Raw genomic sequence first — 114700 nt, 5'->3', positions numbered from 1 at the left:
GCGGCGGCGGTGGGGGCGCTGACCGTGCCGACTGCTGCGCCATTTGCGCGGCAAAGCCGACGGCGCCACCCGGCGGTGTTGACTGCGGAGGGGGCGGCGGTGCGTACACCTGTGACGACTGCGGTGGTGGAGCATACGCTTGAGATGACTGCGCCGGAATATTCGCCGAGTAAGCGCCGATGCGCGCCATGAGCGCTGCGCGCTGATCGGCCATCAAGACCTGCACCTGCTGCCGGGTGAGCGGCCCGCGCAGATAGCTCATCGCCCAGCGCGTATGCAGCATGATCGCGCCGCCGTTGTCGTGAACGTTGTGCATGACGAACGTGCGCGGCTTGATCTGCGGGATCATCCGGCTGATTTCGTTCAGGCTCAACTGGCTGTCGGTGGTGCTCAACGCCTGTAAGCCGCTGATCACTTTTTGCATGTCGTTTTCGGACTGCAAGCGTCCGATGAACCACGTCCCCGCGTTGCTCAAGCCCTTGTAGTCGAGGTCGCCGGGGTTCTGCGTGGCGAGAATCATGCCGAGACCGAAAGCGCGCGCCTGTTTGAGCAAGCGCAGCATCGGGACTTTGGTGGGCGGGTTGCGCGGGTAGGGCGGGAAGTAGCCGAACATCTCGTCGATGTAGAGCAGGGCGCGCAGACTGGTCGTGCCGCTGAGCGTGCGCATCCAGCCGAGCACGTTTTCGAGCAGCAGCGTGATGATGAACTGGCGTTCGCTCTCGGAGAGATGCGCGATGTAGAAGATCGAGACGCGCGGACGACCATCTTTGGTGTAGAGAAGCGAGTGAATGTCCATCGGATCACCGCTCGTCCAGGATTGGAAGGATGGCGCAGCGACGATGTTGTTGAGGTCCATCGCCAGTTTGCCGCGGGCGCGTTCGGAGATGTATTCGTCCAGCGGGAACACGCCGAGCTTTGTGAAGGGCGGGCGCTGCACCTGCAAAATAATGTCTTCGAGCGTGAGGTCTTGCCCATTGCGCCACGCATACTCAAAGATGTTGGCGACGAGCACATGTTCTTTGTCCTGCACGGGCTGCACGCTGCGACCGACAAGCGCGAGCAGCGCCGTCGTGATACCGTTGATCTTCTCGCGCAGGGCTTCTTCGTTGCCCGCCCAGCCTTCACGCGGGGCGCGCAGCGAGGCGAGAATGCTGATCGGCAGGCCAGCGTCGGAACCGGGCGTGTAGATCGAGTAACGCGCGGCGTACTTGAGCCAGCGCATGCGGTCGGGGACGATGCCCCAACCCGCGAGACCTTCTTTCCACTGGTGTGCCACATCGGCGGCGTACTGGGGCACGTCGAGCCCGGCGCGGCGGGCGTCATCGACGTTGACCCACGGCTGAAAATCTTCGGGACGCAAATCGGGGAAGTTGAGCAGTAAGTTGGTGATGTCGCCTTTCGGGTCGACCACAATGGCCGGGATGTTATCGAGGATCGCTTCCTCCAGCAGGTTGATGCACAACCCGGTTTTGCCGCTCCCGGTCATGCCGACGACAATGGCGTGGGTCGTCAGGTCCCGCGAGTCGTAATACACCACATCATTGGTCATCCGATCCGCAGCGGGATCATAGCGGCGACCGAGGTAAAATGTCGTCGGCGCTTCGATAAATGGCATCGCACTACTCCCTAAAAGCTACTTCCCCGATTATAGCACAGATATTCTATACAAGGACTGAGGACTGAGAGAAAAGGACTGAGGTTCGAGGACGAAGAGATTAGGACTGAGGGCTGAGGTTCGAGGACTGAGTCAGGGATCAACTGCTCATTCCTGTATTTACTCAGTCCTATTCTTTTCGACTCAGTCCTCAGTCCTTTTTTCTCAGTCCTGCCCTTAGCTGCACGTCAGGTTGAGCGGGCGGCGCGCCTGCGCAAAGCGGCGGTTGAATTCCGCGATGTACTGCGCCGCGAGATCGGGATCGGTGATAATGAACATATTCTCGTCGTTGCTGTCGCGCGCGCCCGCCGAGAAGTTGAACGACCCGGCGATCACGATGCGCTCGTCGACGATGAACACCTTGTGATGCAGGACGAACGGTCCGCCGTCCTGCCGCGCATCGAGCCCCGCGCAGAAGAGCGGCGTCAATTCGCTGAAGCGCGTCTCGCTGCCCGTCGTCTCGAAGATGCCCGTTACGCTGACGCCCGCCGCTGCCCGATCCAACAGCACCTGCCCGACGTCTTCCAGCGTGAACGAGAAGCTCATGAAGCGGATCGAGCGGGTCGCGCCGCTGAGGGTGGTGCGCAGCGCGCCAACCACATCATCTTCCGCGGCAAAGTAGATCTGTACCGGCGTGCCGTCCTGCGTGAAGGTCTGGTTTGCGCCCCGTGTCGAGCGCGGGCCAAACGACCCATTAGCGAACATCTCGTCAAATTCCGCCTGATAGATCGCCACGGCGTTGCGCGAGCGCAGCGCCAGCGCGTTGTTGTTATTGCGGTAGGTGTCGTTGACCGTGTAGTTCCACGAGCCCGTCCAGACGGTGGTGCTGTCGAGGATCATGAACTTGTTGTGCATGAGCGCCGAGCGTTCGTCGTCCACCACGTTGGCGCCCGCGCTGATCACCGTCTGGATAGTGGTGTCGGTGTCCTGCATGGTGTGTTCGTCATCGACGACCATGCGGACGCGCACGCCGCGCCGTGCCGCATCAGCGACGGCGGTGGTCAGCGCGGGGCTGTTCCACTCGAAGGCGGCGATATCCAGCGTGCGGGTGACGGTGCCAATCGCTGCGGCGAGAATTTCATCAAGGCCGCCGCGATAGGTGCTGCGGTCGCTGCTGCCGGAGGGATTGGTGAAGAAAACCTGCCAGAAGCCCTTTTGCGCCCCAAAGCCCTGCGTGCCGATGGTGAAGGTCTGCAAGCCGCTGCTGGTGACCGCGGTGGGCGCGACCGTCGTCGCGGGCGCAGTCGTCGGCGTGATGACGCGCGTGCTGGGCGCGGTGGTGGCGGGCGGCGAGTCGAGATCAAGGCCGTTCGTGCCGCAGTAGGCGGTGACGGCGATGACGATGGCACCGAGCAGGGTTAGCAGCGGATTGGGCTTGCGGCGATCGCTCGAACGGCTTGACGATGAACGACTGCTCGAACGGCTGCTGCTGGATGATTTACGGGCCATGCGGGTCGGTTTCCTCTGCATTAGGTGGCGAAGTATCGGCGGGAGGCGCGATGTGCCCCCACAGTTTCTGGAACAGGGAGCCGACAGACGGCTCAGCGGGTGGTTCGGGCGGCGGCGCGGCCTCGTCCACCGGGACCGGTGGCGGCGGTTCGGTGGGAGGCGGTGGCGGCGGAGCGTCTGGTTCGGCGGCTTGAGCAGGTAAAGGCGGCGGTTCGTTTGATGGCGCGCCGCCCGCACTGCTGATCAGCTTGGTCAAGCCCTGCACAGCACTGACGCCATCGGCGGCAGCGGACTGCGCGCCGAACTGCGCCAACTGTTCCGGCGTCAGGCTGTAGCCGAGCGCCGCGGCTTGGTCGGTCAGGCGTGTGACGGCGTCATCGGCGCCCTGCGCGCTGATCTCCGCGCGGCGCCCGACAAAGCGATTCATGCCGCGCACGAGCTGGCGTAACTGCGCAATCTTGCTTTCGAAATCGGCATCGGTCGCGCCGGACGTATCCAGCTTGACGAGCTCGGCTTCGGCCCATTTCAACAGTTCATTGGCCTCGTCGTCGCGCAGTTCGTCGCGCAGACTGGCATCCTCGTAGAGCGCTTCCAGCGCGGAGTCGACGCGGCTCATGCTTCGTCTTCATCCACGTCGAAGAACGGACGCAGCAGGTCGGCAATGGCGGTGTAGCCGTGTTCTTCGGCACGTTCGAAGGCGGTCTTGCCCTCAAAATCGACGGCGTACGGGTTGGCGTCATGGTCGAGCAGCCAGCGCACCATCGTCTCCTCTTCGAAGAGCACCGCGCCGTGCAGCGGGGACTGGGAGCCATCTTCCGTCGAGTTAATGGGCGTGCCCGCCGCCAGCAGCTTTTCAGCGATGGCGAGGCGACCGTAGAGCATGGGGTAGAACATCAGCGGGATGTTGTGCGCCCCGGTCGCGTTGACGAGTTCGGGGTCTTCCTTGAGAAAGAGCTCGACTTCGTCGGTGAGGCCGAGCATCGCCGCCGTGCAGATATCCAGCGGCGCGCCTTGATCCAGCAGATACTCGGCGATTTCGGTGTTGCCAACGTGCGCTGCGGCTTGCACTGGCGTTTCGAGCCACACGGCGTTTTCGTTCAACAGTGCAGGCTGCTCCGCCAGCATCGTCTTCACCTTGTCGAGGTCGCTGTGCGCAGCAATGACAAACTCGTTGATCAGGTCCTGGCTTAACTGCGGCTGATCAGTCATGGTGTCTGTCCCTTTGCATGTAGAGAAATCTTAGCTTGATCGTAGGACACTTGAGCGAAAACGTCAACGCGTTGGGCAGAATCTTTAGTCGAACGTCAATCTGGCGGGGTGATCTGTGTTACGGAGGGGATAACGGTGAGGAGTGATCGTCGGCATAGTTGGGTGAAAAGATCGAACCTCACCCCCTCCCGAAAAGAGTTCACGGCAGGACAGTTTTAATGTTTCGAGACCGTCTTCCCTTAAACGATACGTTGTAGGGACGGCCTTCTGGCCGTCCGCTGACCACGGACGCGCAGAAGCGCGTCCCTACAATGGCTCAATTGTTAAAAATGTCCTGTCCTCAACTCCTTTAGGAGAGCGGAGAAAATCGGCGAGGGATGCGTTTACTCTGTGCCGAGGCGCAGCGCGATCAGGGTTCCCCCGTAATCCTCCGCTGTGAGGACGACGTTGTTCGTGGCCCAATCGAGGCCGATCGGTTGGTGCGACGGGACGAACCAGGCGTCGGGATCCTCCGGTGCGGTGAGGAACGTACCGGATTTGCCGGGCAGGGTGAGATAGAACCCGGTGCGTTCCGGGGCGTCTTCATCGCGCAGGGAGAAAAGCAGGTGCGTGCCGTCGGGCGACCAAGCGAAGAAGGCGGCGTTCTCGGTGGTGGTCGCCGGGAAGGTTTCCCCTTCCAGCGTGGTGATATAGGCGTTGACGCGGTCGCTGTAGCACCATAGAGTGCCAGCGCCTGCGTGTGCCACAGGACCGCGTTGCCGAGCGGCGAAAACCGGAGGTCGATCGCTCCGATCTCGGTTGAGCGCTCCACCTGGTGGAGGATGCTAATGTCGCCCGTGGCGATCTCCACCCGCCGCAGCACTTCGTTCCCGTTGCTGACAGAGGAAAAGACCGCGGTTTGACCATTTGGCGCGATATCCCAGAGGTAGGGGAAGCCCTGCGAGTCCGTGTTTTCGGTGAAGACGGCGATCGCTTCGGGCGCGCCGTCCGGAAGTTCCAGCCGGTAGAGCAGCGCGGCCACGACCTGGTTGAGCGCTTCATAGCGCATGAAATACAGCGTCCCGTCGGGCGTGAAGCGCGGTTGGAGATCGATGGTGCTGTACACAGTGTCGGCTCCGAGGTCGCTCCCGAACGCGGCTAACAGATTATCTCGGCCGTTATCGTCGGTCAGATTGCGATACTCACCGGTTTCCAGATCGAGCACCCACAGATCCGAATCGCGCAGCGTGCGCAGCGGCAACCCATCGATCAAGGCGACAAAGCGACCATCTGGCGACCAGTGTACAGACTCCGGGTCGAAGGATACGTCGTCGGGGCGCTCGGCGCAGCTCAGTTCAACGCCAGCAAGATCGTACACGCAGATTTGGTCGCGGCTCGCGTCGAGAATCCGCTGACCATCGGATGCGAGATGAAAACTCATCAGGTTGCCGCGGGGAAGCTCCAGATCGTAGGCGATACGCTCTACCACCTGTAGTTCGCTGAACGGCTCGGCGGACTGCGCGCTGAGCGGCGTGGTGAGCGCGAACAGCAGTAACCCAGACAAGAGGCGAGCGAGATGGCGGGTGCTCATGGCTACTCCTTTAGATGAACATAGATGCAGGGTTAGGTGCCATTCAGTCGGAGGGCGAACAAACGTTGTCCGAACCCTTCGGCGAGCAAGATAGTGTTGTTCGCCCCCCAGAACATCCCCACCGGGAAGCGGGTCGAGGTCAACGGCGCTTCCGGATCGTCCGCGGTGGCGATGCGCTGGCCCTCTTTGCCCGGCAAGCCGAGGTACAACCCGTTGCGATCCGGGTTCTGGGGATCGTAGACGGTATAGGCAAGCGCTGTGCCATCAAATGACCAGCCAAAATAGGTGGCGAAGGGCGAGGTGCTTGCGGGAAAGGTTTCGCCATTGAGCGTGGTGAGGAAGGCGTAGCGGATGCCCTCATCGGTGCCGCGCAGCCGGGCGAGCGCCTGACTGTGCCAGAGCACGACGTCGCCGCGCGGCGAGAACTCAATTGAAGCCACGCCGACTTCGGTTTCACGGTCGATGGTGTGCAGGAGCACGGTATTCCCGGTCGCCAGATCAACGCGGCGGAGGGTGTCCTGACGGCTCGTCCCGATCACGTACACTCCTGTTTGGCCGTCCGGCGCGATATCCCAGTCATAGGGATAGCCATCGCCGCGCACGTTTGGCGTGAGCACCGCCAGTTGTTCGGCGCTTCCCCCGGAGGCCGGGATGCGATAGAGCGTGCCGCCGATTTCAGTCCCAATCTGTTCGATACGCAGGAAATAGAGCTGACCATCCGCGCTGAAACGGGGCGCAAGGTCGATAGGCGCAAACGGGCCGACCAGATCGTCATTCACAATCGTATCCAGTATGGATGGCAGATCGCCATCGTCGGTCAGATTGGTGAAGATTCCGGTTTGCGTATCCAGCACCCAGATGTCCGAGTCGCGAAAATTGATGAAGGGCCGGTCATCGACGAAGGCGACATAGCGACCGTCGGGTGACCAGCGCAGCGACGCCGGGTCATACCGTATTTCTTGCAAGCCCGCGCAGCTTACCTCGGCTCCGGCTGCCGTGTACATGCAGAATTCACCTCGATTGACGTTGAGCAGTTGTTCGCCATCAGCGGAGAGCAGTACGGACAGCAGCGAGCCACCGCCGTGCTCAAAGTCATAGTCGACGGTCTCCACAACATGCAGTTCATCAAGCTGCGCACCCACGGGTTCAGGTTCCTGGGCAGCGAGGGGAAAAACCGCGGCGAGACTGAGCAGACTCAAGCACGACAAAGTCCGGAGCAAACGCGGAAAAGGCATCTGGTTTCCCTTTGTATAAGTCAAGTCAAAAACCATTATAGGAGGTTGGGCGGAACACGGAAGCCCACAGAATAGGGTGGAGTCTCTGGGGAGGGCAAGCTTGGGGATGGTGCAGTGATCAAGTATTGGGGAAACGGTGAGATCGCGCAACAACTTCGCGTTGAAGTTATTTTTCACAAGGCTGGCCGCACGAGAAAACCCCTCCTTAATTGGGGGGTTTTTACAATCTCCTATCAATTTTTACACAGTCGAGTGATACAGTAAATTTATTCTGACACACAGACGCCAACTCTATAGCCGCTGCTGTGCGCTATCGCTGTGCGAGTTGGCCAATTAAGGACTGAGTCAATTGGCAACAATCGAACGGATTCCTACCCAGGAACAACTATCTGATGCGACGTGGTGGTCAAAGACGGCGGATCAGGTCACCCAAGAACTCAAAACCGACCCCGTCAACGGGCTCTCGGTCACCGAAATCGCAACCCGGCAAATCGAATTTGGCAAGAACAGCCTCCCCGAAGAAGAACGCGAAACTGTCTGGCAAAGCCTCATCAACGCCTTCAAAGATCCGCTGGCGCTCATTCTGACGGCGGCGGCCATCATCAGCGCGGTGGTGCACATCTCCAAAGGCGAAACGAGCGAACTCCAGCAATCCGTGTGGATTATGGCGATCGTCGTGTTCATGGTGCTGGTCGGGTACTTCACCGACCGCTCGGCGGGCAATGAGCTAGAAAAGCTCAAAGCATTGCAAAAGACCGTGGCGCGCGCGGTGCGCGGCGGCAAGCTGGTCGATCTGGAAGCGAGCGAACTCGTCCCCGGCGACGCGATTGTGCTCAAGCAGGGCGACCGCGTCCCCGCCGATGCGCGCGTCATCCGTTCGACGAACGGCAGCGTGAGTGAAGCGCTGTTGACGGGCGAACCGGAAGCGAAAGAGAAATCGCCCGCGCCGATCCCGTCGACCTCAGAACTGGCGCAGCGCGACAACATGGTCTTCGCCGGGACGTACGTTGAAAGCGGGAATCTGGACGCGCTCGTGACGAGCACCGGGGTCAACACCGAACTCGGCAAAATCTGGAATGAACTGAGCGCGGTCGAAGAGACCGAAACGCCGCTGCAGAAGCAGCTCGAACAGCTCGGGCGCATGCTGATGATCGGCACGCTGATCGTGTGCGTGGCCGTCATCCTGATCTACGTCATTTTCCAGAGCTACAACATCATCGATGCGCTGCTCGTGGCGGTGGCGCTGGCGATTGCCTTCATCCCCGAAGCGTTGGGCGCGATCATCACGATTGCGCTGGCGCTGGGCGTGCGCGAAATGGTGACCAAGCGCGCCATCATCCGCAAGCTGCGCGCCGCCGAGGGCCTCGGTTCGGTCAGCGTGGTGTGCACGGACAAGACCGGGACGATCACGTTTGGCAAGATGACCGTGACGCACATCTGGACGCTGGACACCGACGAAGTGAACGTCGAGCACCAGACACTCAAGCGCTACAGCGTCGAACTGCTGCGCCTGATGGATGTGGCGCGGCTCGCCAATAACCTGAGTGATCCGTCGGAATTGGCGCTCGGTCAGCTCGCCGAAATGGCCGGGTTCACCATCACGCCGGAAGACCGCGCGGCCCGCGTGAAGGAATTCCCGTTTAACAGCGCGTCGAAGCGCATGGGCGTGATTCATCCGGAAAAGCTCGGCGCGACGTTCCGCTCGAAGGGCGCGCCGGAAATTCTGCTTGAACGCTGCACGCATATTCTGTATCAGGGCAAGCCGCGTGAAATCACATCGGTCGATGTGGAACGCGTGCGCGGGCAGCTTTCCAAGTTTGAATCGCAGGGTTATCGCGTGCTGGCCTTCGCCGAACGCGAACTGGGCGCGGAACACCTGAACGGCCACGCGTCGGAATTCCGCGAAGACGAATTGACGTTCGTCGGACTGGTGGCGCTCTCCGACCCGGCGCGTCCGGAAGTGGCGGAGACGGTCGCCAAACTGCGCGAAGCGGGCATCACCGCCAAGATGATCACGGGCGACAGCCCAATCACGGCGCTGTCGATTGCCAAGAGCGTGGGCATCGTGCCGCAAAGCGCGTCGCCGAGCGCGGTGATCGAAGGGCGCGAACTGGCCGCCTGGGAGGCCGAGTCCCGCGGCAGCGATAAAGAGACCGTCGCCGCGTGGTCGGAAGAAAAGATCAAGCGGATTGCCGACACGCACATCTACGCCCGCGTCACCCCGCGCGATAAAGTGTTGATCGTGCAGGCGCTCCAACGCGCGAATAAGCTCACAGCGATGGTGGGCGACGGCGTGAACGATGCCGCCGCGCTCAAGCAGGCAGATGTCGGCATCGCCATGTCGACGGGCACGGATATCGCCAAGGATGTCAGCGATGTGGTGCTGACGGGCACCTACAGCGCCATTGCCGCTGCCGTGCAGGTCGGGCGCACCATTCTGTATCGCACGCGTTTGTACACCCATGCGCTGCTCTCGACCAATGGCGCGGAAGTCGGCTTGTTCATCGTCGCGGCGATTGCCGGGTGGGCAATTCCGCTCACGGCGCTGCAGCTGCTGGTGATCAACCTGCTTGGCGACTCGTGGCTGAGTATCGCGCTGGCGACCGAACGCGAAGAAAAAGACGTGATGCAGAAGCCGCCGCGACCCTCGGACGAGCCGGTGATTACGCCGTACATGTGGCTGAGCATCCTCGTGCAAAGTGTGCTGGTAACCGTGCTTATGGCGATCAGCTTTGTGTGGGCGGGCGACTATGCCCGGTCAGCGGGGCTGGACGCGGAGACGGGGCTCGCCTTGCAGCGTACCGCCGTCTTCATCATGTTCATGACGCAGAAGGTGCTGCGCAGCGCGTTCACCGCCCGCAGCTTACGCTTCAACCTGTGGCAGATCGGCTTCTTCTCGAATAAGTGGTCGCTGATCGCCGCGGGCATCACGGTGGTGATTGCGTTCGCCGCGATCTACGTACTCAACGTGGGCATGACTGCGCCGCCGTCGGAGATCGTCCCCGCGCTGATCGGTTTGGGTCTGATCCCGCCGGTCGTCGAAGAAGCGATCAAGTTGGCGCGGCGAGCCATGGGCAAGGATACGGTTAAGGCCGCGTAAGACCAAGCCCCTGTTAACAGGTGAACAATCTGCGAAAGAGCAATTGCGTAGGGGCGCACGGCCGTGCGCCCCTACCGATTCATGGTAGGGACAGAGAAACCTCACCCCCGGCCCCTCTCCGTAAAGAGGAGAGGGGAGACAAGCCATATCCGCTAGACTGAAACAGTCGGGACGCGATTTAGAGGATGTCTAAAAGGCTTCCTCAAAACCTTTCCACTTGCCAGCGGACGCAATGAATTGCGTCCCTACGAAAACCCATTTGGCTTGGCGGGGAATGTGAGCTCCCCTCCCCGAATTCGGGGAGGGGCCGGGGGTGGGGTCGGAGTCTGACCTTTTTAGACACCCTCTTTAGTGCGTCCGCTGTTTTCGACTCGTGTCCGGTGGATCATCTGCGACAGAGTAATGACGTAGAGGCGCACCGCCGTGCGCCCCTACAGATTCATTGAGGTTTGGCAGCAGTGATCGACCTGCGCAAGCCCCTCATCTGTGCTAAACTAGATTCAAACTGCCCTGCTTGGAGGATTCGCCATGCCGCGTTGGTCTTCATTTCGCCACTTTCTCGAAGAGGTGAACGCTGCCCTGCCCGCCGAGCGTCAAACCCTCGTGACGGAACTGCTCAACGAGCGTCGAGAGTTCCCGTGGGTGGAAGCGCATCAGGCGACCTTTGTCTATAACGGCATGGATGCCGACAGCGTGGCGCTGAACCTCGACACCATTAACAGCGACCCGCCGTTTGCGCCGATGACGCGCATCCCGGATACCTCGCTCTGGCATGTGACCCTGCCGTTTGCCAGCGATGATTTGCTCGATTACCTGCTGGCGATCAACGATCCGATGACGCCGCTGCGCGGTGAGACGAATATCGTAGCGCGCGTGCGCAAGCATTGGCGCATCGACCCGCTCAACCCGCTGAAAATCGAAACGCCGCAGACCAGTGTCTCGGTGCTGCGCATGCCGAATGCGCGCCCGTTCCCCGATTGGGCGGCGCTGCGCCGCGTGCAGCGGGGCAAGCTGACCGAGCACACCATCGACAGCGAGCAGATGGGCTATACCGCCCGCAAACTGACAATCTACACGCCCTATGGCTATGACGCAAACAAAACGTATCCGCTGGTGGTCATGCTCGACGGTCAATGGGCGACCGGGCCGCTGCAAATGCCGCAGATCGCCGATGCGCTGATCAAGCATAAACATATGCAGCCCGCGATCATGGTCATGATCCAGAGCGGTGTAGACGCCGACCGCAACCGCGAATACATCAGCAATGACAAGCACTACGAGTTTTTGATCCGTGAACTGCTGCCGTACGTGCAGACCCGGCATAAGGTCGGCGAGGTGGCGATTCTCGGCGTGGCCGTGGGGGCGATTGCCGCCGCGCACGCCGCGCTGATCAACCCGGACATGTTCTCCGCGCTCGGTTTGATCTCGCCGCCGCTCGGTAAGGGGCAGTTCCAGGAAGAACTCAGCTACTACTATCGCCGCTTCTCGTCGGCGGATCGGCTGCCGAAGCGCATTTTCCAGTCGGTGGGGCGGTTCGAAGCGCCGTCGCGCTTCTTTCGTCCGGCGCAGGATTTGCACAAGGTCTTGCAGACGCGCCGCAACACCGAGTATCGCTATGTCGAGACCGGGAGCGGTCACGGGTTGGTCGGCTTCCGTGCCGTGCTGCCCGAAGCGCTCGCGTGGCTGCTGCCGGGCGAGGCGGAGTAAAGATTCACCTCACCCCCCGCCCCTCTCCATAGGGAGAGGGGAGACAAGACGTGTGGACGAGGCACTGCGCGTCCTTTGATCGACCTTGACCTCACCCCGCCTCTCTCCATAGGAGAGGGGAGACAAGCTGTGTTCGTCGGGACGCGCCATCCGTCCGGTTGCTGCAACCTCACCCCCAACCCCTCTCCATAGGGAGAGGGGAGACAAGATAGGTTCGTAGGGACGCGCAACGGCGCGTCCGGTTGCTGCAATGACTTCAACCGCATTCCTTACCCTGCTTGCGCAGGGCAATCAAGCGGCGTGGGGACGTAGGGGCAAGGCGCGCCTTGCCCCTACGTGTGACGCGTGCCCTGGTTGCGGAAAACAAAAGGGACGAGGCCTATCGCCTCGTCCCTAGGAAGAGCAATGATTTGAACGGGCGCACACACAGGTGCGCCCCTACAAAACGTGAGATCGCTACAGTTGGAAGCCGCCCGTCACGTGGACGATCTTCTGCTTGTAGTTGTGGACGTATTCCTGCAGTTTTTCCTGCAAGCCCGCCCACTCTTCGCTTTTCAGAATGCCGCGCATCGTATCGAGGTCTTTGGCGATGCCTTCTGTCAGCATTTGCGACTGGTCTTTTTCGCGGCTGTACACCGTGTACCATGCGCCGGTTGGCTGGAGGCCGAGCCGCTGAATCCCCGGCACCCATTCGCGCACGACGAACTCAAAGTAGTCCTGGTCGCGCCCCGGTTTGATGTCCCAATTCATGAGCAGTTTGACACTCACAGTCCACCATCCTCCTACACTTGCGCTGACAATACCACGACTTGCGGTTGATCCGGCATATCAGACGCGGAAACTTTGAGCATGTCGGATTCTTGCACCTTGCTCACGCCCATCGCTTTCAGAAATTTGTCGAGTGGTTCCAGTTCAAAGGCCAGACCCGGCAGCTCGTAGTGCATGGGCACGACGTAGAACGGTTCGATGAGCGAGACGACCTCGGCGGCCTGCGCGGCTTTGAGGCTCATACCCCCGCCCACGGGGAGCAGCAGCACGTTGACTTCGCCGATCTCTTCGATGAGCGACTGCGCGGGCACATGATCGAGATCGCCCAGGTGCAGCACCGTCAGCCCGTCGTAATCGAACAGATAGCTGATGTTCGGGCGCGGGTCGGGCGAGTTGGCATTGTGCATGGCGATGCCCATAATGAACACGCCGCCGATTTCGTATTCGCCCGATCCCCGCAGGATCATCGGCGCGCCTTTGACCGCCTCGACGAAGTTGTGACCGGGCACGTCGTGGCTGATCGTCACCACTTCGCCTTTGACTTTCGGTGACGGAATGCCGATCTCGTCGGAGAAGGGGTCGGTGATGACAGCCGGTTTGCCCCGTTCGGCGATACGAAAACAGCTATGACCATACCATGTGATTTCCAATGTAGACTTCCTCGCTGCGTTACAATATACACTTCATTATACCGCAAATTAGTTAGGCGAGGAATTGGAACATTTGTACGAACGTCTGTGGCTAAATGCGACACTTCATCCGCGCTGGACGGTGACGGAAACCGGGGCCGGCACGGTGCGCGAGTCTCAGGGAAAGCTCATTTTGCGGGTGGAGAATGGGCAGGTGGGCTACAGCAACGCGCAGATCACGGACTATGCTTACGACCGTCTGAACTTCGATTGGCGACCGCCGCTGCGGCTGACGGTCACAGCGTGGGCGACGGGCGACCCCGTGGGTACAGCGGGTTTCGGCTTCTGGAATCATCCGTTCTCGCCGGAGTTGAAGCGTCTTCCCAGTCTGCCGCGCGCGTTGTGGTGGTTCTTTGGGTCACCACCGAACAATATGCAGTTGGCGCACGGCGTGCCGGGCTTCGGTTGGAAAGCGGCGACGCTGGATGCGACCCGCCCGTCGGCGCTGCTGCTCGCACCGTTCGCTCTCCCGTCCGTTTTACTGATGCGCGTCCCGGCGCTGTACGCTAGACTTTGGCCAGTGATTCAGCGGCGGCTGCGCATCAGCGAGCACGTGCTCGACCCGGCGCTGCTGACCGAACGCCACACCTACACGCTTGACTGGCGGGCGGATGGGGCGACGTTCGCGGTGGATGGGCAGACCGTGCACGAGACGGCCTTTGCGCCGCTCGGGAAGATGGGCTGCATCGCGTGGATCGACAACCAGTACGCGGTGGTCACGCCGCAGGGACGCTTCGGTTGGGGAATCGTCCCGGTCGAACGGGAACAGGCGTTGATACTGGAAGAGGTGGTGATTCAACCTCACCCCTAGCCCCTCTCCTGGAGGCGAGGGGAAGATGCGGACGCAATTTATTGCGTCCCTACGGAGAATAGCGCGGGGATGGTGCATGGCTGACGGGCTGATCGAAGGGTGTGACGAACCGCTGCCGCCGGAAGCGGAGGAGGCGATCCACCTGTTCAACACGGGCGAATACTTCGAGCAGCACGAGGTGTTCGAGCTGCTGTGGCGCGCCGAATCGCGCCCAATCCGCAACCTGTATCAGGGGATTTTGCAGATCGGCGTGGGGTATCTGCAAATCACGCGAGGCAACCTGCGCGGCGCGCTCAAAATGATTCAGCGCGGGCAGCGGTGGCTGACGCTCGTGCCGGATCACTGCCGGGGCGTCGATGTGGCGGCACTCAAAGCGGATGCGGCGCAGGTCGAACGTGAACTTAAGCGCGTGGGCATTGCTGGGTTTGATGTAAAGACACTTCAACCAGTGAAGAGGGTAAAACTGTGAAACTGATCCTAGTGTTCCTGTTGGTGCTGGCTGGCGGCGTTGGTCTGGTAGGGGCGCAGGACAGCGCGCCCGTAACCGTTGAGATCACGGCGGCGGATGGCGCGGTGCTGGTCGGTGATTACTACGCGCCGACGGTTGAGACGGAAGGCGATCCGATCCCGGTGCTGCTGATGCACCAGTACGGCAGTAACCGGCGCAGTTGGAGTCTGCTCGTGCCAGAACTGCTGGCCGAGGGGTATGCCGTGTACGCGGTCGATCTGCGCGGGTTTGGCGACAGCGCGCGCCCGCAGGATTTCGCCGCCGCGCAATCCGATACGCAGGTGTGGATCGATTGGATTCTGCAGCAGCCCGAGACCGCCGATGATGCCATCTACCTGATCGGTGCGAGCGTGGGCTCGAATCTGGCGCTGGTGGGCTGCGCGGCACATCCCGCCTGTGTGACGGCGGTCGCGCTGTCGCCAGGGCTGGATTTCTACGAGGTCATGACTGAACCGGCGCTGCATGAACTGCGCACCCGGTCCGCGCTGTTGATCGCCACGCAGCGCGACCGCGAAAGCGCGGAGGCGGTGAAAACGCTGACGACGGTGTCCGAAGGCGAGATCGGCGTGCAGTTCTTCAGCGGATCGGCGCATGGCACCTCGATGCTGACGACGGTGCGTGGCGGTCGTGTGCAGGCGTTGATCGTCGACTGGCTGCGCTGGCAGCAACCGAGAAGTGAATAAGCATGATGAATCCGTTTCCCCGCGCGCGTTTGTCGGCGCGGCACATTGTCATGGTCGTGAGCGCCAAAGGCGGCGTGGGTAAATCGACCGTGACGGTCAATCTCGCGGCGGCGCTCACCGCGCGCGGACTGAAAGTCGGCATTTTTGACGCGGATTTGCATGCGCCGAACATCCCGGCGCTGCTCGGCGTGCGCCAGAGCCAGCGCTTGAGCGAAGGGCGCAGCCCGGCGGCGATGTTCGCCATTGATGCGCGCCCCGACGCCATCGATATGCGCCCGCTGCCCGCGTTCCAGCGCTACGGCATCGGCGTGATGTCGCTCGGCCTGCTGGTCGGTGACCGACAGGCGATTACGCCTAACCCCGCCGAAGTCGGCAACCTGATCGCGCTGCTGATGGCGCGCATCGACTGGGGCGACGCGGATGTGCTGCTGATCGACATGCCGCCGGGGACGGGCGAACCGCTCAACACGCTGCTGGATAACCGGTTGGTCGACGCGGCGCTGCTGGTCGCGCTGCGCGAAAATCTGTCGCATCTGGACAACGGACGCCTGATTAGCGTGCTCAAGCGCAAGCTGACGCCGATCCTCGGCGTGGTCGAGAACATGACGCATGTGGTATGCCCGAATTGCGGCGAACACATCGACCTGTACCCGGCGCCCGCCGCCGAGCAGGCGGTATATGGCGGCGCGCCTGTGCTGGGCGCGATTCCGTTCCACCCGCATTTGATCCGGCAGAACCGCGCGGGCAAACCGATTCCGCTGGCCGACCCGACCTCGCCCGCGGCGGTCGCGCTGCTGGCGCTGGCCGACGAGGTGATCACGCGGATGAAGGTCGCGCCGCCTGCGCCCGCGCCGCCGGATGACGAGTGTATTGACTGTCCCTAAGGGTGACATTGGCTAACCCGCTGCGTTCTTTGAAGCAGACGCAAAATTTACGCGCGTCCGCCGCGCGGATCGTGGCTATATGCGTTATGATTGATGTACCCCCTGATCTAGGGCAAACATGAAGTAATCACGTAAGAGGGATTTATGCCAAGACTTCGCTTTATGCTCCCCCTCGCGGTCGTCACCCTGTTCCTACTGGGGGTGTCGCTGCGGCTGACCGAAGCCCAAATCGATGTCGAAACGTGCCCCACCATCATCGAAGACGCGTTGAGCGCAGTTGGCGATAACTGCGGCGGACTGGACCGCAACAGCGCGTGCTACGGCAACAATCTGGTGCAGGCGACGTTCACCGAAGCGCTGACGACCGATTTCTTCTCGCGCCCGGCAGATCGCTCGCCGATCAGTTCGATCTCGACAATCTCAACCACGCCGCTCGAAACCCAACTGGGCGAGTGGGGGATCGCGCTGCTGAGCGTGCAGGCGAACCTGCCAGATACGCTGCCCGGTCAGAATGTCGTGTTTATGCTGCTCGGCGAAACCGAACTGGAGAACGCGGTCGACCCGCAGGATACCTATATCCCCGGCGCGATCATCGACGTGACGACGAGCATGGGCGTTGACCTGCGCTATCAGCCCGACCTGAACGCGGACATCGTCGGCAATATCCCCGGCGGGACGACGATCAGCGCCGATGCGATCACGGCAGACGGTCAATGGCTGCGCGTGACCGTGGGCGAAAACTTCGGTTGGATCCTGACGGCGATGGTCACGACGAGTGCGGATGTGACGACGTTGGGCGTGTATGGCCCGAACACGCGCACGGCGATGCAGGCCTTCTATTTCCGCAACAACATCAATGGGACGGACTGCACCAAAGCGCCGGACGCGCTGGTCGTGCAAGGCCCGCAAAACCTCACCGTAGACATCAATATCGCCGGGGCGGATATCCGCATGGGCTCGACGGCGCTGTTCCGCGTCATCCCGATCGACTCGGTGCTGCTCGGCATTCTGCGCCAACTGTACGGCGAAGATATTCAGGTGGGCAGCCTGCTGCAAGTCATTGCGATTGATGGACATGTGTACATCAACCCGGATACGCCCGACGAACAGCTCATCGAGCCGGGCTGGACGACGACCCGCTGCCTGTCGCTGCCGGAAAATCTCGGCCTCGACGGTCAGTCGAATGATGGCGAAGTGTTCGCGGGCTGCCCGTGGGGCGAAACGCGCGAACTCACGCCGGAAGAACTGGAATTGTTCCGTGCGCTGGATGGTTTCGGCGATGGCATCCTGAACTACGGTATCCAGATCCCCGGCTTGCCGGAAGCCTCGCCGACCCCGACGAGCACGGCGACGCGCGTGCCGCAGGTCGCCATTGTGCGCCCGACGAGCACGCCGATCCCCAGCAGCCCCACGCCGACCGCAACGTGGACGCCGTGGCCCTTTATCCCGTCGGATACGCCGCTGCCGCCGCCCGTCGTCCCGACCTGCCCCGTCACCTTCCCGATGACGATCGTCTCGGGCGATATTGCCGGGCTGCGCGCGGCGATTACGGCGGGGAACAACCCGGCCTGCGCGCCTGCGGTGATCAATTTGGACGGCGAAGGCAGTTATTCATTTGCGGATGCGGTGGATGGTGTGAACGCGCTCCCGGTCATCACGGGGAACATCACGATCAACGGTGTGGGGTCGTTCCTGAGCTCATCTACCAGCGGCGTGCGTCTGCTTGAAATCGCGCCGGGCGGTGCGCTGCAAATGGGCAGCGTTAACATTCAGTCCTTCTCCTCAGGGGGCAATGGCGGCGCAATCCTGAATGCGGGTACGCTCTACCTGAACTTCGCAGATTTGCGTGACAATATCGCGGGCGGGAGCGGCGGCGCGATCTACAACAGTGGGTCAATGACAGTGGACAATTCCACCTTGGCTCTGAATTCCGGTTTGGGCGGTGGCGGCGGGATCTACAACGCGGGCAACGCGATCGTGAGCAACAGCACCTTCGATAACAACAGTACGTTCATCGGCGGGGCGCGCTCCGGCGAACCGCGCTTTGCCAAACCGCTGCAGCAGTCCTCGGCTCCCGGCGGCGGGATCTACAACGCGAATGTGCTGGCGCTGGTGAACACCACCCTGTTCGCCAACCGGGCGGATGGCGCAACGGGCGGCAACATCTACAACGTCGGCACGGTCAACGCGAACTTCGTCACGATTGCGTCCGGTCTCACCTACGGCAGCGGCGGCAACATCGGCAACGGCGGCACCTTCAACCTGAATGTTTCGCTCGTCGCCGGGTTTGGTGATACCAGTTCCTGCGATGGCGGGGTGAGCGCGGTCAACAGCTACACTGACGATCCGTCGTGCAGCAGTCTGACCTTCCAATCCTCGCTGGGACTCGATAACTTCCTAAGCTATATTGGCGGCAACACGAGCGTGTTGAATTTGCAGGCGGGGAGCCCCGTGCTGGATGTGCTGGCCGACTGCCTCGGCATAAACACGGATCAGGCGTTGACTCTGCGTCCCACGGATGGAAATGCCGATACGGTTGCGCAGTGCGATCCCGGCGCGGTCGAGTACATGCTCGGCTTCTAGAAGTTTTTGATTTAGCCTCACCCCTAACCCCTCTCCCAAGGGAGAGGGGAAAAGGCTAAACTCACCGTAGGGGCGGGACTTGTCCCGCCCGATTTGGCTTTAGCCCAACAGATCAAACCTCACCCCTAACCCCTCTCCTAAAGGTGAGGCTGCGGGGGGGGCGCCCCCCGGGCGCGGCCGGGCGGGCGCGCCGGCCCCCCCCCCCCCCCCCCCCGGCCCCGCCCCCCCCCCCTCCGCAACCAAAGGAGAGGGGGAGTCTACTAGGCCAAGCCCCCGGTGATGAGCGCTTCGCCGCCGTCGACATGCAGAATTGCCCCCGTGATGAAATCGTTAGTCGCCAGAAACAGCGCCGCGCGTGCCGCGTCGTCGGGCGTGCCCGCGCGTTTGAGCGGCAGCTTGGCCGCGCTTTTCGCCCACGATTCCATGCTGCGCCCCGGTTCCGGCAGCACCGGGCCGAGCACCAGCGCATTGACGCGAATCTGGTAAGGCGCAAGGGCGAGCGCCGCGGTCTTGGTCAGGTGGATCAGCCCCGCTTTGCTCACGCTGTGATGCGGGCGGTCGGCGACCGGGCTGACGCCGCTGTTGTCGGCGATGTTGAGGATGGAGCCCGGAATGCCGAAGTCGCGCATGAGCTGCGCGGCGACGGTCGAGGCGTAGAACGGCGCGTTCAGGTTGATATCGAGCACATGCCGCCAGTCACTCGGCGTGATGTCGAGCAGATCGGCTTTTTCGAAGATGCTGGCGCTGTTGACCAGAATGTCGAGCCGCCCAAAGTGGCTGATCACCTCGTTGAAATTGGCGTTGATCTGCGCGGGGTCGCTGTAATCGCCTTTGACGATCAGCGCCTTGACGCCGAACGCGCGCGCTTCTTCCGCAGCGGAGGCGGCGTCGGCATCCGAATGGCTGTGGTGGATGATCACCTGCGCGCCTTCCCGGGCGAAGGCCAGCAGAATGGCGCGCCCCACCCGCCGCGCCGACCCGGTCACCATGACGACTTTGTCTGTGAGTGAGACAAGCATCAAGCACCTCCTAACTACTGACACAAAACAAGAAGAGCATAAACCACAGAGAACACAGAGGGATAGAAAAAAGATTAAAAGAAAGGGAAAGAAAAGATTCAACGCAAAGGCGCGAAGTCGCCAAGACGCGAAGGAAGTAATTAAGTCACTTTGCGCCTTTGCGTCTTACCGTCTTTGCGTTGAATCTTCGTTTTTTGCCTTCACGAATACTGCTTGATGAAGCCTTCGATGGTGCTGATGGCCTCATACACGTCGTATTCGTCGGCGATGGGTTCGAGTGTGTCGAGCACGAGGCGCGCCGCGTGGATGGTGCGCTGGCGAATGTCGGGGTCGTGCATGATCTGGTACAGGCGATCATAGAGATCGTGCGGCTGCACGGGCAGGGTGTAGGCGAGGCGGTACTCCCACTTCGGCTGTGGACTCCAGCGGCGGTTGATCGGGTAGAGCAGCGAGACAACGCGCGTGCCGAGCAGCGACGCCTGCAAATTAGCGTCGAGGTCGTTGCCGTAGCGGAAATGCTTGGGAATCTGCTTGAACTGGGCGTGAATGGCGCTGACCTTCTGCAAAATCAACTGTTGGCGGAGCACGTCAGGATACTGTTCAAGCTGTGCCTGAACCGCCGCGATTTTGCCGTTGGTGCGGACGGGAACAGCTTGCACGAGCACATCGACCAACGTGGCGAGCTGCGCTTCGCCCGCTTCCAATCCCCCCTGTGTGATCACGGTAACGTAGCCGTCTAATGCGGTCAGGGTTTGCCAGCTAGCGCCGACATCGACGCCGTCAAGCACACCCGCGACGGGATGCGATTGATCGTCACGCACAGCGCCGACTTTCACATCGGTCGCGCCGTGGGATTGCAGCCATGCAACGCGCTCGGCTTCCGGCGGGATTGTGTCCGCCCAGAAGTTGATGTCGAGGTCGGATTGGTCGTCGGATAAGCCCATCGCTGCCGAACCGACGAGCGCGATCTCACTGGCGAAGTTGGGCGGGCAGGCCGCGGCGAGGCGCACGGCGAGATCGTAGAGCTTGCGGCTGGCCGGGGTGGCGTTTTCGGGTAGGGTCGTGGGCATGGTTTGTGGCCTTATAGGTGTAGGGATGCGCTTGAGCGCGTCCGCGAATTTCGACCCCACCCCCCGGCCCCTCCCCGAATTCAGGGAGGGGAGACAGCAGGGACTCGTGTGTAGGGACGAGGCATGCCCTCGTCCTCAGCATTAAAAATGGCGCTTAGGTATCGGATAAGCCCCTCTCCCTTGGGAGAGGGGTTGGGGTGAGGCGTAAATTTCTACCGCGCGAACCAGCGCGTGACGCCGCCCGCCAGCGCTTCTGATGACCACACGCCCGTGCTCAGCGTGAGCGGCAGGCGCGGATATGAACCGATTTCGACGAATGGGTCGCGTTCGATGAAGCCGAGGCGCTTGGCCAATGCGCGCGACCGCCCGTTCGCGCTGTCGGTGTCCCACGTCGGCAGCAGACCGCGCGCGAGCGTCGTCTCGATGAAGGCGCTGCACACGATCTTCGCCAGCCCCTGCCGGTGAAACTGATCGGCGGTGCCGACGAAAATGTTGACCGCTTTGGTGCCGACCGCCCCGGCAAACGCGACGCTGGCGGGCGCGCCGTTCATCAGCAGCGCGAAGCCATAGCCGCCGTTCTGCTCAAAGCGGTCGTAGCCGCTCCACACCGCGCCGATGGTCTCGTTCAGCGCGGCGTCGACCTGCTGGGCGAGCGCCGCATCCAGCGCGACGATGCTCGCGCCGTCCGGGAGCGCGGCGCGCCAGTTCATCAGCGGCGCGTTGTTCCAGATGAAGTTGAGCCGCCCGATGTAGCCGAGCGCGTCGAAGTCGTCCAGCAGTGCCTGTTCCCACGGCTTCCCGATCGGCGCCCAGCCGTAAAAGTTCTGAAACACGCCGGGTTCGGCGGGCGCGTCTTTGAGGAACTGGCGCAGCGATTGAACGGGATCGCCCGCCAGATAGTATTCATAGGTGCGGAACATGACGGCGCTGGTCGGCGTCTTAAGATCATTGACGAAGATGCGTCCCGGCTGCCGCCCCAGCAAGACCGCTTCCATGTACATTTCGTCAAACCACGCCTGGGCAAAGAGCGGCGCGGTCTGGTGGAAACGTTTGGCGGGAAGTTCATATACGGTGTGCAATGGGATCGTCCTTCAAGCGTAAACAGAGATAAACCCGCAGAATCAGCGCGGTGCGTGCGATACACAGCATATTCTCATCCAGAACGAGCATTAAATCCAATGGTCGCGATGCGGGCGATACGAACAAACATGTTACAATCGTTGTGGAAACCGTCTAAGGATGATACACCGTATGCGTAAGTTGATTGCGCTTCTGATCCTCGCCTTCGCCATCGTTTTCCCCACGTCCGCCCAGGAACAAACCTTGATCACGCTCACCGCCGAAGCCGGCTTCGACGGTTATTTCCGTGATGGGCAGTGGCTGCCCGTGAGCGTACATCTGACCAACGCAGCGGATGATGTGAGCGGGCGGCTGGTGGTGCGCCCGGAAACGTCGGGCAGCGGGATTACGAATACGTACAGCACCCCGGTGACGCTGCCACGCGGCGGCGACCAGACGGCGCTGCTGTACATCACGGCGCGGGGCTTCGCGACGCAAATCCGCATCGAATTGATCGACAATGCCGGGGTGGTGGTCGCGCAGACAACTGCGCCCGTGCGCTCGATTCAAAGTCAGGATCGCCTGCATGTGGTCGTGACCGAATCGGCAGTCGGCTCGATTGACCTGAACGCGATCAAGACGGGCATCTACAACGGCTATCAGGCGAACTGGGGCAGCGCGCAGATCCCCGACCGCGCCGCCGCCCTTGACGCGGTGGACCTGCTGCTGTTCAGTGAAGTCGATACGGGTGCGCTCAGCGATGGGCAGCGCGCCGCCATCCGTGACTGGGTGACGAACGGCGGGCAGTTGGTCGTCACGGGCGGCGCGAACTGGCAGGCGACGAGCGCGGGGCTGGTTGATCTGCTGCCGCTGGAACCGCAGAACAGTACTACCGTCGAGACGCTCGCGCCGCTGGCCGATTGGCTCAATGTGGACAACAGCGATCTGGCGGAGCAGGCGATCATCAGCACGGGCGATCTCCGTGAGGAGGCAACCGTGCTGGTCGGCGGCGACCAACCGCTGATTGTGCGGCGGGCACAGGGTGGCGGCACGGTCGATTACCTGACGATGAACCCGACCGACGCGCCGCTGCGCGGGTGGGGGAATGTCGGTGATTTGTGGTTTGCGCTGGCAACGAGCCGCGGCGCGCAGCCGAGCTGGTCGAACGGCGTGCTCGATTGGGAGGCGGCGACGCGGGCGGTCGAGATTCTGCCCGGTTACGATCCCCTGCCGGACATTCTGCCGCTGTGCGGCTTTTTGGTGGCTTACATCGGGCTGATTGGCCCGCTCAACTACTTGATTCTCAGCCGAATCAACCGCCGTGAATGGGCGTGGGTGACGATCCCCGTGTGTATCATCGCGTTTAGCGCGCTGGCGTGGTTCCTCGGCGCGAATCTGCGCGGCAACGAGGCGACGCTCAATCGGCTGGCGGTGGTGCAGGTGTGGCCGGACGCCGAGCGCGCCCGCGTCGATGGCTATGTCGGCCTGCTGTCACCGCGGCGCACACCGTACACGCTGACGGGGGACGACGAAGTGCTGCGCCCGATCCCGCGCACGACGACGGGCAATGCCATCATCAACACCAACACGCAGACCAGCGTCGACATCGTGCAGCGCGACGGCTTCAGCGCGGAGAACTTCACGGTGGATGCCAGCTTCATCGCCGGCTTCAACGTGACGACGACGACCGAAGCGCCCGCGCTGCGCGGCAGCGCGACGATCAGCTTTGACAACACGATTGCCGGGCAGCAGCGCGTGGTCGGGTCGGTCAGCAATGACACCGAGATGGTGCTCACTGAGCCGATCATCCTGGCGCGCGGGCTGGCTTTCGAACTGGGCGACGCGCTCCAACCGGGCGATGTGCGCCCGTTCGACTTAACGCTGCCGGGGACGGCGCTGCCGTCGCCCGCTATGCGCTCGCTCACGGGCGTAATCTCGATCACGACGCGCACGGGGATGTTCACCAACAAGCAGACCGTGCAGGACATCATGAGTCTGGATGCCATCAACGGCGGGTTCTCGCGCCTCATCCTCAACGCCTCGCCGGAACAGCAAGCGACGCTGCGGCGGCAGATGTTCCTCAACTCGTTCATTGACGATGCCTACGGCACAACCGGACGCGGGGATGAGGTCTATCTGGCGGCGTGGTCCGACCAGTCGCCGCTGGCACTGGATATGCAGGGGGCGAACTGGAACGCGCAGAACACGACCCTCTATCTCGTGCAGGTTGACACGACGATGGACGAGCCGAGCGGGGCGGTCACGATTTCGCCGGATCAGTTCACATGGGTGGTGCGCGACTACTTCGGCATGGGCGAGGTCGCCCCAATTGCGCTGGCCTTGCAGCCGGGCGAAGAAGTCGTGTTCCAGTACACGCCGCTGCCGGAAGCCGTGTTGAGCGATGTAGATGAGCTGCAGGTGCAGATTCAGAATATCAATATCGGCGGGCGCAACATCCCGGCGTATCTGTGGGATTGGACGCTCGGCGAGTGGGAAGAAATCCGGGTGGTCGATGAAGTGGCCGCCATCAATGACCCGGCGCGCTTTTTGGGCGCGCAAAACGCGGTGCGCCTGCGCTTTGTGTCGGAAGATTCGGGTGGGTATCTGCGCGCGGGACGGATTATGGTCACGCAGAGTGGGCGATATTGAGGGCAGTTATCAGTCTGACCCCACCCCCAGCCCCTCCCCGAATTCAGGGAGGGGAGACAGCAGACGCGCCGTACATCACTCGTGCCGCTGGAGTGACTTAAGGGGAACAGCCTGTGTTTTGTAGGGACAGCCTTCTGGCTGTCCGTCACAGCGGACGCGCAGAAGCGCGACAGCCGAGAGGAGCAGCGAAGTCAAGCGCATGTTGGCGGCGTTGATGAAAAAAGTGAGAAGCAAACAGTGAACTGTTCACAGTTTATGTTAGAGATGTAGTCGAGTGTGCGCAGAGCTTGCTGTAACTGATAACTGTGAACTGAAAACTGTGAACTAGGAGGAATGCATGTCAGAGTTGATTATTCAAACCAAAAATCTGGTGAAAAAGTTTGGCAAATTCACGGCGGTGAACGGCCTATCGCTGGAAGTCCCCGCCGGGTCGATCTACGGCTTTGTCGGCCCGAACGGCGCGGGCAAAACCACGACCATGCGCATGCTGACCACGCTGACGCGTCCCACGTCGGGAGAGGCGTGGGTCAACGGGCATTCCGTGCTGGAAGAGCCGCGCGCCGTGCGCAAATCGATCGGCTATATGCCGGACGAGTTCGGTGTGTACGACGATATGCGCGTGTGGGAATACCTCGACTTCTTCGCCGCGTGCTACGACATCCCGGAATCCGAACGCAAGCGCCTGATTGATGACCTGCTGCAACTGGTCGATCTGTCGCATCGCCGTGACGATATGGTCGATAAGCTGAGCCGTGGGATGAAGCAGCGCTTGTCGCTGGCGCGCACGCTGGCGCATGACCCGTCGGTGCTGATCCTCGACGAACCCGCCTCCGGCCTTGACCCGCGCGCCCGCGTGGAAATCCGCGAACTGCTGGTCGAACTGGCGAAGATGGGCAAGACGATCTTCTTTTCGACGCACATCCTCGCGGACGTGAGCGAAATCTGCACGCATATTGGCATTGTCGAAGCCGGACAGATGATCGCGCAGGGCAGCATGGACGAGATGCGCGCGCAGCTCCAACCCCACCGGGAAATCACCGTGACGCTGCTCAATCAGGAAGCAGTCGAGACGGTCAAGGGACTGATGAGCGATTTCGAGGGCGTGGTCAATGTCACCGAACTCGAACCGAAAGGTGGGCGTTTCCGCGTGCGCATCGACTACACGGGCGGTGATGAGGGCGTCGCGGCGCTCAGCCAGAAGCTGCACAGCGGGAATATCGCCATCCTCGGCTTTGCCGAAGAGACGAAAGACCTCGAAGCCATGTTCATGCGCGTCACCAAAGGAATCGTGAGCTAGCATGACTGCGATTGCCGAAGCCCTCTCCCCGCGTGACGCGCATCTCGCCGATGCTGCCCGGTGGCTGCGCCGGGGCGCGCTGCTCAATGGTGGCATCGCCGTGCTCACACTGCTGTTCGGCATCATCGCCGCCGCTCGACTCATTCCGTTCGAAACGCTGCGCGATGTGCTGCTGTTCAATTATGCGGGCAGCGCCGATACCGCGCTGGCGATCATGATTCTGCTGGCGCTCATCAATGTGAGTTTCATGCTCGTGTTGATGGTGGGCGTGCTGGCGCGCGAGATGTGGACGTTCCCGGTGCTGTGGCTGCTGGCGTTGGCGAACGGGCTGCTGCTGTTCGTGCTCGGCTGGGTGATCGCCATCGTCAACGCCGTACTGTGCGTGTGGTTGGGCGTACGGCTCATCCGCGAACTGTCGTCGCTGCGCGTCAACCCGGTGATGATCAAGGAGCTGCGCGGACGCATGCGCGGCGTGCGCGCCTTCGCGGTGATCACGGTCTATCTCGGTTTGATGAGTGGGTTCGCCTCGCTGATCTATCTGGTGTATGCGGCGAGCACCCGCGCCAGTGGCAGCGCGGCGGCGGGCGAGATCGGGCGCGTGCTGTTCCTCGGCATCGTGGGCATTGAACTGCTGCTGATCATCTTCATTGCGCCTGCATTCACCGCCGGGGCGATCACGGGTGAACGCGAACGCCAGACGTATGATCTGCTCAAGACGACGCTGCTCTCGACACCGTCGTTCGTGATCGGCAAGCTGGAATCGGCGCTCGGCTACATTTTGCTGCTGCTGCTGGCGGCTATTCCGCTGCAAAGTATCGCCTTTCTGTTCGGCGGCGTAACCGAATCTGAACTGATTCTGTCGTTCGTCATCCTCACGGTGACCGCGGTCGCGCTCGGCACGGTCGGCATCTACTTCTCGTCGACGCTGGCGCGCACACTCAACGCGAGTGTGCAGGCGTACAGCGCCATCCTCGCGATCATGTTCGTCGCGCCTGTCGTGCTCGGCGTGGTGCTGCGGCTGATCAGCAACATTTTCTCGAATCAGGGGAGCATCCTGTTTTCGCCCGTCATGGAGACGGTGTTCACGTATGCCGATTTGCTGCTGACGAGCATCAACCCGATTGCGACCGGGCTGACGAGTCAACAGCTTCTGATCAATCAAAATGTGCTGGGTTTCTACCAGTTCACCCTCGCCAGCAACGGCAGCACTATTCCGATGGTGTCGCCGTGGATCAGCTTTGCGATCCTGTATCTGGCGCTCTCTGCCGCGCTGATCGTGGTCACCATCCGTAGTACACGAGAGACGGAGTTATAGGCTATGGCGACGCTGGACAATTACGCCGCGCTGCAAGGCATCGTCGCACGTTGGGATCGGCGGCTGCGCCTGACCCAAAGCGTGCTGTGGATGCCGCGCGCGTTTATCCCCGGTCTGCTCATCGGGATTGCGCTGGCCTTGGTGGCGCGCACGCGCCCACTGTGGCCGCCGCCGACTATCGCGCTGATGGCGCTCGCGGGGGTCGCGGTCGGGGTCGCGATCATGCTGGCGGTGATCTGGCTGTGGCGGCGCTCACTGATCGTTGGAGCGCGGCGCTTTGACGTGGAGTTCGGCCTCGGCGAACGGGTATCGACGGCGCTGGAATTGGGCACGGGGGCGATTCGCTCCAACGAAGAACTGAGGCTGCTGCAAGTGGCGGATGCGCACAGCCGGGCGTCCGCGGTGCGACCGGGCGAGTACCTGCCGCTGCGCACGCGGTCGCGCGATTGGGCAGTCGTGCTGGCGCTGGCGGGTCTGCTGGCGCTGTTCTTGCTCCTGCCCAACCCGCAGGCCGAAGCCTTGGAAGAGGACGCGCAGCAGGAAGCGGCGATTGATGAAGCGGCGGACGCCATCCGCGAAATCACCGAAGAAGTGGCCGCCGATACCGATCTCGGCAACGAGGAGCGGCAGGCGCTGCTCGAACAACTGAATCAGACGCTCGATCGGCTCGAACAGCCGAACATCAGCGCGGAAGAAGCATTCGCGTCGGTCTCCGCGATGCAGGCCGCGCTGGAAGAACAGGCACGCCAGCAGCAAGACGCGGCGGCGCAAAATCAAGCGGCGCTGCAAGCGGCGGCGGACGCGCTGCGCCAAGCGGCGGATCAAGGCGCGGGCGAACAGAATGCGCAGGCGCAAGAGGGCGCGCAGACCATGCAGGGCGCGCTGGAGCAGCTCACGCAGAACCTCGAACAGTTCGTGCAGAACGCCGAGCAGATGAGCGAACAGGAACGCCAGGCGGCGGCAGACGCGCTGCGCGACGCGGCGCAGGCACTCCAGCAGACCAACCCAGAAGCGGCGGAAGCGCTGAATCAAGCTGCCGATGCGCTGGAAAATAGCGACAATCAGCAGACGCAGGACCAGCTTGAACAGGCGCAGCAGCAAGCCCAGGAGCAAGGCGAACAGGGGCAGCAGCAAGAAGCGCAGGCGCAGCAGTCCCGCGAACAGGCGCAGCAAGCCGAGCAAGCCGCCGAGCAGATCGCGCAGCAGGGGGAACAACAGCAAGGCGACCAGCAGCAAGGCCAACCCCAGGAAGGCCAACAGGCGCAGCAAGGCCAACAACCGCAGCAAGGGGAAGGTCAGCAGCAGGGCGATCAACCGGGACAAAATCCGGGTGAGTCCGGTCAGGAGGGCGATCAGCAAGGGGGACAGCAGCAGCCGGGTGGTCAGCAAGGCAATCAACCGGGCGAGGTTCAAGGTTCGATCCAGGCGCAGCAGGGCGGCGGCGCAGGCGACGACAGCGGCGAATCGACCGGGCAGGCCAGCCCCGCGCAGGTCGCGCCCGATCAAAACAACAACCCTGACGGACAAGGTGTAAGCGAATACGAGAGCGTGAATGTGCCGCGGCGCATCGGCGGGGAAGGTGGCGAGGAGATCGTGCTCGAACCGGATGCCAGCGATGCACCCGTGCAGGAAGGTGAGTTCGCGGAGAATCCCGAAGGACAGGTGACCGTGCCGTACAATCAGGTGTTCGGTCAGTATCAGGATGCGGCTAACCGCGCGCTCGAGGGGGGCTATGTGCCGCTCGGTCTGCGCGATGTGGTGCGCGACTACTTCACGGCGCTGGAACCGAGCGATTCGTCACGGTGAAGGTTGAGCGTAGTTCATGAGTAACCAACCGATCCCGCGCGGATCAAATGTAACGGGCGTGGTGTTTCTGTTTTTGGCGCGCGGTGTGCTCGGGTTATTGGGCGTCGGCGCGTTGTTCGTTGCCCTGCAAGGCGATTTGGCCGCGTATGTCAGTTGGACGCCGCTGGCGGTGCTGGCGATGGGCGCAGTTGCGCTGCTGTCGATCGGCGTGGCCCTGCTCATCTGGCGGCGCAAGCGGATCGGCCTGCTGCTCGGGGTGGTCGCGGTGCTGGGGGAGTTCGGGCTGAGTCTGCTGCTGCTTGGGGCAACGAGTACGCCGCCGAATGTGCTTGGCTTGGTCATCAACGTGATTCTGCTGTACTACGTGTACCGTTTCCTGACGCATGAGCCGGAACGGTCGTTGTTTGCGTGAGAGGTGAGCAATGCTGAGAACTCCCAACCCAGCCCTCTCCCGGAATTCAGGGAGGGGAGACCGATCAACCTCATTCCCTAAATTCCCTCTCCAAAAGAGGAGAGGGGCTTTGGGTGTGGGTTTAGTGAGTTCAACAATGGAGTACGGCTATGTTTTGACGAAAGAATCCCATCCATTTGACTCAGTTCTGAGCCATTCGGCGCATCTAGGTGTAGTTATGGTGATGTCTGAACCCTCATCCCCTCTTCATGGGGAGAGGATACGATAGAGTGCAAGTTTGTTCACATGAGATGAGGACATATGTCGACCGCTCCCGCAGCAGCGATTAACCTAGAAGAGTTCAGCCGTCTCGCGCAGGCGATTGAGGCGGAAGTCAAGCGCGTGATTGTCGGGCAAGACCCGGTCGTGCGCAGCGTGTTGATCTGCATCCTCGCGGGGCGGCATGCGCTGCTGGAAGGCGTGCCCGGTCTCGGCAAAACGATGCTCATCAAGACCATGGCGGACGCGCTCGATTTGAAGTTCGCGCGCATTCAGTTTACGCCGGATCTCATGCCCGCCGACATCACTGGAACAGACATCCTCGAAGATTCGGAAGATGGCCGTTCGAAGCAGCGCCGCTTCCAGCCCGGTCCGGTGTTCGCCAACCTCGTGCTCGCCGACGAAATCAACCGCGCGACGCCCAAGACGCAGTCGGCGCTGCTGGAAGCGATGCAGGAGAAAACCGTCACGGTAGCGAATCGCAGCTACACGCTGGAACCGCCGTTCTTCGTGCTGGCGACCCAAAACCCGCTGGAAATGGAAGGCACGTATCCGCTGCCGGAAGCGCAGTTGGATCGCTTCATGTTCAAGGTGCTGGTGACCTTCCCCACGCTGACGGATCTGATCGGCATCCTCGACCGCACCACGGGCGCGGACACGCCGCGCGCGACCAAGGCCGCCGATGGTGTGCAGGTCATCAACATGGGCAAACTGGCGCTGAATACGCCTGTCGCCAGCCACGTCAACGAGTATGTAGCGCGGCTGATTCTGGCGACGCATCCCGAAACCACCGATGCGCCGACGAGCGTCAAGCAGTTTGTCCGTTACGGCGCGAGTCCGCGCGGCGCGCAGGCGCTGATCCTCGGCGCGAAGATCAACGCGCTGCTGGAAAACCGCTTCAACGTGTCGTTTGAGGATGTGGCGGCGGTCGCCGCGCCCGCGCTGCGGCATCGCCTGCTGCTCAACTTTGAAGGGCTGGCGGAAGGCATCAGCCCGGATACGGTGATCGCAGACGCGCTCAAGGCCGTGCCGAAGACGAAGTAGGAGGATTACGGATGAGTAGTGAGCAGAAATTGCTGGAGCGCATCACGATTGATGCGCAGATTTTCGGCGGCAAACCAATCATTCGTGGGCGGCGGTTAGCAGTTGAACATGTGCTGGGCATGTTGGCCGCTGGTGATAGCCCGCAAGACATTGTGGATGCTTATGACTGGCTGGAAATTGAAGATGTCCAAGCTTGTCTGGTATGCCGCTAGTTGCAAGCGGTTGAACTACTGAAGTTCAACGCTGCTTGATACTTGTGTCTGGAGTGGCGTACGCGCTGACCTCAAAAACGCCGGACATGATGTGATTTGGGCAGGTGATTGGGGAGCTGATCCTGGCGACACTGCGATTCTCGAACGGGCGCATGAGGAAGGACGAATCTTAATCACATTGGATAAGGATTTCGGTGAGTTGGTGATTGTTCGCCGCCTGCCACATTCGGGAATTGTTCGTCTGGTAGATCTCTCATTGAGGGCACAGTCAAAGTGTGTTTGCAAGTCCTCGAAAGTTATGGGAGTGAACTTGAGGCCGGAGCAATTGTGACCGCCCAACTAGAACGCGTACGGATACGCCCTGCGGACAAAGATGATGCCTGATCAGCAGTTGTTTGACGAGAAGACGCGGCGTAAGCTGGAGCAGTTGATGCTGGCGGCGTCGCGGGTGCGCGCAGGCGCGATCAAGGGCGAGCGGCGCTCGGTCAAGCGCGGCACGAGCATCGAATTTGCCGATTACCGCAACTACGCCCCCGGCGATGATCTCCGCCGCCTCGACTGGAACATCTATGCGCGGTTAGGGCGTCCGCTCACGCGCCTGTATGAAGATGAAGAAGACCTCGCCGTGCATGTGCTGTTCGACAACTCGGCCAGCATGAACTGGGGCGCGGGCGAGGCCAACAAGTTCGATTTTACGCGGCGGTTGGTCGCCGGGCTCGGCTACATCTCGCTGACGACTAACGACCGCCTGATGATCAGCGCTTTGGGTGGCGACACGTTCGGTCCGGCGCGGGGACGCGCTTACAGCGTGGCGCTGCTCAGCTACATGGTCAAGCTGAAAGCAGCGGGGCGCGTGGACATCAACGCCGCGCTGAAAGCGTACGCGCTCAAGTCCGGGCGTCCGGGATTGACGATGGTCATCAGCGATCTGTTCTCGCCGGAGGGGTACATCGACGGGATCAATGCGCTGCTGGCAAAAGGCCATGAGGTCGCGCTGATTCACACACTCGCGCCCGAAGAGATCGAACCGCCGCTGGCGGGTGATCTGCGCTTGGTCGATGTGGAGACGGGCGCGCCGCAGGAAGTAAGCATCGACGGCGGCATGCGCGACTTGTACATGCAGCGCGTGCAGGCGTGGCGCGACGATATCCGCCAGGAGTGCAGTCGGCGGGGCGTGCATTTCGTCGCCGCTGACACTGGATCGTCGTGGGAGAAAGTCATCCTGTATGACCTGCGGCGGGCGGGTGTAGTGAAGTAAAGACAAGAACAAAGCAAGAAGAACAAGAAAGAAAAGATTCAACGCAAAGGCGCGAAGACGCCAAGACGCAAAGGTGGGGGATCGAGAACGATGCAGGCGGTGAGGTTCGGTGAGGATGAGATCAGCTATCGCATTGTGACGGCGGCGATTGAAGTGCACCGAACGCTCGGCGGGCCGGGACTGCTGGAAAGTGTCTACGAAGAAGCGTTGGTGTGGGAACTGCGCGAAACCGGGCTCGATGTTGAACGGCAGAAGCGCCTGCCAGTTCTTTACAAAGGGCAGACGTTGGCCACACCGTTATGCATCGATGTGCTGGTGAACAATCTGGTGATTGTCGAATGCAAGTCAACCGAAGAGTATCATGTGGTGTTCGAAGCGCAAACGCTCACCTATTTGCGCCTGACCGGGTTACGGTTAGGCATGGTCATCAACTTCGGTGAACGTTACGTCAAGAATGGGATCAAACGGGTAGTGAACAACCTATGAACCCTCATTTTTCAAAATCTGCACTTTGCGCCTTTGCGCCTTCGCGTCTTTGCGTTGAATCTTTGGTTTTTCCTTGCTTTTCAGCTCTAGGGGACAGCGTATGTCGTTTCTGACGCCGTTGGCGCTGATCGCGGGGCTGTTGGCGATCCCGATCCTTCTGCTGTACATGCTCCGGTTGCGGCGGCGCGAAGTCACTGTGAGCAGCACGTTCCTGTGGCAGCAGATTTTGCAGGATCGCGAGGCGAATACGCCGTGGCAGAAGCTGCGCCGCAATCTGCTGCTGTTCCTGCAGTTGCTGATTCTCTTGTTCTTGGTGTTCGCGCTGGCGCGCCCGTATGTGATCGTCCCGGCGGTGAGCGCGGGGCAGATCGCCGTGCTGCTGGATGCATCGGCCAGCATGAACGCAACGGATTCGACTGAAGAGACGCGCTTTGACGAGGCCAAGCAGCAGGCGCTCGACATGGTCAACACCATGAACGCGGGCGACCTGATGACCGTGATCCGCGTGGCCGACCAACCGGAAGTGCTCAGCCCGTATACGGGCGATGCGCTGGCGCTGCGCGAAGCTATTCAGAGTGCCGAACCGAGTCACGCCTCAGCGGATTGGAACGCCGCGCTGACGTTAGCGGCGGCGGGCGCGGCGGGCGCTGTCGATTTCAACGTGGTGATCATCAGCGATGGCGGCGGGATGCTCAACCCGACCGACGATTCGATTCAGCTCCCGGCGATTCCCGGTGATTTGCAATACATCCCGGTCGGGACGGCGAGCAGCAACGTCGCCGTGACCGCGCTGGCGACGCGGGCACTCCCCGGTGAAGCGCCGCAGTTGTTCGCGCAAATCACGAACTATGGCGGCGAGGATGCGCGTGTAATTTTCAATCTACGCGTGGATGGCACGCTGTATCGGGCGGAGGAATACACCATCCCGGCGAACGGTTCGATCCCGCTGGGATTGAACGAACTGCCAGAGACGTTCACGACGCTGCAGGCGGGTGTTACCTTGCCGTCCGATGCCACGACGACCGATTATCTCGCGGATGACAACACCGCGTGGGCGGTCAACGCGACGAGCGGCGGACGGCGCGCGCTGGTGATGACCGAAGGCAACCTGTTCATCGAACAGGTGCTGCGCAGCCTGCCCGGTGTGGAAGCCTTCCGCGGGGATATCAACCGCGGGCTGCCGATTGAGCCTTTCGATTTATACGTGTTCGACGGGTGGCTGCCTGCGACTTTGCCGGATGCGGATATGCTGTTCATCAACCCGCCGCGCTCGACCGGGCTGTTCGCCGTGGGGGCGGAGAGCACGGGCAATGCGGCGCTGAATCCGCGCGTGCGCCGGGATGACCCGCGCATGACGTTTGTGGATTTCGCAACGGTGAACATCCTCAAATTCAAGCAGGTGACGGCGTCGTGGGCAGACGCGTTGATCAGTGTGGACGGCGGCGCTTTGCTGCTGGCGGGCGAACAGAACAGCAGCCAGATCGCGATCCTCACCTTCGATCTGCGCGACTCCGACTTGCCGCTGCAAATCACCTTCCCGATTCTGATGTCGGCGCTGCTGGATTGGTTCACGCCGCCCAGCGTCATCAATGCGCCGGACGGCTTGAATGTCGGCGATACGCTGCCGATCACGGTGCCGCCGGGCGCGGAAACGGTCAACGTGACGTATCCCGATGGCACGACGCGTGCTGTGCCGGGCGTGGCCTTCACCGACACGGCAGCGCCCGGCCTGTATACGGTCACGGCGCTGGCGGGCGTGGAGACCGTCAGTACGGGACAGTTCGCCGTCAACGTGTTTGACGCGGGCGAAAGCCGCATCAGCCCGCGCGACAGCATCATCCTCGGCGATACGGTGGTCACGACGACGGTCGAAGAAGAGATCGGGCAGCGCGAGTTCTGGTCATGGCTGGCGCTCGGCGCGCTGCTGGTGCTGCTCATCGAATGGATCGCCTATCACCGCCGCATGACCGCGCCTACCCTGTTCAAGCCCTTGACGCGCCGGAGCGTGACCGCATGAGCTACTTCTTCGTCAGTTATTCGCGGCATGACCGCAAAAAATTCAACCTCGATCAGGTGTTCAACGATCTGCGGGCGGCGGGTGTGCCGCTGTGGCTCGTACCGGATGACGTGCCGCCGGGCATCGACTGGAAGGATGTCAAAGACGACGCCATCGCCGGCTCGGACGGACTCATCTACTTCTCCAGCCGGCACATCAACCGCACCCCCGTGATCGATCTCGAATTGTGGACGGCGCGGCGCATGTCCAAGCCCGTGTTTCCGGTGCTGCTGGCAGGCGAACCTGAGTATCTGCCGGAACTGTATCGCGCCGATTACATCGATTTCCGTGAGGATTACGCGGCGGGGCTGAAAGCGCTGATCGCCCGGCTGCCTAAAGAGGATCTCTCGGCGAAACCCGTCAAAAAGACGGCGCCCAAGTCCAAAGGCTATGTCTTCATCAGCTATGCGGAAGAAGACACGGCGTTTGTGATCAAGCTGCGCGACTATCTGAAAGGGCGCGGCTATGGCTACTGGGATTATCAGGACAGCGACCGTGATTATCATGGTCTGCTGTTTCTGGAACTCGAAGAGGTGATCAAGAATGCAGCGGCAACCATCAGCGTGATGTCGCCGGACTGGAAGCGGTCGAAGTGGGCGGCGAAAGAGTTTCTCTTCTCGGAGGAAGTGGGCACACCGATCTTTCTGCTCAAGGTGCAGGAGATGGAACCGACGCTCGTCACGGCGGGTATCCCCTACATCGACTTCACCCGCGACGAGCAAAAGGGGTTCGATAAGCTGGATAATGAACTCCGGCGCAAGGGGCTGCTGTGATCACGCCAACCGGATTTTTGATCCCTGAAGAGCAGATCGCCGAATTCTGCCAGAAGCACCGCATTCGCAAGCTGGCGTTGTTCGGGTCGGTACTGCGCGACGATTTCCGCGACGACAGCGACATTGATGTGCTGGTCGAATTCGAGCCGGATGTGAGCTTAGGACTGAACTTCTTTACGATTCAGTACGAACTTGAGGATTTGCTCGGACGACGGATCGACTTTGCAACGCCGGAAATGTTGAAGCAGTACGTTCGCCGCCGCATTTTGAGCAGCGCACAGGTGATCTATGAACGATCGGGATGAAGGGCGGTTGCGTGAGATGCTGGATGCGGCGAAGAAGGCACAGCGGTTCGTTGCAGGCAAAACACTCGCAATGTTGGAACAAGATGAGTTTTTTGCGGCAGCCTTATCGTATGTGATTCAGAATATCGGCGAGTCGGCCTCTCGTGTATCGAGCGAAGTGCAGCAGCAATTCACGCAAATCGCGTGGCGGGAGATCATTGGCATGAGGAATATTCTTGTCCATGATTACCTCAATACTCGCTATGACATTCTATGGAATGCCGCCACTATCAGCGTACCTGAATTAGTCAGACAGCTTGAGGCAATTTTGCCGCCGTTTGTGGACGAGGATGTAGAGAGTAATCCTGATGACGTTTAGTTTTCCGCTGGCGCTGCTGCTGCTGCTGGTGATCCCGGTCGTGATCTACGTCGGGCGACCGCGGGTGGCGTTCCGGCGTGGGCGTGACCTCACGAGCCTGATTTTACGCATGGCGATTCTGCTGCTGCTGATCCTCGCGCTGGCGGGGGCGCAGGCGGCGCAAGCGGCGGATAAGCTGGCGGTTGTGTTCCTCGTGGATATGTCCGACAGCGTGGGCGGCACGGATCGACAGGTCGACTTCATGCGTGAGGCTTTGCAAGCCATGCGCCCCGAAGACGAGGCGGCGATTGTCGCCTTTGGCGCGAACGCGCTGGTCGAACGCCCGATGAGCAGCGTGCGCGAAATCACACCGCTGCGCTCGACGCCCCTCACCGGGAACACCGACTTGCAGGAAGCGATCAGCCTGGGGCTGGCGCTGTTCCCAGCGGACGCGGCGAAACGCATTGTGATTCTGAGCGACGGCCTGCAAACGGTCGGCGACGCGGAGATCGCGGCGCGGCGGGCGGCGGCGACCGACGTCGAGATCAGCTTTGTGCCGTTCACGCGCGTTGAGCAGGTGCCGGAAGTGCTGGTGAGCGATGTGCGCGTGCCGACGAGCGTCGGCGCGGGGCAGTTGTTCGACCTGAGCCTGACGGTCACAGCGGAGGCGGCGACCCCGGCGGCGATCACCGTGTTTGCGGGCGGCTCGATCATCCACCGGCAGGATGTCGATTTGCGCGCGGGCGTGAATCACTTTGCGCTCACGCTGCAATCCGGCGAGAGCGGCTTCCGCGATTTTCGCGTGCAGGTGGATCCGGTCGGGAGCGACAACTTCTATCAGAACAACGGCCTCGCCGCGTTCAGCCGCGTGGTCGGCGCGCCGCGCGTGCTGGTGGTGACGCAGAGCGCCGACGAGGCGGTCAATTTGACGCGCGCGCTGGAAGAGCAGGGCTTGCTGGTCGATGTGGTCGGCCCGAACGACCTGCCCATCGGCGTGGCAGCGCTCGCCGATTACAACTCGATCCTTTTGAATAACATCCCCGCGACCGTGCTCTCGAACGAGCGCATGGAAACGCTGCAAACCTTCGTGCGCGACCTCGGCGGCGGCCTGGTCACTATCGGCGGGGAAGATGCGTACGCGCCCGGCGGCTACTTCGAGACGCCGCTGGAAGAGATGCTGCCCGTCGAAATGCAAATCCGCGATCAACAGCGCCTACCGCAGATCACGCTGGTGTATGTGATCGACCGTTCCGGCAGTATGTCGCTGGTCGGGCCGAGCGGCGTCGCCAACATCGAACTGGCGAAAGAAGCGATCATCCGCTCGATCAACTTCTTGCAGCGCAACGACCGTGCCGGGGTGATCTCGTTTGACACGGACGGCTACTGGGTGCTCGACATGCAGCCCGTGCTGGATCGGCTGTATCTGCAGGCGCAGGTGGGCACGCTGAGCGCGGGCGGCGGCACCGATATCCTCGCGGGCATGCGCCTCGCGGGCGAAGCGATGCAGAACGAAACGTCAGACCGTAAGCACATCATTTTGCTGACGGATGGCGGCGCAGACCCCGGTGGGCTGGTCGAACTGACGCAGTCCCTGAACACGGATTACGGCGTCACCACCTCGGTCATTAGCATTGGCGAATCCACGGTCGGTTTCCTGCGGCAGATGGCGGATGTGGGCGGCGGCAACTACCACGAGGTGATGGCCGTCGAGACGATCCCGCAGATTTTCGCGCAGGAGACGGTGCTGGCGACGCGCTCGTACATCATCGAAGGCGAGTTCAACCCGGTGTTGAGCGCTATCAGTCCGATTATGGAAGGCATCAGCGAAGCGCCATCGCTGCTCGGCTATGTGGCAACGACGCCCAAAGATACGGCGCAGGTGATTCTAAGCGGGCCGGAACCGTTCAGCGACCCGGTGCTGGCAGCGTGGCAGTACGGCTTAGGGCGGGCGGTCGCGTATACGAGCGATGTTTCCGGGCGCTGGTCGGGCAACTGGGTGTCGTGGGAAGGGTTCGCGCGCTTCTGGAGCCAGACCGTGCGCTGGACGATCACCGAAGGGACGGATCAAAACCTCGAATCGCGCATTGTGATGGAGGGCGAACGCGCCCGCTTGACGGTTGATGCGCGCGCCGACGATGGCAGCTTCCTCAATGGGCTGAATCTGATCGGCTCGCTGGTCTACCCGGATCGCAGCGCGGTGGGCATTCAGTTGGAGCAGGTCGCGCCCGGGCGCTATGAGGCGACGTTCACGCCCGGCGCGGAAGGCGCGTACTTTGTGCGCGTGAGCGAAGCCGACGGCGCGCTGAATCAAACGGGCGGGTGGGTGATGAGCTACTCGCCGGAATACAGCACGCGCTCGGATGCCGAATCGATTCTGCCGGATCTGGCCGAACTGACGAGCGGCACGCGCCAACCGCTGGACAATGCGGCGCAAGCCTTTGCCCATACCCTGCAAGCCCAAGTGGCGACCAATCCGCTTGCGCCAACGCTGCTGCTGATCGCGGTGCTGCTGCTGCCCTTCGATATTGCGGTGCGCCGCCTGATCATCACGCAGAGCGACCTCGCGCGGCTGCGGCGCTGGCTCTCGCCGCCGGAAGTTGTGCCCGATGCGACCGAGCGCGTCTCCGCGTTGATGGGCGCGAAAGCCCGCGCGCAGGAAAAGACGAGCGTCACGGCCACCCAGGTCACGCCGACGGGCGAACCCACGGCGGGCGGCGAAACGCCCGCGCCCCAAAAGATCAAGGTAGCGCCGAACGCGCCGCCGCCGATTCGCGGCGCACCCACGCTCAAGGAGTCCGACGAGGGGAATATCGCCGGGAAGCTGCTGCAAAAGCGCAAAGATCGCGGCGGGGGGAGCTAATTTACCTCCCTACGCCTCCCCTCCGCTTGGCGTTTCAACATAGGTCAGGCGCGCGGCATCTGCTAGTATGAAGATTGATTGGATGGAACCTCACCCCTAAGTCCCCGCTCCGAAAAGAGGAGAGGGGACTGGCAAAGCACATTTGATGCTCCTCAGGAGCAGGGGGGAGGTTGCAAGGTGCGCCGCGGCGCACCCGACCATGTGTTGGCTAGTTGAGGACTCTGGATGAGACGACTTCTACTGTTTGTGTGGTTGCTCCTGTTGATGGCCACCGCGGCGTTGGCGCAGCAAGTGACGCCCGCCGTACCTGCGCCCGACTTGACCGAAATCCCGCCCGCCGCCCGCTTCACCGCCACACCGAACATTCCGCATCAGGGCGAAATTCGCCTCTACCCGATTGTGCCCAACCCGAACGATGCGCGTCTGGCGACCTGTGCCGCGCCGACGCTCGAAGGCTTTTTGCCGTATGTGGTGCGTCTCGGCGACCGTCTCGACGTGCTGCTGACGGGCTATACCATGATCACGGTGACACAGTTGGCGGCGCTCAACTGCCTTGACGACCCAACGCAGCTCCCGGTCGGCGCGGTGATCTGGCTTCCGCGGTCGGTGTCCGTGTTCACGGCGTCATCGGTCAGCCCGGTCGATGCGGTCAGCCCGGCGGCGATCCGCGCATTGACCGCCGAGGCGGGCGATAACACCAGCGGCGCAACGCTCACATGGACGGCGCAGGGCGAACATGTCTACCTGTATCCGTGCGTTGACGCTGAGAACTGTGTCCGCCCGCAGACCGCACAGCCTGTGCCCGCGGAAGGGTCGCTGCGCGTGTACCCGTTCGCGACGGCGGGCGAGTACACCTACCGCCTCGAAGCAACGGCAGGCGAGCAGGTGGTCACCGAGGATGTGAGTTTCACGATCACGTGCGCGCAGGATTGGATTGGCGGGCTGGAGATGTCGCGCTGTCCGGAAGATCCGCCGCTGGCGGTGATGATCGCCTATCAGCCGTTCGAGCACGGCGCGCTGATCTGGTTCTCGGATACGCTCGAAATCTACGTGCTGACGGATGATGGTCGCGTGCGCGTGTACGAAGACATTTTCCGTGAAGGCGCGCCCGACCCGACGGCAGAAGCGCCGGAGGGCTTGCTCACGCCCGTGCGCGGCTTTGGCCTGATCTGGGATTTGCTCGGCGGGACAGAGAGCGGTCTCGGCTGGGCGACTGCGCCGGAAATGGGCTTCGACTCGGCGCGGCAGGCGGCGGGACGCACCTCGTACACGACGTATATCCTCGCGCCGGAAAACACGGTCTACGCCGTCACGCTCATCCCCGGCCTGGAAGTCGGCTATTGGTCGCAGGTAAGGTAAAAAGATTCAACGCAAAGACGCAAAGACGCCGAGACGCAAAGGAATTGAGATGAAGCTTCGGACTGATGCTGATCTCGATACTTTGCGCCTTTGTGCCTTTGCGTCTTTGCGTTAGGTACTTTCTTTTTGCTCTGTTGTTTAAGGTCTTTTGCCCTCCGTTACGCTGACGCGCGCGGTTCCTGTGGTAAAATCGCGGCGATATGAGAAGACGACACACATTTCCCCTCCCCCTCGTGCTCATCGCCCTGTCGATGCTGGTGGCCGCGCTGGCGTGTAACCTCACCGACAATGCGCCGCCGCCGTCGTTGGTGCCACGCGCGACGTTTACGCCGCCGCCCACGATTGGTTTCCCGACTCTCGCGCCGGAAGAGTTTCCCGATCAAGCGACCAACGTGCCGCGCGTGGAGACGCAGACCGATACCACGCTGCTCAACGTGATGAATCGCGTGGAGCCCGACCGCCTGATCATGCATATCGATGCGCTGGTCGGCATGCGCACCCGTCATGTGCTGTCCTCATGGACCAGCCCGACGGAGGGAATCGGCGCGGCCTACAACTACATTCTCAACCAGTTCAATCTCATCCGTGACCAGTCGTACCAGAACAGCTTCACGGTGCTGCAGCCGCAGGAATTCGCCGTGAATTTCGCCGATATCAATACCTTTAGCCGCAACATTATCGGTGTGCTGCAGGGGACGGAGACGGGCGCGGGTATCATCCTGATCGGCGCACACTACGACAGCATTACGCGCGACGTGGAAAACGGCAATACCTTCGCGCCCGGCGCGAATGACAATGCGAGCGGCATCGCCGCGCTGATGGAAATCGCCCGCGTGATGAGCCAGACCCCACACCGCGCGACGGTCATGTTCGTCGCTTTTGGCGCGGAAGAGATTCAACGCAAGGGCAGTACCGCCTTCGTCAACGACTATCTGCGCGCCAACAACATCCAGATCGATGCGATGTTCAATATGGACGTGATCGGCAGCAGCACGAGCGGCACAGGCGCGGTCAACGACTACACGATTCGCCTGTTCAGCGCCGAGCCGAATGAATCCTCGTCGCGGCATCTGGCACGCACGCTCAACCTGTTGGGCGCGCGCCTCGCCCCCGGCATGGCCATTGATGTGCAGCCCACGGTTGATCGCGATGGACGCTACGGCGATCACATGTCGTTCAGCGATGCCGGGTTCGCCTCTGTGCGCTTCACCGAAGCGCTGGAAGAACCAGATCGGCACCACACCGAACGCGACACGAAAGACGACATTCAGATCTCGTATCTCATGCGCGCCACACAGACGATCCTCGCCGTCACCACGGCGATGGCTGACGGGCTGCGTCCGCCGCGCTCGGTGCAGCTCCGCGAAGGCGATAACGGTTTCCGCACGCTGGTGTGGGAGCGTGTGCCCGAAGCCGCGGGCTATCTGATCGCGCTGCGCCCGCCGGGATCGCTCATTTACAGCGACTACTTTGAAGTGAACGACAATCAGGTGACATGGGACGGCTTCCGCGCCGACCGCTTCGCTTCGGTCGCGGTTGCGGCGAAGGACGCCAGCGGCTTGATCGGCCCGTTCTCGTTCGAATACACGATTGGCAGTTAACGTCAGCGCTGGGGCAGCCCCTCACCCCCGAGCCCCCTCTCCCACGCAAGCGGGGAGAGGGGTGACTCGGCTTTGCCCCTCCCCGAATTCGGGGGGGGGGTGGGTCGGGTCGCGACGGAGCGTCCTGTGGGGGAGGCACGAACGACTGCCCGCACAGTAAAGGCTGCGGCTAAGGCAAATACGATGTCTGAAATCGAACCGATTCCCCCGGAGCAAGCCCGCGCCATCCTCGACGCCGCTATGAAGCAGCGCCTCGGCGAGGATTGGGAGGATGAGGACAGCGGGTGGCTGCTGGTCACCGGGCACGACTACATGGCGCGCGTGACGCGTGGCCGCCGCAACGTCGATTTCTACGTCGATCTGCTCGGCGCAGTGAGCATCGAAGAGAAAGAGATCAGCCCGGCGCAGGAGAGCGGACGCATGCTCGCGTGGATTTTCCTGATGCTCTCGCTGGGGATCGCCTTCCTGCTCGCGCGGGCGGTCGGATGGCTGTGACGCTGCGCCGCCACGCCGCGATCCTGATCGTCATCGCGGCGATTCTGCTGATCGCCGCGCCGACGCTCACCTATCCGCTCGGGCGCGATCAAGGCGAATTCGCGACCATCGGGCGCGGTCTGCTGCAAGGCAAAGCCCCCTACGTCGATTTGTGGAATCCCAAGCCGCCCGCCGTGTTCTATGTGTACGCGGCGGCGATGGCGCTGTTCGGGCAGACTGCGCCCGCGCTGCGCGCCATTGACCTGCTGATCTTTCCGGTCATCGCGCTGACGCTCTACGCCATTGGCACGCGCCTCGCAGATCGGCGGGTGGGTGTGTGGGCGGCGGCGCTGTTCGGCGTGTTCTACTTCACCGAGACGTTCTGGACGCTCACGCAAAACGACGGGATCGCGCTGCTGCCGATGACGCTGGCCATGTGGTGCGCCATCCGTGCTGCGGATGCCTCGCGCCGTTCGTGGGTGTGGGCGCTGATCAGCGGTGCCATGCTCGGATGGACGTTCTGGTTTAAGTATCCGTTCGCCGTGATGGGCCTGCCCGTGCTGGTCATTTATGCCGTGATCCGGCGATCTTGGGATAAATCGATCCGATCTTGGGATATATTTGCCATATGCGTAGGCGGATTGTTAACACTTGTCGGTGGCGCAGCCGTGATGATGAGTCTGGGTGCGTGGGACGCGCTGCTCGAAAGCGCGCGCCTGACGTCCAGCTATACCACGCTGACTGCCAACCTCCCCGACCTGATCGAAGCGTTCCGCGTGGCGCTGAGCTATCGCTGGTCGCAGTGGGGCTTGCTCGCGCTGTTCGGCGTGCTCGGCGTGATCGTCACGGCACGGCGGCGGGATACGCGCTGGTGGGCGGTGATCGTATGGCTGGTCAGCGGCGCGGCGATGATGCTGGTGCAGGCCAAAGGCTACGATTATCACTGGCTGCCGATGCTCGCGCCGTTAACGCTGCTCGGCGCGTGGGGGATCAACCAAGGACTGAGGACTGAGGTGAAAGGACTGAGGGTAGAGTCTGCCGTTGGACCGCTCTCAGCCCTCCGTCCTCAGTCCTGGATTCCCCTCGCCGGGCTGCTGCTGATCATGGCGGTCGTCATCGGAAGGCCGACCCTGCCGTATCTGACCGGGCAGGAAGATCAGGCGACGTACTACGCGCGCTTTGTCGGTGGCGAATTCCGCGCGGATGAGTCCCTCCAAGTGGTCAACGTGCTGCGCGAACGGGTTGTCCCCGGCGATTCGCTGTTCATCTGGGGCTTTCGCCCGGAGATCTACTACCTGAGCGGACTCAACCCGGCGACGCGCTTTATCTTCCAGTTTCCGCTGGTGGCGGACTGGTATCCGCCCGACTGGCGTGAGCAGACCGCCGAAATCCTGTGGGCCGCGCTGCCGCCCTATGTGATCGTCGCGCAGGTCGATTACATGCCGTGGGTGACGGGCAGTCAGGAGGATTCGAATACGCTGCTGCAATCGTATCCTGACTTAAACGACTGGTTGATCTATAATTACGAGCGCGATTCGCAGATCGGTAATCTTTTTCTATGGCGACGAAAAACGTAGTAACCGTGCGTCCGGCGGTATCCGAGGACATTCCCGCAATCATCGACCTCATTCGACCGTTTGTCGAAGAAGGCACGGTCTTAGCCCGCACCTACAGCGAACTGGACGAACTGCTCCCCAGTTTCCTCGTCGCGACCGAAGAGGACGACTTGATCGGCTGTGTGGTGCTGGAGATTTATTCGCGTAAACTGGCGGAAATCCGCTCGTTGGCCGTGGCGCGGTCGGCGCAGGGTAAAGGCGTGGGGCGCATGCTGGTCGATGCGTGTATCGAGCGAGCGAAAGAGCTCTCCATCCTCGAAGTGATGGCGATCACGTCCGCCGATGGCTTCTTCCAGTCGTGCGGCTTCGATTACACGCTGCCCGGCGCAAAACGGGCGCTGTTCCTCGTGACCAAGGAGCGCAAGCCCCTCGGCGAGTAAGTCGTTTTCACTGCGGTTGCCTGTAGGCAAGGAGTACACCTCATGCTAGATATTCAGCCGCTGAATGACGATCATCACATCTGGGCTCGACAGCTCATTCATGATGAGTGGGGGTCGACACGCATGATCTCGCGGGGACGCCTGCACGATATGACGACCCTGCCCGGCTTTGTCGCGCTGATTGATGATCAGCGGTTGGGGCTGGTAACCTACCGCCTCGACGGTGATGAGTGCGAGATCATGTCGCTGGACAGCCGCGCCGAAGGTCAAGGCATTGGTTCGGCGCTGCTCAAGGCGGTCCAGCAGGTCGCGCGGGCGGCAGGCTGTCGCCGTCTGGTGCTGATCACCACGAACGATAACACCCACGCTTTGCGGTTCTATCAGCGCCGCGGTTGGCGGTTGGCAGCGCTGCATGTGGGCGCGGTCGACGACGGACGGCGGCTCAAGCCGGAGATTCCGTTGATCGGCCATGATGACATCCCGATCCACGATGAAATCGAATTGGAGATGCAGGTATGAGCACCATCCTTCACATCCTCGCACGCTCGGACTGGGCGCACGCGCAGGCGGTCGGCACGTATCACGCCGCCTCGATTGACAGCGAGGGCTTCATCCACTTCTCGACCGCTGCGCAAGTTCAGAACACGGCGAACAATTACTATCAGGGTCACGCGGATCTGGTCGTGCTGGTGATCGATACCGACAAAGTCACGCATGAGCTCAAGTGGGAACTGGCGACCAACGGCCAGCACTTCCCGCATGTGTACGGCGACCTGAATCTCGACGCGGTCATGCGCGTGGTCGACCTGCCCATGCAGCCCGACGGTTCGTTCAAGATCGACCCGGCGATCTTCGGGAGCAACAGCCACCTGTTGGTTCTAGCCTCCATCCCCCCGAATTCAGGAGGGGAGCCAACCTGTATCTCCGCAAAGCCGCCCGCGCTCACCCGTGCCGTGCGTCTAGATGGGGTTGGGGTGAATGACCTGATATTGAACAACTCTTAGAGGTAAATCCATGCGCATTTTGATGCTGGCATTCGGTTCACGCGGCGATGTGCAGCCCTATGTGGCGCTCGGCAAGGGCTTGCAGCGCGCGGGCTTCACCGTGACGTTGGCCGCGGGGCGCAACTTTCAAAGCTGGATTGAGCGGGAAGGGCTGCGCTGCATGCCGTTCCGCATCGACATCGAAGCGTACATGCAGTCGGACTTAGGGAAAGACTGGCTTGGTAACAGCAGCGACAACCCGCAGCGCGAACTGCAAAACATGCGGCGCATGGTCGACACGATTGCCGTCGACGTGGTGGACGATTTGCTCCACATGGTCGCGGATGCGGACGTGCTGGTGAGCGGCCTGCTGACCGTCGAAGTGGTCGCCGCCATCGGGCAGGCGCGCGGCGTCCGTCCGCTGCTCGCCATGATGTCGCCCCTCGCGCCAACCGCCAGCGGCGCGGCGGGGATGCAGGCGCTGCTGCCGCGTCAAACCAATCCGCTCAACCGCTGGTGGGGCTATGTGATCGAAACCATGCTGTTTTCGGCGCTCAAGCCCGCGTCCGTGCTCATGCATCAAAAGCTCGGCCTGCCGCCTGTGCAAACGCGCGAATTCATCCGCGCGGCCAACCGCACGCCGACGCTGCTCGGGATCAGTCCGCTGGTCGTGCCGCACCCGTCCGACTGGGGCGCGCACCACCATGTGACCGGCTACTGGTTCCTCGATGCGCCGCCGGATTGGCAGCCCTCACCTGCCCTTCAGGCGTTCCTCGATGCGGGCGCGCCGCCCGTGTACATCGGCTTTGGCAGCATGTCCAACCGCGACCCGCAGGCCACGACCCGCGTGATGATCGACGCGCTCAAGGCCACCGGACAGCGCGGCATCATCCATTCGGGATGGGCGGGCTTGCACGCCGAGGATTTGCCGGATGACATCTGCCTGCTCGACTTCGCGCCGCACGATTGGCTGTTCCCGCGCATGGCAGCGGTCATCCATCACGGCGGATCGGGGACGACGGGCGCGGCGCTGCGGGCGGGCGTCCCGTCGGCGATTGTCGCGCACATCGGCGATCAGCCGTTCTTCGGTCGGCGGGTGTATGAGCTTGGCGTCGGCGCACCACCGATCAAACGGCACGACCTCACGGCGGAACGCCTCGCCGCGACCATACACGCACTGACGGGCGATGCTGCGCTGCGGAGCCGCGCCGCCGCGTTGGGCGAACGCATCCGCGCGGAGGACGGCGTCGGGAATGCAGTGCGCGTGGTTGAGCGGCTGCTCCGCTAGCTCATCTGCTGGAAAATCGTGCTATGATCGGATGGATGGGAGGGGCAAATGGTGCTAGAGCGCAAACTCACGACAATTGATGAATTTGAGAGTTTCCTCGTGCAGTCCGATCACGGCTTGTTTGAACTCATCGACGGGGAGATCATTGAAAAAGTGCCGACGCGCGAACATGGCATGATCGCGGGCAACATTGTGACCGCGTTCAACAATTACCTGAACACGCGCGAGATCGGCATTGCCGCCGTGAAAGCGCGGCACCGCCCGCCGAACGATCCGCACAATGATCGCATTCCCGATGTGTCGTTCGTGGCCGACACCAATAAGCCCATCGAACGTGAAGGCGCGGCGAACTACATGCCGGATATCGCCGTCGAGATTCGTTCGCCCAAAGACAGTCTCAAGGACATGAGCGATAAAGCGGCCTTTTATTTGCAGCATGGGACGCGGATGGTCTGGCTGATTTATCCGGAAAAGCGCCTCGTCGAAGTGCTGACGCCAGACGCGCGTGAGCTGCTCGGCGAAAGCGAGACGATTTCTGGCGGAGACGTGCTGCCTGAATTCACCTTACCCGTGAGCGCTGTGTTCCGCCGCGTCTAAACCAGACTCAGCCACATCCATTCGAGGTCGTAGTACACCCCATCGATCTTCAGATAGCGGCGGTCGAAGTAGGCCGTCTCAAACCCCGCGCTGGCGTAGAGCCGCCGCGCCGACTCATTGCCCACGGTGACGGCGAGATAAATTTCCTCAGCGTCGGGGATGGTTCTGGCGAACGCAATCACCTCGTTCAGCATCGCGCGGGCGATGCCCCGACCGCGCATATGCGCATTCACGAACACCTGATGAATTTGCAGGCGATGGCGGATTTTCTCGCGGTGACCCGCGTAGAACAGGCTCGACAGCGCGACCTGCTGCCCATCGACGAACACGCCGAAAATAGGATTGTAGGGCAGCGACTGCGCGATGCGCTGCAGGGCGGGGTCGCGGTCAAACATGCCCGGGTCGTTGGCGGATGCGCCAAACGCGGTCGGCGCATCGGTCAGCGCGCGCTGCCAGATAGCGAGATATTGATCGACGTCAGCGGGGGTTAGCGGTCGAATGTCCATCAGCGTCCTTGGTATCGGACGCCTCCAGTTTTGCAAAAACAGCCTCGCCTTCCATATTCCGTGGCGGCGGGGCTCCTTCTCCCTCTCCTAGAACGAGGAGAGGGGAATTGGGCCTACAGCGAACCTCCACCCGGGGTCCCCTGGGAGGGGGTGAGGATACTTCAAACAGGCGCAGCAGCTTGAGCGCGATTTGTAGGTTGGTGCGCAGACCGGGATCGCTCAAGTCCCACGCGCTGATCTCATGAATGCGTTCCAAGCGATAGTTCAGCGTGCTGCGGTGAATGCACAGAATTTCCGCCGTTTTGACGCCGTTGCCGCCCGCGTCGAGATACGCTTCCAGCGTGTTGAACAGATCAGCTTGACCCTCGCCTGCCAGCTTACGCAGCCCAGTGACAAACGGGTTACCCAGCAGCGACTCTTTCCCGGCACGGTAGAGCGCGTACAGGTAGCCGAGATCGTCAAAGCGGACGATCCGCCCATCTTGACTCAGCCGCCGCGTGATCGTCAGCGCGTCCCGGCACTGCTGATGCGCCGCGCCCACGCGATCCGCGCCGCGATGCACGCCGCTCACGCCGATCCGCACATCGCCGATACCCTCGTCGATGCTCCCGGCAATCTGCTTGATGTCGGCTTTGGCGCTCAGGAGGACGAGCACTTCGCCCGCAAACTGCCCGACGACCACGCGCCACTTGTTCGCCACCGCCAGACTGTTGATCCGGCGGTAGAGGTGCAGCAGGCGCGGCGACCCCGTGTCCTGATCTTCGACCAGCAGCACGACGAACGGCTGATTGAGGTCGACGCCGTAGCGCAGCGCCTGATCGGTGAGGATGGCTTCACGCCCGCGTTCGCCTTCGATCAACTGCGAGAGCAGGCCGCCCTTGAGCGACGCTTCCGCGCTTTGAATAGCTTCCTGATGCAGCAGCATGAGCGCGGCGATGGTCGCGCCGATCTCGATGGCCATGCTGTCGAGGTTGGAGATCGGGCGGTCATCGGCGATGATCCACACGTAGCCGTAGATGTTGCTGTGCACGACAATCGGCGCGAGGATGCGCTCCATCTGGAGGCCGACTTCCGGCATTTGCGGCAGATGCACGGGGCGACGCGTCCGGCGAATTTCGCCAAGAATGCCGCGCGTTTCCAACGCCTCGATCAAGCGCGGATCGGTTTTGCCTTCGCTCAACGTGTAGCGCCGCGCTTCGTCGACATCGGCGATGTTGTGACTCGCCAGCGCCTCGAAGCGTTCGTTCTCGATGCTCACCGACTGACCGATCAAGCCCGCCAGCGTGACCGCGAGCTGGCGCAGGTCACCACCCTGCAGCACGAGCATGGTCAGCGTGCGGTGAATGGTCAGCGCGCGTTCCATCATGCCCATGTGCTGCTGGGCAATGCGTTGATTGGTCGCACGGGCGATATCGACAAAGCGCGCCTGATACGGGATTTCGATCAGCGGGAAGGCGTTGGCCTCCGCGATCTCGCGCATGTTGTCGGGCGCGTGATCGATGTGGCGACCCACGGCCAGCGCCAGCGCCGCCACGCCCTGATCGGCCATGGCCTGCACGTAGCGGCGCTGATCGTCGGGGTTTTGCGGCAGGTTGAGCGCGGTCGTCAGCACCAGTTCGCCGCCGTTCAACCACTGCGGCGCGTCCGGCACACTGGACACATGCACCCATTCCACGAGGCGTTCGACGCCTTCGTGACCGGCGACGATCTGCGCGCCCTGCATTTCTTCGAGTTCGAGGATTTCCGCTACGGTGAGCATAGGTTCACTGCGATCACTTGACCAGCGCTAAAGCAAAACCATCATACCCTTTGCTGCCGACGGTCTGCACGGTGGAGAGCCGCACGCGCGGGTCGTTGGCCGCGGCGGCCACAAAGCGCCGGATGCCCTGCACGCGCGAATCGGGATGGTTCGGGTCGACCACACCGCCGCTGCGGATGACGTTATCCACGAGGATCAGGCTGCCCGGTCGCGCCAATTTGACGGACCAGTCGAAATAGTCGGCGGTCGAGTCTTTGTCGGCGTCGATGAAGATGAAGTCGAAGGGCGCAAATTCGGTCAGGCCGGGCAGCAGATCAATCGCCTTGCCTTCGCGTAGTTGGATCAGGTTGTCCAAGCCCGCCTGCGCGAAGTTGCTGCGGGCGACAGCCGCGTGATGGGCGTCGAGTTCGAGCGTGATCAGCTGGCCGTCGGCGGGCAGCGTGCGCGCTAACCAGATCGTGCTGTAGCCACCGAGTGTGCCGATCTCCAGAATGCGGCGCGCGCCGAGGCTTTGCGCCAACAATGCCAGCAGTTGACCTTGCAGCGGCGTGACCTGAATATCCGGCAGTCCCGCGGCCACCGACGCGGCCAAGGCGGCTTCCAAAATCGGATCGCTTGGCGTAAAGGCGTCGGCAAAGTACTGATCCACTGCTGTCCATTGAACTTGAGTCATGCCCATATCCTCTATCTAGGTGACACTTGATTGGCGGAGATACCCCGCCAGCCCCCCCGCCCCGCCGGAAAGCCGCCCCCGCCCCCCCCCCCCCCCCCCCCCCCCCGCCGGCGCGCCCGGTGCTGTGCGTGTCTTGTCCCCTTGACGGCGGCCCGCCCCCCCCCCGCAGGCGCACATCGGTGTAGTGATCGGCGAAATGATGGCGCGCCTTGAGCGCCTCAAAACGCGGATCGAACGTTTCCCGGTAGGCGGCGGGGTTGGTGAAGTTCAGCCGCATATCGTAGGCGTCTTCGTTGTTGCTGTGATAGTAGTTGATCTTCGTCCCGACCGTTTCAAAGCCGTACTTTTTGTACAGGTTCTGCGCGACGACGTTGCTCACGCGCACTTCGAGCACGATATAGGCGGCGCCGAGCGTAAGCGCCCGCCGGATCATCGCGGCGAGCAGAACTTCGCCCCAGCCGTTGCCACGAAACTGCGGATGTGTGGCGATGGTGCTCACGTGGGCTTCGTCGACGATGTTCCACAAACCGCCATAGCCGACAATCACCGTATTGCTCTCGGGCAGGATGCCAAAGTTGCCGATGATGCGCCGCCAGTTCGACGACGGTTTCTCGCCCGCCGACTTTTCCAGCACGACCATGTGGCTGTAGTTCGATTCGGTGATCTCGTACTGATAGGTGCGCGGCGGCCACGGGGGATCGAAGGCCATACGGTCAATCGCGGAGACTTCCGGGATATCTGGGAGGCGCATGTAGCGCAGCGTCAGACTCATGCGGGTATATCTTTAGTCTTCACATAGATCGGGGTGACATCCGCCGCCGGAAACGCCTCGGTCGCGTCGCGCAGGCGATCCCACGCTTCTTCCGCGAGAAAACCCGCGCGGCGCAGGCGGAAGGCGCCCGGCGCGAGTGTGACGGGTACATCGTTGGCCGCGGCCTCATTAATGGTTGCGCGCCCCGTCTCGTCGACTTCGCCCGTGACGATGGCCGCGCCGTCAATGCTGCCGATCAGCGTCGGCCAGTCCAGCAGTTGGGCTTCGCCGCGCGACTTCCAGTGCCCTTTGCGCCACTGGTAGGTCGCGGCGATGATGCGACCGCGCCCAGCCTGCGCCACGGCGATCAGCCCACCTTGAAAATGCGGCTGACCGGCGGCGAGGATGTCGAGCGTGGGGATGCCCACCAGCGGAATGCCCCGCGCGGCGGCCAAGCCTTTGGCCAGCGCCACACCGATGCGCAGCCCGGTGTAGGAACCCGGCCCGGTCGAGACGGCCAGCGCGGTCAAATCGTCCATGGTCAGGTCGGCACGTGTGATGAGATCGCGCACGGCGGGCGCAAGCTGCACCGTATGCATGTTCGGCGAGAACCACGTCTGCTCGGCGCGCACCGCCGCACCGTCATGCAGGGCGAGGGAGAGGTTTTGGGTAGCAGTATCGATAGCTAGTAGCATCAAGGTTCTTTTACCGTAGGGACGCGATTTATCGCGTCCGAAATCTTAATTCATGAGAAGCGCGGACGCCATGAATGGCGTCCCTACACAACGACTTCAAGTGCGCCCGGTGAATTGATCGACCAGCTTGCGGTAGCGTTCGCCGACCGCCGTGAAGATCACGCTGCGCCGTGTCAGTTCGAACGCGCGCAGTTCAATCCACAGGCGTTCGCGCGGCAGCACCGGGGCGATGCGCTCCGCCCATTCGATGACGACAATGCCGCGCGCCTCCAGAATATCATCTAAGCCGATGGCATCGACGTCCGCGACGCCGCTCAACCGGTAGCAGTCAAGATGATAGAGCGGGGTCGAGTCTTTGGCGCGAGAATGCACATGCACGAGGTTAAACGTCGGGCTGATGAGCGGTTCATCTGCGCCCCAACCGACGCCAATCCCTGAGGAAAACACCGTTTTGCCCGCGCCGAGATCGCCGGACAGGCACAGGATGTCGCCGGGCTGCAGCAGCGTCCCCAGTTTGACGCCCAAGCGGCGCGTTTGCTCCGCGTTGTGGCTGATGATATCTAACTCGCCTTCGCGCAAAATTGGCACGATGATCGCTCCTGAAACCTGAATCTCATTATACATGGGCATATCGCCCACGCTAGAAGAAAGATCTGGGAGGTAATGCACCTCACCTCGGCCCCGCTCCTGAAGGCGAGGGGAGACAAGCGTCCGTAGGCCAGGTTTGGAGGGACACCTCCCTGTTCCCGACCCCCCCCCGCCCCCCGGAATGGTATTCTGTCCCGAACCCTCTGCCGACCTGGGAGAGGCGCCTCGTCCTCCCGCAGCTCGGTTGTCTAAAGCGGTGGGACGGATGTGGTCGAACAGGAGGACGAGGCATGCCTCGTCCCTACAATTAACAGCCCGCCTCAGATTCGGTGCGGGGAGGCAGCAAAAGCCGCTTTTCTCCGCTCTCCTACATAAGTGGGGAGAGGGGTAAGGGTGAAGTTAGAAAACTCCGCCGCACAAACCGGAATTCCCCAAATCTCAATGGTTGCATGCGTGAATCAAGCCTACATATAATGGGAGTACCACAGCAGGCGGAGCGCGCGTATGTTTGGTCAATGGAGTTTACGCCGGCGGTTGACCGTCGCCGTCGTCCTTTACACAGCCGTCAGTCTCATCGTCATCGTATTGCTCATTCTGAATATCGCCGTGCGCTTCGTCGGCGAGCAGACCCAGGACGCGCTGACCGCGCTGAATCGCAGTACCGCCGCCGCGATCACGGGCGAACTGCGCAGCGTCGAAACGCTCACTTATGCGCTCGGCGGCGTGCTCGACGGGCAGCGCGACTCGATTCTCTCGCTGTGGCAAACCGCCAGCTACTCGCTGCGTCAGCCGGATGTCCTCGTGCAGCGGATCGGGACGTTGCAGCCCGTGAGCGGTGGTTACCGCCTGAATCTGTTTCGCCGCCCGTTGACCGTGACCGCCCCCCGTCAGAAAAATACCGTGCGCGCTATTCCCGCGGAACTCGCGCCGTTGGTTGACCTTGCGCTGAGCGAATCCGTGTGGTTTTACAGCGCCGACCCGTATGGCACCACGCGTACGCCGAGTCTGATCTATGCGCTGCGCTTGCCCGGCACCCGCGGTTACATCTGGGCGGAGATCACTGGCCCGCGCCTCGCCGAATGGCTGGAAACGCTGACGGAGAACAGCCCGTATCCGTATGGCGCGGTCGTGACGACTGCCGAGCAGGTGGTCGCCGCCGGGGGCAGGGGCGCGGCAGCGCTCACCGATCCGCAGGCTGACCGCTGCCCCTGATGAGCCAGGCGCTGACCGGCTATGCGATGATGGAAGATACTCCGTACGATACCGGAGCGCTCTACGTCATCAATACGCCGCTGATGGACGGCGCATGGCACCTGATCGGCCTCGTCTCCGAGGAAGATGTCAGCGATGAATCGGATGAAGAACTGCTGCAAATCGTGTTCCTGATTCTGGTGGTGATTTGTGCGCTCGGGTGGCTGCTCGACCGCTTTGCTGCCACCGCCATCACCACGCCGCTGGTCGATTTGACCAGTACCGCGCAGGAGATCGGTTCAGGCGATATGCGCTATCAGGTCGGCTACCAGAACCGCGGCGATGAGATGGGCGGGCTGGCGCGGTCGTTGGAAGACATGAAGTCCAACCTCGCCGATCCCTTGACTCGCTCTCGATGTGGAGCCGCACGCTGGAAAAGCGCGTCGCCGACCGCACGAATGAACTGCAAGTCGCGCAGACCGACGAGCTCAACCGTGCCGCCGAACTGCGCGCCGTGTATGATGCGTCGCTTTCGGTCGTGAGCGAGTACTACCTGAACATCATCCTCTCCACGCTGACCGGGCGCGTGGTCGACTTGCTGCAGGCGTCGTATTCCGGCATCTGGTTGGTGACCGAAGACCGCACGGGCTTGCAGTTGGTCGCCAGCACCAGCGACGATGCCGGGACGATTGGCCGCGTCATCGGCGTGCATGACGGGCTGGCGGGCAAGGTGGTCGAAACCGCGCAGTGGCTGGTGCTCGAAGATTATCTGCACTGGGAAGGGCGGCTCGGGTGGGTGGCGCCGTACATCGAACGGGCGCTCGCCGTGCCGCTGATGTATTCGGGCGAGCCGATTGGGGCGATTGTGGCGGGGCGTTCCGCTGATGCACCCAACTTCAGTGCGGATGATGCACGGCTGCTCACGCTGCTGGCGAACCTCGTCTCGCCCGTGGTGCGCTCGGCGCAGTTGTACGGCCAATTGGATATCGCCATGCAGAAGGCCAACAGCGCCAACGAGGTCAAGACGCGCTTCCTCGCCAGCGTGACGCACGAACTGCGCACGCCGCTCAACCTGATCATCAACAACCTCGACTTCATGCGCATTGGTTCGTTTGGCAAGGTGAACGAGGAACAGCGCAAGCGGCTGGATCAGACCGTGCGCAGCGCCGAACTGCTCCTGTACCTGATCAATGATCTGCTCGACGTGAGCAAGATCGAAGCGGGCGAAATGCAGTTGTACTTCCAGCCCGCCGAAGTGCGCCCGATCATCGAAGACGCGCTCGACTCCACGCTGGCGCAAATGGACGCCAAGCGCGATGTCTCGCTCGAAATCGACATGCCGGAGACGCTGCCGACGGTCGTGATGGACGCGCGGCGCATCCGTCAGGTGCTGCTCAATCTGCTCTCGAATGCGGTCAAGTTCACCCCGGCGGGCGATGTGCGCTTCCAGATCGCCGCCGACGACGAGGCGGTGACCTTCACGGTGAGCGACAGCGGCATCGGCATCCCCGAAGATGAACTGCCCAAGATTTTCGAGGCGTTCCAGCGCTCGACCCGCGCCAAGGCGATGGGCATTGAGGGCACCGGCTTGGGCTTGCCGATTTCGCGCCATCTGGTCGAGGCGCACGGTGGCACGCTCACCGTCGAGACCGAGATCGGCGCTGGCTCGACCTTCACTGTCCGGCTGCCGCTCGTCCCGCCGCAGACGCCGCGCACGCCGCAGCGCGCCCTCCAGCTCGGCGCACAGGTGTAAAGCGATGGATGAGCAAGCAAGAACTGCCCTACAAGGTTTACGCGCCGCTGCTCAAGCTGATCAATGGAATGCGTGCTTGGAACGCTTAGCGGAATTGCTTCCCGGCGTTCCGGCAGCCGACGCGGTACAGATCGTTGTGCGCTGGGCGCAGCGCTTTTTGACCGACTTCGCGCCATTTCATCCGCACGATGAAGACCTTCCCCGCGCTAGTGACTTGCCGCTTGAAGCGCTGGATCAGGTGGGCAAGGTGCTAGATGCTATTATGCATCGGTATTGGGATTGGCCGGGGGTGAGCAATTTTCGGAATGCCTTCAAGGGGATTTCGAGGCCGCAACAATACTTTGAGCACGCCGGAGAATTTGGCGACAGCATCGTCAGTATGGTTGCCAGTATCACGATGGCCACGATCCTGAATGACTATTGGGGTGAAAATTCAGAGTATTACACCAAGACGTTCTACGGAGAAGACCACCGTGCGGCGATCTTCATGCAAGGCAGAGCTGATTCTGATCCCAAGCAGGTTGCTTTGCGCGCGGCGCTCTGGACTCAACTCGCTGATGATCTCGAAAAGCTCCTTCTCCGCTCGTAACTTCTCTTATCTGGCGGATAAACTCCACTGCCTAAGCCCCTCTCCCTTGGGAGAGGGGTTTGGGGTGAGGCTGGCTCTTACCCCCTAGAAAGTACGGGGTGATAATTCCGCCATTGTGCGCTAGAATCATCGTGGTTCAGATGAAATGTAATGTTTTCGTTCATGAACTCGAAGTGAACGAGACAGGATGCTCATGCGTTTACTCATGCTAAGTCTGCTGGCGCTGTTGACCACCGGGCTGTTCGCCGAAGGGGTCGCCGCGCAGACGGAAACGATCACTGGGATAGTTGACGGGACGACCAACGTCCGGTCAGGCCCCGATCCCCGCTTTGAGATTGTCGGCCAATTGCAAGATGGCGATCAGGTGATCGTTGATGGGCGGGAGAGCGCTGCAGGGCGCTGGCTGCACATCACGCTGGAAGATGCGGGCGGCTGGATTCCGGCGTTTATACTGCGGCCCGACGGCGATGTGACCACGCTGCCCATTCTCGACACGACGGTTGAAGCGGGCCCGAAGCCGCCGTGCGTGTGATTGCCTACGGGCGCGTCAATGTGCGCAGCGCCCCCGGTATCGACGGGGAGATCATCGGACAGTTGGATGTCAATGATGAGGTCGAGGTCATTGCCCGCAGCAGCGCTCAAAACGATTGGCTGATGATCCATTTGGATGACGAAACCGAAGGTTGGGTCGCGTATTTCACCGTGACCGTGACGGGCGATCCGTCGGGCCTGCCGATTCTTGTGCCCGACAGCACGGGCGCAGGCCTCATTCCGCCGTCACTGCTCGTGCGGACGCTGTTCAACGCGCGCCTGCACCTTGAGCCGACGCTCAGCTCGCCGCTGACGATCATTGTGCCGTACAACGCCGAGGTCACGCCGATTGCGCGCTCGGAGCGCGGCGACTGGGTATATGTCGGCTATGCAGGGGTCGAAGGCTGGGGCGTGGCGCGGCTGTTTGCCATCACCAACGACGAATTGTTGGCGCTGCCGGTCAATCCGTAACAGCAACCCGGCTGGCTGGGCTTTCCTTGGGAAACACGCTGTAGGGGCAGACCGATGTGTCTGCCCGTTTTGGGGCGCACACGTAGGTGGGCCCCTACCATTGTTCGCAGGTTGATCTCCCCAAAACGCAAACGCGCGGTAGGTCTGCCCCTGTAATGAGAATGCCTGAGGGACAGCCTGCCGCGCGTTTGTGTTCTGCATGAGTGGCGAGACGTCAGCCGCCCTGTGCGCCTTCCGGCAGCACCGCGACATTGCGCGAAAGGTCGAGGCTTTGCCCCTCCAGATCTACCTGCACATGGACGAAACGCAGGCCGTCCGTGCACACGATGAACAAATGGGTGGTGGTGATGCCTTCCGGCAGTTCGATCACGGGACTCCAGTCGATCCAACCGTCGCTGAGCGGTGCGCCGTTTTCGTCGAAGATCATCACCTGTTGAATGGTGCCGATCACCTGCTCTTCGCCGCCGCCATAGGTGTTCGTCTCGTTGGAGAGCAGCAGCATATGCTGATCTGGCAGGTAGGAAATCGGCACGACATTGGGACGCGATCCGTAGACCACGACCAGCACATTGCCGCCCGCGGGCGCGGGCAGCGCCGCAATTCCGACTTCGCGGTATTCGTTGTTCAGCAGGGTCGCCCGGTCACGCAGCGACTGCCGCCAGAAGCGCATGGCGAAATCGACGTCGCCGATGGCGATGGTGTCGCCGATGAGCGGCGCTTGCTCCGGGCCGAAGGTCGGCCACGCGAACGGTTCAACCTGCGCCTGAATTTCCAATCCTTCGTTCGCCGCGTTGACGTGCAGATTGTCGTTATCGTCCAGCTCCGTCTGGTTAATCAGGTAGTCGGCATGCTGGAGCGCGAGCGCTTGCAGGGTCGTGCTGGCGCGCAGCGGCCATGCCTCGTTTTCGAGGCGGAAGGTGTTGATTTCGCTGAGCAGCGCGGCGGCGGCGCTCACATCCTGATTCGGATAATTGGCGAGGATGGCCGCGTCGATTTCGCTCACGCCGGAGACCGCGCGGATTTCGCCGGAGCTGACCCGTTCGGTCGCCGCAGCAGGCGCGCCTGCATACACGAGCTGGCTGTCGTACTGCGTTGAGACGGCGACGGCTTTCCCGATCTCGACGGGCGTATCAATTTCCATGCGCCCATCGGAGAAGCGCACGCTGAAGCGGTCGCCGAGTTCCTGCGGCAGCACCACATTCGTCTGGAAAATCTGCGGCGTGCCGAGCGCGCTCCCATTTTCATCGAGGAACTGATAAGTGATCGGCATGCGAATGTTGTCGGTGGTCTGCGCGGCATAGCGTGACGGATCGCCCGTCATGTAGAGCACACTGCGCGCCGGGTTGAAGAGCACGGGCAGCGTGTTCGGACGCCCGCCGAAGACCGCGACGAACAGCGTGTCATCACCGACGCCGTCGAGCGCTGCGACGCCGATCTCGCGGAAATTGGCGTTCTGAATCGTCTGCGCGTGGAGGCTGGAATTGTGCCAGAAGTTCAGCGCGGAGTCGACTGTGCCGACCGCCGCATTCTCGCCGACGATCACCGTGTCCGGGTGGCCGTAGGTCGGCCAGTTGTAAGGAGATTGCGTCGCGCGCTGCTGCGGATAGCGTCCCTGTCCGTCCCGGTGGAAATCACCGCCGTTCTGGGGGATGTTCGTCGTCATCAGGTAGCGCGCCTGATCCTGAGCCATTTGCTGAAGGACAGCATTTGGTGCCAGCGGTGCTAACCCCATGTTCACCCGCCAATCGTTGATTTCGCCGACAATGCGGCGTTCTAACGCGGGGTTGGTTTGGGGAACCGACTGACCCAAAACGTGTGCAAACGGTACGATAAGAGCCAGAACAGTGAAGACCAGCAGAGCAGCAGTGCGGCGAACCATGGGGACTCCAAGTTAATTTTTCGCAACTATGTCTAAACTTGCATTATAAAGGGGTATTAAGCATTCACTCGTGAAATAATTATGAAATATCCCGCGTCTGTGTTTCAATACACCTATCATTCGGGTAAAGGGGAACAGCATGCGGTTTGATGCACTGTTGATTGGGGCTGGCCAAGCCAACCCGCCGTTAGCTCGCGCGTTGGTGGCGCGCGGCCAAAAAGTCGCGCTGATCGAGGAGCATTTACTCGGCGGGTCGTGCGTCAATTATGGCTGTACGCCGAGCAAAACGCTGATCGGGAGCGCGCACGCCATTCATACGGCGCGGCGCGGCGCCGAATTCGGCTTTCACGCCGAGGAGGTGCGCGTGGACTTCGCGCGTGTCATGCAGCGCCAGCGCGACGCCGTGCTCACCTCCCGTGGCGCAATGGAGAAACGCTACGGGAACATGGATGGGCTGACGCTCATCCGCGGGCACGCCGAATTCACAGCGCCGCACACCATGCGCGTCGGCGATCAGGTGGTGGAAGCCGAACGCATTTATCTGGATGTCGGCGCGCGACCTAATCCGCCGGAGATTCCCGGTTTGAACGAAATCCCCTATCTGACGCACCAATCGCTGCTCGACCTGACCGAACTGCCGCGCCACCTGATCATTGTGGGCGGCGGCTATGTCGGCATCGAATACGCGCAGGTGTTTCGCCGTTTCGGCAGCGAAGTCACAGTGATCCAGTCCGGCGGGCAGATTTTGCCGCGCGAGGACAAGGATATTGCCGATGCGCTCACGAAAGTGCTCAAAGCGGAAGGCATTCGCCTGCTGCTCAATGCGCAGGTGTCCTCGCTCAAGCAGCGCGGCGACACGATCATGGCGCGCGTGGATGGGCACGGCGGCGTGAGTGGATCGCATGTGCTGCTGGCGGTCGGCGTGAAGCCGAACAGCGACCGCCTCGGCCTCGACCGCGCCGGGATTGCCGTGGACGACAAAGGCTTCATTCAGGTGGACGACTATTTACAAACGACCGTCCCCGGCGTGTACGCGCTCGGCGATGTGAACGGACACGGATTGTTCACGCACACCTCGTACAACGACTACCAGATCATCGAGGCCAATCTCGACCAGCCCAAGCGCAAGCAGTCGGATCGCATTCCCACCTACGCCGTGTATACCGATCCGCCGCTCGGTCGCGTCGGCTTGAGCGAAAACGAAGTTAAGGCAAGCGGTCGCCCCGCGCTCAAAGCGACGCTGCCCATGTCGAGCGTTGCCCGCGCGCGGGAATTCGGGCAGACCGACGGCTTTATGAAGGTGCTGATCGATGCGGAGACGCAGCAGATCCTTGGCGCGGCGGTGCTCGGCCTGACGGGTGACGAGGTGATTCACACCTTCACGATGGCCATGATCGCCAAAGCGCCGTACACAGCGGTGCGCGACGCGATGTTCATCCACCCGACGGTCAATGAACTGCTGCCGACCATGCTCGAAAAGGTCGAGCCGATCTAGCGTCACTTTGGGACGCCGTCGGCACATGTAGCGAGAACCTGTAAGATACCGTAGGGACGCACTTCTGCGCGTCTGTGGTCGGCGGACGCCCCGTTGGGCGTCCCTACACGTTATGTGCTAAGGAATACCCGATGCTGGCTGCCTATCTCAACCGGATCAACTATGATTTGCCCGTGCGCCCCGATCTCGCCACGCTGATCGGCGTGCATCGCGCGCATCTGCTCAACATCACCTACGAAAACCTCGATATTCACCGGGGCTGCCCGCTCACCGTCGATTTCGATACGTTCTACGCGAAAATCGTCGAGGGGCGGCGCGGCGGGTGGTGCTTTGAGATGAACGGTTTGCTGGCGTGGGCGCTGCGCGAAATCGGCTTTGAGGTGACGCTGCTGGCGTCGGCGGTGGGGCGCGCTTCAGTCGACGAGCCGTTCGCGCCCGATCACCTGATTCTGCACGTCGATCTCGATCAGCCGTACCTCGCCGATGTTGGCTTTGGCAACGGTCTGCTTGAGCCGATTCCGTTGGCGGAGGGACGTTATCGGCAAGCTGGTTGGCTTGAATTCGGCTTGCGGCAAGTCGGCGACCGCTGGTGGTTTGAGAATCAGGCATACGGCGGTCCCGGCTTCGACTTCAACCTCGAACCGTATCAACTGGCTGATTTCGCGGCGGAGTCGCACTACCTGCAAACGTCACCGGAATCGGGCTTTGTGCGGACAACCGTGTGTCATCGCTACACGCCGGAGGGGATTGTCACCCTGCGCGGGGCGGTGCTGCGTCGCGTCACCGTCGAGGGGCAGCGCGACGAAGCGATCACGGATGCAGCGAGCTATGCGCGCACACTGGCGGATGTGTTCGATTTGCATTTAGACGATATCGACGCGCTGTGGGAGAAAGTTTGGGCGCGGCATCAAGCGTGGGGCCAAGCGCAGCGCTGACCTAGTAGGCGTCTCTACTCCACAGTATATCCGATCTCGTCCAGCATCTCTTTGAGCGTCTCGACGGGCAGGCCGACCACGTTGGTATAGCTGCCGTCAATCCGCGCGACCGGATGAAAGCCTTCGTGCTGGATAGCGTAGCTGCCCGCTTTGTCGAACGGGTCGCCTGTCGTGATATAGGCGTCGATTTCCGCGTCGCTGTAGTCGCGCATGATGACTTCCGTCTGCGTGAGCCGCGTGAGTTGGCGTGTGGACGCGCCGGTTTGCAGCAGCGTAAGCGCTGTACACACGATATGACCGCGGTCGCGCAGGCGTTGGAGCATGATCCGCGCGTCGTCCGCATCGACGGGCTTGCCGAGGATTTCCCCATCGAGGATGCCCATGGTGTCGGCGGCGAGGATGACAACCGTATCCGCCGCCAGTACGACCGCCGATTCGCTCAGCTTGGCGGCGACAGCGTGCGCCTTTTCGATGCTCAGGCGGCGCACATAGTCGAGCGGCGCTTCGCCTGCGCGCTGCGTCTCGTCAATATCTGACTTGATGACGGTAAAGGTGATCCCGAGCGTCGCCAACAGTTCGCGCCGTCGCGGTGATCCCGATGCGAGGATGAAGGGCATAGACACATTCCATTCCAAGAGAGACAAACGGCCTAAGTGTAGTGCAAAAGCGGGCGGCGTGCATGGCTCGACTACGGGGTCTGTCGTTCGGCGGTCAGTTTGATCTGATACAGCGCCACGTTCCAGTAGAAATTGTAGTGCTCATAGGTGGCGTCATTCATCTGATTGAGGATGAGCGTCAGCCGCGTCTGATTGGCGTCGGCGGGCGCTAACTGGAATTCGATCACAGCATGGTTTTCTGGGACATCGGGGAGGCGGTTCAGCTTGCTCCACGCAGTGTACCTGAGGACGGCTTCCGGTTCGAACTGCAGGACGACCCCTCGGTTTTCGAAGGGCATGGTGCCGTGCAGCTTCCCCGAGACGATGATCGGACTGCCGACCTGCCACGTCGTCGTCGTTTCGATGTCATCGTCTGAGATCCATTCCTTGATCAAGGCGGGCGTGGTCAGCACGCGCCAGATGACGGCGGTCGTCTCCGTGATGGTGATCGATTTGGTGATCGTGCTCGGAAAGGGCATAGGTTCGTGTCCTAAACTAAGCTCATGCGGAGAATCAAAAAGACGAGGCTGCTGCCCCGTCCCTTACTGATTTACCGTAGTGAACGTGCCTGTTTAGGCGATGGTCACGTCTTCGCAGAGATACACGTCCTGAATCGCGCGGAGGAGGGCCGCACCTTCGTCCATCGGACGCTGGAAGGCCTTGCGACCGCTGATCAAGCCCATGCCGCCCGCGCGCTTGTTGACGACGGCGGTCAGCACGGCTTCGGCGAGGTCGTTCGCGCCGCTCGCGCCGCCGGAGTTGATCAAGCCCGCGCGGCCCATGTAGCAGTTCGCCACCTGATAGCGGGTGAGGTCAATCGGGTGATCGCTGCTCAGCTTGGTGTAGATGCGTTCGTCGAGCTTGCCGTAGGACGAGCCGCCCGTGTTCAGCGCCTTAAAACCGCCCGTCTGCGTCGGCAGCTTCTGCTTGATGATGTCGGCCTGAATGGTCACACCGAGGTGATTCGCCTGCCCGGTGAGGTCGGCTGAAGTTTCGTGATTGATGCCGTCGACCTTGAAGCCGTTGTTGCGGGTGTAGCACCACAGCACGGTCGCCATGCCGAGTTCGTGCGCCATCGCGAAGGCTTCCGCCACTTCGATCAACTGGCGGGTGCTTTCGTCCGAGCCGAAATACACAGTCGCGCCGACCGAGGTCGCGCCCATGTCCCACGCCTGCTTGATCTTGCCGAACATCACCTGATCAAACTTGTTCGGGAAGGTGAGCAGTTCGTTGTGATTGATCTTCACCATGAAGGGGATGCGGTGCGCGTACTTGCGCGCCACCGAACCGAGCACGCCAAACGTCGAGGCGACGGCGTTGCAGCCACCTTCAATCGCCAGCTTGACGATGTTTTCGGGGTCAAAGTAGGCAGGGTTCTTGGCGAACGACGCGCCCGCCGAGTGTTCAATGCCCTGATCGACCGGGAGGATCGACAGGTAACCCGTGCCCGCCAGACGCCCATGAGCGAACATGGATTCGAGGCTGCGCAGCACCTGCGGTGTGCGATCCGAGCCCACCCATACGCGATCCACGAAGTCGCCACCCGGCAGATGCAGGGTCTCTTTGGGAATCGTCGTGCTGGTATGATTCAACAGATAGTCGGCATCCTCGCCGAGCAGTTCTACGATGTTATCGATGCTGAGGGATGCACCCGGTGCGGTTGCTACAGCCATCGGTCTTTCGAAAAATTTCGCTTCTAAAGGTAACGAATATCACCCTTCCGCATATACTGGATAGTATGTTGTGATAGTAAGGACAGGTCTTATGCCTTATTCAATAGAGTGGGTTGTTGAAGGCCGTGTGCTCTATAACCGCCTGAGCGATCCCTATACGGATGATGAAGTGGTTACCAGCTCGGAAGGTGCCATTCAGCGTCTCGACTCCGCATCCGAACCGGTTTTCTTCATCGTGAACACGTTAGGGTTGACCAGCTTCCCGCGCAATGTCGTCAAGGCGACGGCCAGTGTGCAGAAGTGGCTGAGCCACCCGCATATGCGTCAGCTCATCGTGATCAGCAACAATTCGGCGGTGCGCTTTGTGTCGCTGTTGGCGACGCAAGTGCAGCGGAACAAAGTGATTCTGCACGGCAGTGTGGATGACGCATTGGCTTATATTGGTCGGCAAGTGCCCGAACTCGCCGAACGCATGACTCCTCCAGTGGCCTAGCTGTCGGGTTTGTGGGGGCGTCGTCCCGGTGGTTGAGACGACGCCCTGCGCGAGCAACTTTCCTAGCTAGACCAACGCAACCGCTTCAATTTCCACCAGCGCGCCGATCGGCAGCTTGGCGACTTCGACCGTGCTGCGCGCGGGCGGGTCGTTGGGGAAATACTCCGCATAGATCGCGTTCATCGTGGCAAAATCGCCCATGTTCTGCAAGAACACGGTCGTCTTGACCACGCGATCCAGCCCTGTTCCCGCCGCCGTCAGAATCGCTTTGAGGTTCTCCAACACCTGCCGGGTCTGCGCTTCGACTCCGGCGGGCAGTTCCTTGGTTCCCGGGACCATGCCGGTCTGCCCGGCGGTGAAGACGAAGCCATTGGCGATGATCGCCTGCGAATAGGGGCCGACCGCGCCGGGGGCGTTCGGCGTTTTGACAACTTCACGGCTCATGGGTTTTCTCTCTCCTGTGGATAGTAAGTAGCGGATAGCGATTAGCTGTTAGCGATTAGCACTTAGCTCAAAGCGGAATAAGGTTTTTCCACCCCACCCCCGGCCCCTCCCCGAATTCAGGGAGGGGAGCCAACATCATTTGCCAAGCCAAATTTGTTTTCGTAGGGACGCAATCATTGCGTCCGCGCGAGTGGAAAGACTTTTGGGCGCTTTTCCCCAAACGATTCGCCTTAAGGATCGAAAGTCTTGATGTAGGGGCAGACCGATGTGTCTGCCCGATTTCGGGCGCACACACAGGTGCGCCCCTACATCCGTTCGGGGATTTGTTTCGAGAACCTACATTAGAAGGCAGTCCCAACTCTTGGCTAACAGCTAATCGCTAACGGCTAACCGCTTTTCGCCCGAATTATGCCCGGTTGCGCGCAAAACGCCAATGTGTTTCAAATTACATTACTTGCATGTCAGCAGAACGTGCTATAATCGGCGCACTCAAGGAGTCGCCGCGTATGAACAAACTGCTCAGTTTGCTGCTGGGGTTCATGGTGGGGGCGGTCATCGGCGGTCTGCTGGTGGTCGTCTTCTCGCCAGTCTCCGGCCAAAAAGTCGTTGACGCGCTCAAAGAGGGGTATGCCGAAACGCTCGATGAGGCGCGGCAGGCCAGCGATCAGCGCAAACGCGAACTCGAAGCCGAGTTCAAACGGATGCGCTCCAAGTAAGAGGACCGAGGACTGAGACAAAACCAGACTCAGTCCTCGAACCTCAGTCCTCAGTGCTTTATTTTGTATCCACCTGCAACTGATAGGGCATCGGGATCGTCGTCACGGGCGAGAGCGGCGTGAGCGCCAGCACCAGCGACTCGGCGTTGGGGTTGGGCGTGAACGTCCACGACTGCTCGGTGTCGGTGGCGAGCCAGCGCGTGACCTGCACTTCGCCGTCGACCGTCTCGATCATCTGCACCCAGGCGGACTGGGGCAGGCGGTTGTCGGTGCGAATCCAGCCCTGGAAATCCCAGCCTTCCGCATCCCCTTCAAAGTCTTCGCTGTAGTTCAGCGCATCGACGCGTACATCGTCGATGGCCACGCCCGCCTGATTCACAGCGTCGTCGGTGATCATCTCGAAGCGGACGAGGATGTTTTCGCCCGCGTAAGCATCCAGCGAGATCGACTCGTCAATCCACGTGGCGGTGCTGCCGCCGCTCGTGCCCGTGTAGCCGTCGCCGTAGGATGTGCCATACGGATTGTCGCTGGTCGTGTGCGGCGTGGGGATGATGTCCCACGTGGCCCCCTCGTCTTCGCTGACCATCACATAGCCGTAGTCCCACAGGTCTTCGAGGTGATACCACAGACGATAATCGAGGGTCGCGCTGGTCACACCCGTGAGATCAAAGGCGCGGGTGAGTGTGGTATCGGTCATGTCGCCGCGATTGCTGTAGGCGACCGTTCCGGTAATGTCGGCGTCGATCAGCGGCGCGCTGTCCGGCATGGCGAGGCTGACTTCCATTGCCTTCACGCCCTCCATGGGCAGCAAAGTGAAGTAGTGCGCGGCGTACTGCGGTACTTCCCCACGTACGGAGACGGGATAGCGCGTGTAGGTCGCCTGATCAACCGCTACCGTGCCCAAATCCGCGATTGAGGTGTACCCGCGGTCCCAGTTCGTCCCGATAGTGCGATTGGCGACGACCCAATCGGCGAAGAACTCGTCGACGCCGGGTTCGCCCAGCGCACGCAGCACATCGTCGACCGATTGCAGGCCGCGCGGCGCATTGTCAGCGCTCAACTGCTGCATGGCGTCGAGGCCGTAGCGGTCGTAGAAGTAGATGAGGAACATCTGCGCCGCGCCGTAGTTCGCGCCGCGCAGGAAATTGTCTTCGTTCCAGTAATTCAACTGGGTCTGCGGCGCGTACAGGAAGTCATAGGCGAAGAAATCCGGCGTGCCGTTGAGGTAATACTCGGTGAACGTCGATAAACCTTCGTTCATCCACGTTTCTTCGTTGAACTGAAGGTTCTGGCGGATCATGTGCTGGAACTCATGCGCGACGATCACGCCCGTCGAGCGCACGTCGAACGAGGTGCCGAGCGCGTCGAGGTTGAAGAAGAACATCTCGCGCTCGTTGCTGCCCTCCACCGCGGCTTCGGGATAGCTGTCGTCGCTGCTGACATACGCCGCCGTCGAGCCGCCGAGTTGGTAGGCGAACAAACCATGCACACGCAGGTCGCCGTCGATGCCGGGCTGCGCTTCGCTGCCCCACAGATTGCGCACCTGATCATAGACTTCGTCGTCGAAGAAGTCGGCTAGTTCCTGCAAATCGCGCGTGGAGACGTTCGCGCCATTTTCCACCCACAGATAAATGTGTTCGCCCGCGACTTCCAGCGTCGCCGTGATATCGCGCGTATAGCCTTCGCTGGAATTGGACACGCGGAATTCATCTTGGTCACCGACCTGCCGATCCGGCGGGGTGTCTGGCGGCGCGGGGATGTCGGTCACGCCGCGCAGACGTTCAGCCAGTTCGAGGCGGTCGCGCGGGGGAATAGGTTCGCTGGCCAGTTCGGTCAGCGTGGGGTACTCGGGATCGACATCCTGAGCCATGACGCCGCCCGCCATCAACAGCAGTGCCAGCACAAGCAACAGTTTTCTCATGGGTTCCCTTTTCTGTTTGATGATCACAGCGCATACTCCGGCACAGCGGAGATCAGCACCACTCTGACTCAGTATACAGCGAGTCGCAGGGTGCGGTTCGATGCGTAGGTGAGCCGTAGGGACACGGCGCGTCAATCAGTTTGGAACAAAATCAGAAGTGGTGCGTATAAGGGAGTGACACTCAAGACCGCTTTGGCCCAAGGGGGGAACCATGAGCCAAACCAGCACCGCACCAACAACCAAAGCCGCCAGCCCACTGGGCGTGCGGAATTTCCGCTTACTCTGGATCGGCGAGAGCGTATCGCTCCTCGGCGATCAATTCACCCTCATCGCGTATCCGTGGCTCGTACTGCAATTGACCGGCGACGCGCTCATCCTCGGCACGGTGATGGCGCTGATGGGCATTCCGCGCGCGCTGTTTATGCTGATCGGCGGGGCGCTGGTTGATCGCTTCTCACCGCGCACCATCATGCTTGTCACGAACGCCGCCCGGCTCGTGCTCGTCGGCGTGTTGGCCGCGCTCACGCTGAGCGACGCGATCCAGTTGTGGATGCTCTACGGCTTCGCGCTGCTGTTCGGTCTGGCCGACGCCTTCTACTTCCCCGGCCAATCGTCGATTGTGCCGCAAATCCTCGACAAGGATCAATTGCAGAGCGGGAATACGATTGTGCAGGGGACGGCACAGCTCAGCCTGTTCCTCGGCCCGGTTTTGGCGGGTGGGCTGATCGCGCTCGTCGGTGGGACGGCCAGTGCCAGCGCCGACGCGCTGCCCAGCATGATCGGGATCGGCGTGGCTTTCGGGATCGATGCGCTGTCGTTTCTCGCGTCCATCGGGGCGCTGTGGCTGATGCGGCCGCGCCGCGCCGTCGAACTGGACGCGGATCAGCGGAGCGTCATCCAGTCGATTGCGGCAGGCATGCGCTACCTGTGGCAGAACGAAGCCCTGCGCTTCATCCTGATCCTGATCGTGGCGTCGAACTTCTTCATCATGGGGCCGATGATGATCGGCATTCCGGTGCTGGCGAAGACGACGCTGGCGGAGGGCGCGGCGGCCTATGGCATCGTGATGTCGGCCTTCGGTGGGGGCGCACTCGTGGGGATCATCCTCTCCGGCGTGCTGCCCCGGCTCAAACCAGCGCGCATGGGCACGATTCTGCTCACGATTCAGGCGTTGATGGGCGTGGCGCTGGCGCTGCTGCCGCTCAGCACGGCGACCGCCTACGCGGCGGTCATGGCGCTGCTCATGGGCGCGGTCAACGGGTACGTGAACATTTCCTTCTTCACATGGCTGCAAAAACGCGTGCCCGAACACCTGATGGGGCGCGTGATGAGCGTGATCATGTTCGCGTCGGTCGGGTTGACCCCGGTCTCGACGGCGCTGGCGGGCGTGCTCATCGACTGGAATCTGACGGCGGTCTTCATCGGCGGCGGGATTCTGATGGCGCTCGTCACGCTGCTTTCGCTGACCTCGCGCGCGGTGCGGGACATGGGCATGCAGGTCACGGGCGAGTTCCAGGCTGTGAGCGTCGGCGATGCCGTGCGCGCGACGAGCGAGCTGCCGAATCTGCGCACGGCCACGGGGGAAATCCCGATCATCGGCGGGGATTAGTTAACGACTCAGACCCCAGACCCCAGACCCCACCCCCGGCCCTGTCAGGGATAGGTTTTTAATGCTTCCCAATGGAAGCGCGTTTCTTTCGCCAAACCCCAGGGAGGCGCCTCGTCCTGTTTTCTCTGGATGACGAAAAGCCTGCCATCCGGAAAGCAAGAAGGTTTTAGCCAAGGGTGACGGTTGTTTTGAAAGGAGGACGAGGCATGCCTCGTCCCCCTCGAAAACCTACCCCTGTTAGCTAGCACCCCCGGCACCCTCTCCGAGCGGAGAGGGGAGACAGAAGACTCGCCGCTCCTCCCCTCTCCCCGCTTGGAGAGGGGTTGGAGTGAGGGGTTAACCACTGTCGCTCTGGTTGAAGTATAGAAAACCTTCAATCAGTACCGGACAAGCCTTAAATTCCCTCTCCCAAGGGCGAGGGGACTGGAAAACCTGGTTCTTGTCCCCCTCTTCGCTCGGAGAGGGGGCTAGGGGGATGAGGCTAGTACTTACCCCCCGCTACACATCTTTCCAGCGGACTTCATGCATTTTCGCCTCCGGGTCGATCATGCGGATGAGGCGTTCGCCCTCTTCGGTGAGCGCGTCCCGATCGGCTGGCGCGAGGGGAACGAAGGGAGCGATCACCAGCGCGGCGGCTTTTTTGGCGCTTTCGACCGTCCACAACCCGGCGACAAAGCCATCGACGAGGATCGTCGCGGAGATGCGCAGATTGCCCGACCCGAAAATGCGGTCGCGGTACTGATCGCTGATGATGCGCGTGCGCTTGGCATGGGACAGCAGCAGATTGTCGAATTCCGGCAGGAACCGCACGGGCGCGGGGGTGTCCGCATCGGGGATCGGCTGATTGGGCAGGTCGAAGTATTCGGCGCGTCCGCCCGCTTCTTTGTAGGTGACCAATTCCGGGCGCAATGCCTCGAACACCTCTTTGAGCTTGCTTAAGCCGGACCACGTCTGCGCATCGCTGACCGTTGCCGGGCCGAAGGCCGCCAGATAGCGTAGCACGAGCTCGCGCAGCGTCGGGGCTTGGGGAATCGGCTGAGCGAGCCAGGTCTCGGCAAGCGTGAACTTGGGATTGCCAGGGTAAGCCCACGCGCCGCCATCCGGCACCACGACCAGCGGGATTTGCGTGCGCAGCATATAGCGGATCGAGCCAATATCGGCGGTCGGGTAGCGGGCGCTGAACTGCGCGGTGATGTCGGCGAAAGTGCGCGGCGTCTCCGCAAGGAAGGCGCGCCCTTCTTCCAGTACCACTGCCGGATCGAAGCCGCTTTTGTCGCGATTTCCGGTGACCGCTGTCAGCGACACATCGAGCGCGGGCTGAATCGTCGTGCGAAAGCGCACATAATCCGCCGCGCTGAACAGATGTAGGGTGGCGCGCATGAGTGTCGCTTTGACGAGCGTGCGCTCACGGATGAGACGCGTCATCTCGGTGCGGTCGAACGTTTGCAGGCGCGTCCATAAGCCGATGTAAGGCGCGCTCAAGGCCTGCGACTGCATCCCGGCCAGCCGTTCGACCCCTTCAGGGATGGTCAGCGGGGCACGCTCGAGCAGCATTTGCCGCGCCAGCGTGGCGCGGTTGAGTTCGCGGGTGGTCAGCGTGCGAATACTCATCAATCCTCCTACGGAGTTAAGTCATACAGGGTGAGCCGCGGTCGACCGTGCGCATCGTCGATGGTGGTGACAATTTGACCCGGCGCACTCGTCGGCACATACGGACTCGCTTCGAGCACGACGTACACACCCGCCGCGCGGTTCCCGCTGAACAACTGAGCCAACGCGTCAACATCCTGCCCATTGGGGCGTATAAGCGGACAGTTCACGGGCAGGTCGGGGAAGCGATAGCGTAAGCCCTGACAGTTGGAGAGCGCGCCGATCACTAACTGTATCTCGCGCGCGTTCAACTCTGCGCCGACTGCATCCAAGCCGAAGCCGGAGGCATCTGTCCCCGTGTACTGGGTGATGTCGACGCGGGGCAGCGGCAGGTCAGCGGGGGCGGCGACCGCGAACGGCAGCCACACCAGCGCGGCCCATACTCCCACCCCGATTAATGTGACTACCGCGGCGAAACGTGAACGCCGCGCGATCTCCGCCAGTACGAGCGCCGCGCAGAGTAGCATGATCGCCACGGGGACGATGAAAAAGCGCGTTTCCTGCGGCAGATTGATCCACAAAGCGAACACTGGTGCGAGCAGACTCAGCGGGAGGAACCAGCGTCGCCGCACGATCAAGATGATGACGGCCAGCAAACACAGCCCCAAAACGGGGGGACTCAAATACCCGCTGAGCGCCTCGACGGTCAACCCGGCATTGCCGAGGATGCGGTCGAGCGAGAAAAAGGTGCTCGAATCGAAGTCAGCGCGCGCGCTGACGGCCAATGACAGGGAATTGGACAGGAAATCGAGCCCGCGGGAGCGTACAACGAGCACGAACGCCGCCAGCAGACCGAGCCCTACACCCAACGCGATTCCCAGCCACATGGCGCGCCGCCGCAGTGTGATACGGCGTTCCCCCAGCGTGAGCACCGCCGCAAGCGGGATACCATAGTAGGGCAGCGTGTTGATCTTCGCGCCGACCGCGCAGAACAGACAAATCCCGCACAGCAGTGCATCCCACGCACTAACGCGCCGCGAGAGGCGGTAGGCGAAGTACAGCGCCGCCAGCACCGCCGCACCCGAAACCGGATCAGCAAGGGCGAGGCGACCGAAGAAGAAGTGATAGGCGCTGAAGGTGTAGAGCAGCGCGGCGCAAACCATGCCCCACGACCCGGCGGCCAAGCGACCGATCCCCATAACAGCCGCAACGCCCACCAGCGCGGCGATCAGCGTCGCGGCGCGCGCGACCCACAGCGGATCGCTGGCGGTCGGTTGGAACAGGGCTAACCACCACACGGTGAACTGGCGGCCTAAATTGATGCCTTCGAGCGGGGACAGGTTGCGCACGATGAGTTCGCCCGTGTAAATGTGGACGGTCTCATCGATGAAGGGCGGAAAACGGCTGATGCTGCCGAGATTCACACCGAAAAACAGGAGCAGCAATCCAGCGCTGAGGAGGGGGTACCAACGTCGCAGGGTCAAGTGCGCTACTCCTTCACAGGTGGAAATCACGATTTGAGTATACGCAGACTCGCGGCGGCTGCCTACCATGCGCCGGGATGACGGCATGCTGCAACCGCGATCTTTATATGCGTTTGCAGCGGGGAATGTGACGGCTCAGAGACTGCGTTGTGCGTCGCAGTCTCTGGGTGTCTATCTGGCTGTTTCCAACAAGTCGAGCGTGAAGTGTTCGAGCGTGGGCAGCACGGTATCGGCCAGTGCCAGCACGTCCGGCGCGAGCGGAAACTTGGGGCTGGGCACGGCGATAATGTAGCTGCCCGCCGCTTGGAGTGAGCGCACGCCGTTGCCCGAATCTTCGATGCCCGCGCACTGTGTCACATCCACGCCGAGCTTGGCGGCAGCGGTCAGCCAGATTTCCGGGTCGGGTTTGCCGCGCTGCATGTCGTCGCCATAGACGACCGTCTGATAGACCGAGCGGAGCCCGGTGATCTTCAACACATGGTCGATGACGCGGGTGGGCGACCCCGACGCCAGCGCGATCGGATAGCGGCTGGCGCTCAGTTTGACCGCCTCCACTGCGCCGGGGAGAATCGGGAGCTGCTCGCCCAATTTCGCCATCACCAGCGTGATCACGTCGTCCATGATTTGATCGAGCGACATGCTCAAGTTGAGACGTTCCTGCATCACGTGCGCCCACTCGATGGTCGAGCGCCCCATCGCCAGCTTCTGATCGTCCATCGTCCACGGTTTGCCCAGCCGCGCCGCAAATTCAATGCGCGACTCGTACCAGCACGCCTCGGAGTCCAACAGGACGCCGTCCATATCCCATAGAACTGCTTGAACTGCCACTGATTTTGCTCCTCTCCGGATGTAATGTGAGGACGATAGCGCCGAATGGAGAGGTAATTTCTGTAGGGACGAGACATGTCTCGTCCTCTGGTTCTCATTCGCAAAAGGACGAGGCATGCCTCGTCCCTACTATTTCAAGTCGTCCCTCAGTGCTCAGAATTGTAGCATGAAGTCCGGTCGGTCAAAATTGTCGAGGTAAGCTAGGCGCGTGTTGAAAATGAGTCCGACTCCGACCCCACCCCCGGCCCCTCCCCGAATTCAGGGAGGGGAGCCAACAGCGCCTGCCAAGCCGAATCCGTCTTCGTAGGGACGCAATTTATTGCGTCCGCTGACGAAGGGAAAGGCTTTAAGGGATGCCTTTTTAAACATCCTCATGCTGCGCCCCTACGGTTATAGCTTCTGGGTGAAGTTAAGTTGTTACACGCCCCACACCCGGTGATCGCTGAGGTATTTGTAGGCATTGTCCGGGAACAGCGTGACGATCACGCCCGGTTCGCCGCGCTCCGCCAGCTCGTGCGCGATTTTCAGCGCGCCCACCGTCGCCGCCGCCGCGCTGATGCCGACGAGATAGCCTTCTTCGCGGGCGAGTCGCCGTGCCATGCTGTGCGTGTCCTCCGTGCTGATGCCGATCTGCCGATCCGGGAAGAACTCGTCGTAAATCCCCGGCTTGATAGCCGTCGGCATGTGTTTCAGACCTTCCAGCCCGTGGAACGGCGAATCCGGTTGGAGCGCGATGATCTGCACGTCGGGATGGTAGTCCTTGAGCCGCCGCCCGGTGCCCATCAGCGTGCCGGACGTGCCCAGCCCGGCGATGAAATGGGTGACCGCGCCCTCGGTCTGTTCCCAGATTTCCACGCCCGTCGAGTTATAGTGCGCGCGCCAGTTCGCCGGGTTGTTGTACTGGTCGGCGTAGAAATACTCGTCGGGGTGCGCGGCGATGAGCTCGCGCACCGCACGGATCGCGCCGTCCGAGCCTTCGAGCGGGTCAGTGAGCACGAGTTCGGCACCGTAGGCGCGCAAAATCGCGACACGTTCCTGACTGGCGTTGGCAGGCAGGAACAGCTTGACCTTGTAGCCCTTCGCCGCGCCGAGCATGGCGTAGGCGATGCCCGTGTTGCCGCTCGTGCTGTCGAGGATGGTTGTGCCGGGGCGGAGTTTGCCCGCCGCTTCGGCCTCGCGAATGATGTTCGCCGCCGCGCGATCTTTCACACTGCCGCCGGGGTTGGCCCATTCGGCCTTGGCGAACACGCGCACATCGGCGGGCAGGTGCGCTGTGATGTTGCGGAAGGCGAGCAGCGGTGTGTTGCCAATCAGCGCTTCGATGCTCGCCGCGTTGATGGTCGTTGGTGTTTGGTACAGCATGCGTCTAGGCCTCATACAAACAAAAAGCCGGCAGTAGAAATAAAAAAGCGCGGTGCTCCGGTCTGTTTACCGGGCGATCCACGCCTTCTACTGTCGGCTCGAAAGGTCGAGAGTTGAATTAACTAGCCGTCTGAAGGTCGCTGATCGCTCCGCTTCAGACAACAACATGCGCTCATGAAATACATCAGGAATGTCCTGTTTGGTTGATGTGATTCAGTGTATGCGATCAAGTTTGGCCTGTCAACTGACCGCAGTCCGTTTTTGCAGATGCTCACCGAATATTCAGGGTGCGGTTGGCAAGAAAATTGGTACTCATGAATAACTGGCAGGCCACACCTGAGGGTGTTGAAAAAGCCATTTGAAAAATCCGTTGTTTTCGCGTGTGTAGGAGCAAGGCACGCCCTTGCCCCTACAAGAGAAATTGCGAATATTCAGATGGTCTCTAAATGCTCCGTCCGGCAATTGATTGCAGAAAAGGAAGCGCTTTTTCGTAGGGGCGCACGGCCGTGCGCCCCTACAAACCCATATTCGACCATTGACCGGATGAAGCAGTTAGCAGGCTTTGTAGACGAAACCGTCCGCGCCGAGGTACATGCCGCCATCCACGTTGATGCACAGCTTGATCGAGTAGATGTGCGGCTTGTCCGGGTAGAGCACATCCGACATGTACTGGATGGGCGTGTGCCCGTGCACAATGTGTTGGCCGCCGTAGCGCCGCAGTGTCTCCGAGGCGCGCAGAATACCATCGGGGCGTGTTTCGGCGAAGGCGAAGCGCTGCGAGAACAGGTCGAGCAGATGTCCCCATTCGCCGAGTTCGTCATCGCGCAGGATGGCGCCGATTTCGTCGTTAATCGCGTCCAGCGACTGGCCGTAATCGCGGTAGAAGATCGCATCGGCGTGCATGAGCAGGTAATCATCGACGCGGGCCAGCGCCGGGAGATTGCGCAGCCACGCGATCTGCGGGGCTTTGATGCGCTGCAAATCGCGCTCCTGACCACCATTGCGCCGCCACGCGGCGGCCATGCCGCCCTGATTGCCGAAGCGATGCGCCGCCAGAAACATGATTTCGTGGTTGCCGAGCAGCGCGCCGACCGTGCCGCCCGCCACGCCCGCTTCGCGCTGCAAGCGCATCACCAGTTCGACCACGCCGATCCCATCGTCGCCCCGGTCGAAGAAGTCGCCTAGAAACCAGACCCGGCTGTCGCCCCCACACCATGCGAGTTCCCGATTGATGAGGCGCGCCTTCGTCAGCAGGGTGATCAGCTTGTCGCGGTGACCGTGAATATCGCCGATAAAGTAGAGTGCGCTCATGAGACATCCGGCACGACGGCAAATTCGAAGGGCGGCTCACCGTCGAAGAACTGAGGGGCTTCTACGAAAATTCCGCGCCCGGTCACGGCGACTGTGCCATCGGGGAGGGTCACACTGCCGAGCGTGAAGACCTTCCGGCCGTCCTTGCTCTCGATTTTGCCCGTGATTTGCACGGTCACGCCGAGCGGAACCGGATGCTTGTAGTCGAAGCTGAGGTGGACGGCCACCACCCGCGACCCGGACAGATGCGCCGCCGCGCCCATCGCTTCATCGATCAGCGCGGCCAGTGCGCCGCCATGCGCGTAAGCGGGCGGCCCGGCCTGGCGTTCGGTCAATGCGACCGCGGCGATCACGCTGTTATCGCTGTGCAGGCGCAGTACCGCGCCCATCTCATCTAAGAACTGTGATCCTGTGATCCGCATCAGCCTGTCCTTACTTCAGTGCGCCCGATTATAGCGAACCTTGACCCTGGTGGGAATTGAACGCCCGGTTCTGGTTTGGGGTAGTATCGGGACGGACTGGTTCACAGAGGATGCTGGTGATGCGGAAACTGATGCTGGTGGTACTGTGCCTGTGCTGGATCGGCGCGCTGGCGGCGGTCGCACAGGAAGCGACGCCCGAGGCGACCCCGGAAGCGTGGCTCGTAGACGGGGTAGAGCGCACGTATACGCTCTATGTGCCGGAGACGGTCAGCGACCCCGCGCCGTTGGTGATCGTGCTGCATGGGCGCTTTGGCACGGGCGCGCAGATAGCCGACTATTCGCAGTTCAACCGCGTGGCCGACGACGAAGGCTTCATCGTCGCGTATCCGGATGGGGTTGACGGGGAGTGGAACTTCGTGCGCGCTGTCCCCGGCTACGACGAAACGCGCGATGACCTCGCGTTTCTGGTGGCGCTCATCGATCACATTGCGGAAACGCAGGCGGTCGACCTGACGCGCGTGTATCTGGCAGGCTTCTCGAACGGCGGGTTTATGGTGCATCGCGCCGCCTGCGAAGACCCGACGCACTTCGCCGGGTTTGCCGTGGTCGCCGCGGCGGCTTTCGGCGGCATGCAGGACGTGTGTACCAGCGAACTGCCCGCGCCGATGATCCTGATTCACGGCACGGCGGACGAGAATGTCCCGTGGGACGGCACGGGCGTCACCCGGAACGGGCAGACGATCTACATCACCTACCCGATTGGCACGACGTTCAGCTATTGGGCATCGGTGAATGGCTGCGAACAGGACGCCACCACGCGCGATTTCCCCGCGCTGGACGCCGCAACCAGCGTGCGCGCGCTGACGGTCACCTGCCCGGAAGGCACGGCGGTCACGCTCTATGGTGTGCTGAATGGGGGGCACAATTGGCCGCGTCCGGATCTGGAGCCGTATTCGGGGTCAGGCGCGGTGAATCACGACATTGATGCCGCGCGGGAGATTTGGAACTTCTTCGAGCCGTTGAGTCGGGAACAAGGAAACAGCCTCACCCCCTAACCCCCTCTCCGAGCGGAGAGGGGGAAACCTATTTGCCTGTCTTCCCCTCTCCCACGGGAGAGGGGACTGAGGGGTGAGGCTGCAGTGAAGCGTTACGGCGCGCTGCCGTTCGAGCCGTTGGTGCTGCTCGGCGGCGTCGGCGCACCCGCGTTGGTGATCGCCGCGGTGACGCGGTTCGCCAGCCCGGTCAACTCCATGGGGATGACAAACTTAGTCGAGCTACTGCTGCCAACTGCGCGCAGCGTGTCGAGGTACTGGAGCATGAGCGTCTTTTCGTCGACGTCCTTCGCCTCTTTGAACAGGGCTTCCAGCGCCAGCGCGCGGCCTTGCGCCAGCAGCACCTGTGCCTGCCGTTCACCTTCGGCGCGCAGCACGAGCGACTGCTTCTCCCCTTCGGCCGTCAAAATGGCCGACTGCTTCTCGCCTTCCGCAACCATGATTGCGGCGGAGCGTTCACCTTCCGCCCGCGTGACGGTAGCGCGGCGTTCACGTTCGGCGCTCATCTGGCGGTTCATGGCTTCCTGCACGAGCTTCGGCGGTTCCACTTCGCGGATTTCGACGCGCGTCACCTTCAGGCCCCAGCGTTCGGTCACTTCGTCCAGCTTGACGCGCAGCACATCGTTGATGGCTTCGCGCTTCGAGAGCACATCATCGAGTTCGATATCGCCGATGACCGCGCGCAGGGTAGTCGCCGCAATGTTGAGCGAGGCTGCCACCACATTTTCGACTTCCAAAATCGAGAGCTTGGGGTTAACCACGCGGTAGTAGACCAAAAAGTCGATGTCGATGGCGGTGTTATCCTTCGAAATCGCCGTCTGCCGCGGAATTTCGAGGAAGCGTTCGCGCAGGTCAACGCGGCGCGCCGTTTCCAGCAGCGGAATGATGAAGGTGATCCCCGGTCCGCGCGTCCCGGCATACTTCCCTAACGCCAGTACGACCAACCGCTCGTATTCCGGGACGATTTTGACGATGCTCGACAGCAGCAAAAACAGGAAAATGACGAGGCCAATGACTAGAATAGGGGCAAGTTCATCCATGCGCTATATCTCCTCAAGAGGTTGGTGATGCTTCTGCTTCACAGCTTCAACGAATAAGGTCAAACCATCCTGCTCGACGACGGCGATCGCCGTGCCCGTAGGCAGAGGCATATCCGACCGCGCCGTCCATGATTCCCCGCGCACATACACGGTGCCGACCGGATCAATCGCTTTTTGGACATAACCCACCGCCCCAGTGATCGGCTCATCGTCGAGCATCGCCGGTTTCTGCTTGTGCGATTCGAGCACGCGCAGCAAGGCGTAGCGGTGATACAGCAGGGCTGCGCCGACGGTGATGGCGATCAGCGGGAGTGCCACTGAGACGCCGTTGGAATACAGCGTGAGGCTGCCGATAGCCTGCAGAATCAAGCCGGTGACGGAAACGAGCGCGAGGCGCTTTTCGATCAAGGGCATGACGAGGAAGCCGAGCACGCCCACCACCAGCAGCAGCACGGCCAGCCAATTGGTGGGGAGCTGAGTGAGCAGCGCAATCGCGCCGATCAACCCGCCGACCGCGAGCACCTCAATGATGCCCGTCCCCGGCACATAGACGGCGGTCACGCTCAACCACAACGCGGCTAGGAGTATCAGATAGACGATGTTCGGGTCAACAAGCATGGTCACGTCCTTTCAACCCTCACTTTGATTCATTATAACGCAGATGACGGTCACCCCACCCCCTAACGCTTAGGGGAGGGAGGTCAAGAATTGATTAAATCGGGTCGTGCCGGACCATCGAATATTTTAAGAAACAGCTAATCCGGACGACAGGCGGGACGGTGAAGAATAATTGCGCAGGCCTTGATTTTGGGAATATAATGCTCTCACGTTGGAATGTAATGGAAGGTACGGGCTTGTTACCGACCTCAATTGTGATGCCCGATTTGAAAATTAACCCGGAACGTCTGCACGCCGATTTCGTCGAACTCGCGCACATCGGGGCAACGCCTGAAGGCGGCATCAACCGCCTCGCTCTCTCAGCCAATGACATCCACGCGCGCGCGTGGTTTGCGGACAAAGTCGAAAGCGCCGGGTTGGCCGTGCGCGATGATGACGCGGGAAACCTGAGCGGCGTGCTCTACAGCGCCGAACCCGGCGCCAAGACGCTCCTCCTCGGTTCCCATTTAGACAGCGTCCCCAACGGCGGCCAGTATGATGGCTCAGTGGGCATTTTGTGCGCGCTGGAATGCCTGCGCACGCTCCGCGAAGCTGACCTTGATCTGCCGATTAATGTGGAAGTGATTGACTTCACCGACGACGAAGGCTGCTGGAAGTCGTTGTTTGGCTGCCGCGCGCTCACGGGCGCGCTGGCGCAGGAAGACCTCTCCGCCATCAATTACGGCGAAGGTTCGTTCCGCGCTGCCTTGATGCAGGTTGGGATCGATCCCCGGGCGATTTGGCGGGCAAGCCGCGCGCCGCAGTCGATTTGCGGCTATCTGGAAGTGCACATTGAGCAGGGACCGCGCCTGCATCGCGAAGGCGTCAACATCGGCGTCGTAAGCGGCATCGTCGGGCGTACCACCCACCGTGTGACCTTCTTCGGTCAGGCCGGGCATTCGGGCACGACCGACATGTACAAACGTCGGGATGCGCTCCGCGGCGCGGCGCTGTTCATCGTCCGCGCGCATGACCTCGTCCGCGAACGCTACGGCGACGGCATTTTCAACTGTGGCGACGTCACGGTCGAGCCGGGCATGTTCAACGTCATTCCGAGCAAAGCCTGTCTCACCGTCGAGTATCGCCACGTGAGCGAAAAGCTGATGGCGGAAATGGAAACCGCCATTACGTCGCTCGCTCACCAGTGCGCCGCTACCTACGGTCTCGCCGTAGAAACTGAAGAGATTGCCCACATGCCAGCCGCTTCTTTAGCGGCTGGTATGATTCAGCTTCTCGAAGGGGTCTGCGACGACCTCGATTTGTCGCATAAGCGGCTTGTCAGCTACAGCGGGCATGCGCCGCAAATTCTCGCCGATTTCACCGATACGGGCATGATCTTCATTCCATCTGTCAACGGCATCAGCCATCACCCGGACGAATACACCGACTGGCCGGATGTCGTCAACGGCGCGAATGTGCTCCTGCAGGCCATTCTGCGCTTGGCGCACCGAAACTAACCGGACTCAACCTTAACCCAACTCCCTCTCCTTGAAGAGAGGGTAACTGCCCAAGGCAGAGGGAGTGCATTTTTAACTTATATATGTGGAGATACTCATGGTTCCTCGTCTGGAGGGGCATTTACCGGAACTGCTGCCGTTCGCCCGCGAACTCGCCGATGCGTATCACCGCGAGGTGATCACGACATGGGAAGCGTGGCACGAGCGCATCAGCCTGTGGTGGACGCCAGAACGCCTCGAAACGGCGGATCGCGTGATCCCAGGCTGGCGGCTGATGGCGACACATCCCTTTGGCAGCAATCTCGTGCATGTGACCTCGGTCGTGGTGGCGCTGCTCATGCTGCCCGAATACGCCGAACTTACACCCGACCAGCAGCGCTTAGTCGAATGGATCGTCATCTTTCACGATGTGGCCAAGCGGCGGCAGCTCGGCGTACGCGATCATGTGCATACGTTCCGATCAGCGGCGATCACGGGCGGGGCGCTCTCCGCGCTCGGTTTCCCCGTCAATGGCGACGATGAAGCGGTGCTGCGTTGGTCACGTCTGACCTATGACGCGGCGACCACGAACGCCAAGGGCGAGCCGATCCCCGACAATGCCAAACTGCCCGCGATCACCGATGGCATCCGCGCATTGTTCGGCTGGGACACCTCGACGGGGTTGATCGTGCGCGGCGTGCTGCATCACCAGACAATCACCAATGTTGAAGACGATCCGCAGGCCGCCGAACTCACACCCGACGAAATCCGCCGCTACATCAGCCCGGCGCTGCTGCCCATTCTGCGCGTGTTTTACCTTGCGGACTGCGACGCGTGGGTGCTGTTTGACCTAGACAACCGGTCGCAGTGGCGGCAGAGTACGCTCAACGTGTTCGCCGCCGTCGCGCGGTTGCTTGCCTAGGAACATCACGATGTGTGCCTGGCGCATTGCCTGATCAACCTCTGTCCGCTTTCCCCTTTTGACGCGATGCCGATCTCCCAGGCTTAAGGGCTAGAAACAAACGTTTCTCCCGGGGCCGCCCCACAACATGTCCACAAAACCGGCCCCAGCACGAGACCGAACACCGAGTCCACCCCCCACACAACCCCCCCCCCCCCTAACCCCGCCCCCCCAAAGAACCCGCATCAACAACCCGGCCCCACAAACATGGCAAAAAAAAACGGAGGGATCCAACCCAGCCCCAGAAAAACCATCCCAAGCCCCCCCGCTCCCCGGGCCCCCCCCCCCCAATGGGTGGTCCCCCTTTGACGGCCCCGCGCACAAAGGCGCGTACCCTGAGTCGTGGTATCAGTACATGGGAATGACGCAAATGGCAGCGCAAGAAACACTGCGCCTCGTGACCGAGCTCGACGGCGAAACGGCGATCAAGCTGTGGCTCAAGGGACTGGGGATCGAGTCGGTGGTGAAAACGGAAGTGGAAGAGCGCGTGGTCTACTGGGCGGACGGCCCGGGCATGATCCTCATGGCGGCGGAAGTCAGCCAGCGCGCGCGGGAGTGGATGGGCGCGACCTTCGGCTTACCGGCGACGCTCGAAATCGGCTTTGAGCTGGACGCGTGCCGCGATCGTTCCTCGCCGCGCACGACGATCATCAAGGGGACGCTTGAATTCCTCAAGCAGACGGGCGCAGATGGCGGCTTATGGTTTGACACCAACAAGACGCTCGTGCTCATCAAGCGCGGGGGCGAACTGACGCTCGATGCGAATGACAGCGTGTGGACAGCGGCGCGCCTCAACCTCATCGCCGAGCCGTACACGCAAGAAGCGCTAAAAGCATATTAGCGATTAGCGATTAGCGATTAGCCAAGAGCCGGTGCTAATGGCTAAATGCTAACAGCTAATCGCTGCTGTTCTCACACTGTCGGGCGAATGACCGACAACACGCGCCCCTGCACCTGACAGTGCGCCGCCGAGACGTAGATCGCGTCCATCGTCGGGTGCGCGGGCTGCAAACGGACGCGCTCGCCTTCGTTATAGAAGTACTTGAGCGTGGTTTCGCCACGTTCGTCTAGCCACACCGCGACCATGTCGCCGTTGTTGGCCGTCGCCTGCTTGCGGAAGATGACGATGTCGCCATCGCTGATCATGGCGTCGATCATCGAATCGCCGCGCACCTTGAGCGCGAAGACTTCCGCCGGTTCGACGCCGCGCAGCAGCATGGGCGCGACTTCCACCGCGTCGCCGCTCTCCTGCGAGTCGTTGAACACGGGAATCGGCTGCCCGGCGACGATGCTGCCCGCCATCGGCACGCGCAGCACCTGCGGTGCGCTGAACACGGGCTGAACCGTCCCCTTCTTGCCATTCTTGACCAACCGCAGCCCGCGCGATGACCGCGCCGACCGCGCCAGATACCCCGCCGTCACCAGCTTGTTCAGGTTGTAATTGACAACCGACGTCGAAGCGATGCCCGTCGCCTCGCCGATCTGGCGGATGGTGGGAGGAAATCCGTGCGTATCGATATAAGTTTCGATAAAGCGCAGGATGTTCCGCTGCTTCTCCGATAGTTTTTGACGATCTCTCATAGCGCACTCCATGTTCCGTGTAAATCAAAACATATTTTCGATTGTAGGCGAACGCTCGTTCTAAGTCAATCAATTTGTTTCATAAAGGTTATAATAGAGGGAAGAACTCTCATTTTTCCGGGTGAAATTCCGATGACCAGTCTGCTCCACAGTTTGCGCGAACGTGATGCTTTTCTGCTGCCGCTGCTGGCAGAAGTTTGGAAAGTGAATGTTGATCTGCTGGAGCCGCCCCAGATGATCGAGGCGCTCAACAAGGCGATGCTCGATCCGGCGCGCGCGGAGGCGATCTGGGAGACGCTGAACGATCGCGAACGCGGGGCGTTGATCGCGCTGACCACGCCGCCGTCGAATGGCAAAATGCCGGAAGCCAAGTTCAACATGGTCTTCGGTGCGATCCGCCAGATGGGCGCGGACAAAGCCGCCAAAGAGCGACCACATCGCAACCCGACGACGCCCGCGGAGGGGCTGTACTATCGCGGCTTGATCGGCCTCGGCTTCGAATTGGCGGAGACCGGACAACGGCGCATCGTCTACATCCCGTCCGATCTGGGATCGGTGCTGCCGCTGCACAAAACCTCCTACGATGATCTCCCCGAAGAGGATGACGACGATTTCCCGGTCGAAGAGGCCGAACCGCTGGCCGCGCTGGAACGCGTCGACAACGTGCGCCCGGCGGATACATCACTGGTCGACGACATGACCACGCTGCTGGCCTATCTCCAACTGCACGCGCCGCTGCTGGAACGTGACACGTTCGCCGCGTCCGATCTCACGGCGTTGGCGAAAGTGCTGCTCAACTCGGATCGCGCGCGGTTGGTGTTTCTGCTCAGCCTGGGCGTGGGCGCGGACTTGATCGAAGTGCAGGGTGGACGCGCGCTGCCCAAACGCACCGAGGCACGCCGCTGGCTCGGCGGCAGCCGCTCGGAACAACTGCGCAAGCTGGCGGAGACGTGGCGCGAAACTGGCGCCTACGTCGACCTGTGGCATGTGCCCGGTCTGCACGTCGAAACCGAGGCCGGGACGATGAGCCAGTATCACCCCGCCGGGGCGCGCAGCGCGGTGCTCGACATCCTCAAAACGGCCGTGCCCGCGCAGGGCTGGTGGTCGGTGGATGACTTCATCGACAACATCAAGCAGGACAGCGCCGACTTCCAGCGCCCCAACAGCGACTTCGACTCGTGGTACATCCGCGACAACGACGGCAAATACCTCTCTGGCCTCAAGGATTGGGACGCGGTCGATGGCGCGCTGCTCGACTTCCTGATCACGTCGCCCCTGCACTGGCTCGGCCTCGTCGATCTGGCGGAGGGCGCGGCGCGGCTGACCGCCTACGGGCGCGCCTTCCTCGGCTTGAGCGCCTACCCCAACCCGACCGAGACGGGCGAGAAGATCGACGTGAGCGCGGATGGCTCGCTCAAGGTGTCGCGCAAGGTCGCGCGCATCGACCGCTTCCAGATCGCACGCTTCGCGACATGGCTCGGCATCGAGAACGGCGGCTACCTGTACAAAATCGACACGGACAGCATCAACCGCGCCGCCGGGCAGGGCATCAACACCGGGCATATCGCCGCCTTCATCAGCCGCGCGACCGGGGATGCGCCGCTGCCCGCCGCCCTCGCCAACTTGCTCAACAACTGGAAGGCGGGCGCGGTCGCCAGCGTGCAGTTCGAAAAAGTGACGATGCTGCGCACCACCGCGCCGGAGATCATGAAGCTGATCATGGAGACGCCCGCGCTGCGCCGCTTTATGGGCGCGCAGTTGGGCGAGATGGCGGCGATTGTGCGCACGGACAACCTCAACGACCTGCGCGACGCGCTCGGCGGGCACGGCATCCAAGCGGATATCATCGGGGGGTAGGTCATTTTTAGGATAAAATTCATAATTGATAATGTATCTTCTCGTCACTCCCTTGCTATACTGGCAGGGAAGATTCATTTTCCTGCTTAGAGGAGACCTACGAGAATATGCACCTGCAATCGTCGAAGTTTTCGAGGATCGTTTTCATCACGCTGTTTGTCAGTTTATTGGCGCTTCCATTGTCAGCGGTATTGGCTGGAACGTTGGTCGCGCCCGTCACTATGGGTGTGACGTGTACGGGAATCACCTTTACTGGTGGTGGTGAGTTGGCATGGGATCGGGATAACACGGGCACCGGGCTTGAACGTCTGGTGCTCGAAGCCCGCGATGGCAGCGGGAATGTGATCTTTTATGCGGAAGATACACGGTCTGTCGGCACATCTGCTATCGGTTTTTCTCCCATCTACCCATATGCATCTGCCCCGCAGACCAATTCGATCACGGCGCGTTTATATAGCCCGGCGGGAAATGGTTTGTCTGAACAAATGATTCTGAGTGTGACGGGGGATTGTCCCGGACTGCCCAGCGCCAATCCGCCCGGCCCGGCCATCCCGGAGGGCTTCGTGCTGCGGACGATCATCTGTGAAACCCCGGTCTATAACATGGTAGACGGACAGGCGGTAGCTGGCAGTGTGATCCTGGCGGGGCAGACCTGGTATGTCGACCCGACGCCCGTCGCCGGCAGTGATGGCGAGCTGTGGACAGAAATCTTCACCGCCGGGTGGGTCAACGGTTTCATCTCGACGGACTGCATCGGCGGGTGACGCTTTCCCTACGCCGCGCGGCTGATCGCCTGACGCATGCGAAAATGACGATAGGCTGGTAACAACTAACCTCACCCCTCAATCCCCTCTCCGAAAAGAGGAGAGGGGATTTCAAGCGCCCCGTCTGTCTCCCCTCGCCTTTAGGAGAGGGGTCGGGGGTGAGGTTGCCTGTTTCACCGACCCGATCTGAAGTGGAGACACCCCATGCGCCGATTCGCCCTACTGCTCGTTGTGCTCCTCGTCGTGAGCGTGATTCCCGCCCACGCGCAAGATGACATCCCCAACACCGACGGCATTCCCGCCAACTGCGAAAGCTCCAGCCCTTACGCTGATCCGAACCTGTTCCCGCGCTACGCCAACGGTCAGCTCGCCTTGATCGACTGGTCGAGCGGTGAGACCGTGCGCGTGCTGGAAACGGACAGCGCCGCGCCGAACTTCTGGCTGCTCGGCTGGTCGCCGGACTGCCATTACCTCGCGGGCGGGCTCGGCGATGGCTTGCGCTACACGACGATCCTCTGGGATGCGACGAACGGCGCGCAGATCGGCACGGTCGCCGATGGCTACCGCCGCCCGCACTTCCTGACGTGGTCGCCGCGGGGCGACGCGCTGGTGGTCGAAACCCGGCACGGCGCGTTCCTATGGGATTTGGCGACGGGCAATCGGCTGCAACTAACGATTACGTCGTACAATGCGCGGAGTTTTGCCCAGATCGAGTGGAATTATGCTGCGGGCACGCTGGATACTCTAAATCTTTTCTACAGGCCGATTATTTTCCGGCTGGACACCGGGCGACCAACGAACTTAACGCTGGCTGAGGATGAATACCCCGGCGGTTTCTTTGGGACGGTGACCGCGCCGAATGACCGCAGCCCCTATGTGTGCGGTGAAGTCTATCTGCCCAATATCTCGTTTCGGGTCTCCGAAGATCGGCTGCTGCTCAGGGATGATTTTACGAGTGAGACGCTGCAGGTCTTGGACTCCGATTTCGCGCAAGCGGTCAGCCGGGGCGGGGCGAGTGGAACCCTATCACCCAACTGTGAGTTCTACCTGGCGCTGCTGTATATGGGGCCAGAACGCCAGCGCCGCCTCGGCGTGGTGCTGCGCTTAAGCGATGGCGCGCGCCTGCACACGTTTTCCAACCTGCCGCGCTATTGGTCAACCGAGTTCGGCGATTCGCGTTGGACATGGCGCTGGTGGAATCAGCAGTGGGATGCGACGGGGCGCTACTTGCTCGTACAGACCCACGATGGCGCGCAGGTCTGGGACAGCGCGACCGATTTCACGTTCTACGTCACCACCGCGGCGGAGTCCCAGTGGTACGGCTACAGCGTGGATTCGTTCACGTGGGATCTGGCCAATGGGCGCGTCACGGTCGAGATGCTGCGCTCCGATGAAGTCCGCGTGTTCGACCTCGCGACGGGACAACGGGTGGAGTAACGGCTGCGCGCCCGCTACGTTTGAATCGGCGCAGGTTCGTAAGCGGTGAGCATCTCCCGCCACGCCTGCGGCATGGGCGCTGACTGATTGGTCTGATAGTCAAACACGACGATGGTGATCAGCCCGTTGGCGGCGACTTGCCATTGATCATCTACGCGCCGCACGATCACCTGCTCGGTGTCAAAGCTCTTGGTGCCGAGGCGCTTGGTGCGCGTGAAGACATGCACGTCGTCGCTGGCGTTGAGCGGCAGCTTGTAGTCGATGACGGCGCGCGCCATGATCAAGCCGAGCTTGTTCACGCTGCCATCCCACAAGGCCAGCGCGTTGAAGTAGCTGATGCGCGCCTGCTCAAAGTAGGTGAGGTAGACCGCGTTGTTGACGTGGCCGAGCGCGTCGAGATCTGACCAGCGCACAGGCATAGCGATGTGGTGCCGGAAGCCTTCCGGCGGCGTCATTGAAGTCATATCGTCATCCCGTTCCACAGTAGCGGTGATTGGCCGTAATGATAGCACGGCGCAGGTCAAGGAAGGGTGAATCGGTGCTGTAGACCTGCAAACGCACGACGTTCGCGTTCACCCACAGCGAGACGGGCTGCTGCAAGACCTGCCCAAACGTCAGCGGACAGCCGACAAACCCGCTGTTGGCGATCAACGGGCCATAGCGCAGGTCGAGGCTGACCAGATACTCCGCGCCGGAATAGCTGGACAGTGTGACAAATTCATCCGGGGCAGCATACACATTCCACAGATCGCCCACGCGCAGGGAGGTCGCCAGAAATAGCCGGTTGACGACATCGCCGTCGCCCGCTTTGGTGTTGAAATAGATGCCGCCTTCCCACACGCCGATCACGGGTGAGTCGGCGTGGTAGGCGTCGCTCCACATCCACGCGTACCACTTGTCGAAGCCGTAGTAATTGGCCGCTGATAGATCGCTCACGTTGGGGGCGCTGTTGAGCAGGGGCAGCGCTTCATCTTCTAGAGTCACGCCCGGCACAATGCCGTGCCAGCAAGGCTGTGCGTCGCAGCGGAAGAAATCGTCGACGACCTGCGCGTTGCTCGGCTGCTGGATGAGGAGCGCAGCCAGCACGGCGAAGACAATGGAGAGCACGAGACTCAGACGCAAGACGGGCAGAACCACAGGCACAACCTCGATAAACTAGATCACAGTGATCGCTCTGGTTGGCAGTTCCTGACCCCACCCCCGACCCCACGCCGCCGAATTCAGGGAGGGGAGCCAGCAGACGCGCCGTGCCAGCATTCTCCCCGTGGTATAGGTTGAAGGATTTGGTCAGACAAAATTCTGAATTTACGGCATAAGGCAGCGTCGCGACCCCAGCCCCACGCCACAGGTCCATTCTACCGGATTCACCACCCGTTCGGCTTGATCCGCCGGATTCAGCCAGTATTCCGCCCACGTCCCCTCGGCGACCCACCCGCGCGTGCCGTCTGGCGCTTCGATGCGCCACCAGTTATAGCTGCCATTGCAGCTCGGCCCGGCGATCACCGTGAGGCGGGTGCCCGCGAACAAGCGACCATGCACGCCCGTCGTCCGTGCCGGGAGCGCCCGCAGGTTAAGCAGATCGATGCCGGGCGCGACGACCGCTTCCGCGCCGACGTGCAGTCGCGAGCGCGGCGCGAGTGGGCACGGAGCAGTGGTCGATTCAGCAGAAGTCACCCCACCCGCCGAGGCGAGAACTGTTACAATCAGCAGCACAAGGAATGTTTTGGTGAACATGGGATGCCCTAGGAAAGCAAGTTATCAGTTGACAGTAAAAAAACATTGTCTCACCCCTCAATCCCCTCTCCCAAGGGAGAGGGGAGGCAGAAACTCAAGCGTTTCCCCCTCTCCGTTCGGAGAGGGGGCTAGGGGGTGAGGCGAAACTGATTACTGTTAACTGTAAACCACCTCGGCTCCGGTTCAAACGACGACTTAAGGACGATTAACATGCGCTTTTATGACGAAGGTGAAGCGATCACTTACATTTTCCGGTCGATTGCGCGGCTGCGCGATGTCGAACGCGGCCCCGACGAAGAGTCGCGCGACACGACGCCGACCAAGCAGTTGATCCAGATGGCAGACCTGCTCGACTACCCGCGCGAGTACGCCGTCGTGACCGGGAGCAAGGGCAAAGGCTCGACCACGGTCATCACGGCGAAATTGCTGCAGCACTTAGGGCACACGGTCGGCACGATCACCAGCCCGCACCTCGTCTCGTGGCGCGAACGCATCCGCGTGAATGGTCGCGCGATTCCGTCGGCGGATTTTGTGCGCATCCTCGACGGATTATCGCCCTACATCGACCAGATTGAGAGCACACTCACGGGCAAGCAGTACTTCAGCCCACAGGGGATCTTTCTGGCGGTCGCGCTGCGCTGGTTCGACGAGCAGGGCGTCAACGCGGCGGTGCTGGAAGTCGGGCGCGGCGGTCGCTACGACGACATCAGCGTGGTGCCCAACCGCCTGGCGCTGTTCACGCCGATCATGCTGGAGCATGTCAAGCAGTTGGGGCGCACGATTGAGCGGATCGCGTGGCACAAGGCCGGGATCATCAAGCCGTACAGCTACGCTTACAGCGTGCCGCAAGCGCCGGAAGCCCTCGCCATGATCCAGACCGAAGCCGACGCGGTCAACGCGGAGTTCGCGTGGATCGCGCCGCAGGATATGGGCGAATATCTCGGCGAAACGGAGACCGGCGTGCGCATGCGCTACGGTCGCTACGGCGACATGACGCTCTCGCTCAAGGGCACGTATCAGGTCATGAACGCGACGCTGGCGATTCAAGGGGCGGGCAATATGCATGGGCGGCTGGCGGGCATTTCGCACGCGTCGCCGGAATACGTCGCGGCAATCCACACGGGGCTGGCGGATGTGAAGTGGTACGGGCGTATGCATAAGCTGCAGGATCGCCCGGCGATCTGGGTGGATGGCTCGACGACGGTGGTCGCGGCGCGCTCGGTGCTGGAGAGCATCCCGCTCACCACACCGCTGATCACCATTCTCGGCACGCCCAGCGACCGCGATTATGACGGTGTGTACAAGGTGTTCGCGGAACGAAGCGCCGCGCTCATCCTGACCGAGAGCAAGATCAACTTCAACGTGCGCTTCCCCGACCCGGACACCGCGCTGACCGCCGCCCGCCAGTATCACAGCGATGTGACCTATGTGCCCTCGCTGGATCGGGCGGTTGAGCTGGCGCGCGCCAAAGCAGGACTGGATGGCACAATCGTGCTGGCGGTCGCGCAGCCGCTGGTCGGCGAGGCGATGCTGCTGTGGGGCTTCAACCTGGACTCGATTTGACGCTTCGTCTGGCAAATATTCGCAGATAAGCGAGGTTATTCGCGGCCCCCCCATTCGTTATTGACCGGATCAGCATTTAGCCATGGTTTTGCATCTCTGCGGGTCGCTTTTGCGTATAGGGAGTTTGAGATGATATGTATCCGCATTGGGGGGAATCATGTGCTGTTTAATCACCATTCTGCTCCTGATTGGGCCGCGCGCCGCGGCGCTGTTGTGGGCGATCACCGATCAAGCGCGCTGGCAGGCCACGTTTGACAATCTGATCATTCCCATCATGGGCATCCTGTTTCTGCCGTGGACGACGCTGGCCTATGTCGCGGTTGCGGCGGGCGGTGTTGAGGGGATCGAATGGGTGTGGCTGATCATCGCATTCCTGATCGATATGGGCAGCTCCAGTGGCGGGGCCTACAAGAATCGCGGTCGCTTGAACCGCGGTCGCGCCTAACCGCTGACGGTCGCGCAGCCGCTGGTTAATACGGCGGCTGTTGGGCGGTAACTTGGACTCTATTTGCGATTGACAGCAGCGTGAAAAGTCGCAAGCTATAAAGCATCGTTTATACGACAACCTTACCCCGTGAGCGTCCGCTGTTCGCAGCGGACGTGATTACGAGCGTGTCCAAAAGTGGCTTTTCCGACCCCACCCCCGGCCCCTCCCCGAATTCAGGGAGGGGAGCCGACATCGCTCGCCAAACCTCCCACCTTCCGTGAGAGGGGCTGATTGGACACCTTCTTGATCGCGTCCCTACGCGGGGCAGGTGTTTGACGGAGAATCATTCATGCAAGCGACCCACCTGACGATGGAAGAGCTGGAAGCCGGTTTAGCGACCCTGGGCGAGTCGCCGCGCGACAGCGGCGTGATCGAACTGATCGTCGCGCGCCCCGCGGTTGATCAGCGCGTGCTGCTGGACAGCGCCGAGATCACGCTGACGGATGGGCTGGCGGGCGACAACTGGAAGGCGCGCGGGAGCAAAGCCATGCCCGACGGCAGCGCCAACCCCGAAGCGCAGATCACGCTGATGAACAGCCGGATCGCCAACTTAGTCGCCGGGGAGCGGTCGCTGTGGCCGTGGGCAGGCGATCAACTGTACGTAGATTTCGATATCAGCGCCGACAATCTGCCACCCGGGCAGCGCATCGCGCTGGGCACGGTGATCCTCGAGGTCAGCGCCGTGCCGCACACCGGCTGCGCCAAGTTCACCGAGCGCTTCGGCCATGCGGCGATCCAGTGGGTAAATTCGCCCGTGGGTCGGCAGGCGCGGCGGCGCGGCGTGAACTGCCGCGTCGTGGGTCGATCAGGGCGGCACGATCAAGCCGCGTCGGGGATAGCTCGATCTTAACTAACGGAGTTAGGATAAAAGCCAGTAGAACGACCCCGCCCCCGGCCTCTTCCCCGCCCAATCGGAGGGAGGCGAGAGAGGGGCTACAGAGGCGCTATGTCGAGGACGGACAGGCATGCCCTGCGTTAACTATGTCCGGTATTGGCTGTGCCCTATGTGGTCGCCCATGAACGGAGCGGCCCCTCCCCCGTCAGGGCTCTAAGTTAAATTGCCCCCCTACAAGAACGAATGTAGGACGCGCAACGGCGCGTCCGCGACATATCCCCGACGGTCAAGGATCAATGAAAGCTTTCTATTCCGACACGTTTGTGCTGCCGCTGCCCGAAAATCACCGCTTCCCGATGGCGAAGTACCGCCTGCTGCGCGAACGCATCCTCGCCGAAGGGATCGTCGCGCCGGAGGATTTGCTGCTGCCGCCCGCCGCCACCGATGAGCAGATTTTGCGCGCGCACGACGCCGACTATCTGGAACGCGTAGTCGGCGGTGACCTGACCGCGCACGAAATCCGGCGGATCGGCTTTCCGTGGTCGCCGGAGATGGTCGAACGGTCGCGGCGGTCGTCGGGAGCGACGATCATGGCGGGGCGCACGGCGCTCGACGAGGGAATCGCGGTCAATCTGGCGGGCGGGACGCATCACGCCTGCCGCGATCACGGTGAAGGCTACTGCGTGTTCAACGACAGCGCGATTGCCGCGCGCGCTCTGCAAGCCGAGGGACGCGTCCGCCGCGTGGTGATCCTCGACCTCGACGTGCATCAGGGCAACGGCACAGCGCAGATTTTGCAGGGCGATCCCACGGTGTTCACGTTTTCGATGCACGGCGCGAAGAATTTCCCGTTTCACAAAGAGCAGAGCGATCTTGACATTGAACTGCCGGACGGCACCGGGGATGCGGTCTACCTCGAACTGGCGGAGGAAGGCGTGCGCCGCGCCATCGCCATGAGCGGCGCGGACATCGCCATTTATCTGGCGGGCGCTGACCCCTATCATGGGGATCGACTGGGGCGCATGGCGTTGAGCATGGCGGGGCTGGCGGAACGGGATCGGTTGGTGCTGGGGCTGTGCCGGGAGGCCGGTTTGCCCGTCGCCATTGCGATGGCGGGCGGCTATGCCAAAAACGTCGACGACATTGTGGCCATCCACACGCAGACGGTGCGGATTGCTGCTAGTTTGTAAGGCGTTCCCACGAGAGCAACCATTCGGAATGGGGTAGATAATACAGGTGACAGCCTGTTTGGTTGATTTGGGCTTCCTCATAAAGCCGGGAACTCACCTCGAAACGGAGATCGTGGATGAGAAAATAATAATGCGTTCGCCGTCCTCGCTTTCGTTCTAATCTAGGAACGCCGCTTACCCGAAGTACACGCCCATCGCGTAGATCACGCCAGCCTGCCAGCGGCCGAAACAGCACAATAAAAATCGCGGGAAAAATAACACTTATCATGAGGGCAAGACATCTTCCGCTTTGCGCCATATCAGGAGATGTGGGTCTTGTTAATATCCATGACCAGAACAGAACGACCATGATGGGGCTAATGAGGATGCTCCCAATGACCCAACTGATGAGAAATGGTTTCTGCGCGTCGCTGATCCGACCTAGGCGATTTGCTTCGACGTCGTTCGGCTGTATTTCGTACGTAATGAAAGGATTCATCCTGATCAGCCTTTGAATTTAGCACTGTGTCCAGGCGACGAACTGGATGAATGGCGTCGTCGTGAACTGCGGCGGCGTGAAGCGCTGCACCGCTGATCCCAGTCTATCACTGATGGCGATGTTCGCCTGACGATTGCTGTTTTCCGCAAAGGCGATCCGCGTGCCATCCGGTGACCAGACGAATGTCCCCGCCGATTCATGGCTGAGCACGCGCTGCGTAGATGCATCCACCAAATCGATCAGCGTGAGCGGCTTGCCGATGAAATCCGAACCGCCCGCCGCTGCTGCGACCATCCCGCTGTCGGCGGTGAGTGCGGCGCGCCACGCAATCGTGTTCGGGTCGACGCGGATGAGCGGCGTCGCCGTGCCTGCGACCGGGTCGAAGAGCATGAGCGCGTAATCGTCGGGACGCGGGTCGATGAAGCCGATGGCGTCCGCGGCGATCCACTGCGGACGCCATACGGCGCGGTTCGCGGGCGAGGTGCTGAATGTGCCCGCGCGCGTGTCGATCACTGTGAGGAAGGCATCGCCATTCGGCGCGATCCACGAGACCCACGCGGAGTCCGCGCCTCCCCACCAGAAATCCGAGCCGGAGCCGAAATGCGTGTGCGCCAGCATATCTACGCCGCGCAAGAGTTCGGTGCGGATGCCGGTCGCCGTGTCGACCAGATCGACGCCGAGAAGCTCCCCGTCGTAGAACGGGACGATGGCGCGCGGTTCGGCGGATATGGGGAAGATTGCGCCGTTGGTAAAAATTGAATTCCACACGGCGTTCGGCGGCACGAAGAAAAGGTCGTCGGCGTATTCCGGCACGAGATCGGGGACGAGGAGCGTCCGCGCCTCTGTCGGCACATCGAGGCGCACGAGGTCGTAGCGTCCATCGTCGCCGCGCTCCACCCACACCCACTGATCGCCTTGCCACTGAGCGGGCAGAATGCCGGACGCGCTGCCCCCCAAGCCCAACCCGCGCAGCGATGGCGCGGCGGGCGTGCCCTCCGGCGTGTAGATCTCGAAGTGCCAGCCCGCTTCGGCACAGGACGCCGTTTGACAGCCGGAGATGCGTTCGACCGCGACATGCGCGCCCGTTGGCGACCACGCCAACCGCCACGAGAGCGCGTCGTGCTGGAGCGGCACATCGATCAGGTCGCGCGCGCCGCTTATATCGGCCAGATAGAGATGCGCCGCGCCGACCGCGTCGATGGCGATGGCGGCGAGCTGATGGCCGATCGGCGCGAGTTCAGCGGTGAGGACGGGCAGCGTCGCCAATGGCGAGGGCTGGGGCGTGAGGTCGGCGGCGTTGAAGATGTGATGATAGAAGCGCCGCCCATCGAATTCGGCGATCACCAGATATTGGCTGTCACCCGACCAGCCCGCAATCGTGACCGGATCGAGTGTGGGGTGACTGTCGACCGTGCGCGTGTAGGGGATGCTCTGGCGGATTGTCCCGGTCGCATCGGCGATGGTGAGGAAGCGCCGCCGCGCCAGATCGCGCCACATGAAGGCGAACGCGCTGCCATCGCGCGCCCACGCGATCTGCTGGAAGCCGTTCGACTGGCTGGACGCGTCAATGCCCGTCTGCACGATGCGTTGACCCTGCGGCGTGTCGAGCAGCAGCGTCATGGTGGCGCGTTCGCCGAAGCGCTGCACGAAGCCCGCGCGGGCTGTTCCATCCGGCGAGTCGATGCTGTACAGGCGCTGCACTTCGCGCCGATCCAGCACCGTGTGCCCGGTGGCCGTATCGAGGATGTAGGTGACGGGCGCGACCGTGTAGCCATCGTAGAGCACGACGCAGCGGTACGCATCACCGCGCGACAGGGCGAGACTACCCGCCGAGAGCACAACCAGCAGGCCGAGCGCGATCAGGGCGGCGCGGATGAACAGGAACAGCGCGGAACGCCGCATCAGGCGGCGCTCCCCACGTCGCAGCGCGTCCACGCCGTGAGCATGGTCGAACTGAGGGCGGTGTTGTCGATGCGATACGCGCCGAGCACCTGCCCGTCCGCGCTGGCCAAGTGCAGCCCGGCGTTCGTGCCGTCAAAGGTCAGGTAGGCGACCTGAGCGCCATCCGGCGACCAGATGGGCGTTTCCACGGCTTCCCGGCTGATTTCGACCGTGCCTGATCCATCGAGTGCCGTTAGATAGATGATGCCACTGGATCGGGGGTTGATCGTCAGGCGGACGGCGATCCATGCGCCGTCCGGGCGCAGCACGCCGCTCCAGCGGGTGACGCCGCTGGGCAGCGCGGCGAGGTCGATCTGCGTACCGGTCGCGGTGTTGAACAGGGTGAAGGCGTAATCACTGCCGCGCTGGTTGATGAATACCACCCGCTCGGCATCGATCCACTGCGGGGCGAGGATGTGCGTCGTGCCCTCGGCGGTCGAGTAGAGCGCGTCCGCGGCGAGATCGTAGAGCGTCAGATACGTCTGCCGGGCGGAATCAGCGCGGCGCGACCACAACACCTGCGCCGCGCGCGCATCCTCTCGCCAGAAAGCCGAGCCGATGCGGTCGCCGGGGCGGCTGAGCGTATCGACACCGCGGACGAGGTTAGTGCTGGCGCCCGTGTCGAGATCCAGCAGGTCGACGTTGATGCGGCCGTCGACGCGCGTCGGCACAATCAAACGCGCGCCGACCGGCTGTTTGAGCAGCACCCACGCGTTGGGTAAGGTGGCGAAGTCCGGCGGCACGTAGAAGATATCCTGTACGTAGCCGCGCACGACGTTTTGTGCGAGGAGCGTGGTTGCGCCGGTCGTGGCGTCCAGCGCGGCGAGGTTGAGCGGTGTGGTCGCGTCGACCTGCTGCGCCCACACCCATTGATCGCCGTGCCACAGGCCGAGCAGCACTTGAATCGGCGGTTCGGCGGCTTGCTCGTGCAGACCGGGCAAGTTGAGCGCGACGGGACGCCCGTCGCGGTGGTACAGGTCGTAGCGCCAGAAAATATCGCAGGCGGAGGCGAGGCAGCGGCTGTGATGGCTGACCACGACGAAATACTCACCGCTCGGCGACCAGACAATGCCTTGCAGATCGCGTCGGGCCACGTCCAGCGTGATCGGCGTGAAGGGCGCATCGAGCGCGCCAACCAGCAGCGCGGCTTGTCCCTCAAAACGTTCGACGGCGGCGAGCGTCGCCCCGGTCGGCGACCATTCCGCCATGAGCAGCGGCGTCTCGTCGAAGGGGGTGGCGAGTTCAGTCAGCGGATTGGTGGCGAAGAAACGTACCCGGTCGGACAAGTAGGCGCGTTCGCGCAGGGTGAGCACCCGGTTGTCGCCTGACCAGCCGATCAGCGTGAGGCTGTAGGTGGCCGACCCGAACGTGGTGGGCGTGTTGGTCAGCGCCCGCGCGTTTCCATCATCAACGGGATAGATCGCCAGTGTGAAGCCATCCTGATCAGGATCACGCCACAGGTAGGCGAACGAACGGCTGTCCGGCGACCAGAGCAGCGGCGTGCTGCTGCTCTGCGCGCTGCCATAGCGCCCCGTGTAGATGACGCGGGCGGGTTCTGTACCGTCGGTGCTCGTCAGCGTGAGCGCCATGTGCTGCCCCGGCAGCGCGCGGTAGGCAGCGGTATAGCGGCCATCGGGCGATGTCGCGCGGAACACGACATCACCCGCCAGCGGCAAACGCTGGCGCTGACCCGCCGCGGTGTCGAGGATGCGGCTGGCGGGCGCGCCGGTGAAGTCAGAGAAGGTGAGGCAGCGGTAATCGTCACCGCGTGAGAAGGTCACGCTGGCGGCGGCGAGCAGTGCCAGCAGCAGACCGAGCGGGAGCGCGCCGCGGAGGAGGTTCGCGAGCGGGGATGTCAGCTTCATCGTCGAATGTCCCTCACAAACCGGGCGGATCGCAGCGCGACCAGCCTCCAAGCCAGATTGATGCAGTCGATGGTATCGTGCGCACGGGGATCACGCTGAGGCGCATCCCGTCCGGCGCGGCGATCACCACGCGCGGATAGGTGCGCGTGTACTCGATAAAGACGAGCCGCGACCCATCGGGCGACCAGAGCATCGAACTGGTCGTTCGGTCGCTCAACACCGACTGTTCCGAGCCGTCGAGCGAGAGCAGGTAGGTGCTGCCCGTCGGGTTGGAACCCTGAATGTTGATCGCCAGTTGGTCGCCGGAAGGCCGCAGCGTGCCCGACCATTGGCGGCTGCTGTTGGTCAGGTCGAGCAGGTGGTGCTGCGCGCCCGTGCCGGTATCCAACATATCGAGCGCATAGGCGTTTTCGGTTTGCCGGACGAAGCCGATCAGCGTATCGCTGATCCAACTGACCGAGTGAATATGCGTCGCGGCGTCCGTGGTGGTGTGGACGGAGTTATCCGCCAGATTAAGCACGCTGAGATACGTTTGTCGTTCAGGCGGCTGCCCCCGCGACCAGATGATGATCGCCCGCTGGCCGCTCCAGTCCCAGAAACCCGTGCCAGAAAAATCGGTGGTTCCCAGCACCGCTTCGGCGTTACGGATGATGGGCGTCAGCTCCCCGGTCGCCACATTGAGCAGGTCGACGTGAACCTCGTCTCCGTTTTGCCACGGCACGAGCAGCCAGTCGTTTTCCGGGATGTTCGGCGGGCTGGTGCTGTTGGGCAGCACGTACAGCCAGCGCTGCGGGCTGAAATAGAACATGTCGGCGACGTAGTTGTCGAGTAAATTGGAGACTAAGGTGGTGCGTGCGCCGCTGATCACATCCAGCGTGACGAGATCGACGGGTTCGTCTGCGCTGGGCTGTTCCGCCCATAACCAGCGGTGCTCGTCCTGCCACATCCCCATGACGATGCGGTCGGTCTGATCAGCCGGGACGGTATGCAGGCCGGAGAGATTGCCTGCGATCAGCGTGCCGTCGCGTCCATAGAGGTCAAAGCGCCAGTAGAGATCGCAGGCCGCGCCCACGCAGTCGCTCATATAGCTGATCAGCGTGAAGTAGCGGCCATCCGGCGACCAGTACACGCCTTGCACGTTGCGGCGGGGGATGTCCAGCGGGAGGGCGCGGAGCGGCGCGTTCCAGTCGTGCAGATAAAGCGTGGACGATTCCGCCGTGCCGAGATCGGCGGCGGCGAACTGCGCGCCAACAGGCGACCAACTGCCGAAATACAGCGGCAGTTCGTCTAGTTCCGTTTCCATCAGCGCGAGCGGATCGGTGGTATAGAAGCGGAAATACAGCGCGCCGCCCGTCCGCTCCTGTAGGGCGAACGCGCGGCTGTCACCCGACCAGCCGGTGATCTGCACGCCGTTGAAAAACGAGGTATCGCCGCGCAGGGTGTAGGGGATGGTCTGCTCGCGCTGCTCAGCCCGGTTGTAAACGGAAAGATAGAGCTGACCGTCCAGATCGCGCCACAGGTAGGCGAAGGCGCGGTTATCCGGTGACCAGAGCACATGATTGGCGGAATCCGTCGGAGTTTCCGAGCGGATGTTTGACCGGATCACGGTGGTCGTCACTGGTTGATCGTCGCCGGGGTATTCGGCCAGCAGCAAATCCATCGTTTGATCAGCGCGCACGTTGAAATAGCTGGAGTAGCGCTCGTCTGATGAGATTGCGCCGAAGTTGCTGAAGCCCGTGGGCCTGGGGAGTTCATGCACGCGTCCATAGGCGGTGTCAATGTAGTACTGGCGCGCGATGCCTCCGTAGTCGGACAGGCTCAGGCACACGTCCTCGGCGTCCCGGCGTGAGAGGATTACGCTGGCGCTGGCCAGCAGCAGCGATAGCGCGACGAGCAGCAGCCCGCCGCGCAGCACCAAGCGCCGGAACAGTCCCGTGTTCGACCTCGCGTATGAGGTAGTATCAGCCACAGTCATCCGTCTCGAAGCACCTCTCGATTAAGTACCTTCCGATTGTAGTGGAATCGGCCGATTGCTGCGTGAGAAAAGGGCGTGGATGTCCATTGTCTGCAAAAAACAGGCAAATGGCATCTTCGAGAACTCGCGCGGTGACAGGTATAATCTATGGAGTGTTGCATAAATTAGGCTTAGAAAGCGGACGAGAGTGGCAGACATCACCATCCGGCAGATCGCCGATTATGTAGGGCAAGAAGTGACGCTCAAAGGGTGGGTGTACAACCGCACCGATAAGGGCAAACTGCAATTCATCCAACTGCGCGACGGCACGGGGATCATTCAGTGCGTGGCGTTCAAAAAAGAGATGGATGAGGCAGAATTCGCAGTCGCGGGCAAGCTGACGCAGGAAAGCTCGATCACCGTGACGGGGACGATCCGTGAGGACAGCCGCGCTCCCGGCATCCCCGGCGGCTTCGAAGTTGGCCTCAAGAATCTGACGCTGGTCAACATGGCGGAAGAATACCCGATCACGCCGAAAGAACATGGCGTCGAATTCCTGATGGATCAGCGCCATTTGTGGCTGCGTTCCAGCCGCCAATGGGCGATTCTGCGCATCCGCGCGACGATCATCAAGGCGCTGCGCGACTTCATGGATATGAACGGCTACCTGCTGGTCGATACGCCGATCCTCACGCCGACGGCGGGCGAAAACACCACCTCGCTGTTCGAGATCGACTATCACGGCGAACCCGCGTTCCTCGCGCAGACCGGGCAGCTTTACAACGAAGCCAATATGATGGCCTTCGGCAAGGTGTACTGCTTCGGCCCGACGTTCCGCGCGGAAAAGTCGAAGACGCGCCGTCACCTGCAGGAATTCTGGATGATGGAGCCGGAAGCGGCCTTCGTCAACCTGGAAGAGTTGATGGACCTCGAAGAGCAGATGATCGCCTACGTGGTCGAGCAGGTGCTGGCGAAGCACCAGCCCGAGCTCGGCGTGATCGAACGCGATATTGCCAAACTGGAAGCGATCAAAGCGCCGTTTGTGCGCATCAGCTATGACGACGCGGTCGCGCGCTTGCAGGCGAAATACGCGGCCATGCCCGAAGGCGACGAGAAGAACGAACTGAAGATCGAATGGGGCGAAGACTTCGGTAGCCCGCACGAAACGGCGCTGGCCGAGATGTTCGACCGCCCGGTGTTCGTGTATCACTACCCGACCGCGGTCAAGGCGTTTTACATGCAGCCCGTCGACGGTCGTCCGGAAGTGTGCCGTAGCGTCGATCTGCTCGCGCCGGAAGGCTACGGCGAGATCATCGGCGGCAGCGAACGCATCTACGATCCCAAGCTGCTCGACGAGCGCATCGCCACCATCGGCCTGCACCCGGAGAACTATCGCTGGTATCTCGACCTGCGCAAGTTTGGCAGCGTGCCGCACGCGGGCTTCGGCATCGGCATTGAGCGCACGGTCGCGTGGGTGTGCGGTCTGCCCCACATCCGCGAGACGATCCCCTACGCGCGCATGCTCAACCGCAAGTATCCTTTTTTGGGTTTGCCGCGGCCTGTTGGAGAGGGTGTGTTTTTTTTGCCCCCTCCTCCCCCCCCCCCCCGCCCGTGGGGGGGGTCCCCCGGCCCCCCCCCGCCCCCCCCCCGGGGGGGGGGGGGTTGGGGGGGGGGGCCAGGCCCCCCCCCGTTTCCGGGGGGGCCCGCCGGCCTCCTCCCCCCCCCGGGAGACGGGGGGCGGGCGCCTGCTCATAAACCTCGCCTAAGATACGGGTACGCTTTTGAACCCTTTATCGCGTCCGCTGGCAAGTGAAAAGGCTTTAAGGGCTTTTGCACCTAGGCTGCGCCCTACCACCTCGGTTGGCGATGGCCGGGGGCATTAGCCTTCGTTGTTGAAATGCCCCAACTATGTTAATATCCACACGTCATAGTAACTATGCTTTGACTGGTTGCTGCCGCCCTCATTTTGGTCACCCGCCTGACGCACGTCCCCATTCATTCGCGCGCCTCCAGACGGGTCAATGTTAGTCAGGGAGTCCCGATGTCCATTGATTTTGCCTCCCGCATGATCGGCATGGTCATTTTTGCCCTCATTGGTGCGCGGTTAGGCGTCAATACCGCCGTCGCATTCACCTTACCTGAACTGGCGACCTCTTTCATTTTCGCGCTGGTTGGGATTTTGTTCGGTTTGGTGCTCACCCCGTGGATCACGGTGCGCCCGATCCGCGTGCTCAGCCGCATGGTGACGGAAATGCCCATTGAGAGCTTGTTCACGTCGCTGGTGGGCATGATCATTGGGTTGCTGATTGGGCTGATGGCGGCGTACCCGCTGTCGCTGTTTGACGGCAGCTTGGGCATGCTGCTGCCGCCCATCGTGCTGATCTGCTCCGTATACCTGATGACAACGATCTTTCGCGTGCGGTCGCGCGAGGTGTGGTTGTTCCTCAATGAGCGCTTCGGCATCGGCCTGAAGCGCGAAAACGAAGTCGCCGGCGTGGAACGCCAACTGCTGCTGGATACGAGCGTGCTGATCGACGGGCGCATTGTCGATATCGCGCGGACGGGTTTCGTCGGCGGGACGCTGGTGGCCCCGCGCTTTGTGATCGCCGAGCTGCACCGCGTCGCCGATTCGTCGGATACGCAGCGGCGGGCGCGCGGTCGGCGCGGCTTGAGCATCCTCAACGAATTGCAGCGGTCGAACGGCATGCTGTTCAAAATCATCGAAGAAGATATCCCCGACGTGCCGGAAGTCGACGATAAACTCGTGGCGCTGGCCGTCAAACTGAAAGCGCCGATCCTGACGATTGATTTCCCGATGAATCAGGTGGCGAAGGCCAACGGCGCGACCGTGCTCAACATCAACGAACTGGCGAATGCCGTGCGCTCTGCTTACATCCCCGGTGAAAGCTTCGCGCTGCGCATTTTGCAGGACGGCAAAGAGCAGGGGCAAGGAGTCGGCTACTTGGAAGATGGCACCATGGTGATCGTCGAAGGCGGCGCGTCGTTCATGGATCGCACGATCTATGTGGAAGTCACCAAGCTGATCACCCGCGATACGGGGCGTATCATCTTCGCCAAGCCGACAGACGGTAAAAAATAGGACTGAGAAGCGAGGACTGAGATTTGCTTTTCTCAGTCCTTTCACCTCAGTCCTCAGTCCTATAGATTTGTATCCCATCCACATCATAGATCAGTGTTAGATCGTCCGCCCACGCCCTTGAGTCTCCCCGCGAGGGCGCGTTCGCGTTCGCCATAGTAGACATAGCTGATGGGTAAGTATGCCAAATCATCTACAAACACGGGGTCGGGCGGATGCAATAGTCGGTCATATTCGTAGTCACTCAATTCATCGCGATAGAAGCGCGTGAGCATCGCTGTTTTGTTTTGCCAGTAGAGCGTTTCGGGTCCGTGACCCATGTATGTGCGCAGCGACGTGTATACGGGGATCGCGTTGCCTGTTTCCGGCGCGCTGAGGATCACGGCGTTGGGTTGGGCATTGGCGGCGAGCCAGTCGAAGGCGGCGATCTCGTTGACCGGACGAAAGATCGGGCGACCGGGATTCGAGGCCGCCAGCAAACTCCCGAACAGCAGAAAGACGCTCGTCATGAGCGCTGCGCCGACCAGCGCGTACTGGAGCGCCCGCCCGAAACGGACGCGCCGCGCCAGCCAGCGCAAGCCGAGCGCCGCGAGGAGCGCCAGCGGGACGATCACGCCTTCGGACATGCGCCGCTGCACGTTGATCGGCGCGTAGACGAGGATCGGCACGATCAGCAGCCAGCCGAGGAGGAAACTGAGCCTCACCCCTAAATCCCCCTCTCCCAGAGGGCGAGGGGACGAGGCATGCCTCGTCCTGAGCGGATAGGGGAAATGAGGGCGAGGTCTCTCCCTCGCCAGATGCGCCACACTGCGACCACCGCCGGGAGCGCCAGCAACGCATAGCCGAACAGGTAATGCAGCGGGTGCGGCGACGGCAGATCGTTTTGGCTGCTCCAGACGCTGAACACGTCGTTCAGGTAGAACTGGAAGGCGAAATAGCCGAAGATCGGCAGCGTCGCCAAGCCGACGAGCACGGCGCTCCAGAATAAGTGAGTCGGGAAGCGGCGATTGAGAATCCAGGCGGCGAGTCCCCACGCGCCGAGGATCACATAGGCGAGCGCGAGGTAGAACGGCACGGCCAGTGCGACGACGTAGCCGCAGACGATGGCGAGGAGAAGCCATTTGGCCTCACCCCCCTGCCCCCTCTCCGAGCGGAGAGGGGGAGTCAAGTCCCCTCGCCCTTGGGAGAGGGGTAGGGGTGAGGCGATTTTCATCACCGCCAGCAGCAGGCCGAGCAGCGCGGCGCGACCGAGCGCGATGTGGGGCAAGCCGAACAGCACCAGAAACGAGAAGCCCTCCGGCACGTACACGTCGATGGGCAGCGAACCGAGCAAGCCGTTATTGCCCGTGAGCGCCAGCAGCCAGCCGATCCCGCCGCCGAAGGTCGCCAGCGTGAGCGCGAGGCGGCGCGTCTTGACCGAGCCAGTGAACGCCGCGATGAACGCATACATGACCGGGATCAGAATTGCGTTGCAGACGGCTTGTAAAACGCGGAACGCGACCATTAGCGCCGGGGCGAGGCGCGGATCAGCCGGCTCGAAGAACAGGCCGACGATCTGACCCGTGATAATGTACGGCAGGTAGAACAGCGGCGCCGATCCCTGCTGCTCGGAGGTATAGAACAGGTAGAAATCCCACAGGCCACGCGCGCCGAGGCGCATTTTGCCGAGGTACGAGTTGCCATCTTCCACGCCGAACAGCGACCCGCCGAAGCGCCACTGATCGGTTTGGCTGTTCCACGCGACGATGTAGGGCGCGGTCGTGATGACGATGACGATCAGCGTGAACAGGGCGACGTAGCGCCATTCGCGGGAAGAGATCGGACTGAGGACTGAGGACTGAGGGCGAAGTGAGTGGGCTGCGCTGGTCGGTTGTGTTTCCTGAACTACCATCGTGTCACTTTCATGGTGGTTACTCAGTCCTCAGTCCTCGAATCTCAGTCCTTGAGTTATTCGTCGCCAAACACCTGATCAAAGACTTCCGGCTCAATGAGGTCTTCGAGCGTCCAGTTGCAGAGAATCGGGAATTCGGGCGAGGTGAGGTCGATGTCGTTGGCCTGCGCCCACGCGTCGAGATCGGCGACAGATTGGTGGATCGTGTCCATGTCGAAGGGATCGCCGATCGCGAGGATCATGCGCTCCGGTTCCGACCCGTCTCCGGCGACGACAGCCCAGTGATTATCATCGGTCAGGCAAAGATAAGCACGCTGCGACATGCGGTTTCACCTCGATAATAGACTTTGAAACAATGCGAAACTAGAACTATGCCGACGCTTAGATGTGCGCTAAAATCAATTTTAAGTGAAAACAGCCGAAAGCTCACAGTGGACATACGTCAGGGTCGCCTTTCGGCGCAAGCATTATTGTAACTGCATTGAGTGACATCGACAGAGCAGAAAGACGAACCCATGCCGCTGCGGATTTACAACGTTCTCGGACGCGAAAAACAAGACTTCGAACCCATTGAACCGGGCAAAGTCGGCATTTACGTCTGCGGACCGACCGTCTACGACTTCCCCCACATCGGCCACGCCAAGACCTACACCGCGTTCGACGTGGTCGTGCGTTACCTGCGCTACACGGGGCTGGATGTGCTCTACGTGCAGAATATCACGGACGTGGGGCATCTGCTCGACACGGAAGAAGATCGCATCCTGAAGAAGGCGCGGCAGACGCAGTCCAAGCCGATGCAGGTGGTCGAGACGTACACCAAAGCCTATTTCGATGCGATGGATGCGCTCGGCGTCGGACGACCGGATATTTCGCCGCGCGCGAGCGGGCACATTCCCGAACAGATCAAGCTGATCGAAACGCTCATCCGCAAGGAACACGCCTATGTGAGCGAAGGCAGCGTCTACTTCGACGTGACGACCGACCCCGATTACGGCAAGCTGTCGAACCGTCGCGTTGAAGCGCAGGCCGCTGGATCACGCGTGGAAGTGCGCGGCGAGAAGCGCAACCCCGAAGACTTCGCGCTGTGGAAGCGCGCTGACCCGGAACACATTCTGCGCTGGGACAGCCCGTGGGGCGAAGGGTTCCCCGGTTGGCACGTGGAATGCTCGGCGATGGCGAAGAAGTACCTCGGCGCAACGTTTGACATTCACGGCGGCGGCATCGACAACATCTTCCCGCACAATGAGTCGGAAATTGCGCAGAGCGAATGCGCGAACGACGTCGATTTCGCGCGCTACTGGATGCTGGTCGGCTCGCTGATGGTGCCGGATCGCGATGGTAACCCGGTCAAGATGTCGAAGAGCCTCGGCAACTTCGTCACGCTGGCGGACGCGCTGAAAAAGTACCGTCCGGAAGCGATCCGCATGTTTATGCTCGGCGTGCACTACAGCAACCCGATCACTTACGAAGATGGGGCGATTGACGGCGCGGAACGCGGCTGGGAACGCATCTATAACGCCGTGCGCCTGACGCGCCGCGCGATGAACAGCGCCCCGGCGGGCAGCGGTGACGGCAGCGCGATTCTGGACGTGGTGCAGAAGACGCGCGCGGATTTCGCGGCGGCGATGGATGACGATTTCACAACGCCGCTGGCGATTGCCAGCCTGCAGGATCTGACGCGCGAAGTCAACACGCTGCTGAACAGCGGGACGGCGGTCGGGCTGGACGTGCTCAACGCGATTCACGCCGCGTACACCGATCTCGGCGGCACCGTGTTAGGACTCATACCGGAACATGATGCGGCGGCGGGCGGCGATGGCGCGCGCGAAGGCGCGTTAATTGAACTGCTGATCAAGATGCGCGCCGAAGCCCGGGTGAATAAGAACTGGGCGGAAAGCGACCGCATCCGTAATGAACTCGCGAAAGTGGGCGTGACGCTGGAAGATCGCCCCGATGGCACGATTTGGAAGACGACATGAGTGAATTTCTGTACGGACACTGGGCCATCATGGAAACGCTGCGCGCTGGCCGCCGTCAGTGCGAACAGCTCGTGATCACCGAGACGGTAGAAGAAAAAGGCATCGTCGCGGAGATCATCGGCGTGGCGAACGAACGCGGCGTCAAGGTGAAAAAGGTGCAGCGGCGCATCATCGACGATTTGGCACAGGGCGCGAATCATCAGAACATGGCGCTCCGAGCCAGCCCGTATCCGTATGTGGAAGTGCCGCAGGTGCTGGAACTGGGCAAGACGCGCGGCGAAAAACCGTTCATCCTGCTGCTCGACCTGCTCAAAGACCCGCAGAACGTCGGTGTGCTGATGCGCGTCGCCGATGCGGTCGGCATTCACGGCGTCATCCTGCAGGATCGGCGCGGCGTGGATGTGACTCCGGCGGTGGTCAATGCATCGTCGGGCGCGGTCGAGCATTTGCAGATCGTGCGCGTGACGAATCTCGTGCAGACGATGCGCGATCTCAAAGAGCAGGACGTGTGGATGGTCGGGTTGGACATTGGCCCGAACGTTCCGCCCATCGACAAGACCGATCTCAACATGAGCATCGGCATTGTGCTGGGGAGCGAGGGCGAAGGTATGCGCCGCCTCGTGCGCGATACGTGCGATCTGCTGCTGGCGCTGCCCATGCGCGGCGCGGTCGCCAGCCTCAATGTGGCGACGGTCGGCTCAGTCGCGTTGTACGCGGCGTGGCAGGCGCGCGGCTGGCAGGGCTGGGCGCACGCCTAGAGAAACAACAGGACTGAGGACTGAGGTCATAGGACTGAGTCAGCTTTCTCAGTCCTCAGTCCTTAGTCCTCGGTCCTTGAGGAATGTTGGGCGGTTCAGTGTATATACTCAGGGAGGAGCGCGCTCATCTGCGCTAAGGAAACGGCATGATCGAAGACATTATTAAAGAAACGCAGCAAAAGATGAAAAGCACGGTTGCCGTGTTTGAACAGGACCTGCACGGCATGCGTGGGGGGCGCGCCAGTACCGCGCTGGTCGAACGCCTGCCCGTCGAATACTATGGGCAGGAGACCGAACTCCGTCAGCTCGCCACGATCTCCACGCCCGAAGCCATGCAGATTTTGATTCGGCCCTATGACAAAGGCGCGGTCAAGGCGATTGAGAAGGCGATTCGCGTCTCGGAAATCAACTTGAACCCGAACGTCGACGGGGATGTGATCCGCCTGAACATGCCGCCGCTCACGCGCGAACGCCGTCAGGAGATGGTCAAGCTGGTGCACAAGCGCGCCGAAGATGCCCGCGTGTCCGTCCGGAATATTCGCCGCCACAGCAACGATGACATCAAGGAGTTCGAGAAAGAGAAGATGATCTCCGAAGATGAAGCCAAGCATGGTGCCGACGAAACTCAGAAGCTCACCGATAAATTCATTGCTGAGATTGACGCACTCGTCAAGGCTAAAGAGAAAGACATTATGGATGTCTAGGCACGCTTAGTCGTGGGGGTTGGGTAGGCTATGGTTGCGGCTGCACCGGAACAGGTCGAGTACATTCCATTAGAGCGCGTCCCGCGCCACGTCGCCATCATCATGGATGGTAACGGGCGTTGGGCGAAAGCGCGCGGTTTGCCGCGCACTGAAGGTCACCGGCATGGGACCGAAAATTTGCGCCGCATCCTCAAAGCCTGTGTGAAGTTCAAAGTCGAGATTTTGACGATTTACGCCTTTTCGACGGAAAATTGGTCGCGTCCGCGCACGGAAGTGCAAATGCTGATGCGGATTCTCGAAGCGGTGATCGACCGCGAACTGAACGAACTCCATGAAAGTGGTGTGCAGCTCCGGCATATTGGCGAGCTGGACGGCATCAGTCAGGGCTTGCAGAAGAAGATCCGCAAGGCGATGGAGGTCACCAAGGACAACCGGCGGCTGATCCTCAACATCGCGTTCAACTATGGCGGGCGCAATGAGATCGTGCGGGCGGTGCAGCACATCGTGCGCGATCGCATCCCCGAGGAGCAGATCACCGAGCAGTTGATCAGCAGCTACCTGTACACCAGCGATCTGCCTGATCCCGATCTCATCATTCGGACGAGCGGCGAACTGCGCGTGAGCAATTTCCTCATCTGGCAGGGCGCATACTCCGAGCTGTACTCAACGCCGACCTACTGGCCGGACTTCAACGAGGATGAGCTGCGCAAGGCGCTGAACGAATACGGCACGCGCAAGCGGCGCTTCGGCAAAACCGACGAGCAGATCGCGTCAGAATAGCTAGAAAAGCAACGAAAGATTCAAGTCGCAAAGACGCGAAGCAAGAATGTAGGGACGAGGCATGCCTCGTCCTTTTGATTCTTGATCTTTGCGCCTTTGCGCCTTTGCGCCTTTGCGTTGAATCTTTACTTGTTTGCCGTAAAGTCGAGGATGCGGCGGGCGAGGACGGTGTCGAGATCGGCGGGGCGGGTGGCGAGGAAGCGCAGATGCTCGACGCGGCTGGTATCGCCGAGCGCCAGCAGCAAAATCGACCCGGTGGAGATGCGCAGTTCGGCGTTGCTCTTGATGTTGGCGAGTTCGAGAAAGTCGGCGGTGCTCTCCCAACCGGGGATGGCGTTCATCTCGGTGTCGAGCGCTTGCTCGAAGGTGAGATCCCACTGGGCGAGCACGCTTTCGCTTTCGGCGACGAGCCCCAGCAGCGCGTCCCGCACGGCGACGGCCTGCGCCGTCAGCGGTTGGCGCGCGGTGATCGCTTGGGCGAGTTGATCGGCCTCGGCGTCGGTCAGCGTCACGCCGCGCGACTTGAGCGGGCGTTTGAACTGGCGCAGCAGCACGGAGAGCAGTTCTTCCAGCGGCGCGGTTTCGTAGGCCGCAGATCGTTGGGGCAGCATAGGGTTACCTCCCGGCTAACCAGTTGAGTACGGCGAGCACGCCGCGCAGATTGCGGGCGAAATCGGTATTGGTCGAATCGGTCAGTTCGACATCGGCGGCGGCGATCCCCTCCCCATCCGCCCAATCGGCCAGCGTGCCCGTGACCGGGTACGCGGTGAAGCTCGACTGGTAGGGATAGGGCGCGGCCTGCCCGAAGATTTGCGTCATGAGCGCCGAGCCGTGATCGCCGTCACATGTCCCCCGGTAGACGCCGTTGGCGGCGCTGTGAAACGAGAGCAGCGCGGCAGGGCGCAGGCGATGCAGGTAGGCGGCGAGGGCGCGCGTCTCCGGTTCGGACATGGGGGCGCTGCCCGCGCTCACGATCTGGTCACGCCACTGCGCCTGCGGCGACCAGTCGCAGTCCCAATTGCGATTCAGATCGACCCGGTTGGCGTTGAAGCGGCCCTCGGCGGTGCGTCCCCGGGTGACGCCATCAGGATTGAGCGCCGGGATGATCACCAGCGAGGTCACGGCGGGAATATCGGCGGGGTGCGCGGTGAAGTGCGCGCGGAACTCGTCCATGAGCGTGACGGTATTCGCCTCCCAGCCGCCGTGAATGCCGCCGACCAGCACGACAATCCGGTCGCCAGAGCCGAAGCGGTAGGCGGTAATCGGTCGGTTTTCGACTGAGAAGCCGAGCGTAATCATCGGCTCGATGGTGGCGGTGGGCGTGATGACAGCCTCACCCCCACTCGCTGCGCTCGTTACCCTCTCTCCCACGGGAGAAGGGATAGCTGTGCTCGTCGCGATGGTCGGCGCCGCGCCGTTGATGGGGCGAGGCGTGTGCGTGGGCAGGATCGGCATGGCGGGCGCGGGCGTCGGTGTGAGCGTGACGATCTGGGCGGCACTCGCTTGATCAGGCGCGGGTTGGCAGGCGGTCAGCAGCAGGCCGATCAGCAGGATGGGCGCTAACCAGACAGCAGCAGAGAGACGAACCATGCGATCCTTTCCCAGTCAGCAAAAGGACGAGGCATGCCTCGTCCCTACGATAGTGTGGATATTCTAGCTGATCGCTCAGACTTTACGAGTGGGGCAAGGTGCGCCTTGCCCCGACCTACGTTCTCGCTTAGTTGCCCGGTTCGTTGGTCGACTGCGGCACGTTTTCCGTCAGGCTCTGGAAGTCGAAGAGGAACGGGCTGTTGGACGGCACGAGCATCAACTGCACGTTATCCGACAGGTTCTGCACGTACTGATACTGGATCAGGTTCGGGTTGGCGGCCAGTACTTCGGCGACCAACTGGAGCGCCTGCGCTTCGGCTTCGGCACGGAGGACGATGGCCTGCGCTTCACCTTCAGCCCGAGCGATGGCGGCGTCACGTTCACCCGCGGCGACCGCACGCGCCTGTTCAGCTTCCTGCTGGCGCTGCTGGACGACGAGACGAGCGCGTTCGCCTTCTTGCGCGGCGACCTGCGCCTGTTCAATCGCTTCCGCATACTGCGCCGAGAAGGTGATGTCGCGGATAATCAGGTCGGACATGGTCAGGCCTTCGGCGGCCAGACGGGTACGTAGGCGATTAGCGGCATTGCTGGTCAGAGTTTCGCGACCTCCGGCATAAATCTCGGCCGCTTCAAAAGCGGAGACGGCATCACGCACGATACCGCGCGTCTGCGGCACGACGAATTCACGCCCATATCGTTCCTGCCCCCAGCGCAAATGGAGCGTGTTGACATTGCTCGGATCGACGCTGTAGAGCACCGACACATCCAAGCGTACTTCCTGCCCGTCCGAGGTGCGCGCGACAATGGGACCTTCACCACCCGCCGCTTCGTCCATGGTCACCGACTGCTGGGCCACCGGATAGGTGAATGCTTGCTGCACCACGGGGACGATGATGTGTGTTCCACCGCGCCGCGGGTTCGGGTCAAGCTCACCGTTGAGGGTGTTGACGACGACCGCCACTTGCTGCGGCTCAACAATCATGATCCCCTGGCTGACCACACTGAAGAGCAGCCCGAGGACGAGTCCGACCGCAGCTAGGGTGATGCCACTGCGCACCGGTCGATTTTGCGACGCGGACAGCACCACGGCCGCGATACCCCCGAGGAAAAGCAAGAAACCGAGAAGCGACAGCGCTCCCAGAATTGAACTTACACCCATTGAAGTCTCCTTGTTGTCGTCAATACTATAATCCACGAAGCATAGTACAGTATAACATGCGCTGATCGTCTCCAGCGTAATAAATGGCGTAACACCCTAAAAACTCGGAGGATGCTTCTCATGAATTCATCAGTATTCAGCCGGAAATAAAAACAGGCGACCGTTAAGTCGCCTGTTTTCGCTGCATTGGTATTGACGCCACACCCTAATCCCATGCCGAGATTGGCGTTCGGTTGGTGGGTATTCAGCCGCGCCGCCGCCCTGAATGAGTACGGCGGCGCTTCCGCACGGGCTTAATTGCCCGGTTCGGTGGTGGCCTCGGGCTGCGGGACGCTTTCCGCCAGGGTGGTGAAGTCGAACAGGAACGGGCTGTTGGACGGCACGAGCATCAACTGCACGTTATCCGACAGGTTCTGGACGTATTGATACTGGATCAGGTTCGGGTTATCGCTCAGCACCTGCGCCACCAGTTCGAGCGCTTGCGCTTCGGCTTGCGCGCGGAGGACGATGGCCTGCGCTTCACCTTCGGCGCGAGTGATGGCGGCGTCACGTTCACCTTGGGCGACGGCGCGCGCCTGCTCGGCTTCCTGCTGGCGCTGTTCTACGCGCAGACGGGCCTGTTCCGCTTCCTGCTGCGCGATCTGCGCATTTTCAATCGACTGCGAGAACTGCTCTGAGAAGGTGATGTCACGTACGAGCACGTCGGAGAGGGTGAAGCCTTCTTCGGCCATACGCGCGGCGAGTAAATCCTGAATGCTGGATTCGACGGCGGTGCGCTGTTCGCCGTAAATGTCGACCGCGCGATAGGCTGAAATCACATCGCGCACGAAGCCGCGTACAGTGGGACGGATGAAATTATCCTGATAGCCCGTGGGCCAACGGCGATGAACGATGTTCGCCTTCGTGGGATCAATCGCATAGAGCACGGTGATGTCGAGGGACACTTCCTGACCATCGACAGTCCGGGCGGCGACAGCGTCATTGCCGGCACGCGCGCCTTCGCTGGAATTCCCCGACATGGTGTATTCCTGCTGTGAAATCGGGTAGATCGTGACCGTTTGCAGCACCGGAATCACGATATGCGTCCCGGCAATGCGCGGCGGGTCTTCCAGGTCACCATTCAGTGTATTGAAGATGACCGCGACTTCTGTCGGTTGCACGATCAGGATGCCCTGACTGATCACACTGAAGAGGATGCCGATGATAATCCCGACCACTGCCAGCAGCACACCGCTGCGAAAGGGGCGGTTTTGCGAAGCGGACAACACCACAGTGGCGATACCACCGAGGAAGAGCAGGAAACCCAGAAGCGAGAGCGCCCCCAGAATTGAACTAATGCCCATTGAAGACTCCTTTGTCGTCGATAGTTCAACGTACGGGCATCAGTATAGCACTCGCGCCTACACCCAGGGCGGTAGTAAATATCATTCTCCGCGAAACTGCCTGTATTCTTGACACATTTTTAATGCCTGCCTGGTTTTGAGCTCCTGACACGAACCATGAACCGCGTCCATTGGGCAGCAAAACCGGTGACACAGGGTCACCGGTTGGAGGTGCTGCTCGGCTGTCGGACTGGCGCTAGTCGAGAATCGGCGGGAAGAAGTGCAGCGTCTGGTCGACGAGACTCAGTACGTCGGCGTCGGGCTGCATATCATCACCCCACGCCGTGAAGGTGATCACCACCACCGAGGCGGCGGGTTCGTTGTCCACGCTGACCACGTACGATGTGGATGGCACATCATCGATCAGGGTGGCGTAGCTGGCGACCAGTGCGGGCAGCCCGCCAATGGTGGTTTCGCTGATGTCGCTCACCTCACCGTCGACGGTCGCCAGCACCGCATCCAAGGTTGAGGCGGCGTCGGTTTCGAGGTAAACATCGACGAAGATGCCCTGTGTCTGGGTTTCATCGCTCAGCGCGTTGGTGAGGCTGCCATCGTCGTTGGTGAAGCTGTAGGATTCGCCCCACGCACGCGGATACTGGAAGTAGACGCCTTCGTTGGTGTCGGTATAGCCGCGCAGGTTGGTGTTCACACCCTCATTGTTGATGCTGACATCGGCGCTGGTTTGCGTTGTGTTCCCGGCCAAGTCCGCGATTCTCAAGGTAATGCGGTAATTGCCGCTGGGCGCGGCCTCGTAATGGAACGTGAACGGCTGTAAGCCAAACGTCAGCGGGGTGTTGGTCTGCGGCTGCGCCGTGACCGTCCCATCCGCCGCAATCATCAGTAGATCGACGATGAACTGATCGCCGGGCGACGGGCTGGGCTGGTACACGGTCGTGCCGTCGCTGGCGAGGATGCCGATGTACGCCTGCGTCTCGCTGCTGAAGATCAGGGTGGCGGGCTGCGCGCCCTGCGCGGTGACATACGTGCCGCTGACGGTCATTTCATTGCCCGAACCCGCGGTCGATTGCAGCAGGGACAAGACGGAATTCGTGCCATCGGTGATGACGGGGAATTCAACGCTCCACGCAAATGTGCTTGGCGTCAGCTCGTTGGGATATTCCTTCACCGTTTCACCCGTGGGGAGCGTGGTCGTGTACGAGATGGGCGAGTAGTCCACGATGACCTGGGAACCATCATCATTCTGGTAGTAGATCACATACGACAGATCGACGACGCCCAACCCGGCAGCATTGAAGAACACTACCGGATTGTCGAGCAGGCTGGGAGTGTCGGACATGCTGAAGATACTGGTGACTTCGAGCTGGAGCGCGCTGCCGTCCAGTTCGCTGACAATCGTCTGGTAGAACTGATCGAGATAGCTTTGCCAGAGCGCGAAATCGGCGGGCGCGGCGGCTGGATACGTAGGATCGTAGGTCAGCGGGCCGCTGGGGAGGTAGATGGCCAACCCGTTGCCGCCCGGCAGGAAGCTGTCTGCGCGGGAGTAGACAACGGTGCTGTCATAGGCGGCGATCACGGCCTGCGCGGCACTGTAGGCGTCTTCGGTGATGCTCGTTTGCAGGCTGAACCAGTTCATGAAGTCGCGCAAATCGACATAGGAGTAAATGTCGGCACGGTCGCCGAGCGAGGCCCCGAAGATCTGGCTGTTGTTGCGCGCCGTGCCGAGCGCGGAGAGCAGCGCGGCGGTGTCCGTGCCGACCACCGCCGAGAAATCGCTCAGCGAGGCAAGGAGGTTGGGCAGACCTGCCGTTTCGACCAGCGACAGCCCAACTTTGGTGCGCTCTCCCGGCCCCGCGTAGTAATCCATGTAGGTATCGACGAAGGCCGCGCCCACCTGAAAGGCGTCCCAATCGGGATTCTGCTGCATGGCGGTGATGCTGTTGAAATATTCCCAACCGTTGCTGGGGATGACTTCCTGCGAGAACAGCACATAATCGGCGAACGGTTCGAGGGCGACGGCGACATCGGTCACGCCCATGAGACAGGCGTCAAAGCCCACGATGTCGAAGAGGTCGACGCCCAATGCCTCCTGCGCGGCCGCCAGCGCGGCGACAATTTCCGGCAGTTCGAGCATGGAGGGTTCAGCACTGCCGTCGTCCGGGCCGATGCCGCGCCAACCGCCGCCGTGACTGCCGATCACGAGCATGTAGTGTTCTGCCGGGTAGGTGGTCACCGCCCAGCTGATGAAGTCGAACAGCGCTTGCGGATCGCCCATGTCAACTTCGCCGAGCTCGGCGACGGGGGTTTGGTCAAACGTCGCGTCGAGGTTGTTCGCCGCGTAAATCTGCTGCGCCAGTTCGTCAGACAGCTGGGCCGCCTGGGCCGTCAGTTCCTCAGCGGTGCCTAGGTTCTGCGCGACTGCCCAATCCACCACAGCGGCGCGCATCCCGTCGATATCCGCGGGTGGCGGCGCCGGAACATATTCCATGAAGAAGCGGCGGGTATCGGTCCAGTCGCCGAAGCGCGCCTCAAAACCGACCGCCCGATCCAACTGCGTGACGATGTTGACGCCGTTCCCGCTGCCAACGCTCTGCATCTCGTAGTAATCGTTGAAGGCGGCCCCTTCGAGGTTATTGTCGACTGCGGTGTAATGCATAATCGTCCAGTTGGCGGGACCCGATTGGGCGTGCACAGCTCCCAAACTGCTGATCAGCAAAATTGCTAGAACCAGTAGCTTCTTCATATCGTCTCCAATGATGCAGTTGTAAGTTTATTTTGGTACTTCTACATATTAAACCATCTTCATGTGTTTGCGCATTGGTCTTCGGACGGGTTTTGTGTGATGAACCCGGATGTATTGCTCCGCGCCGACTTGGGGTAT

The 114700-nt window shown here is 61.6% G+C and carries 103 protein-coding genes and 2 pseudogenes (1 of these 105 only partly in view); 59 read left to right on the top strand and 46 right to left on the bottom strand.

Annotated elements, in window-relative coordinates; genetic code table 11:
* The 6 genes from IPK17_RS19230 to IPK17_RS19205 form a co-directional block, all read right to left on the bottom strand.
* A protein-coding gene (locus IPK17_RS19230; protein ID WP_343419313.1) for an ATP-binding protein crosses the window boundary here: on the bottom strand, window positions 1–1615 show its 5' portion. It extends 107 nt beyond the left edge of the window; 1615 of the gene's 1722 nt are visible here — the first part of the coding sequence; its start codon is at window positions 1613–1615; its stop codon lies beyond the left edge, outside the window.
* Window positions 1616–1831: 216 nt separating this feature from the next.
* The gene (locus IPK17_RS19225; RefSeq protein ID WP_343419312.1) at window positions 1832–3103 is read right to left on the bottom strand and encodes a phospholipase D-like domain-containing protein; all 1272 of its coding nucleotides are present in this window, start codon (window positions 3101–3103) and stop codon (window positions 1832–1834) included.
* Window positions 3093–3719: a hypothetical protein gene (locus IPK17_RS19220; protein WP_343419311.1), complete on the bottom strand. Its 627-nt coding sequence runs from the start codon at window positions 3717–3719 to the stop codon at window positions 3093–3095. The genes IPK17_RS19225 and IPK17_RS19220 overlap by 11 nt, the downstream gene beginning before the upstream one ends.
* The gene (locus tag IPK17_RS19215) at window positions 3716–4312 is read right to left on the bottom strand and encodes an ankyrin repeat domain-containing protein (RefSeq protein ID WP_343419310.1); all 597 of its coding nucleotides are present in this window, start codon (window positions 4310–4312) and stop codon (window positions 3716–3718) included. The genes IPK17_RS19220 and IPK17_RS19215 overlap by 4 nt, the downstream gene beginning before the upstream one ends.
* Window positions 4313–4721: 409 nt before the next feature.
* Complete coding sequence (locus tag IPK17_RS19210; protein WP_343419309.1) at window positions 4722–5882, bottom strand: TolB family protein; 1161 nt, start codon at window positions 5880–5882, stop codon at window positions 4722–4724.
* Between the two features lie 32 nt (window positions 5883–5914).
* The gene (locus tag IPK17_RS19205) at window positions 5915–7024 is read right to left on the bottom strand and encodes a TolB-like translocation protein (protein ID WP_343419308.1); all 1110 of its coding nucleotides are present in this window, start codon (window positions 7022–7024) and stop codon (window positions 5915–5917) included.
* Window positions 7025–7466: 442 nt separating this feature from the next.
* Between IPK17_RS19205 and IPK17_RS19200 the strand changes: the two genes are divergently transcribed.
* Together IPK17_RS19200 and IPK17_RS19195 are read left to right on the top strand one after the other, a co-directional pair.
* Window positions 7467–10217, top strand: a complete 2751-nt coding sequence (locus tag IPK17_RS19200; RefSeq protein WP_343419307.1) for a cation-translocating P-type ATPase — start codon at window positions 7467–7469, stop codon at window positions 10215–10217.
* A 528-nt stretch (window positions 10218–10745) separates the two neighbouring features.
* Entirely contained in the window at window positions 10746–11924 is a 1179-nt protein-coding gene (locus IPK17_RS19195) for an alpha/beta hydrolase-fold protein (RefSeq protein WP_343419306.1), read from the top strand.
* Between the two features lie 456 nt (window positions 11925–12380).
* Here IPK17_RS19195 and IPK17_RS19190 read toward each other — a convergent pair whose 3' ends face one another.
* Window positions 12381–12692 carry a hypothetical protein gene (locus IPK17_RS19190; protein ID WP_343419305.1) on the bottom strand — a complete coding sequence of 104 codons (312 nt, stop codon included), beginning with the start codon at window positions 12690–12692 and terminating at the stop codon, window positions 12381–12383.
* A 14-nt stretch (window positions 12693–12706) separates the two neighbouring features.
* Window positions 12707–13342 carry an MBL fold metallo-hydrolase gene (locus IPK17_RS19185; RefSeq protein ID WP_343419304.1) on the bottom strand — a complete coding sequence of 212 codons (636 nt, stop codon included), beginning with the start codon at window positions 13340–13342 and terminating at the stop codon, window positions 12707–12709.
* Between the two features lie 73 nt (window positions 13343–13415).
* On the opposite strand from IPK17_RS19185, the gene IPK17_RS19180 reads away from it, so the two are divergent.
* The 5 genes from IPK17_RS19180 (at window position 13416) to IPK17_RS19160 (ending at window position 18850) form a co-directional block, all read left to right on the top strand.
* Complete coding sequence (locus IPK17_RS19180) at window positions 13416–14192, top strand: hypothetical protein (protein ID WP_343419303.1); 777 nt, start codon at window positions 13416–13418, stop codon at window positions 14190–14192.
* Window positions 14193–14268: 76 nt separating this feature from the next.
* Window positions 14269–14661 carry a DUF309 domain-containing protein gene (locus IPK17_RS19175; RefSeq protein WP_343419302.1) on the top strand — a complete coding sequence of 131 codons (393 nt, stop codon included), beginning with the start codon at window positions 14269–14271 and terminating at the stop codon, window positions 14659–14661.
* Window positions 14658–15383 (top strand): alpha/beta hydrolase, encoded by a 726-nt coding sequence (locus IPK17_RS19170; RefSeq protein ID WP_343419301.1) that lies wholly within the window; start codon window positions 14658–14660, stop codon window positions 15381–15383. Before IPK17_RS19175 ends, IPK17_RS19170 begins: the two co-directional genes overlap by 4 nt.
* A 2-nt stretch (window positions 15384–15385) precedes the next feature.
* The gene (locus IPK17_RS19165) at window positions 15386–16267 is read left to right on the top strand and encodes a P-loop NTPase (RefSeq protein ID WP_343419300.1); all 882 of its coding nucleotides are present in this window, start codon (window positions 15386–15388) and stop codon (window positions 16265–16267) included.
* A gap of 144 nt (window positions 16268–16411) precedes the next feature.
* Window positions 16412–18850, top strand: a complete 2439-nt coding sequence (locus tag IPK17_RS19160; RefSeq protein ID WP_343419299.1) for an SH3 domain-containing protein — start codon at window positions 16412–16414, stop codon at window positions 18848–18850.
* Between the two features lie 260 nt (window positions 18851–19110).
* Here the strand turns inward: IPK17_RS19160 and IPK17_RS19155 are convergent, their stop codons facing one another.
* From IPK17_RS19155 to IPK17_RS19145, 3 genes are all read right to left on the bottom strand, one after another.
* Window positions 19111–19869 (bottom strand): SDR family NAD(P)-dependent oxidoreductase, encoded by a 759-nt coding sequence (locus IPK17_RS19155; RefSeq protein ID WP_343419298.1) that lies wholly within the window; start codon window positions 19867–19869, stop codon window positions 19111–19113.
* 200 nt (window positions 19870–20069) lie between these two features.
* Window positions 20070–20939 carry a DUF4037 domain-containing protein gene (locus IPK17_RS19150; protein WP_343419297.1) on the bottom strand — a complete coding sequence of 290 codons (870 nt, stop codon included), beginning with the start codon at window positions 20937–20939 and terminating at the stop codon, window positions 20070–20072.
* 212 nt (window positions 20940–21151) lie between these two features.
* Complete coding sequence (locus IPK17_RS19145; protein ID WP_343419296.1) at window positions 21152–22018, bottom strand: GNAT family N-acetyltransferase; 867 nt, start codon at window positions 22016–22018, stop codon at window positions 21152–21154.
* A gap of 172 nt (window positions 22019–22190) precedes the next feature.
* On the opposite strand from IPK17_RS19145, the gene IPK17_RS19140 reads away from it, so the two are divergent.
* From IPK17_RS19140 to IPK17_RS19025, 24 genes are all read left to right on the top strand, one after another.
* Window positions 22191–24647, top strand: a complete 2457-nt coding sequence (locus IPK17_RS19140; protein WP_343419295.1) for a DUF8726 domain-containing protein — start codon at window positions 22191–22193, stop codon at window positions 24645–24647.
* Window positions 24648–24984: 337 nt separating this feature from the next.
* Window positions 24985–25944 carry an ABC transporter ATP-binding protein gene (locus tag IPK17_RS19135; RefSeq protein ID WP_343419294.1) on the top strand — a complete coding sequence of 320 codons (960 nt, stop codon included), beginning with the start codon at window positions 24985–24987 and terminating at the stop codon, window positions 25942–25944.
* Between the two features lies 1 nt (window position 25945).
* Entirely contained in the window at window positions 25946–27259 is a 1314-nt protein-coding gene (locus IPK17_RS19130; protein WP_343419293.1) for an ABC transporter permease, read from the top strand.
* Between the two features lie 3 nt (window positions 27260–27262).
* Window positions 27263–29065 (top strand): DUF8809 domain-containing protein, encoded by a 1803-nt coding sequence (locus IPK17_RS19125; RefSeq protein ID WP_343419292.1) that lies wholly within the window; start codon window positions 27263–27265, stop codon window positions 29063–29065.
* Window positions 29066–29081: 16 nt separating this feature from the next.
* A complete protein-coding gene (locus IPK17_RS19120) occupies window positions 29082–29477 on the top strand; it encodes a hypothetical protein (RefSeq protein WP_343419291.1) in 396 nt (131 codons plus the stop codon).
* Between the two features lie 300 nt (window positions 29478–29777).
* Window positions 29778–30779, top strand: coding sequence for an AAA family ATPase (locus tag IPK17_RS19115; RefSeq protein WP_343419290.1), 1002 nt, complete (start codon window positions 29778–29780; stop codon window positions 30777–30779).
* 11 nt (window positions 30780–30790) lie between these two features.
* Window positions 30791–30991 (top strand): DUF433 domain-containing protein, encoded by a 201-nt coding sequence (locus tag IPK17_RS19110; RefSeq protein ID WP_343419289.1) that lies wholly within the window; start codon window positions 30791–30793, stop codon window positions 30989–30991.
* A gap of 91 nt (window positions 30992–31082) precedes the next feature.
* Entirely contained in the window at window positions 31083–31322 is a 240-nt protein-coding gene (locus IPK17_RS19105; RefSeq protein ID WP_343419288.1) for a DUF5615 family PIN-like protein, read from the top strand.
* A 42-nt stretch (window positions 31323–31364) separates the two neighbouring features.
* On the top strand, window positions 31365–32249 hold the full coding sequence (locus tag IPK17_RS19100) for a DUF58 domain-containing protein (protein WP_343419287.1): 885 nt from the start codon (window positions 31365–31367) through the stop codon (window positions 32247–32249).
* 90 nt (window positions 32250–32339) lie between these two features.
* Window positions 32340–32735 (top strand): GxxExxY protein, encoded by a 396-nt coding sequence (locus IPK17_RS19095; RefSeq protein WP_343419286.1) that lies wholly within the window; start codon window positions 32340–32342, stop codon window positions 32733–32735.
* Window positions 32736–32835: 100 nt separating this feature from the next.
* Window positions 32836–34752: a vWA domain-containing protein gene (locus IPK17_RS19090; protein WP_343419285.1), complete on the top strand. Its 1917-nt coding sequence runs from the start codon at window positions 32836–32838 to the stop codon at window positions 34750–34752.
* Window positions 34677–35564 carry a toll/interleukin-1 receptor domain-containing protein gene (locus IPK17_RS19085; RefSeq protein WP_343419284.1) on the top strand — a complete coding sequence of 296 codons (888 nt, stop codon included), beginning with the start codon at window positions 34677–34679 and terminating at the stop codon, window positions 35562–35564. The genes IPK17_RS19090 and IPK17_RS19085 overlap by 76 nt, the downstream gene beginning before the upstream one ends.
* Window positions 35561–35869 (top strand): nucleotidyltransferase family protein, encoded by a 309-nt coding sequence (locus IPK17_RS19080; protein WP_343419283.1) that lies wholly within the window; start codon window positions 35561–35563, stop codon window positions 35867–35869. Before IPK17_RS19085 ends, IPK17_RS19080 begins: the two co-directional genes overlap by 4 nt.
* Window positions 35853–36227: a HepT-like ribonuclease domain-containing protein gene (locus IPK17_RS19075; RefSeq protein WP_343419282.1), complete on the top strand. Its 375-nt coding sequence runs from the start codon at window positions 35853–35855 to the stop codon at window positions 36225–36227. The genes IPK17_RS19080 and IPK17_RS19075 overlap by 17 nt, the downstream gene beginning before the upstream one ends.
* A complete protein-coding gene (locus IPK17_RS19070) occupies window positions 36217–39066 on the top strand; it encodes a VWA domain-containing protein (protein ID WP_343419281.1) in 2850 nt (949 codons plus the stop codon). Before IPK17_RS19075 ends, IPK17_RS19070 begins: the two co-directional genes overlap by 11 nt.
* A 225-nt stretch (window positions 39067–39291) precedes the next feature.
* Window positions 39292–40425 (top strand): hypothetical protein, encoded by a 1134-nt coding sequence (locus IPK17_RS19065; protein WP_343419280.1) that lies wholly within the window; start codon window positions 39292–39294, stop codon window positions 40423–40425.
* Between the two features lie 200 nt (window positions 40426–40625).
* Window positions 40626–42026: a M20/M25/M40 family metallo-hydrolase gene (locus tag IPK17_RS19060; RefSeq protein WP_343419279.1), complete on the top strand. Its 1401-nt coding sequence runs from the start codon at window positions 40626–40628 to the stop codon at window positions 42024–42026.
* 183 nt (window positions 42027–42209) lie between these two features.
* The gene (locus IPK17_RS19055) at window positions 42210–42521 is read left to right on the top strand and encodes a hypothetical protein (RefSeq protein WP_343419278.1); all 312 of its coding nucleotides are present in this window, start codon (window positions 42210–42212) and stop codon (window positions 42519–42521) included.
* Window positions 42512–44077: a glycosyltransferase family 39 protein gene (locus IPK17_RS19050; RefSeq protein WP_343419277.1), complete on the top strand. Its 1566-nt coding sequence runs from the start codon at window positions 42512–42514 to the stop codon at window positions 44075–44077. Before IPK17_RS19055 ends, IPK17_RS19050 begins: the two co-directional genes overlap by 10 nt.
* The gene (locus IPK17_RS19045) at window positions 44059–44496 is read left to right on the top strand and encodes a GNAT family N-acetyltransferase (RefSeq protein ID WP_343419276.1); all 438 of its coding nucleotides are present in this window, start codon (window positions 44059–44061) and stop codon (window positions 44494–44496) included. Before IPK17_RS19050 ends, IPK17_RS19045 begins: the two co-directional genes overlap by 19 nt.
* A gap of 42 nt (window positions 44497–44538) precedes the next feature.
* Window positions 44539–45015, top strand: coding sequence for a GNAT family N-acetyltransferase (locus tag IPK17_RS19040; RefSeq protein WP_343419275.1), 477 nt, complete (start codon window positions 44539–44541; stop codon window positions 45013–45015).
* Window positions 45012–45500: a DUF952 domain-containing protein gene (locus IPK17_RS19035; protein ID WP_343419274.1), complete on the top strand. Its 489-nt coding sequence runs from the start codon at window positions 45012–45014 to the stop codon at window positions 45498–45500. The genes IPK17_RS19040 and IPK17_RS19035 overlap by 4 nt, the downstream gene beginning before the upstream one ends.
* A 10-nt stretch (window positions 45501–45510) precedes the next feature.
* On the top strand, window positions 45511–46767 hold the full coding sequence (locus IPK17_RS19030) for a glycosyltransferase (RefSeq protein WP_343419273.1): 1257 nt from the start codon (window positions 45511–45513) through the stop codon (window positions 46765–46767).
* 48 nt (window positions 46768–46815) lie between these two features.
* Window positions 46816–47364: a Uma2 family endonuclease gene (locus IPK17_RS19025; RefSeq protein WP_343419272.1), complete on the top strand. Its 549-nt coding sequence runs from the start codon at window positions 46816–46818 to the stop codon at window positions 47362–47364.
* Here IPK17_RS19025 and IPK17_RS19020 read toward each other — a convergent pair.
* From IPK17_RS19020 to tsaE, 6 genes and pseudogenes are all read right to left on the bottom strand, one after another.
* Window positions 47361–47870: a GNAT family N-acetyltransferase gene (locus IPK17_RS19020; protein WP_343419271.1), complete on the bottom strand. Its 510-nt coding sequence runs from the start codon at window positions 47868–47870 to the stop codon at window positions 47361–47363. The two genes, IPK17_RS19025 and IPK17_RS19020, sit on opposite strands and share 4 nt — an antisense overlap.
* Window positions 47842–49629, bottom strand: a complete 1788-nt coding sequence (locus IPK17_RS19015) for a PucR family transcriptional regulator (protein WP_343419270.1) — start codon at window positions 49627–49629, stop codon at window positions 47842–47844. The genes IPK17_RS19020 and IPK17_RS19015 overlap by 29 nt, the downstream gene beginning before the upstream one ends.
* A gap of 13 nt (window positions 49630–49642) precedes the next feature.
* The gene (locus tag IPK17_RS19010) at window positions 49643–50302 is read right to left on the bottom strand and encodes an O-methyltransferase (protein ID WP_343419269.1); all 660 of its coding nucleotides are present in this window, start codon (window positions 50300–50302) and stop codon (window positions 49643–49645) included.
* A gap of 334 nt (window positions 50303–50636) precedes the next feature.
* Window positions 50637–51011 (bottom strand): annotated as a pseudogene (locus IPK17_RS40620) (GNAT family N-acetyltransferase); the annotation flags it as partial.
* A 59-nt stretch (window positions 51012–51070) separates the two neighbouring features.
* Complete coding sequence (tsaB, locus tag IPK17_RS19000; protein WP_343419267.1) at window positions 51071–51748, bottom strand: tRNA (adenosine(37)-N6)-threonylcarbamoyltransferase complex dimerization subunit type 1 TsaB; 678 nt, start codon at window positions 51746–51748, stop codon at window positions 51071–51073.
* A gap of 96 nt (window positions 51749–51844) precedes the next feature.
* The gene (tsaE, locus tag IPK17_RS18995) at window positions 51845–52336 is read right to left on the bottom strand and encodes a tRNA (adenosine(37)-N6)-threonylcarbamoyltransferase complex ATPase subunit type 1 TsaE (RefSeq protein WP_343419266.1); all 492 of its coding nucleotides are present in this window, start codon (window positions 52334–52336) and stop codon (window positions 51845–51847) included.
* Between the two features lie 504 nt (window positions 52337–52840).
* Between tsaE and IPK17_RS18990 the strand changes: the two genes are divergently transcribed.
* From IPK17_RS18990 to IPK17_RS18965, 6 genes are all read left to right on the top strand, one after another.
* Window positions 52841–53548, top strand: coding sequence for a hypothetical protein (locus tag IPK17_RS18990; protein ID WP_343419265.1), 708 nt, complete (start codon window positions 52841–52843; stop codon window positions 53546–53548).
* Window positions 53548–54069, top strand: a complete 522-nt coding sequence (locus tag IPK17_RS18985) for a HAMP domain-containing protein (RefSeq protein WP_343419264.1) — start codon at window positions 53548–53550, stop codon at window positions 54067–54069. The genes IPK17_RS18990 and IPK17_RS18985 overlap by 1 nt, the downstream gene beginning before the upstream one ends.
* Entirely contained in the window at window positions 54042–55280 is a 1239-nt protein-coding gene (locus IPK17_RS18980; RefSeq protein WP_343419346.1) for a GAF domain-containing sensor histidine kinase, read from the top strand. The genes IPK17_RS18985 and IPK17_RS18980 overlap by 28 nt, the downstream gene beginning before the upstream one ends.
* 4 nt (window positions 55281–55284) lie before the next feature.
* Window positions 55285–55869, top strand: a complete 585-nt coding sequence (locus IPK17_RS18975; protein WP_343419263.1) for a hypothetical protein — start codon at window positions 55285–55287, stop codon at window positions 55867–55869.
* A 193-nt stretch (window positions 55870–56062) separates the two neighbouring features.
* Window positions 56063–56401: an SH3 domain-containing protein gene (locus IPK17_RS18970; RefSeq protein WP_343419262.1), complete on the top strand. Its 339-nt coding sequence runs from the start codon at window positions 56063–56065 to the stop codon at window positions 56399–56401.
* Window positions 56392–56871 (top strand): SH3 domain-containing protein, encoded by a 480-nt coding sequence (locus IPK17_RS18965; RefSeq protein ID WP_343419261.1) that lies wholly within the window; start codon window positions 56392–56394, stop codon window positions 56869–56871. Before IPK17_RS18970 ends, IPK17_RS18965 begins: the two co-directional genes overlap by 10 nt.
* A 214-nt stretch (window positions 56872–57085) precedes the next feature.
* On the opposite strand, the gene IPK17_RS18960 is transcribed toward IPK17_RS18965, so the two are convergent.
* On the bottom strand, window positions 57086–58750 hold the full coding sequence (locus tag IPK17_RS18960) for a CAP domain-containing protein (protein WP_343419260.1): 1665 nt from the start codon (window positions 58748–58750) through the stop codon (window positions 57086–57088).
* 139 nt (window positions 58751–58889) lie between these two features.
* On the opposite strand from IPK17_RS18960, the gene IPK17_RS18955 reads away from it, so the two are divergent.
* Together IPK17_RS18955 and IPK17_RS18950 are read left to right on the top strand one after the other, a co-directional pair.
* Window positions 58890–60245 (top strand): mercuric reductase, encoded by a 1356-nt coding sequence (locus IPK17_RS18955; RefSeq protein ID WP_343419259.1) that lies wholly within the window; start codon window positions 58890–58892, stop codon window positions 60243–60245.
* 131 nt (window positions 60246–60376) lie between these two features.
* The gene (locus IPK17_RS18950; protein WP_343419258.1) at window positions 60377–61180 is read left to right on the top strand and encodes an arylamine N-acetyltransferase family protein; all 804 of its coding nucleotides are present in this window, start codon (window positions 60377–60379) and stop codon (window positions 61178–61180) included.
* A 14-nt stretch (window positions 61181–61194) separates the two neighbouring features.
* On the opposite strand, the gene IPK17_RS18945 is transcribed toward IPK17_RS18950, so the two are convergent.
* The 3 genes from IPK17_RS18945 to IPK17_RS18935 all read right to left on the bottom strand — a co-directional run bounded on the left by IPK17_RS18945 (window position 61195) and on the right by IPK17_RS18935 (window position 63509).
* A complete protein-coding gene (locus tag IPK17_RS18945) occupies window positions 61195–61797 on the bottom strand; it encodes a Maf family protein (RefSeq protein ID WP_343419257.1) in 603 nt (200 codons plus the stop codon).
* A gap of 71 nt (window positions 61798–61868) precedes the next feature.
* Complete coding sequence (locus IPK17_RS18940) at window positions 61869–62315, bottom strand: SRPBCC family protein (protein ID WP_343419256.1); 447 nt, start codon at window positions 62313–62315, stop codon at window positions 61869–61871.
* Between the two features lie 93 nt (window positions 62316–62408).
* On the bottom strand, window positions 62409–63509 hold the full coding sequence (locus tag IPK17_RS18935; protein ID WP_343419255.1) for a class I fructose-bisphosphate aldolase: 1101 nt from the start codon (window positions 63507–63509) through the stop codon (window positions 62409–62411).
* Window positions 63510–63600: 91 nt separating this feature from the next.
* Between IPK17_RS18935 and IPK17_RS18930 the strand changes: the two genes are divergently transcribed.
* Entirely contained in the window at window positions 63601–64002 is a 402-nt protein-coding gene (locus IPK17_RS18930; RefSeq protein ID WP_343419254.1) for a hypothetical protein, read from the top strand.
* A 66-nt stretch (window positions 64003–64068) separates the two neighbouring features.
* On the opposite strand, the gene IPK17_RS18925 is transcribed toward IPK17_RS18930, so the two are convergent.
* Window positions 64069–64446, bottom strand: coding sequence for a RidA family protein (locus IPK17_RS18925; protein ID WP_343419253.1), 378 nt, complete (start codon window positions 64444–64446; stop codon window positions 64069–64071).
* A 506-nt stretch (window positions 64447–64952) separates the two neighbouring features.
* Between IPK17_RS18925 and IPK17_RS18920 the strand changes: the two genes are divergently transcribed.
* Window positions 64953–65162 carry a YtxH domain-containing protein gene (locus tag IPK17_RS18920; protein WP_343419252.1) on the top strand — a complete coding sequence of 70 codons (210 nt, stop codon included), beginning with the start codon at window positions 64953–64955 and terminating at the stop codon, window positions 65160–65162.
* A gap of 58 nt (window positions 65163–65220) precedes the next feature.
* Here IPK17_RS18920 and IPK17_RS18915 read toward each other — a convergent pair whose 3' ends face one another.
* Window positions 65221–67083, bottom strand: coding sequence for a hypothetical protein (locus tag IPK17_RS18915; RefSeq protein ID WP_343419251.1), 1863 nt, complete (start codon window positions 67081–67083; stop codon window positions 65221–65223).
* Between the two features lie 211 nt (window positions 67084–67294).
* On the opposite strand from IPK17_RS18915, the gene IPK17_RS18910 reads away from it, so the two are divergent.
* Window positions 67295–68692, top strand: coding sequence for an MFS transporter (locus IPK17_RS18910; RefSeq protein WP_343419250.1), 1398 nt, complete (start codon window positions 67295–67297; stop codon window positions 68690–68692).
* Between the two features lie 498 nt (window positions 68693–69190).
* Here IPK17_RS18910 and IPK17_RS18905 read toward each other — a convergent pair whose 3' ends face one another.
* The 6 genes from IPK17_RS18905 to IPK17_RS18880 form a co-directional block, all read right to left on the bottom strand.
* The gene (locus IPK17_RS18905) at window positions 69191–70303 is read right to left on the bottom strand and encodes a winged helix DNA-binding domain-containing protein (protein ID WP_343419249.1); all 1113 of its coding nucleotides are present in this window, start codon (window positions 70301–70303) and stop codon (window positions 69191–69193) included.
* A gap of 8 nt (window positions 70304–70311) precedes the next feature.
* A complete protein-coding gene (locus tag IPK17_RS18900) occupies window positions 70312–71766 on the bottom strand; it encodes an ArnT family glycosyltransferase (RefSeq protein ID WP_343419248.1) in 1455 nt (484 codons plus the stop codon).
* 171 nt (window positions 71767–71937) lie between these two features.
* Entirely contained in the window at window positions 71938–72594 is a 657-nt protein-coding gene (locus IPK17_RS18895; protein ID WP_343419247.1) for an HAD family hydrolase, read from the bottom strand.
* A gap of 417 nt (window positions 72595–73011) precedes the next feature.
* Window positions 73012–73956, bottom strand: a complete 945-nt coding sequence (locus IPK17_RS18890; protein ID WP_343419246.1) for a PLP-dependent cysteine synthase family protein — start codon at window positions 73954–73956, stop codon at window positions 73012–73014.
* A gap of 552 nt (window positions 73957–74508) precedes the next feature.
* Window positions 74509–75267, bottom strand: coding sequence for a metallophosphoesterase (locus IPK17_RS18885; RefSeq protein WP_343419245.1), 759 nt, complete (start codon window positions 75265–75267; stop codon window positions 74509–74511).
* Window positions 75264–75689: a PaaI family thioesterase gene (locus tag IPK17_RS18880; protein ID WP_343419244.1), complete on the bottom strand. Its 426-nt coding sequence runs from the start codon at window positions 75687–75689 to the stop codon at window positions 75264–75266. The genes IPK17_RS18885 and IPK17_RS18880 overlap by 4 nt, the downstream gene beginning before the upstream one ends.
* Window positions 75690–75808: 119 nt before the next feature.
* Between IPK17_RS18880 and IPK17_RS18875 the strand changes: the two genes are divergently transcribed.
* On the top strand, window positions 75809–76744 hold the full coding sequence (locus IPK17_RS18875) for an extracellular catalytic domain type 1 short-chain-length polyhydroxyalkanoate depolymerase (protein ID WP_343419243.1): 936 nt from the start codon (window positions 75809–75811) through the stop codon (window positions 76742–76744).
* A gap of 92 nt (window positions 76745–76836) precedes the next feature.
* Here IPK17_RS18875 and IPK17_RS18870 read toward each other — a convergent pair whose 3' ends face one another.
* Together IPK17_RS18870 and IPK17_RS18865 are read right to left on the bottom strand one after the other, a co-directional pair.
* A complete protein-coding gene (locus IPK17_RS18870) occupies window positions 76837–77781 on the bottom strand; it encodes an SPFH domain-containing protein (RefSeq protein WP_343419242.1) in 945 nt (314 codons plus the stop codon).
* A gap of 3 nt (window positions 77782–77784) precedes the next feature.
* Entirely contained in the window at window positions 77785–78399 is a 615-nt protein-coding gene (locus tag IPK17_RS18865) for an NfeD family protein (protein ID WP_343419345.1), read from the bottom strand.
* Window positions 78400–78656: 257 nt separating this feature from the next.
* Here IPK17_RS18865 and IPK17_RS18860 point away from each other — a divergent pair, with 257 nt between their 5' ends.
* The 3 genes from IPK17_RS18860 (at window position 78657) to IPK17_RS18850 (ending at window position 81676) form a co-directional block, all read left to right on the top strand.
* Window positions 78657–79895 (top strand): Zn-dependent hydrolase, encoded by a 1239-nt coding sequence (locus tag IPK17_RS18860; RefSeq protein WP_343419241.1) that lies wholly within the window; start codon window positions 78657–78659, stop codon window positions 79893–79895.
* Between the two features lie 97 nt (window positions 79896–79992).
* Window positions 79993–80796, top strand: coding sequence for a hypothetical protein (locus tag IPK17_RS18855; protein ID WP_343419240.1), 804 nt, complete (start codon window positions 79993–79995; stop codon window positions 80794–80796).
* A gap of 409 nt (window positions 80797–81205) precedes the next feature.
* On the top strand, window positions 81206–81676 hold the full coding sequence (locus tag IPK17_RS18850; protein WP_343419239.1) for a hypothetical protein: 471 nt from the start codon (window positions 81206–81208) through the stop codon (window positions 81674–81676).
* Between the two features lie 71 nt (window positions 81677–81747).
* On the opposite strand, the gene lexA is transcribed toward IPK17_RS18850, so the two are convergent.
* Window positions 81748–82416 (bottom strand): transcriptional repressor LexA, encoded by a 669-nt coding sequence (gene lexA / locus IPK17_RS18845; RefSeq protein WP_343419238.1) that lies wholly within the window; start codon window positions 82414–82416, stop codon window positions 81748–81750.
* Between the two features lie 132 nt (window positions 82417–82548).
* On the opposite strand from lexA, the gene IPK17_RS18840 reads away from it, so the two are divergent.
* The 3 genes from IPK17_RS18840 (at window position 82549) to IPK17_RS18830 (ending at window position 86474) form a co-directional block, all read left to right on the top strand.
* Window positions 82549–84273, top strand: a complete 1725-nt coding sequence (locus tag IPK17_RS18840; RefSeq protein ID WP_343419237.1) for a hypothetical protein — start codon at window positions 82549–82551, stop codon at window positions 84271–84273.
* 107 nt (window positions 84274–84380) lie between these two features.
* Entirely contained in the window at window positions 84381–85037 is a 657-nt protein-coding gene (locus IPK17_RS18835; protein ID WP_343419236.1) for a hypothetical protein, read from the top strand.
* 204 nt (window positions 85038–85241) lie between these two features.
* Window positions 85242–86474, top strand: a complete 1233-nt coding sequence (locus IPK17_RS18830) for a WD40 repeat domain-containing protein (protein ID WP_343419235.1) — start codon at window positions 85242–85244, stop codon at window positions 86472–86474.
* Window positions 86475–86488: 14 nt separating this feature from the next.
* Here the strand turns inward: IPK17_RS18830 and IPK17_RS18825 are convergent, their stop codons facing one another.
* The 3 genes from IPK17_RS18825 to IPK17_RS18815 all read right to left on the bottom strand — a co-directional run bounded on the left by IPK17_RS18825 (window position 86489) and on the right by IPK17_RS18815 (window position 88208).
* Entirely contained in the window at window positions 86489–86938 is a 450-nt protein-coding gene (locus IPK17_RS18825) for an acyl-CoA thioesterase (RefSeq protein ID WP_343419234.1), read from the bottom strand.
* A gap of 4 nt (window positions 86939–86942) precedes the next feature.
* Window positions 86943–87611 (bottom strand): hypothetical protein, encoded by a 669-nt coding sequence (locus IPK17_RS18820; RefSeq protein ID WP_343419233.1) that lies wholly within the window; start codon window positions 87609–87611, stop codon window positions 86943–86945.
* Between the two features lie 168 nt (window positions 87612–87779).
* Complete coding sequence (locus tag IPK17_RS18815; RefSeq protein ID WP_343419232.1) at window positions 87780–88208, bottom strand: SH3 domain-containing protein; 429 nt, start codon at window positions 88206–88208, stop codon at window positions 87780–87782.
* Window positions 88209–88418: 210 nt separating this feature from the next.
* Here IPK17_RS18815 and IPK17_RS18810 point away from each other — a divergent pair, with 210 nt between their 5' ends.
* The 4 genes from IPK17_RS18810 (at window position 88419) to IPK17_RS18795 (ending at window position 92283) form a co-directional block, all read left to right on the top strand.
* A complete protein-coding gene (locus IPK17_RS18810) occupies window positions 88419–89771 on the top strand; it encodes a bifunctional folylpolyglutamate synthase/dihydrofolate synthase (RefSeq protein WP_343419231.1) in 1353 nt (450 codons plus the stop codon).
* 157 nt (window positions 89772–89928) lie between these two features.
* Complete coding sequence (locus IPK17_RS18805; RefSeq protein ID WP_343419230.1) at window positions 89929–90216, top strand: hypothetical protein; 288 nt, start codon at window positions 89929–89931, stop codon at window positions 90214–90216.
* A gap of 331 nt (window positions 90217–90547) precedes the next feature.
* Entirely contained in the window at window positions 90548–91108 is a 561-nt protein-coding gene (locus IPK17_RS18800; RefSeq protein ID WP_343419229.1) for an MOSC domain-containing protein, read from the top strand.
* 281 nt (window positions 91109–91389) lie between these two features.
* Window positions 91390–92283 (top strand): histone deacetylase family protein, encoded by an 894-nt coding sequence (locus tag IPK17_RS18795; RefSeq protein WP_343419228.1) that lies wholly within the window; start codon window positions 91390–91392, stop codon window positions 92281–92283.
* 496 nt (window positions 92284–92779) lie between these two features.
* On the opposite strand, the gene IPK17_RS18790 is transcribed toward IPK17_RS18795, so the two are convergent.
* From IPK17_RS18790 to IPK17_RS18780, 3 genes are read right to left on the bottom strand one after another with little or no spacing between them, the layout of a single operon-like run.
* Window positions 92780–94663: a TolB family protein gene (locus IPK17_RS18790; protein WP_343419227.1), complete on the bottom strand. Its 1884-nt coding sequence runs from the start codon at window positions 94661–94663 to the stop codon at window positions 92780–92782.
* Window positions 94663–96567, bottom strand: coding sequence for a hypothetical protein (locus IPK17_RS18785; RefSeq protein WP_343419226.1), 1905 nt, complete (start codon window positions 96565–96567; stop codon window positions 94663–94665). The genes IPK17_RS18790 and IPK17_RS18785 overlap by 1 nt, the downstream gene beginning before the upstream one ends.
* Window positions 96568–96580: 13 nt before the next feature.
* Window positions 96581–98536 carry a TolB-like translocation protein gene (locus tag IPK17_RS18780; protein WP_343419225.1) on the bottom strand — a complete coding sequence of 652 codons (1956 nt, stop codon included), beginning with the start codon at window positions 98534–98536 and terminating at the stop codon, window positions 96581–96583.
* A gap of 193 nt (window positions 98537–98729) precedes the next feature.
* Here IPK17_RS18780 and asnS point away from each other — a divergent pair.
* Window positions 98730–100061: pseudogene (gene asnS / locus IPK17_RS18775) on the top strand (asparagine--tRNA ligase); the annotation flags it as partial.
* Window positions 100062–100562: 501 nt separating this feature from the next.
* On the top strand, window positions 100563–101621 hold the full coding sequence (locus tag IPK17_RS18770) for a PIN/TRAM domain-containing protein (protein WP_343419224.1): 1059 nt from the start codon (window positions 100563–100565) through the stop codon (window positions 101619–101621).
* 83 nt (window positions 101622–101704) lie between these two features.
* On the opposite strand, the gene IPK17_RS18765 is transcribed toward IPK17_RS18770, so the two are convergent.
* From IPK17_RS18765 to IPK17_RS18755, 3 genes are read right to left on the bottom strand one after another with little or no spacing between them, the layout of a single operon-like run.
* Window positions 101705–102322, bottom strand: a complete 618-nt coding sequence (locus tag IPK17_RS18765) for a hypothetical protein (protein WP_343419223.1) — start codon at window positions 102320–102322, stop codon at window positions 101705–101707.
* A gap of 2 nt (window positions 102323–102324) precedes the next feature.
* Window positions 102325–103509: a hypothetical protein gene (locus tag IPK17_RS18760; protein ID WP_343419222.1), complete on the bottom strand. Its 1185-nt coding sequence runs from the start codon at window positions 103507–103509 to the stop codon at window positions 102325–102327.
* Window positions 103510–103565: 56 nt separating this feature from the next.
* Window positions 103566–103832: a hypothetical protein gene (locus tag IPK17_RS18755; RefSeq protein ID WP_343419221.1), complete on the bottom strand. Its 267-nt coding sequence runs from the start codon at window positions 103830–103832 to the stop codon at window positions 103566–103568.
* Window positions 103833–104024: 192 nt separating this feature from the next.
* On the opposite strand from IPK17_RS18755, the gene cysS reads away from it, so the two are divergent.
* The 4 genes from cysS to uppS all read left to right on the top strand — a co-directional run bounded on the left by cysS (window position 104025) and on the right by uppS (window position 107730).
* Window positions 104025–105488: a cysteine--tRNA ligase gene (cysS, locus tag IPK17_RS18750; protein WP_343419220.1), complete on the top strand. Its 1464-nt coding sequence runs from the start codon at window positions 104025–104027 to the stop codon at window positions 105486–105488.
* Window positions 105485–106246: a 23S rRNA (guanosine(2251)-2'-O)-methyltransferase RlmB gene (gene rlmB, locus IPK17_RS18745; protein ID WP_343419219.1), complete on the top strand. Its 762-nt coding sequence runs from the start codon at window positions 105485–105487 to the stop codon at window positions 106244–106246. Before cysS ends, rlmB begins: the two co-directional genes overlap by 4 nt.
* A 146-nt stretch (window positions 106247–106392) precedes the next feature.
* The gene (gene frr / locus IPK17_RS18740) at window positions 106393–106950 is read left to right on the top strand and encodes a ribosome recycling factor (protein WP_343419218.1); all 558 of its coding nucleotides are present in this window, start codon (window positions 106393–106395) and stop codon (window positions 106948–106950) included.
* A 30-nt stretch (window positions 106951–106980) separates the two neighbouring features.
* Window positions 106981–107730 carry an undecaprenyl pyrophosphate synthase gene (gene uppS / locus IPK17_RS18735; protein ID WP_343419217.1) on the top strand — a complete coding sequence of 250 codons (750 nt, stop codon included), beginning with the start codon at window positions 106981–106983 and terminating at the stop codon, window positions 107728–107730.
* A gap of 125 nt (window positions 107731–107855) precedes the next feature.
* On the opposite strand, the gene IPK17_RS18730 is transcribed toward uppS, so the two are convergent.
* The 5 genes from IPK17_RS18730 to IPK17_RS18710 form a co-directional block, all read right to left on the bottom strand.
* Entirely contained in the window at window positions 107856–108341 is a 486-nt protein-coding gene (locus IPK17_RS18730; protein ID WP_343419216.1) for a hypothetical protein, read from the bottom strand.
* Window positions 108342–108345: 4 nt separating this feature from the next.
* The gene (locus IPK17_RS18725) at window positions 108346–109320 is read right to left on the bottom strand and encodes a M14 family zinc carboxypeptidase (protein ID WP_343419215.1); all 975 of its coding nucleotides are present in this window, start codon (window positions 109318–109320) and stop codon (window positions 108346–108348) included.
* 127 nt (window positions 109321–109447) lie between these two features.
* Window positions 109448–110479 carry a prohibitin family protein gene (locus IPK17_RS18720; RefSeq protein ID WP_343419214.1) on the bottom strand — a complete coding sequence of 344 codons (1032 nt, stop codon included), beginning with the start codon at window positions 110477–110479 and terminating at the stop codon, window positions 109448–109450.
* 293 nt (window positions 110480–110772) lie between these two features.
* Window positions 110773–111822 (bottom strand): prohibitin family protein, encoded by a 1050-nt coding sequence (locus tag IPK17_RS18715; RefSeq protein ID WP_343419213.1) that lies wholly within the window; start codon window positions 111820–111822, stop codon window positions 110773–110775.
* Window positions 111823–112057: 235 nt separating this feature from the next.
* A complete protein-coding gene (locus IPK17_RS18710; protein ID WP_343419212.1) occupies window positions 112058–114562 on the bottom strand; it encodes a clostripain-related cysteine peptidase in 2505 nt (834 codons plus the stop codon).
* Window positions 114563–114700: the final 138 nt, after the last annotated feature.

Source organism: Candidatus Flexifilum breve, from assembly GCF_016713355.1.
Note: the sequence above shows the minus strand (reverse complement) of the source record. Positions and strands in the feature narration are given on the sequence as shown.

What these genes read in the sequence shown, in the direction of transcription:
- IPK17_RS18720 (WP_343419214.1), bottom strand. Translation starts at nt 110,479, where the DNA reads ATGGGTGTAAGTTCAATTCTGGGAGCGCTGTCGCTTCTCGGTTTCTTG.
- lexA (WP_343419238.1), bottom strand. Translation starts at nt 82,416, where the DNA reads ATGAGAGATCGTCAAAAACTATCGGAGAAGCAGCGGAACATCCTGCGC.
- IPK17_RS19195 (WP_343419306.1), top strand. Translation starts at nt 10,746, where the DNA reads ATGCCGCGTTGGTCTTCATTTCGCCACTTTCTCGAAGAGGTGAACGCT.
- IPK17_RS19025 (WP_343419272.1), top strand. Translation starts at nt 46,816, where the DNA reads ATGGTGCTAGAGCGCAAACTCACGACAATTGATGAATTTGAGAGTTTC.
- IPK17_RS18945 (WP_343419257.1), bottom strand. Translation starts at nt 61,797, where the DNA reads ATGCCCTTCATCCTCGCATCGGGATCACCGCGACGGCGCGAACTGTTG.
- IPK17_RS18835 (WP_343419236.1), top strand. Translation starts at nt 84,381, where the DNA reads ATGCACCTGCAATCGTCGAAGTTTTCGAGGATCGTTTTCATCACGCTG.
- IPK17_RS19150 (WP_343419297.1), bottom strand. Translation starts at nt 20,939, where the DNA reads ATGCCCACGACCCTACCCGAAAACGCCACCCCGGCCAGCCGCAAGCTC.
- IPK17_RS19120 (WP_343419291.1), top strand. Translation starts at nt 29,082, where the DNA reads ATGAGTAACCAACCGATCCCGCGCGGATCAAATGTAACGGGCGTGGTG.
- IPK17_RS18800 (WP_343419229.1), top strand. Translation starts at nt 90,548, where the DNA reads ATGCAAGCGACCCACCTGACGATGGAAGAGCTGGAAGCCGGTTTAGCG.
- IPK17_RS19135 (WP_343419294.1), top strand. Translation starts at nt 24,985, where the DNA reads ATGTCAGAGTTGATTATTCAAACCAAAAATCTGGTGAAAAAGTTTGGC.
- IPK17_RS18875 (WP_343419243.1), top strand. Translation starts at nt 75,809, where the DNA reads ATGCGGAAACTGATGCTGGTGGTACTGTGCCTGTGCTGGATCGGCGCG.
- IPK17_RS18970 (WP_343419262.1), top strand. Translation starts at nt 56,063, where the DNA reads ATGCGTTTACTCATGCTAAGTCTGCTGGCGCTGTTGACCACCGGGCTG.
- tsaB (WP_343419267.1), bottom strand. Translation starts at nt 51,748, where the DNA reads ATGCTACTAGCTATCGATACTGCTACCCAAAACCTCTCCCTCGCCCTG.
- IPK17_RS19075 (WP_343419282.1), top strand. Translation starts at nt 35,853, where the DNA reads ATGAACGATCGGGATGAAGGGCGGTTGCGTGAGATGCTGGATGCGGCG.
- IPK17_RS18930 (WP_343419254.1), top strand. Translation starts at nt 63,601, where the DNA reads ATGCCTTATTCAATAGAGTGGGTTGTTGAAGGCCGTGTGCTCTATAAC.
- IPK17_RS19125 (WP_343419292.1), top strand. Translation starts at nt 27,263, where the DNA reads ATGGCGACGCTGGACAATTACGCCGCGCTGCAAGGCATCGTCGCACGT.
- IPK17_RS19020 (WP_343419271.1), bottom strand. Translation starts at nt 47,870, where the DNA reads ATGGACATTCGACCGCTAACCCCCGCTGACGTCGATCAATATCTCGCT.
- IPK17_RS19045 (WP_343419276.1), top strand. Translation starts at nt 44,059, where the DNA reads ATGGCGACGAAAAACGTAGTAACCGTGCGTCCGGCGGTATCCGAGGAC.
- IPK17_RS19155 (WP_343419298.1), bottom strand. Translation starts at nt 19,869, where the DNA reads ATGCTTGTCTCACTCACAGACAAAGTCGTCATGGTGACCGGGTCGGCG.
- IPK17_RS18830 (WP_343419235.1), top strand. Translation starts at nt 85,242, where the DNA reads ATGCGCCGATTCGCCCTACTGCTCGTTGTGCTCCTCGTCGTGAGCGTG.
- IPK17_RS18785 (WP_343419226.1), bottom strand. Translation starts at nt 96,567, where the DNA reads ATGAAGCTGACATCCCCGCTCGCGAACCTCCTCCGCGGCGCGCTCCCG.
- IPK17_RS19095 (WP_343419286.1), top strand. Translation starts at nt 32,340, where the DNA reads ATGCAGGCGGTGAGGTTCGGTGAGGATGAGATCAGCTATCGCATTGTG.
- IPK17_RS19175 (WP_343419302.1), top strand. Translation starts at nt 14,269, where the DNA reads ATGGCTGACGGGCTGATCGAAGGGTGTGACGAACCGCTGCCGCCGGAA.
- IPK17_RS18990 (WP_343419265.1), top strand. Translation starts at nt 52,841, where the DNA reads ATGTTTGGTCAATGGAGTTTACGCCGGCGGTTGACCGTCGCCGTCGTC.
- IPK17_RS18935 (WP_343419255.1), bottom strand. Translation starts at nt 63,509, where the DNA reads ATGGCTGTAGCAACCGCACCGGGTGCATCCCTCAGCATCGATAACATC.
- IPK17_RS19140 (WP_343419295.1), top strand. Translation starts at nt 22,191, where the DNA reads ATGCGTAAGTTGATTGCGCTTCTGATCCTCGCCTTCGCCATCGTTTTC.
- IPK17_RS18950 (WP_343419258.1), top strand. Translation starts at nt 60,377, where the DNA reads ATGCTGGCTGCCTATCTCAACCGGATCAACTATGATTTGCCCGTGCGC.
- IPK17_RS19220 (WP_343419311.1), bottom strand. Translation starts at nt 3,719, where the DNA reads ATGAGCCGCGTCGACTCCGCGCTGGAAGCGCTCTACGAGGATGCCAGT.
- IPK17_RS18915 (WP_343419251.1), bottom strand. Translation starts at nt 67,083, where the DNA reads ATGAGAAAACTGTTGCTTGTGCTGGCACTGCTGTTGATGGCGGGCGGC.
- IPK17_RS19130 (WP_343419293.1), top strand. Translation starts at nt 25,946, where the DNA reads ATGACTGCGATTGCCGAAGCCCTCTCCCCGCGTGACGCGCATCTCGCC.
- IPK17_RS18855 (WP_343419240.1), top strand. Translation starts at nt 79,993, where the DNA reads ATGGTTCCTCGTCTGGAGGGGCATTTACCGGAACTGCTGCCGTTCGCC.
- IPK17_RS18810 (WP_343419231.1), top strand. Translation starts at nt 88,419, where the DNA reads ATGCGCTTTTATGACGAAGGTGAAGCGATCACTTACATTTTCCGGTCG.
- IPK17_RS18805 (WP_343419230.1), top strand. Translation starts at nt 89,929, where the DNA reads ATGTGCTGTTTAATCACCATTCTGCTCCTGATTGGGCCGCGCGCCGCG.
- IPK17_RS19040 (WP_343419275.1), top strand. Translation starts at nt 44,539, where the DNA reads ATGCTAGATATTCAGCCGCTGAATGACGATCATCACATCTGGGCTCGA.
- IPK17_RS19070 (WP_343419281.1), top strand. Translation starts at nt 36,217, where the DNA reads ATGACGTTTAGTTTTCCGCTGGCGCTGCTGCTGCTGCTGGTGATCCCG.
- IPK17_RS18880 (WP_343419244.1), bottom strand. Translation starts at nt 75,689, where the DNA reads ATGCGGATCACAGGATCACAGTTCTTAGATGAGATGGGCGCGGTACTG.
- IPK17_RS18795 (WP_343419228.1), top strand. Translation starts at nt 91,390, where the DNA reads ATGAAAGCTTTCTATTCCGACACGTTTGTGCTGCCGCTGCCCGAAAAT.
- IPK17_RS19090 (WP_343419285.1), top strand. Translation starts at nt 32,836, where the DNA reads ATGTCGTTTCTGACGCCGTTGGCGCTGATCGCGGGGCTGTTGGCGATC.
- IPK17_RS19085 (WP_343419284.1), top strand. Translation starts at nt 34,677, where the DNA reads ATGGATCGCCTATCACCGCCGCATGACCGCGCCTACCCTGTTCAAGCC.
- IPK17_RS18860 (WP_343419241.1), top strand. Translation starts at nt 78,657, where the DNA reads ATGCCCGATTTGAAAATTAACCCGGAACGTCTGCACGCCGATTTCGTC.
- IPK17_RS18725 (WP_343419215.1), bottom strand. Translation starts at nt 109,320, where the DNA reads ATGGTTCGTCTCTCTGCTGCTGTCTGGTTAGCGCCCATCCTGCTGATC.
- IPK17_RS19110 (WP_343419289.1), top strand. Translation starts at nt 30,791, where the DNA reads ATGAGTAGTGAGCAGAAATTGCTGGAGCGCATCACGATTGATGCGCAG.
- IPK17_RS18825 (WP_343419234.1), bottom strand. Translation starts at nt 86,938, where the DNA reads ATGACTTCAATGACGCCGCCGGAAGGCTTCCGGCACCACATCGCTATG.
- IPK17_RS18770 (WP_343419224.1), top strand. Translation starts at nt 100,563, where the DNA reads ATGTCCATTGATTTTGCCTCCCGCATGATCGGCATGGTCATTTTTGCC.
- cysS (WP_343419220.1), top strand. Translation starts at nt 104,025, where the DNA reads ATGCCGCTGCGGATTTACAACGTTCTCGGACGCGAAAAACAAGACTTC.
- IPK17_RS18885 (WP_343419245.1), bottom strand. Translation starts at nt 75,267, where the DNA reads ATGAGCGCACTCTACTTTATCGGCGATATTCACGGTCACCGCGACAAG.
- IPK17_RS19160 (WP_343419299.1), top strand. Translation starts at nt 16,412, where the DNA reads ATGCCAAGACTTCGCTTTATGCTCCCCCTCGCGGTCGTCACCCTGTTC.
- IPK17_RS18710 (WP_343419212.1), bottom strand. Translation starts at nt 114,562, where the DNA reads ATGAAGAAGCTACTGGTTCTAGCAATTTTGCTGATCAGCAGTTTGGGA.
- IPK17_RS18760 (WP_343419222.1), bottom strand. Translation starts at nt 103,509, where the DNA reads ATGGTAGTTCAGGAAACACAACCGACCAGCGCAGCCCACTCACTTCGC.
- IPK17_RS19015 (WP_343419270.1), bottom strand. Translation starts at nt 49,629, where the DNA reads ATGCTCACCGTAGCGGAAATCCTCGAACTCGAAGAAATGCAGGGCGCG.
- IPK17_RS18870 (WP_343419242.1), bottom strand. Translation starts at nt 77,781, where the DNA reads ATGGATGAACTTGCCCCTATTCTAGTCATTGGCCTCGTCATTTTCCTG.
- IPK17_RS18865 (WP_343419345.1), bottom strand. Translation starts at nt 78,399, where the DNA reads ATGCTTGTTGACCCGAACATCGTCTATCTGATACTCCTAGCCGCGTTG.
- IPK17_RS18715 (WP_343419213.1), bottom strand. Translation starts at nt 111,822, where the DNA reads ATGGGCATTAGTTCAATTCTGGGGGCGCTCTCGCTTCTGGGTTTCCTG.
- IPK17_RS18840 (WP_343419237.1), top strand. Translation starts at nt 82,549, where the DNA reads ATGACCAGTCTGCTCCACAGTTTGCGCGAACGTGATGCTTTTCTGCTG.
- IPK17_RS19225 (WP_343419312.1), bottom strand. Translation starts at nt 3,103, where the DNA reads ATGGCCCGTAAATCATCCAGCAGCAGCCGTTCGAGCAGTCGTTCATCG.
- IPK17_RS19165 (WP_343419300.1), top strand. Translation starts at nt 15,386, where the DNA reads ATGATGAATCCGTTTCCCCGCGCGCGTTTGTCGGCGCGGCACATTGTC.
- IPK17_RS18925 (WP_343419253.1), bottom strand. Translation starts at nt 64,446, where the DNA reads ATGAGCCGTGAAGTTGTCAAAACGCCGAACGCCCCCGGCGCGGTCGGC.
- IPK17_RS19100 (WP_343419287.1), top strand. Translation starts at nt 31,365, where the DNA reads ATGATGCCTGATCAGCAGTTGTTTGACGAGAAGACGCGGCGTAAGCTG.
- IPK17_RS19030 (WP_343419273.1), top strand. Translation starts at nt 45,511, where the DNA reads ATGCGCATTTTGATGCTGGCATTCGGTTCACGCGGCGATGTGCAGCCC.
- IPK17_RS18790 (WP_343419227.1), bottom strand. Translation starts at nt 94,663, where the DNA reads ATGCGGCGTTCCGCGCTGTTCCTGTTCATCCGCGCCGCCCTGATCGCG.
- IPK17_RS18940 (WP_343419256.1), bottom strand. Translation starts at nt 62,315, where the DNA reads ATGCCCTTTCCGAGCACGATCACCAAATCGATCACCATCACGGAGACG.
- IPK17_RS18755 (WP_343419221.1), bottom strand. Translation starts at nt 103,832, where the DNA reads ATGTCGCAGCGTGCTTATCTTTGCCTGACCGATGATAATCACTGGGCT.
- IPK17_RS18815 (WP_343419232.1), bottom strand. Translation starts at nt 88,208, where the DNA reads ATGTTCACCAAAACATTCCTTGTGCTGCTGATTGTAACAGTTCTCGCC.
- IPK17_RS18955 (WP_343419259.1), top strand. Translation starts at nt 58,890, where the DNA reads ATGCGGTTTGATGCACTGTTGATTGGGGCTGGCCAAGCCAACCCGCCG.
- IPK17_RS19055 (WP_343419278.1), top strand. Translation starts at nt 42,210, where the DNA reads ATGTCTGAAATCGAACCGATTCCCCCGGAGCAAGCCCGCGCCATCCTC.
- IPK17_RS18960 (WP_343419260.1), bottom strand. Translation starts at nt 58,750, where the DNA reads ATGGTTCGCCGCACTGCTGCTCTGCTGGTCTTCACTGTTCTGGCTCTT.
- frr (WP_343419218.1), top strand. Translation starts at nt 106,393, where the DNA reads ATGATCGAAGACATTATTAAAGAAACGCAGCAAAAGATGAAAAGCACG.
- IPK17_RS19060 (WP_343419279.1), top strand. Translation starts at nt 40,626, where the DNA reads ATGAGAAGACGACACACATTTCCCCTCCCCCTCGTGCTCATCGCCCTG.
- IPK17_RS18905 (WP_343419249.1), bottom strand. Translation starts at nt 70,303, where the DNA reads ATGAGTATTCGCACGCTGACCACCCGCGAACTCAACCGCGCCACGCTG.
- IPK17_RS18730 (WP_343419216.1), bottom strand. Translation starts at nt 108,341, where the DNA reads ATGCTGCCCCAACGATCTGCGGCCTACGAAACCGCGCCGCTGGAAGAA.
- IPK17_RS18975 (WP_343419263.1), top strand. Translation starts at nt 55,285, where the DNA reads ATGGATGAGCAAGCAAGAACTGCCCTACAAGGTTTACGCGCCGCTGCT.
- IPK17_RS18890 (WP_343419246.1), bottom strand. Translation starts at nt 73,956, where the DNA reads ATGCTGTACCAAACACCAACGACCATCAACGCGGCGAGCATCGAAGCG.
- IPK17_RS19065 (WP_343419280.1), top strand. Translation starts at nt 39,292, where the DNA reads ATGAGACGACTTCTACTGTTTGTGTGGTTGCTCCTGTTGATGGCCACC.
- uppS (WP_343419217.1), top strand. Translation starts at nt 106,981, where the DNA reads ATGGTTGCGGCTGCACCGGAACAGGTCGAGTACATTCCATTAGAGCGC.
- IPK17_RS18850 (WP_343419239.1), top strand. Translation starts at nt 81,206, where the DNA reads ATGGCAGCGCAAGAAACACTGCGCCTCGTGACCGAGCTCGACGGCGAA.
- IPK17_RS18920 (WP_343419252.1), top strand. Translation starts at nt 64,953, where the DNA reads ATGAACAAACTGCTCAGTTTGCTGCTGGGGTTCATGGTGGGGGCGGTC.
- rlmB (WP_343419219.1), top strand. Translation starts at nt 105,485, where the DNA reads ATGAGTGAATTTCTGTACGGACACTGGGCCATCATGGAAACGCTGCGC.
- IPK17_RS19035 (WP_343419274.1), top strand. Translation starts at nt 45,012, where the DNA reads ATGAGCACCATCCTTCACATCCTCGCACGCTCGGACTGGGCGCACGCG.
- IPK17_RS19210 (WP_343419309.1), bottom strand. Translation starts at nt 5,882, where the DNA reads ATGAGCACCCGCCATCTCGCTCGCCTCTTGTCTGGGTTACTGCTGTTC.
- IPK17_RS19050 (WP_343419277.1), top strand. Translation starts at nt 42,512, where the DNA reads ATGGCTGTGACGCTGCGCCGCCACGCCGCGATCCTGATCGTCATCGCG.
- IPK17_RS18985 (WP_343419264.1), top strand. Translation starts at nt 53,548, where the DNA reads ATGAGCCAGGCGCTGACCGGCTATGCGATGATGGAAGATACTCCGTAC.
- IPK17_RS18910 (WP_343419250.1), top strand. Translation starts at nt 67,295, where the DNA reads ATGAGCCAAACCAGCACCGCACCAACAACCAAAGCCGCCAGCCCACTG.
- IPK17_RS19010 (WP_343419269.1), bottom strand. Translation starts at nt 50,302, where the DNA reads ATGACTCAAGTTCAATGGACAGCAGTGGATCAGTACTTTGCCGACGCC.
- IPK17_RS19215 (WP_343419310.1), bottom strand. Translation starts at nt 4,312, where the DNA reads ATGACTGATCAGCCGCAGTTAAGCCAGGACCTGATCAACGAGTTTGTC.
- IPK17_RS19115 (WP_343419290.1), top strand. Translation starts at nt 29,778, where the DNA reads ATGTCGACCGCTCCCGCAGCAGCGATTAACCTAGAAGAGTTCAGCCGT.